Annotated in this window: 71 protein-coding genes, 1 tRNA gene, 1 pseudogene and 3 riboswitches; of the genes and pseudogenes, 39 read left to right on the top strand and 34 right to left on the bottom strand. The window is 65.9% G+C overall.

Going from position 1 to position 83,860, the window contains the following annotated elements; all coding sequences use genetic code 11:
- Window positions 1–136, top strand: a pseudogene (locus E4J89_RS19765) (creatininase); the annotation flags it as partial.
- An 89-nt stretch (window positions 137–225) separates the two neighbouring features.
- Window positions 226–1,041 carry an IclR family transcriptional regulator gene (locus E4J89_RS14655; protein WP_136786894.1) on the top strand — a complete coding sequence of 272 codons (816 nt, stop codon included), beginning with the start codon at window positions 226–228 and terminating at the stop codon, window positions 1,039–1,041.
- Window positions 1,042–1,126: 85 nt separating this feature from the next.
- On the opposite strand, the gene E4J89_RS14650 is transcribed toward E4J89_RS14655, so the two are convergent.
- A complete protein-coding gene (locus E4J89_RS14650) occupies window positions 1,127–2,632 on the bottom strand; it encodes a PucR family transcriptional regulator ligand-binding domain-containing protein (protein WP_136786893.1) in 1,506 nt (501 codons plus the stop codon).
- Window positions 2,633–2,799: 167 nt separating this feature from the next.
- On the opposite strand from E4J89_RS14650, the gene E4J89_RS14645 reads away from it, so the two are divergent.
- The 5 genes from E4J89_RS14645 (at window position 2,800) to E4J89_RS14625 (ending at window position 7,918) form a co-directional block, all read left to right on the top strand.
- Entirely contained in the window at window positions 2,800–4,386 is a 1,587-nt protein-coding gene (locus E4J89_RS14645) for a cytosine permease (RefSeq protein ID WP_136786892.1), read from the top strand.
- Between the two features lie 43 nt (window positions 4,387–4,429).
- Complete coding sequence (locus tag E4J89_RS14640) at window positions 4,430–5,683, top strand: M24 family metallopeptidase (protein WP_136786891.1); 1,254 nt, start codon at window positions 4,430–4,432, stop codon at window positions 5,681–5,683.
- Between the two features lie 112 nt (window positions 5,684–5,795).
- Window positions 5,796–6,623 carry a creatininase gene (locus E4J89_RS14635; RefSeq protein WP_136786890.1) on the top strand — a complete coding sequence of 276 codons (828 nt, stop codon included), beginning with the start codon at window positions 5,796–5,798 and terminating at the stop codon, window positions 6,621–6,623.
- A gap of 3 nt (window positions 6,624–6,626) precedes the next feature.
- On the top strand, window positions 6,627–7,049 hold the full coding sequence (locus tag E4J89_RS14630) for a cupin domain-containing protein (RefSeq protein ID WP_136786889.1): 423 nt from the start codon (window positions 6,627–6,629) through the stop codon (window positions 7,047–7,049).
- A 59-nt stretch (window positions 7,050–7,108) separates the two neighbouring features.
- Entirely contained in the window at window positions 7,109–7,918 is an 810-nt protein-coding gene (locus E4J89_RS14625) for an IclR family transcriptional regulator (protein WP_136786888.1), read from the top strand.
- 48 nt (window positions 7,919–7,966) lie between these two features.
- Here E4J89_RS14625 and E4J89_RS14620 read toward each other — a convergent pair whose 3' ends face one another.
- Together E4J89_RS14620 and E4J89_RS14615 are read right to left on the bottom strand one after the other, a co-directional pair.
- Window positions 7,967–9,106: an aromatic ring-hydroxylating dioxygenase subunit alpha gene (locus E4J89_RS14620; protein WP_136786887.1), complete on the bottom strand. Its 1,140-nt coding sequence runs from the start codon at window positions 9,104–9,106 to the stop codon at window positions 7,967–7,969.
- Between the two features lie 51 nt (window positions 9,107–9,157).
- Window positions 9,158–10,363 carry an FAD-dependent oxidoreductase gene (locus tag E4J89_RS14615; protein WP_136786886.1) on the bottom strand — a complete coding sequence of 402 codons (1,206 nt, stop codon included), beginning with the start codon at window positions 10,361–10,363 and terminating at the stop codon, window positions 9,158–9,160.
- Between the two features lie 251 nt (window positions 10,364–10,614).
- Between E4J89_RS14615 and E4J89_RS14610 the strand changes: the two genes are divergently transcribed.
- Together E4J89_RS14610 and E4J89_RS14605 are read left to right on the top strand one after the other, a co-directional pair.
- On the top strand, window positions 10,615–10,965 hold the full coding sequence (locus E4J89_RS14610; protein ID WP_136786885.1) for a bifunctional 3-phenylpropionate/cinnamic acid dioxygenase ferredoxin subunit: 351 nt from the start codon (window positions 10,615–10,617) through the stop codon (window positions 10,963–10,965).
- A 226-nt stretch (window positions 10,966–11,191) separates the two neighbouring features.
- A complete protein-coding gene (locus E4J89_RS14605) occupies window positions 11,192–13,675 on the top strand; it encodes an FAD-dependent oxidoreductase (protein WP_136786884.1) in 2,484 nt (827 codons plus the stop codon).
- 70 nt (window positions 13,676–13,745) lie between these two features.
- On the opposite strand, the gene sucD is transcribed toward E4J89_RS14605, so the two are convergent.
- From sucD to pcrA, 4 genes are all read right to left on the bottom strand, one after another.
- Window positions 13,746–14,666 (bottom strand): succinate--CoA ligase subunit alpha, encoded by a 921-nt coding sequence (sucD, locus tag E4J89_RS14600; RefSeq protein ID WP_136786883.1) that lies wholly within the window; start codon window positions 14,664–14,666, stop codon window positions 13,746–13,748.
- 19 nt (window positions 14,667–14,685) lie between these two features.
- Window positions 14,686–15,849 carry an ADP-forming succinate--CoA ligase subunit beta gene (gene sucC / locus E4J89_RS14595; protein ID WP_136786882.1) on the bottom strand — a complete coding sequence of 388 codons (1,164 nt, stop codon included), beginning with the start codon at window positions 15,847–15,849 and terminating at the stop codon, window positions 14,686–14,688.
- 220 nt (window positions 15,850–16,069) lie between these two features.
- Window positions 16,070–17,098, bottom strand: coding sequence for a mechanosensitive ion channel family protein (locus tag E4J89_RS14590; protein WP_240691907.1), 1,029 nt, complete (start codon window positions 17,096–17,098; stop codon window positions 16,070–16,072).
- Between the two features lie 96 nt (window positions 17,099–17,194).
- On the bottom strand, window positions 17,195–19,591 hold the full coding sequence (pcrA, locus tag E4J89_RS14585) for a DNA helicase PcrA (protein WP_136786880.1): 2,397 nt from the start codon (window positions 19,589–19,591) through the stop codon (window positions 17,195–17,197).
- A gap of 96 nt (window positions 19,592–19,687) precedes the next feature.
- Between pcrA and E4J89_RS14580 the strand changes: the two genes are divergently transcribed.
- The gene (locus E4J89_RS14580) at window positions 19,688–20,326 is read left to right on the top strand and encodes a hypothetical protein (protein WP_136786879.1); all 639 of its coding nucleotides are present in this window, start codon (window positions 19,688–19,690) and stop codon (window positions 20,324–20,326) included.
- Between the two features lie 177 nt (window positions 20,327–20,503).
- Window positions 20,504–20,576: transfer RNA gene (locus E4J89_RS14575), tRNA-Arg, on the top strand.
- Between the two features lie 510 nt (window positions 20,577–21,086).
- Here E4J89_RS14575 and E4J89_RS14570 read toward each other — a convergent pair.
- The 12 genes from E4J89_RS14570 to E4J89_RS14515 all read right to left on the bottom strand — a co-directional run bounded on the left by E4J89_RS14570 (window position 21,087) and on the right by E4J89_RS14515 (window position 35,566).
- Window positions 21,087–22,316, bottom strand: coding sequence for an ROK family transcriptional regulator (locus E4J89_RS14570; protein WP_136786878.1), 1,230 nt, complete (start codon window positions 22,314–22,316; stop codon window positions 21,087–21,089).
- A gap of 376 nt (window positions 22,317–22,692) precedes the next feature.
- A complete protein-coding gene (locus E4J89_RS14565; protein ID WP_136786877.1) occupies window positions 22,693–24,567 on the bottom strand; it encodes an ABC transporter ATP-binding protein in 1,875 nt (624 codons plus the stop codon).
- 594 nt (window positions 24,568–25,161) lie between these two features.
- Window positions 25,162–27,471 (bottom strand): FdhF/YdeP family oxidoreductase, encoded by a 2,310-nt coding sequence (locus E4J89_RS14560; protein ID WP_136786876.1) that lies wholly within the window; start codon window positions 27,469–27,471, stop codon window positions 25,162–25,164.
- 51 nt (window positions 27,472–27,522) lie between these two features.
- Window positions 27,523–28,407 (bottom strand): formate dehydrogenase accessory sulfurtransferase FdhD, encoded by an 885-nt coding sequence (gene fdhD / locus E4J89_RS14555; protein ID WP_136786875.1) that lies wholly within the window; start codon window positions 28,405–28,407, stop codon window positions 27,523–27,525.
- A 203-nt stretch (window positions 28,408–28,610) separates the two neighbouring features.
- A complete protein-coding gene (locus E4J89_RS14550) occupies window positions 28,611–29,777 on the bottom strand; it encodes a molybdopterin molybdotransferase MoeA (protein ID WP_136786874.1) in 1,167 nt (388 codons plus the stop codon).
- A complete protein-coding gene (locus E4J89_RS14545) occupies window positions 29,774–30,052 on the bottom strand; it encodes a DUF6457 domain-containing protein (RefSeq protein WP_136786873.1) in 279 nt (92 codons plus the stop codon). Before E4J89_RS14545 ends, E4J89_RS14550 begins: the two co-directional genes overlap by 4 nt.
- A gap of 50 nt (window positions 30,053–30,102) precedes the next feature.
- On the bottom strand, window positions 30,103–30,768 hold the full coding sequence (locus tag E4J89_RS14540) for a nucleotidyltransferase family protein (protein WP_136786872.1): 666 nt from the start codon (window positions 30,766–30,768) through the stop codon (window positions 30,103–30,105).
- The gene (locus tag E4J89_RS14535; protein ID WP_136786871.1) at window positions 30,765–31,265 is read right to left on the bottom strand and encodes an HNH endonuclease; all 501 of its coding nucleotides are present in this window, start codon (window positions 31,263–31,265) and stop codon (window positions 30,765–30,767) included. The genes E4J89_RS14540 and E4J89_RS14535 overlap by 4 nt, the downstream gene beginning before the upstream one ends.
- 291 nt (window positions 31,266–31,556) lie before the next feature.
- The gene (locus E4J89_RS14530) at window positions 31,557–32,330 is read right to left on the bottom strand and encodes an NlpC/P60 family protein (protein ID WP_240691906.1); all 774 of its coding nucleotides are present in this window, start codon (window positions 32,328–32,330) and stop codon (window positions 31,557–31,559) included.
- A 4-nt stretch (window positions 32,331–32,334) separates the two neighbouring features.
- Window positions 32,335–32,535, bottom strand: a riboswitch (cyclic di-AMP (ydaO/yuaA leader).
- A gap of 234 nt (window positions 32,536–32,769) precedes the next feature.
- The gene (locus E4J89_RS14525) at window positions 32,770–33,492 is read right to left on the bottom strand and encodes an NlpC/P60 family protein (protein WP_136786870.1); all 723 of its coding nucleotides are present in this window, start codon (window positions 33,490–33,492) and stop codon (window positions 32,770–32,772) included.
- Between the two features lie 3 nt (window positions 33,493–33,495).
- Window positions 33,496–33,668, bottom strand: a riboswitch (cyclic di-AMP (ydaO/yuaA leader).
- A gap of 117 nt (window positions 33,669–33,785) precedes the next feature.
- Window positions 33,786–34,382 carry a M23 family metallopeptidase gene (locus E4J89_RS14520; RefSeq protein ID WP_136786922.1) on the bottom strand — a complete coding sequence of 199 codons (597 nt, stop codon included), beginning with the start codon at window positions 34,380–34,382 and terminating at the stop codon, window positions 33,786–33,788.
- Between the two features lie 177 nt (window positions 34,383–34,559).
- Window positions 34,560–34,772, bottom strand: a riboswitch (cyclic di-AMP (ydaO/yuaA leader).
- A 98-nt stretch (window positions 34,773–34,870) separates the two neighbouring features.
- A complete protein-coding gene (locus E4J89_RS14515; protein WP_136786869.1) occupies window positions 34,871–35,566 on the bottom strand; it encodes a metal-dependent transcriptional regulator in 696 nt (231 codons plus the stop codon).
- A 249-nt stretch (window positions 35,567–35,815) separates the two neighbouring features.
- Between E4J89_RS14515 and serC the strand changes: the two genes are divergently transcribed.
- On the top strand, window positions 35,816–36,949 hold the full coding sequence (gene serC, locus E4J89_RS14510; protein WP_136786868.1) for a phosphoserine transaminase: 1,134 nt from the start codon (window positions 35,816–35,818) through the stop codon (window positions 36,947–36,949).
- Window positions 36,950–37,107: 158 nt separating this feature from the next.
- On the opposite strand, the gene E4J89_RS14505 is transcribed toward serC, so the two are convergent.
- From E4J89_RS14505 to E4J89_RS14495, 3 genes are read right to left on the bottom strand one after another with little or no spacing between them, the layout of a single operon-like run.
- Window positions 37,108–38,373 (bottom strand): MFS transporter, encoded by a 1,266-nt coding sequence (locus tag E4J89_RS14505; RefSeq protein ID WP_136786867.1) that lies wholly within the window; start codon window positions 38,371–38,373, stop codon window positions 37,108–37,110.
- A 49-nt stretch (window positions 38,374–38,422) separates the two neighbouring features.
- Window positions 38,423–39,283 carry a DUF3027 domain-containing protein gene (locus tag E4J89_RS14500; RefSeq protein ID WP_136786866.1) on the bottom strand — a complete coding sequence of 287 codons (861 nt, stop codon included), beginning with the start codon at window positions 39,281–39,283 and terminating at the stop codon, window positions 38,423–38,425.
- 9 nt (window positions 39,284–39,292) lie between these two features.
- Window positions 39,293–39,676, bottom strand: coding sequence for a cold shock domain-containing protein (locus E4J89_RS14495; RefSeq protein WP_136786865.1), 384 nt, complete (start codon window positions 39,674–39,676; stop codon window positions 39,293–39,295).
- 230 nt (window positions 39,677–39,906) lie between these two features.
- Between E4J89_RS14495 and E4J89_RS14490 the strand changes: the two genes are divergently transcribed.
- The 7 genes from E4J89_RS14490 to E4J89_RS14460 all read left to right on the top strand — a co-directional run bounded on the left by E4J89_RS14490 (window position 39,907) and on the right by E4J89_RS14460 (window position 48,163).
- On the top strand, window positions 39,907–40,161 hold the full coding sequence (locus tag E4J89_RS14490) for a hypothetical protein (RefSeq protein WP_136786864.1): 255 nt from the start codon (window positions 39,907–39,909) through the stop codon (window positions 40,159–40,161).
- Window positions 40,162–40,236: 75 nt separating this feature from the next.
- Window positions 40,237–42,834: a helicase-associated domain-containing protein gene (locus E4J89_RS14485; RefSeq protein WP_136786863.1), complete on the top strand. Its 2,598-nt coding sequence runs from the start codon at window positions 40,237–40,239 to the stop codon at window positions 42,832–42,834.
- Window positions 42,835–44,490 (top strand): DNA repair helicase XPB, encoded by a 1,656-nt coding sequence (locus tag E4J89_RS14480; protein WP_136786862.1) that lies wholly within the window; start codon window positions 42,835–42,837, stop codon window positions 44,488–44,490.
- A gap of 184 nt (window positions 44,491–44,674) precedes the next feature.
- Window positions 44,675–45,502 (top strand): class I SAM-dependent methyltransferase, encoded by an 828-nt coding sequence (locus E4J89_RS14475; protein ID WP_136786861.1) that lies wholly within the window; start codon window positions 44,675–44,677, stop codon window positions 45,500–45,502.
- An 83-nt stretch (window positions 45,503–45,585) separates the two neighbouring features.
- Complete coding sequence (locus E4J89_RS14470; protein ID WP_136786860.1) at window positions 45,586–46,296, top strand: response regulator transcription factor; 711 nt, start codon at window positions 45,586–45,588, stop codon at window positions 46,294–46,296.
- Between the two features lie 66 nt (window positions 46,297–46,362).
- Window positions 46,363–47,757: a HAMP domain-containing sensor histidine kinase gene (locus E4J89_RS14465; protein WP_240691905.1), complete on the top strand. Its 1,395-nt coding sequence runs from the start codon at window positions 46,363–46,365 to the stop codon at window positions 47,755–47,757.
- Window positions 47,758–47,872: 115 nt separating this feature from the next.
- Complete coding sequence (locus tag E4J89_RS14460; protein WP_136786858.1) at window positions 47,873–48,163, top strand: WXG100 family type VII secretion target; 291 nt, start codon at window positions 47,873–47,875, stop codon at window positions 48,161–48,163.
- 31 nt (window positions 48,164–48,194) lie between these two features.
- Here the strand turns inward: E4J89_RS14460 and E4J89_RS14455 are convergent, their stop codons facing one another.
- A complete protein-coding gene (locus E4J89_RS14455; RefSeq protein ID WP_136786857.1) occupies window positions 48,195–49,199 on the bottom strand; it encodes a ribonuclease HI family protein in 1,005 nt (334 codons plus the stop codon).
- Window positions 49,200–49,250: 51 nt separating this feature from the next.
- Between E4J89_RS14455 and E4J89_RS14450 the strand changes: the two genes are divergently transcribed.
- On the top strand, window positions 49,251–50,174 hold the full coding sequence (locus tag E4J89_RS14450) for a DUF4031 domain-containing protein (RefSeq protein WP_136786856.1): 924 nt from the start codon (window positions 49,251–49,253) through the stop codon (window positions 50,172–50,174).
- Between the two features lie 183 nt (window positions 50,175–50,357).
- On the opposite strand, the gene groL is transcribed toward E4J89_RS14450, so the two are convergent.
- Window positions 50,358–51,986, bottom strand: a complete 1,629-nt coding sequence (gene groL / locus E4J89_RS14445; RefSeq protein WP_136786855.1) for a chaperonin GroEL — start codon at window positions 51,984–51,986, stop codon at window positions 50,358–50,360.
- A gap of 394 nt (window positions 51,987–52,380) precedes the next feature.
- On the opposite strand from groL, the gene E4J89_RS19760 reads away from it, so the two are divergent.
- On the top strand, window positions 52,381–53,019 hold the full coding sequence (locus tag E4J89_RS19760; RefSeq protein WP_136786854.1) for a TM2 domain-containing protein: 639 nt from the start codon (window positions 52,381–52,383) through the stop codon (window positions 53,017–53,019).
- A gap of 204 nt (window positions 53,020–53,223) precedes the next feature.
- Here E4J89_RS19760 and E4J89_RS14435 read toward each other — a convergent pair whose 3' ends face one another.
- The 3 genes from E4J89_RS14435 to E4J89_RS14425 all read right to left on the bottom strand — a co-directional run bounded on the left by E4J89_RS14435 (window position 53,224) and on the right by E4J89_RS14425 (window position 54,590).
- Window positions 53,224–53,430, bottom strand: a complete 207-nt coding sequence (locus E4J89_RS14435) for a cold-shock protein (protein ID WP_136786853.1) — start codon at window positions 53,428–53,430, stop codon at window positions 53,224–53,226.
- A gap of 152 nt (window positions 53,431–53,582) precedes the next feature.
- Complete coding sequence (locus tag E4J89_RS14430) at window positions 53,583–54,221, bottom strand: LytR C-terminal domain-containing protein (protein ID WP_136786852.1); 639 nt, start codon at window positions 54,219–54,221, stop codon at window positions 53,583–53,585.
- A gap of 60 nt (window positions 54,222–54,281) precedes the next feature.
- Window positions 54,282–54,590: a DUF3263 domain-containing protein gene (locus E4J89_RS14425; protein WP_136786851.1), complete on the bottom strand. Its 309-nt coding sequence runs from the start codon at window positions 54,588–54,590 to the stop codon at window positions 54,282–54,284.
- Between the two features lie 161 nt (window positions 54,591–54,751).
- Between E4J89_RS14425 and E4J89_RS14420 the strand changes: the two genes are divergently transcribed.
- Window positions 54,752–55,507, top strand: coding sequence for a uracil-DNA glycosylase (locus E4J89_RS14420; protein ID WP_276606348.1), 756 nt, complete (start codon window positions 54,752–54,754; stop codon window positions 55,505–55,507).
- Window positions 55,508–56,113: 606 nt separating this feature from the next.
- Window positions 56,114–57,001 carry a siderophore-interacting protein gene (locus tag E4J89_RS14415; protein WP_136786849.1) on the top strand — a complete coding sequence of 296 codons (888 nt, stop codon included), beginning with the start codon at window positions 56,114–56,116 and terminating at the stop codon, window positions 56,999–57,001.
- Between the two features lie 232 nt (window positions 57,002–57,233).
- Here E4J89_RS14415 and E4J89_RS14410 read toward each other — a convergent pair whose 3' ends face one another.
- Window positions 57,234–58,613 carry a threonine/serine exporter family protein gene (locus E4J89_RS14410; protein ID WP_240691912.1) on the bottom strand — a complete coding sequence of 460 codons (1,380 nt, stop codon included), beginning with the start codon at window positions 58,611–58,613 and terminating at the stop codon, window positions 57,234–57,236.
- 394 nt (window positions 58,614–59,007) lie between these two features.
- Window positions 59,008–60,609, bottom strand: a complete 1,602-nt coding sequence (locus tag E4J89_RS14405; RefSeq protein ID WP_136786848.1) for a sialidase family protein — start codon at window positions 60,607–60,609, stop codon at window positions 59,008–59,010.
- A gap of 387 nt (window positions 60,610–60,996) precedes the next feature.
- Here E4J89_RS14405 and E4J89_RS14400 point away from each other — a divergent pair, with 387 nt between their 5' ends.
- The 3 genes from E4J89_RS14400 to E4J89_RS14390 all read left to right on the top strand — a co-directional run bounded on the left by E4J89_RS14400 (window position 60,997) and on the right by E4J89_RS14390 (window position 65,401).
- On the top strand, window positions 60,997–62,397 hold the full coding sequence (locus E4J89_RS14400; RefSeq protein ID WP_136786847.1) for an OFA family MFS transporter: 1,401 nt from the start codon (window positions 60,997–60,999) through the stop codon (window positions 62,395–62,397).
- A 441-nt stretch (window positions 62,398–62,838) separates the two neighbouring features.
- On the top strand, window positions 62,839–64,257 hold the full coding sequence (locus E4J89_RS14395; RefSeq protein ID WP_136786846.1) for a lipase maturation factor family protein: 1,419 nt from the start codon (window positions 62,839–62,841) through the stop codon (window positions 64,255–64,257).
- 106 nt (window positions 64,258–64,363) lie between these two features.
- Window positions 64,364–65,401: an LLM class flavin-dependent oxidoreductase gene (locus E4J89_RS14390; protein WP_136786845.1), complete on the top strand. Its 1,038-nt coding sequence runs from the start codon at window positions 64,364–64,366 to the stop codon at window positions 65,399–65,401.
- A gap of 104 nt (window positions 65,402–65,505) precedes the next feature.
- On the opposite strand, the gene E4J89_RS14385 is transcribed toward E4J89_RS14390, so the two are convergent.
- The gene (locus E4J89_RS14385; protein ID WP_136786844.1) at window positions 65,506–66,837 is read right to left on the bottom strand and encodes an MFS transporter; all 1,332 of its coding nucleotides are present in this window, start codon (window positions 66,835–66,837) and stop codon (window positions 65,506–65,508) included.
- Window positions 66,838–67,098: 261 nt separating this feature from the next.
- Here E4J89_RS14385 and E4J89_RS14380 point away from each other — a divergent pair, with 261 nt between their 5' ends.
- The 4 genes from E4J89_RS14380 to E4J89_RS14365 all read left to right on the top strand — a co-directional run bounded on the left by E4J89_RS14380 (window position 67,099) and on the right by E4J89_RS14365 (window position 72,239).
- Window positions 67,099–67,971, top strand: coding sequence for a shikimate dehydrogenase (locus E4J89_RS14380; protein WP_136786843.1), 873 nt, complete (start codon window positions 67,099–67,101; stop codon window positions 67,969–67,971).
- A 32-nt stretch (window positions 67,972–68,003) separates the two neighbouring features.
- On the top strand, window positions 68,004–69,860 hold the full coding sequence (locus tag E4J89_RS14375; RefSeq protein ID WP_136786842.1) for a sugar phosphate isomerase/epimerase and 4-hydroxyphenylpyruvate domain-containing protein: 1,857 nt from the start codon (window positions 68,004–68,006) through the stop codon (window positions 69,858–69,860).
- A 66-nt stretch (window positions 69,861–69,926) separates the two neighbouring features.
- The gene (locus E4J89_RS14370; protein WP_136786841.1) at window positions 69,927–70,709 is read left to right on the top strand and encodes an IclR family transcriptional regulator C-terminal domain-containing protein; all 783 of its coding nucleotides are present in this window, start codon (window positions 69,927–69,929) and stop codon (window positions 70,707–70,709) included.
- A gap of 264 nt (window positions 70,710–70,973) precedes the next feature.
- A complete protein-coding gene (locus tag E4J89_RS14365; protein WP_169304013.1) occupies window positions 70,974–72,239 on the top strand; it encodes a CAP domain-containing protein in 1,266 nt (421 codons plus the stop codon).
- A gap of 32 nt (window positions 72,240–72,271) precedes the next feature.
- On the opposite strand, the gene E4J89_RS14360 is transcribed toward E4J89_RS14365, so the two are convergent.
- Both E4J89_RS14360 and E4J89_RS14355 read right to left on the bottom strand, forming a co-directional pair.
- Window positions 72,272–72,790: a hemerythrin domain-containing protein gene (locus tag E4J89_RS14360; RefSeq protein WP_169304012.1), complete on the bottom strand. Its 519-nt coding sequence runs from the start codon at window positions 72,788–72,790 to the stop codon at window positions 72,272–72,274.
- Window positions 72,791–72,932: 142 nt separating this feature from the next.
- A complete protein-coding gene (locus tag E4J89_RS14355; RefSeq protein WP_136786838.1) occupies window positions 72,933–73,793 on the bottom strand; it encodes a GAP family protein in 861 nt (286 codons plus the stop codon).
- A gap of 118 nt (window positions 73,794–73,911) precedes the next feature.
- On the opposite strand from E4J89_RS14355, the gene E4J89_RS14350 reads away from it, so the two are divergent.
- Complete coding sequence (locus E4J89_RS14350) at window positions 73,912–75,177, top strand: histidine kinase (protein WP_169304011.1); 1,266 nt, start codon at window positions 73,912–73,914, stop codon at window positions 75,175–75,177.
- A complete protein-coding gene (locus tag E4J89_RS14345) occupies window positions 75,174–75,887 on the top strand; it encodes a response regulator transcription factor (protein WP_136786836.1) in 714 nt (237 codons plus the stop codon). Before E4J89_RS14350 ends, E4J89_RS14345 begins: the two co-directional genes overlap by 4 nt.
- Window positions 75,888–75,908: 21 nt before the next feature.
- Here E4J89_RS14345 and E4J89_RS14340 read toward each other — a convergent pair whose 3' ends face one another.
- Window positions 75,909–76,529 carry a hypothetical protein gene (locus E4J89_RS14340; RefSeq protein WP_136786835.1) on the bottom strand — a complete coding sequence of 207 codons (621 nt, stop codon included), beginning with the start codon at window positions 76,527–76,529 and terminating at the stop codon, window positions 75,909–75,911.
- Window positions 76,530–76,620: 91 nt separating this feature from the next.
- Between E4J89_RS14340 and E4J89_RS14335 the strand changes: the two genes are divergently transcribed.
- The 7 genes from E4J89_RS14335 (at window position 76,621) to E4J89_RS14305 (ending at window position 82,261) form a co-directional block, all read left to right on the top strand.
- Entirely contained in the window at window positions 76,621–77,088 is a 468-nt protein-coding gene (locus E4J89_RS14335) for a DUF2306 domain-containing protein (RefSeq protein ID WP_136786834.1), read from the top strand.
- Window positions 77,089–77,297: 209 nt separating this feature from the next.
- The gene (locus E4J89_RS14330) at window positions 77,298–78,170 is read left to right on the top strand and encodes an HNH endonuclease family protein (RefSeq protein WP_136786833.1); all 873 of its coding nucleotides are present in this window, start codon (window positions 77,298–77,300) and stop codon (window positions 78,168–78,170) included.
- A 198-nt stretch (window positions 78,171–78,368) separates the two neighbouring features.
- Entirely contained in the window at window positions 78,369–79,508 is a 1,140-nt protein-coding gene (locus tag E4J89_RS14325; RefSeq protein WP_240691904.1) for an aminopeptidase P family protein, read from the top strand.
- Window positions 79,509–79,600: 92 nt separating this feature from the next.
- Window positions 79,601–79,939 carry a hypothetical protein gene (locus tag E4J89_RS14320; protein WP_136786832.1) on the top strand — a complete coding sequence of 113 codons (339 nt, stop codon included), beginning with the start codon at window positions 79,601–79,603 and terminating at the stop codon, window positions 79,937–79,939.
- 99 nt (window positions 79,940–80,038) lie between these two features.
- Window positions 80,039–80,545 carry a universal stress protein gene (locus E4J89_RS14315; RefSeq protein ID WP_136786831.1) on the top strand — a complete coding sequence of 169 codons (507 nt, stop codon included), beginning with the start codon at window positions 80,039–80,041 and terminating at the stop codon, window positions 80,543–80,545.
- Between the two features lie 229 nt (window positions 80,546–80,774).
- Window positions 80,775–81,242 (top strand): DUF6308 family protein, encoded by a 468-nt coding sequence (locus E4J89_RS14310; RefSeq protein WP_136786830.1) that lies wholly within the window; start codon window positions 80,775–80,777, stop codon window positions 81,240–81,242.
- A 215-nt stretch (window positions 81,243–81,457) separates the two neighbouring features.
- A complete protein-coding gene (locus tag E4J89_RS14305; RefSeq protein ID WP_136786829.1) occupies window positions 81,458–82,261 on the top strand; it encodes a cadherin-like beta sandwich domain-containing protein in 804 nt (267 codons plus the stop codon).
- 91 nt (window positions 82,262–82,352) lie between these two features.
- Here E4J89_RS14305 and E4J89_RS14300 read toward each other — a convergent pair whose 3' ends face one another.
- The gene (locus E4J89_RS14300; protein ID WP_136786828.1) at window positions 82,353–83,249 is read right to left on the bottom strand and encodes a tetratricopeptide repeat protein; all 897 of its coding nucleotides are present in this window, start codon (window positions 83,247–83,249) and stop codon (window positions 82,353–82,355) included.
- Between the last annotated feature and the right edge of the window lie 611 nt (window positions 83,250–83,860).

Here is an 83,860-nt window from a genome sequence, read left to right as displayed (position 1 = left end):
GATGATCACCGTTGCCGACGGCGAACCCGGCGCCGGCGGCTACCGCGAACACGACATCCTCGTCATCGGCGAAAACACCGTCGAAAACATCACCAAATTCGGCTTCGGCCCGGAACACAACATCATCCAGGCCTGATTCGCTGAGGATAATCTCAACGTTTGTGCGGCGCGGCCGGTACCGGCGGCGCCGCACACGCCGTTTAATCGTCCAGAATGGGATGCACGATGACTGACATTCCCGATACCAGCAGCCGCAAGACCCCGGACGGCACGCCCGACGCCAGGGGAGCCTCCGTCATCCTCAATGCCATCCAGGTGATGCGCTGCTTCAGCGTAGAGACTCCCTTGCTTGGCGTCACCGAAATCGCCACCCGCGTAGGCCTGCACAAGAGCACGGTGTCCCGCATCTTGGCCACTTTGGAGCAGGAAGACCTGGTGGAGCGGGACTCCTCCACCCGACGATTCAAGCTCGGTCTGGGTTTGATCGCGGTGACCGGGCCGTTGCTGGCCGATTTGGACGTGCGCCGGGCGGCTTATCCGGTGCTCCAGGAACTCACCGAGCGCACCGGCGAGACCACCGCCCTGATGGTCTGGAACGGCAACCAGTCAGTCTGTGTCGAGCAGATCGCCAGCCCGCAGCAGGTCAAACACACCACGCCGCTGGGTACCCGGTACAACACCGCACTCAGCTCCTCGGTCCAGATCTTCTTGGCTGAGGCCGGCGTCGAGGCTGCCCGGGGCATGATTGCCGATGGGACGGTTATCCTGCCAGACACCGCTCCAGCCGCCCTGGACGCATATGCCACCCGGCTCAGGGAAGTATCCGCCCATGGCTTGGCTGTCAATTACGGCGAAACGTCCGCCGAGGAAGTGGGTGTGGCCGCCCCCGTTTTCGACCACCGAGGAGATCTCGCCGCCTGCGTCATGCTAGCGGCACCCCGTTTCCGCATCTCTGAAGAATCCTTGAGCACGCTCAGCAAAGCGTGCAAGCGTGCTGCTGCCGAGGTGACAGTTCGTCTCGGCGGACATGTTGAGGTCTGACTGCTGCGTGCGCCGATCCTCTCCCCTGAGCACACCGCCAGTTGCGCAAAACCCAACTGCGCGCGGAGCCGGGGCCCCGCCGCTCCTACGCGGTGACTACCGGCAACGGATTCTTCGCCAAATGGACCGCTAAGTAGAGTCCCGGCATTTTCGCAGTCCCGCGGGGATCACCGCCGATCAGCTCAAATATTTTCCGCAGCCGCTTGTGCAAAGTTTGGCGCTCGACAAAGAGGGCCCGGGCGGCCTCGGCAGAATTGCATCCGCTGACCAGCCAGGCGTCAAGCGTTTCGAGCAGCCGCGTTCCCCGCCGGCGGTCATAGTCCAGCAGTTCACCGAGCAGTTCTTGAGTGATGCGGCCGCCCACCGGCCCGGAAAGCTCGCGGGCTTCCAGCCGCTCGAGGAGGAAATCTTCGCAGTCGCGAAAGTTGGACTCCAGATCGTCGGGAGCCCCAACCGCTTGGGTCAGCCGGGCTTCAACCAGCGACCAGTGGGCATGCAGCGGCGTGGCCACCGTCGGCCCCATGGCGCCAGCCACCGCCAGGCCCCGCAGATCCGCGCGCAGCCCTTCCAGGAGTGCCCGCCGCTCCTGGCGGGTTCCGCTGATACTGAGCTGAACCATGGCCCACAGGCTTTCGCCATCCAAGTAGGTCAGGGCGTCGGGACACCGGGTCCTGAGTATCTTTTCCGCGACGCCCCGCACGCTGCTCAGCCCAATCCGGCGGAACACCATCACGAAGGCCGGCTGGTCCGTCGATACGCCTGCCGCCGAGCACAATTCGTGGATCTGTGAGGCACTGGCTCCGCTGACGACGGCCCGCATCAGAGCCGTATACGCAATCTGCTTCGCCGTGGGCCGGTGCTGTTGGGATACGGCCAGCGCCAAAATGCTGCCAATGCGCTCCCCCACGGTCTTCAACAACTCCGGCGGGACATCGATCCGGCTTTGAAGCCGCAGCCGTGCGGAGACAAGGCTGCCAACAAAAATGTCCGACTCCACATTCACCGAGGTGGAATCGGGAGGGAAGCCGCCGGCAAACTCAAGGACACTTCCGTTGGGATCCAGCAACGCCACCTCGATCCGCAACGCCTGCGAGACGATGTCAATCAACGGGCTCAGTGCTGGACCCGACGCGGCGAGGTGTTCTGCCAAGTGCTGTGAAATGGAATCCGCGATCTGCAGCGCCGTGACATGTTGGGACACGACCTTGCGATTGACCTCCTCGGCGATCTCCACAAAGGGGACAACCCGCCGAAGTTCGATGAGCGGCAGCCCCACTTCCTCGGCTGCCTCGACGAGTTCGGCGGACAAGGAACGGCCAGAACCCGCAGTCTGAATCGCGAGGGCAGTCACATGCCGCGCCGCCAGACTGTAAACGTATTCCTGTTGCGCGGCGGGCTTGAGGTTCAGCAGGGCATCTCCGCCACTGAGAAGCAATTCCTGACCGCGCAGGAGCGGCGCTATTTCGAGGACTTCGCTCGAGTGGACCCACCTCACGATACCGCCGGGAATCGATGCTCCGCCCGCACGCACCAGCGGACTGGCACGCTTCATCACCTCAAGCTCGAGCAGATCGGACAGCTTCACAACCATAGAAAAACTCTCACCCTTCGATACCGAGGGCGGGGTAAACAGCGACAGAGTGTCACCAGTTGAGCCCTCAAGTGGTTACGCTCCGAATATACGCTGTGGCCTGCGTCACCTCTACTCTGGATTCAGGCCTGCTCCGCTTCCCGTATCAATTCATTAGGAGACCAGCCATGAGCCAGCGATCCGCTACGAAATCCGAACAAAGCACCCACAACGTAGAAGACATCCTTCAGCCCGTTCCCGAATCGGCCCGCACCACCAAGCTCTCCGGCCAGTTCTGGATCTGGGCAGGCGCCAACGTCGCCCCCATCAACTGGATCCTGGGTGCTCTGGGCATCACTTTGGGCCTCAGCCTGGCCGACACGCTCACGGTCCTGATCCTTGGAAATGTGATCGGCATGCTCGGGTTCGGCTTCTTTGTCATCCTGGGGCAACGCACAGGTGCCACCGGCATGCTGCTGGCCCGGGGTGCCTTCGGCCGCCGCGGTGCCTACTTGCCGGCGGCGATCCAAGCCGTGATCGCCATTGGCTGGTCTGCCGTCAACACCTGGGTGATCCTGGACCTGATCATGGCCCTGTTCGGAATGATCGGCTGGGTCGACCCTGAGCAGTCGAACCTGGGCTGGCGGATTGCCACCGCGGCTGTGATCATGGGCATCCAGGTGGCCATCTGCTACCGCGGCTACCGCGCCATCTCCCGCTTCGAGCGCATCACCATGCCGCCGACGGTGCTGGTTCTCATCGCCATGTCTGTGGTGGCCTGGACCCAGCTCGATATCGACTGGAGCTACCAGGGCCCGGTGGGCGAGGTGCTCACCGGAATGCCGCGGATCGCGGCCATGTCGTCCATCATGACCGCCATCGGCATTGGCTGGGGCATCGGCTGGTTTACCTACGCCCCCGACTACTCCCGCTTCGTCAGCAAGAAGATCCGGCCGTCCAAGCTCTACATCGTCAGCGTCTTGGGCCAGTTCCTCCCCGTCGTATGGCTCGGCGTGCTGGGGGCAAGCCTGGCTACGAAGAATGGCACTGCGGACCCGGGGCACCTGATTGTTGAAAGCTACGGTGCCTTCGCGATCCCGGTCATCCTGTTGGTCATTCACGGCCCCATCGCCACCAACATCATCAACATGTACACCTTCAGCGTCGCCACCCAGGCCCTGGACATCCAGGTCTCCCGCAAGAAGCTCTCCATCCTGGTGGGTTGCCTCGCCATGACAGCTGTTATCGGCTTCATGTTCGCGACCGACTTCGCCCACCTGCTGCACAACTGGATCATCGCGATTGCAGCGTGGGTGGCCACCTGGGGCGGCATCATGGCCGTGCACTACTTCGTCTTCGAGCGCCGCCACAAGAACTACAGCTACCTGTTCCGCTCGGTCGACGACACTCAGCTGAAGGCCTTCAACCCCTCAGCCTTCGTCGCCTTCTTCGCCGGCATCTTCATGACCTGGATGTGCATGTACGGCTCCGTTCCCGTCCTGCAGGGACCGCTCGCTACCGCCGTCGGCGGCGTCGATTTCTCCTGGCTCGGCGGAACTGTAACGGCTGCAACGGTCTACTTCATCCTCGGCTACCCCCGGTTCAAGTCCCGCATCGCCGCCGGTATCCCGCTGGGGCTCAAGGAGAGCAGTTCCGACGAAGAGTTCCTGAAGAACTACGGAAGCTGTGAAACAGCCCTCGTGGAGTCTGAAGAGCCTGTCCACACGGACACGCCTCCCGCTCCCGAGAGCCGGACGACCGCACCTACCCCCTAAGACCACAACGACCCCTTGTATCAACAGCACTAAAGGAGAACCCATGACCATCGCGACCAGCTCAGCCACCACCGTTTCCGAACTTGAGCGTCTGAAGGTCCTGCACAACGGAGAAAAGCAGCAACTGACCTTCTCCGATGCAGAGTTCGAACGCCGCCTGACCGGGCTGCGCGCCATCATGGCCGCCAAGGAACTCGACGCCGTCATCCTGACCAGCTACCACGGCATCAAGTACTACTCCGACTTCCTCTACACCACGTTCGGCCGCAACTACGCCCTGGTAGTCACCGCCGACGACTCGGTCACCGTCACCGCCAATATCGACGCCGGCATGCCCTGGCGCACCAGCTACGGCGAGAACATCGTCTACACCGACTGGCGTCGGGACAACTTCTACTTCGGCCTGCAGGAAGCCCTGCGCCAACGCGGGGTCAGCGCCCACCGCCTCGGCGTGGAAGACGACGCGCTGCCGCTGATGACCCGCCAGCGCATCCAGGCCGCCTTCGAGGGCGCCGAACTGCTCGACGTCTCCCAAGACGCCATGCGCCAGCGGATGATCAAGTCGGCCGAGGAGATCGAGGTGATCAAGCACGGCGCCCGGATCGGCGACCTGGGCGGCGAAGCCATCAAGGGGGCCATCCGCGAAGGCATCAGCGAGTACGAAGTGGCGCTGATCGGCACCGAAGCCATGGTGCACGAGATCGCCCGCACCTTCCCGCACCGCGAGGTCCGCGACACCTGGGTCTGGTTCCAGTCCGGCATCAACACCGACGGCGCGCACAACTGGGCCACCACCCGCAAACTGCAGCGCGGGGACATCCTGTCCCTGAACTGCTTCCCGATGACCTCCGGCTACTACACCGCACTGGAACGGACCCTGTTCCTGGGCGAACCGGACGAACGCTCCCTCGAACTGTGGAACGTGAACGTGGAGGTCCACCGCCGCGGCCTGGAACTGATCAAGCCCGGCGCGGTCTGCAAGGACATCGCCGCGGAATTGAACGAAATCTACATCAGCCACGGACTGCTGCCCAACCGCACCTTCGGCTACGGCCACTCCTTCGGCGTCCTCTCCCACTACTACGGACGCGAAGCCGGCCTGGAACTGCGCGAGGACATCGACACCGTGCTGGAACCGGGCATGGTCGTCTCCATGGAACCAATGATCACCGTTGCCGACGGCGAACCCGGCGCCGGCGGCTACCGCGAACACGACATCCTCGTCATCGGCGAAAACACCGTCGAAAACATCACCAAATTCGGCTTCGGCCCGGAACACAACATCATCCAGGCCTGACCAACACGCTGCTGGGGCGGGACCTCCCGGTCCCGGCCCAGCAGCACCATATCCACTGCCTAAACAGCCGCCGCCCTCGCGGCCGGACCAGCACAACGATTTTGGAGACAGCATGCGGACCAGCGTGTACATGGAAGAACTCGACGCCTTTACCTATCGCGAACGCATCAGCCAGGACAACGCCGTGGTGCTGATACCTGTCGGCTCCATCGAGCAGCACGGCCCGCACATGCCGCTGAATACCGATGTGCTCCTCTCCAAGGCGCTGGCCGGAGCCACCGCCGAGGCCATCGACGCGCTGGTGGCCGCGCCGGTGGTCTACGGATACAAGTCCCAGCAGCGTTCCGGAGGCGGCAACCATCTCCCCGGCACCACCAGCCTGGACGCCTCCACCATGATCGCCATCGCCAAGACCCTGACGCTCGAATTCGCCCGGCACGGCGCGCGGAACATCGCCTTCATCAACGGCCATTTCGAGAATTACCAGTTCTTGTATGAGGGAGTCGATCTGGCACTCCGCGAGCTGCACCAATGCGGGATCGACGACGTCAAAGTGGTCCTGCTCTCCTACTGGGACTTTGTTGACGACGCGACCATCGCCGAGTTGTACCCGAACGGCTTCACCGGCTGGGACCTGGAACACGGCGGCGTCCTGGAGACATCGCTGATGCTGCACCTGCACCCGCAGCGGGTCCGGATGGACAAGGTGGTCGATGCCCCGCCCGCCGTGCTGCCCAACTATGACGTGCTGCCGGTCCGGCCCGAATTGACGCCGGCCTCCGGCTGCCTCTCCTCCGCCGCGGAAGCAACGCAGGCCAAGGGCATCATCCTGCTGGAGCGTGCCGCCGCCGGTATGGCCGCCGCCCTGGCCCACGAGTTTCCGGTCGCGGCGCAGCGGCCGGCCCGCCAGGATGACCCCGAGTCCGTCGGCGCCTTCTGAAACATGCTGGAACAACGCGGCGATTTCGCCTTTGACTACAACCTCCACGGCGGCACGGCCCCGGTAAAGATGCAGTGGCTGTTCCAGGAACAGTCCCGCCTGCCGGTAGCCGTGCAGACCTGGGAACTGCCGCCGGGCGGGACCGAAGGCATGCACTCGCATACCGACAGCAGCCGCCCACTCGAGGAACTTTATGTGGTGATGGAGGGAACGGCGCGGATGACGGTGGACGGCCAGGTTTATCAGCTGGCCGCCGGTGATGCGGTGCTCGCGCCGGTGGGGTCGGAGCATGATGTGGCCAATACCGGATCCGGCCCACTGCGCCTGCTGGTTGTCTGGGGTGAGCCCGGTACGGCGGACTACACGGCGTTCGGTTCACACCGGGCAGCGAAGGCGGCCCGCACCGGCGGCGCCGCGGGTGGCTAAGCCGAGCCGTTGCCGTGCGCCACAGCGGCGATCCGGACGGAATTTGAGACTATGGTCCCATGGCCGAACCTGAAGAGCTCGACGACGAGGCATCACCGGACAACCTGAACCGGGGCGTGCAGTCCGTGGACCGCGCCATCACCGTGCTGGAAATCCTGGCCCGCCGCGGGGAATCCGGCGTGAGTGACATCGCCGAGGAAATGGGCGTGCACAAGTCCACAGCCTCACGCCTGCTCGCGTCGCTGGATCACCGGGGCATGGTCCAGCAGAACACCGAGCGCGGAAAGTACCAGCTAGGGTTCGGCATTCTGCGGTTGGCCAATTCGATTCCCGGCAATCTGAGCCTGGTGCGCGAGGCCCGGCCGGTCCTGGAGCATCTGGCTGAACAGTACAAGGAAACCGTGAACCTGGCGGTGCTGCGTTCCAACTTTGCCGTCAACGTGGACCAGGCCCGCGGTACGTCCACTTTGGCGACGTACGACTGGATCGGCAGCCTGACCCCCTTGCACGCCACCTCCAGCGGCAAGGTCCTGCTGGCCGGGCTCAGCTCCGAAGACCGCTTGAAGATCGTCAAACAGACCCGGCTGCCGGCGCTGACCGCCAAAACGATCACTTCCCGGCAGAAGCTGGAAAAAGAGCTGCTGTTGGTCTCCGCTAACGGCTACGCAGTTGTCGACGAAGAATTCGAGATCGGCCTCAACTCCATCGCCGTCCCGGTCTGGGACCATTTGGGGGCAGTCATCGGTTCCGTGAGCATTTCCGGTCCCGCATTCCGGTTCAAGCCCCAGGACATGCCCGGCCTCATCGAGGACGTCAAGCAGGCCGGGCAGGACATCAGCGCCCGGATGGGCTACTCCCGGGAGAGTTGAACCCGGCCGGAGCGCTGCCGTCCCTCGTCACGACGGCGGCGGCGGCCGTCAGTTGATGACGGAGGCCGGCTCCGCCAAGCGGGCCGTGACCCATTCGTGGAACGCGCTGATGTGGTGTTCACTCGGTACCAGCACGCCGCCCTTGGCGTAGATCTTGGAACTCATCGCCGGCTGGCAGCGTTCGCAGGCATCGAAGTCCTGCTGGTTGACCCGGTGGAACAGTTCCACCGAGGCCGTGAGGTCCTTGCCTTGGTCCACCACGCTGGGCATGTACAGCCAATCGCATTCCACCACGGTCCGGTCGGCGGCCAGCGGAAACATCCTGTGGATGATCACGTGGTCCGGCACCAGATTGACGAAGACCGTTGGTTTGATGGTGATGGCGTAATAGCGCCGGTCTTGGTCCTCGCTGATGCCCGGAATGCGTTCCAACCCTTCAGAGCCATCCACCGTGAAGCCCTGGATGTCCTCACCGAACTCCGCGCCGTGCCCCACGAAGTATTGTGCCGCCAGCCCGTCAGCGAATTCCGGCAGGACCTCCGTCAACTCCGGATGGATGGTGGCGCAGTGGTAGCACTCCATGAAGTTCTCGATGATGAGCTTCCAGTTGGCCTTCACGTCGTAGCTGATCCGCCGACCCAGGCTCAGGTTCGCGATGTCGTAGCCGGCGATCGCCCCGGCGTCGCCCAGTCGTTCCTCGATCGCTCCGACCACATCGTCGTCGAAGGACGGCGGTTCGTCCGACAAGCACAGCCACACGTAGCCCATGTACTCGCGCACAGGAACGTCCACCAGCCCATACTTCTGCCGGTCGATGTCCGGCATCTTGGTCAGGTTGGGTGCCGCGATGAGCTTGCCGTCGAAGTCGTAGGTCCAGGCGTGGTACGGGCATTGGAACGAACGTCCTGCCTGCCCGCTCTCTTCCATGCAGAGCTTGACCCCCCGGTGCCGGCAGATGTTGTAGTACGCCCGGACGGTGCCTTTACGGTTGCGGGTCACGATGACGGATTCGCGGCCAACCTGTACGGTCCGGTAGGCCCCTGCTTTATCCAGATCCGCAGACCTGACCGCACAGAACCACATCTGTTCGAAGATGCGCTCCTGCTCGGCCCGGAAGACGTCGTCGTCGACGTAGGTGTGGCCGGGCAGGGTGGCGATCAGGCTCTCCGAGACGATCTCAGCGGTCATGGGTACTCCTTTAAACAGAACTTCAGAGGGCTGGCGGGACGGCGGTGCCGGTCAAGAGGCTGCAGCCAGCGCGCCCGCCGCAGCGTCCGCGTGCCGTTCGGCTTCGCGGTTCAGGAACTTGCGCCATTTGGTGAACTGGCGGACCTGGTTGACCCCGAGCACGGCGACGGGTTCATCCCCCGCGTAGTAGACGGCCAGGAAGCTGTGGTCTTCGAGGCACCCATACTCGACCTGGACCCGGTCGTGCCCATGCACGAGGCCGGCAAACTGGATGCGCGAACCGTACTGGTCGGACCAAAAATACGGCGGATGGACTGCCCGCGGCCCTGTTCCGCCCTGCAACAGGGCGGCAACGGCCAAGGCCGGCCGCTCCAGTGCGCCGGTCCAATGCTCAACCCGGTGATGGGCTTGCAGCCGAGAGTTCCACCAGGCCGCACAGTCGCCAACCGCCACTATCGATGGGACGTTGGTGCGGCCGGTTGCGTCGCAGAGCACGCCGTTGCCCAACTGGATCCCGGAACCGATCAGCCAGTCGGTGTTCGGCTGCCCGCCGACGCCTACCAGCACAATGTCCGCGGGAAGTTCCCGACCGTCGTCGAGCACTACGTGGCTGACACTGCCGCCCTGTATCCGGAATGACTTGATGGAGGTGCCGCACAGCATGTCCACTCCCCCGGCGGCGTGCAGACTGGCCACGGCCGCGCCCATTTCGGCGCCCAATGCCCCGGAGAGCGGGGCATTGGAACGCTCGATGACCGTAACGTCGAGTCCCGCGGCACGTGCCGTCGACGCGGTTTCGGCGCCGATGAACCCGGCGCCGACCACCACCAGCTTCCGGCCGGGCCGCAGTTGCCCGCGCAGGGCCCGGGCGTCGTCCAGCGTACGCAGGGTGAACACGTTGTTGCAGCCATCGACCTCGGGCAGGACCCGGGCGGAGGCGCCGGTAGCCAAGACTATTCCGTCCGCGGCGAGGCTTCGTCCGTCGCTGAGGGCCACTGTCATCGACTCAGGGTCGAGGCTCACAGCCCTCACGCCGAGAAGCCACTCCGCCGCCAGATCGTCGTCGACTTCCGCCAGCGCCAGCTCCGCTTCAGAAATCCGGCCGGCCAGGAAGTCCTTGGACAGTGGTGGGCGGTCGTAGGGCGGATGCAGTTCATCGCCCACGATGACCAGGCGACCTGCAAATCCCTGCGCACGGGCGGCGCGGGCAGCAGAGAGACCGGACAGGGATGCCCCGATGACGACGAGGGTCTGCATTGGGAATACCTTTCGCAGCAGCGGGTGGACCGTCTAAGAAGCGCTCTGCGCAACATGAAGCGCTATGTGAAACAGAATGGAGATCCATCGCCTTGCTGTCAAGAGATTTTCACTGCCTCTTTTTGTGCCGGGAAAAATACCGCCCACCCCTTGACATCGGAATATGACGGGGCACACTGTTGCCTATTGTGGACAACGTTGTTCATCACGGAACTGCTCGCGATACGCGGCCGCCAGAAAGAAGGCGCCTTATGCACGAAGCCTGCCCGTTGAGCCAACTGGCACCAGGCGACGCCATACGGCTGGACACCTCGCCTCCCATCGCCGTCTTCCACACCGAAGAGGGTGAACTCTTTGCCATCGACGACACTTGCACCCACCAGGACGCCTCGCTGGCCGACGGCTGGGTCGAGGGCTGCGAAGTCGAATGCCCGCTGCACGCGTCGAAGTTCAATCTGCGCACGGGCGGGGTGGACGCGCCGCCGGCAAAACTGCCGGTCCGGGTCCACGATGTCATCGTCGAAGATGGCACCATCATGGTCCGGGAGTCAACGGAGGAACCGAACCTTCCGCCCGGTTTGAAGGTCGATGGGTACGCGTAACAGGGGCTCCCCAACCGGCCAGAACCTTCCGGCCGCTGGCGACATTCCATCACCGGCGCCGGGTCCGCCCAGCACAGGTCCCGCCCAGCACCCTGTCACCTCCGGCACGTTGCCCCATCCAGCACGTTGTCCCGTGTGCACCCTGTCCCGTTCGGGTGTCTTACCAGCCCCTAGTTCCGATCAGCAGACCCTTGTCCCGTCCAGCAATCTGAAGGAGCATTGCCGCATGAGCACCACCCCGCGCGTCGTCATTATTGGAGCCGGGATCGTCGGCGCCAACCTGGCGGACGAACTGGCCACCCGCGGCTGGACCAACGTCACAGTCCTGGAGCAGGGGCCGCTACATCTGGCCGGCGGATCGAGCTCACACGCCCCGGGCCTGGTGTTCCAAACGAATCCGTCCAAGACCATGACAGAATTCGCCAGCTACACGGTCAAGAAAATGCTGTCCTTGACGGCGGACGGCATCTCCTGCTTCAACCAAGTGGGTGGACTGGAGGTGGCGACGACGCCCGCCCGGTTTGAAGACCTCAAGCGCAAGGCCGGCTTCGCCGCGTCCTGGGGCGTGGAGGCTCGGTTGATCGATCCGGATGAGTGCGAGAAGCACCATCCGTTGCTGCCGTCCGGCAATGTGCTCGGCGGCTTGCACATCCCCTCCGACGGCCTCGCCTTGGCGGCCCGGGCGGTGCGGCTGCTGATTGCCCGCGCCTCCGCCGCCGGGATCGAGTTCCGCGGTTCAACGACTGTGACAGGCATTGAGCACGACGGCGGCCGGGTCACCGCGGTGGCGACCGACACCGGGAGGGTACCGGCCGACGTCGTTGTTTGTTGCGCAGGATTCTGGGGGGCGAAGGTTGGCGCGATGGCGGGGATGACCGTGCCACTGCTCCCCTTGGCGCACCAATACGTGAAGACTTCCGCCGTCCCGGAGCTTGCCGGCCGGAACGAGCTGCCCAATGGCGCCCGAATGCCCATCCTGCGGCACCAGGACGCGGATCTGTACTTCCGCGAGCACGGCGACCGACTGGGCATCGGTTCCTACGCCCACCGCCCCATGCCGGTTGACCTGAACGGGCTGCCCGCCGTCCCCGCCGCTGACATGTCCGAGGACCGGATGCCCTCGCGGCTGGACTTCACGCCGGAGGACTTCGCTCCGTCCTGGCGGGAAAGCCAGCGGCTGCTGCCCGCTCTCCACGGTGCCAGCATCACCGACGGCTTTAACGGCATTTTTTCCTTCACGCCTGACGGCGGTCCGCTGATCGGCGAGTCGCCTGACGTCGCCGGGTTCTATCTGGCGGAAGCCGTCTGGGTGACCCACTCCGCCGGCGTGGCCAAGGCCGTGGCTGAGCTGTTGGTGGACGGCACGCCGCAGACGGATCTGCACGAGGGGGACGTGCGCCGGTTCGAAGACGTCCAGTTGGCCCCGGACTACATCAGCGAGACATCGCAACAGAACTTCGTGGAGATCTACGACGTGTTGCACCCGCTGCAGCCCCGGGAATCGCCGCGGAAGCTGCGCACCAGCCCGTTCTTCGGACGGCAGCGGGAACTGGGAGCGGTGTTCCTGGAATCCGGCGGCTGGGAGCGCCCGCAGTGGTACGAAGCGAACGCCCCGTTGCTGGCCGACCTGCCGCAAGAATGGCGGGAGCCGGAACGCGATGCTTGGACCGCCCGCTACCACTCCCCCATCGCGGCCGCCGAAGCGTGGAAGACGCGCACCGCCGTCGCGATGTATGACATGACTCCGCTCAAGCGGGTTGAGGTCTCCGGACCGGGCGCCCTGCGGCTGCTGCAGCGGCTGAGCACCGGGCAACTGGACAAACGGCCCGGTGTGGTCACGTACTGCCTGTTGTTGGATGCCGCCGGCGGGGTCCGGAGCGACATCACCGCGGCTCGGCTGGCCCCGGAGCGGTTCCAAGCCGGGATCAACAACAACGCCGATTACGAGTACCTGCGCGGCGAGGCCTCCGCCCAATCGGCAGCGGATCCGGCACAGTGGGCGCTGGTCAGGGACATCACGCCGGGGACCTGCTGCATTGGACTGTGGGGACCGCTGGCACGCGACGTCATCGGCAAGGTCAGCAGTGACGATTTTAGCAACGCATCGCTGAAATACTTCCGGACGGCGCAGGTGCGAATCGCCGGTTTGACGGTCACGGCCATGCGGCTGTCCTACGTGGGCGAACTGGGCTGGGAGCTGTACACCTCTGCGGATCAGGGCTTGAAGCTGTGGGACGCCCTGTTCGAGGCCGGACAGCAGCACGGCATCATCGCTGCCGGCAGGGCGGCCTTCAACAGCCTGCGGCTGGAAAAGGGGTACCGGCTCTGGGGCACCGACATGACCACCGAACACATACCGGCGGAAGCCGGTGTAGGGTTTGCGGTCAAGGCGGACAAAGGCGATTTTGTCGGGGCCGCCGCGCTGGCGGCAACCGGGGCTCCCACCCGCCGGCTGCGCTGCCTGACGGTCGACGACGGCCGCTCGGTGCTGATGGGCAAGGAACCGGTCTACGTAGACAACGTGCTGTCCGGGTACGTCACGAGCGCCGCGTACGGCTACACGGTGGGGCGGCCGGTGGCCTATGCCTGGCTCCCGGCGGAGATCTCCGACGGCGACGCGGTGCAGGTCGAGTACTTCGGCCGCAGGGTTCCGGCCACGGTGGCCGCCGAGCCGCTGGTCGACCCCGGCATGGAGCGGCTGCGCGGCTGAAGCCCGACGCTAAGAGTGAAGCCCGCCACCGTAGTCAGGTGGCGGGCTTCATCAGCTGGTGGCGGTGTGCCTAGAGGTTCGAGGCTTCCTCGTGCTCCGGGTACACCTCGCGCAGCAGGTGCGCGGTCTCGGACGGGGTCTTGCCGACCTTGACGCCCGCGGCCTCGAGTGCCTCCTTCTTGGCCTGCGCGGTGCCGCTGGAGCCGGAGACGATGGCGCCTGCGTGGCCCATGGTCTTGCCCTCCGGGGCGGTGAAGCCAGCCACGTAGCCCACAACGGGCTTGGTGACGTTGTTCTTGATGAACTCTGCGGCACGCTCTTCGGCGTCGCCACCGATTTCGCCGATCATCACGATCGCCTTGGTCTCCGGATCGGCCTCGAACGCAGCCAGGGCGTCGATGTGGGTGGTGCCGATGACCGGGTCGCCGCCGATGCCGATGGCGGTGGAGAAGCCAAGGTCACGCAGTTCGTACATCATCTGGTAGGTCAGCGTGCCGGACTTGGAGACCAGGCCCACGCCGCCCTTGCCGGTGATGTTCGCCGGGGTGATGCCCACCAGGGACTCACCCGGAGTGATGATGCCCGGGCAGTTCGGCCCGATGATGCGGGTGGTCTGGTTGCCGTTGGCATCCTTCTTCGACTGTGCCAGCGCCCAGAACTCTGCGGAGTCCTGCACCGGCACACCCTCGGTGATCACCACGACCAGGCCAATCTCGGCCTCGATGGCTTCGACCACGGCGTCCTTGGTGAAAGCCGGCGGCACGAAGACGATGGAGACGTCGGCGCCGGTCTCGGCCATGGCTTCCTTGACCGTGCCGAACACCGGCAGGGTCTTCTCACCATGGGTGACGGTGGTGCCGGCCTTGCGGGCGTTCACGCCGCCCACAATGTTGGTGCCTGCGTGGAGCATGCGGGCGGTGTGCTTGGAGCCTTCGCCGCCGGTGATGCCCTGGACGATGACCTTCGAGTCCTTGTTGATGAAGATAGACATGTTCTTAGTTCCTCGGTCCTTAGGCGTTGGCCAGTTCGGCGGCCTTGTCGGCGCCCTGGTCCATGGTCAGGGCCAGGGTGACCAGCGGGTGGTTGGCGTTGAGCAGGATCTGCCGGCCTTCGTCGACGTTGTTGCCGTCCAGGCGGACAACCAGCGGCTTGGTGGCCTTCTCGCCCAGAATTTCCAGCGCCTTCACGATGCCGTTTGCCACGGCGTCACAGGCGGTGATGCCGCCGAAGACGTTCACGAACACGCTCTTAACCTGCTGGTCGTTCAGGATGACGTCCAGGCCTGCGGCCATGACCTCGGCCGAGGCGCCGCCGCCGATGTCCAGGAAGTTGGCGGGCTTGACGTTGCCGTGGTTCTCGCCGGCGTAGGCGACGACGTCCAGGGTGGACATGACCAGGCCAGCGCCGTTGCCGATGATGCCAACCTGGCCGTCGAGCTTGACGTAGTTCAGGTCCAGCTCCTTGGCCTTGGCCTCGAGCGGATCAGCGGCGTCCTTGTCCTCGAGCTCTTCGTGGCCGGGCTGACGGAAAGCGGCGTTCTCGTCCAGCGAGACCTTGCCGTCCAGTGCCACGATGTCACCGGCGCCGGTCTTGACCAGCGGGTTGACCTCAACCAGGGTGGTGTCTTCCTTCTTGAACACGTCCCAGAGCTTGATGATGACCTCGGCGACCTTCGGGCGCAGTTCCTCGGCGAAGCCGGCCTGGGCGACGATCTCGTCGGCCTTGGCCTGATCGATGCCGACGGCCGGGTCAACGGCCACCTTGGCCAGGGCGTCCGGACGCTCGACGGCCAGCTGCTCGATCTCCATGCCGCCCTCCACCGAGCACATGGCCAGGTAGTTGCGGTTGGCCCGGTCCAGCAGCACGGAGAAGTAGAACTCCTCGGCGATGTCGGCGCCCTGGGCGATCATGACCTTGTTGACGGTGTGGCCCTTGATGTCCATACCGAGGATGTTCGAGGCGTGTTCGAATGCCTCGTCCGGGGTCTTGGCGACCTTGACGCCGCCGGCCTTACCGCGGCCTCCGACCTTCACCTGAGCCTTGACGACAACTACGCCGCCAATTTTCTCAGCAGCTGCCTTGGCTTCTTCTGGGGTGTACGCAACGATTCCAGCCAGCACGGGTACTCCGTGTGCCTCGAAGAGATCGCGCGCCTGGTATTCAAACAGGTCCACGGGTTGTGTCCTTCTACGTCGAAGTCGTTTCTGACTCGGAGCGGCATCCACGATTGTCGTGACGGTAGCCACGGACGGTGGACGGATGCCTGCAATGCTCCATGGGGAACTCTAGTCCCTTTGGCATCGGGGGCCGGTCCCAGAGTACCGCTTTAGTGGCCAAGGGCACACTTCTACAACTTGTAGAACGGTCACGGGTTGAGGTATCGGCGCCGCGCGGCTAGTGCTTGCTGCCCGCTTCGGCCGGATCGACGACGGCGGTGTCCCCGCCGCGGGCGGCGTCCTCGCCCGTGGCCCCGCCCTGCGCGACGGCGGCGGACGGGGCGCTGCCCTTGATCACGGTCTGGTTCAGCAGCGGGATCCGCAAGCCTTCTTCGGCCAAGGCGGCCTTCAGGCGGGCCCGCATCTTTCGAGCGATCGCCCACTGCTCCAACGGTTTGGTGCGAATAGCCAACCGGATCACCACGGACTCGCCGGTCAGCGCCTCCACACCCCAGACCTCTGGGTCGTCCAGGATCAGCCTGCGGTTATCCTCGTCCATGCGCAGTTCCATGGCGGTCTTAAGGATCAACTCGGAAACCTTCTCCACATCGGAGTCGTAGGGAACCGGGATGTCCAGTACCGCCCGGGCCCAGCCCTGCGAGGAGTTGCCCACCCGCAGGATCTCCCCGTTGCGCACGTGCCACAGCGTGCCGTCCACGGCGCGCACCTGGGTCACGCGCAGGCCGACTGACTCCACCGTGCCGGAGGCCTCGCCCAGGTCCACCACGTCGCCGATGCCGTATTGGTCTTCGGCGACCATGAAAAGGCCAGACAGGTAGTCCTTGACCAGGGTCTGGGCACCGAAACCGATGGCGACGCCGGCGATTCCGGCACTGGCCAGCAGCGGGCCGAGGTTGAAGTTCAGTTCCGTGAGCACCATCAGGACGGTGAGCGTGGCCAGCACCACGGTGGCGATCGAGCGCAGCACCGAGCCGATGGTCTTGGAGCGCTGGGCGCGCCGTACCGCGGCGATGGGCGAATCTTGCATCAGCCAGTAGCGCGGATCCTTGGAGTTCTTGCGCGCGGCCGGATCAAATTTGTCCAGCTTGGCGGTCTCGCCGTCGGCGATCTTGGTGGTAACCCGCTTGATCACGGTCCGCACGATCATGTTCGCTAGGAAACCGCCCAGCAGGATCAGCGCCACGCGCAGCGGCGTATCCAGCCAAAAAGCGGGGGTCGCCAGCCGTTCCAGGGTATTAATGTCCACGCCATCCATGGATAAGAACGGTAAACGCCGGGTCAGGGCTCTGCCAAACGCAGCCACGCAAACGTGGCGAATCTCCCAGCGGAACTGCAGGCTCGGTTAGGCGATCTTGGTCAGCGGCGCGTACCGCAGCAGCAACCGCTTCTCTCCGGCATCGAACTTCACCTTGGCCACCGTCTTGTCGCCTGCTCCTTCAAGCCCCAGTACGGTGCCGTTGCCGAAGCTGGTGTGGTTGACCTTGTCCCCGATGGCCAGCGCAATGACTTCCTTCTGCGGCTGCACCCGGCCGGCCCGGGTCTTGGCACTGGTGATCGACGGCGCAGATCCGCGCAGCATGTTGATGTCCTGGTTGCTGGCCGTGCCGGCGCCCCAGTAGGAGCCGCCGTAGCGGTTGGACCCCAGGCTTCCGGTGGAACCCAGCTTGGGACGAACTGTTCCTTCCCGCTTCCAGTCGATGAGCTCGGCCGGCACCTCTTCGATGAACTGGCTGGCCGGATTGAACTGGCTCTGGCCCCACATGCTGCGGGACTCCGACCGGGTCAGGTACAGCCGCTTCCGGGCCCGGGTCAGGCCGACGTAGGCCAGCCGGCGCTCTTCGGCCAATTCCTTCGGGTCGGACATCGAGCGCTGGTGCGGGAAGACCCCGTGTTCCATGCCGGTGAGGAAAACCACCGGGAATTCCAGCCCTTTGGCGGTGTGCAAGGTCATCAGCGTGACCACGCCCTGGTCCTGGGCCAGCTGGGCGGCCTCGGCGTCCGGGGCGTCCGGGATCTGGTCGGCGTCGGCCACCAGCGCCACCTGCTCGAGGAACTCGGACAGCGACCCCTCGGGGTTGTCGCGTTCGTATTCGCGCACGACTGCCACCAGCTCCGCGAGGTTCTCCACGCGGGACTCGTCCTGCGGGTCCGAGCTTTGGCGCAGCATGGCCAGATAGCCGGTCTGTTCCAGCACCGCCTCCAGCGCTGCGGCAGCACCGGAACCGGCGGCCACCTCGGCCAGATCGTCGATGAGCTTCACGAAGCCGGCCACCGCATTGACCGACCGGATGGCCATGCCGGGCGCGTCCTCGGCACGGCGCAGTTCCGCCATGAACGAGATCCGGTCCCGCTCCGCCAATGCGGCCACCGCGTACTCGGCCCGGTCGCCGATCCCGCGCTTGGGCTCGTTGAGAATCCGGCGCAAGTTGACGACGTCGTCCGGGTTCACCAGGACCCGCAGGTACGCCAGCGCGTCCTTGATTTCCTTGCGCTCATAAAAGCGGGTGCCGCCGACTACCTTGTACGGCAGACCAACCCGGACCAGCAGGTCCTCGATCGAGCGGGACTGGGCATTGGTCCGATAGAACACGGCAATGTCCCCGGGCCGCACCCCTTCAGAATCCTGCAGCCGGTCGATTTCATCGGTAATGAACCGGGCCTCGTCATGCTCGTTCTCGCCGACGTAGCCGATGATCTTTTCGCCGTCGCCCTCGGCCGTCCACAGCCGCTTGGCCGGGCGGTTCGGGTTCCGCGAAATCACCGAGTTGGCGGCACTGAGGATAGTCTGCGTGGAACGGTAGTTCTGCTCCAGCAGGATGGTGCGCGCGTTGGCATAGTCCTTTTCGAAGTCGACGATGTTGCGCACGTCGGCCCCGCGGAAGGCGTAAATCGACTGGTCCGAGTCACCGACTACAGTCAACTCGCCGGCGGGAAGCGCGCCGTCTTCGGATTCACGTGTCAGCTCACGGACCAGCCGGTACTGGGCGTGGTTGGTGTCCTGGTATTCGTCCACCAGCACGTGGCGGAAGCGGCGGCGGTACGAGTCGGCAATCGCCGGGAAGGCCTGGAAGATGAAGACCACCTGGGCAATCAGGTCGTCGAAGTCCATGGCGTTGGCCTGGCGCATCCGCTGCGTGTACCCGGTGTAGACGGAGGCGACCGCCTGCTCGAACGGATCCGAGTAATTGGCGCTGGAGGCGAAGGACTCGTCGTCGATCAGTTCATTCTTGAGCGCCGAAATCTTGTGCTGGATGGATTTGGGCGGGAACCGCTTCGGGTCCAGGTCCAGTCCCTTGGCCACCTGGCTGACCATCCGCAGGGTGTCGGCCGAATCGTAGATGGAGAAATTCGAGTTAAGCCCGACGTGCTTGGCTTCGCGGCGCAGGATTTTGACGCACGAGGAGTGGAAGGTGGAGATCCACATCCGCTTGGCCGGATCCCCCACCAGCGACTCGATCCGTTCCCGCATCTCCGCGGCGGCCTTGTTGGTGAAGGTGATGGCCAAAATCTCCCCCGGGCGTGCACGCCGGGTGGCCAGCAGGTAGGCGATGCGGTGGCTGAGCACCCGGGTCTTGCCCGATCCGGCACCGGCGACGATCAGCAGCGGGGAACCGGCATGCTTGACCGCCTCCTCCTGCTGCGGGTTCAGCCCGGAGAGCAACTCTTCCGCCCCGGGCAGGTGCGGGGCGGGCGGAGAGGCAACATGCGGGTCAAACGCCGGGTCGGTGAGGAAATCCATGGTCCCTTAAGTCTATTAGCCGGCACCGACACTCGGGGACGGCCGCCAAATCCTGCGCCAGCACGCGGCGGATGGCTCCACCGGCATAATGGAGGCATGTCCAAAACCCCAGCACAGCGCGCGAAAAAACACGGTGCCGCGGCAGCCCCGGCCACGGGCAGCGCAGCAAAACCTGCCATTCCCGGCAGCACCCGGTCTCCTCAGCGCGCGGCTGGCAATGCGAACCTGATTGTCATCGCCGGAGCAGTGGCCTCGGCATTCCTGTTCGGCTATTCCTTCCTGCTGGTGATGCCGCAGTTCGCCCAACTGACCGGCGGACTGGGCATGCCGGACACCCTGATCGGCGGATATTCCACCGAGTACGCGCAGCAACTCCGGACGGCGTTCGGCGAAGACGGTGCCGGACAGTACAACTACTGGCACAAGACCGCGGACACCATCTTCCCGCTGCTCTTCGGCTTTACCTGGCTGATCCTGCTGGGCCAGCAAATCCGCCGGGGACTCTGGCGATGGCTGGCCTGGGCCGTCGTCGTACTTTATGTGGTCGCCGACTTGGGCGAAAACCTGGCGGTCGATGCCATGCTGGCCACGGACCCGGTGGGCGACGCCTCGCTGGCGAGTTTCCTCACGGTTGCCAAGTCAATCCTGTTCGGCTTGAGCCTGGTGGTGGCTGCCGTCGCCGTCTTCACCCGCAAGCCCAAACCGGCCGAAGGTGCCGCTCCGGCCGGAAGCTGAGTGGGCCGGAGCATCGGCGAGCCTGCCCGGGCGGATCGCAGGCGCACCTGCCCCGGGCTGACCGCGAGCAGCCCGGCCCGCGAACCGTGTGCGTCCCGAACGGTGTGTGAGCCACTGCCGGCGCCGTCCAACCGGCGCACCGGTCCGGCACGGCAATTAAGCTAAGCTTTTGGCGTTGCCCCCGTAGCTCAGGGGATAGAGCACCGCTCTCCTAAAGCGGGTGTCGGCAGTTCGAATCTGCCCGGGGGCACTGAATATGATCCGCATGTACTGCGAGTGTGCGAGCCACGCCTCCGAACGGCCCTGCGCACGCTACTGCCACCTCGCCCCAATGTGTACCGCGCCGGCGTGTCTGGCCAGCCCGGGTAATAAACCAGGCTGATTAAACGGAAACAGGCCCCCGCCTGTGCAACCCCCCACGGATGCACAGACGGTGGCCTGAGGTAGTGCATTTCCACCGGAGTGGGCAGGAGTCCCCCTGTCAGCTAGGGACCGCCGGTTCCGGCATCTTCCCGTTCGCCGGAGCCAGCGGCATCTTCCTGCCACTCATTGGCTGACGGCCGCGCCGTTCCCCTGAAGCACCTAAGTCGCTCCGGGACCGTTCATATCCCAGAGTGTGAGTACTCCAGGCACTGCCGTCACTACATATCTAAATCGATTGGATTTAATAAAGCAAGCTGAACGGCAGGGCAGGACCCAAAGTCAAGGAATATGACGAAAAATACAGTAAGTGCAGCGGAGCGTGGTAGTGCCCTGCGGTTCAGCTGCCCAGCAGGAGTCCGCTGGCCTTCGGCGACAACGCGTCGTCCAAGACAAGACAAGCGCCGCCGATGGCGCCCACTTCGAATCCCAGCGACGAAGAGTCCACCTCGACTCCGTGGATGGCCCGGGAGACGAAGCGGCTATTAATCTCCTCGCGCAGCGTTGGCAGCACCAGGTCCTCCAGCCCGATCCACAACGGTCCGCCGAAGATCACCCGGTCTACATCCAGGACATTCACCAGCTGTGCCACGGTGCCGCCCACCAATCGGGCAGCGCGGTTGATGATGGCGGCGGCGGCCGAATCTCCTTCGACGGCCATCCGGCACAGCGTGATGATCCTTTCGGTGGCCTGGTGCCGGTCCCCCAGTTCGGCGTCGGGCGGAAACACACCGGACTCCACGGCCTGCTGGAATAAGGTGTCGAAGTTCAGCGCCATGCCCACACAGTTGCGTTTCCCGCAGTCGCACTGCGGCACTTCCGCGTCCACCGGGAAATGGCCGATCTCGCCGATGTTACTGGAAGCACCGCGCAGCACCACGCTGTCCAGCACCACGCCGGCCCCCAAGCCGGTGCCCAGATACACGAAGACGAAGTTCTCGGGTTCCTGCCGTCCGCTGGCCCACAGCTCCGCTACCGCCGCGGCCGTCGTGTCCTTGTCCATCAGCACCGGCAGCCCCGTCAGCCGGCTGAGCGGCTCGCGCAGCGGCACCGAGGTCCACTCGCGCATCATCGGCGGGTCCACCACCGTGCCCTCCGCCGCATCGATCGGCCCCGGCGCAGCCAGCCCGATACCGAGGATCCGCTGGCGCTCGATGCCCGAGGCTGCAATCAACTCTTCGACCGCGGCGGCCATCGCCGCCGTCATGCCATCGGGCTGGCCGGCGCGGGGATTGTCGTGCCGGGCACGGGCCACCACCTCGCCGTCGAGATTGAGCATGACCAGGGTCATGACCACCGGGTCAAGGTGGATGCCGATGGCCAACCGGCTGGACACTTCCAACTGCAGCACGGTGCGCGGTTTGCCTGGACCGCTGACCGTTTTCCGGTCTTCCCGCACCAGGCCTTCGTCCACCAGCCGGCGCACCACGTTGGAGATTGTTTGCGGGGACAGTCCGGTGCGCTCTACCAACTCGACCCGGGCGATGCCCTCATGGGCGCGGCGGATGGCATCCAGGATCACAGCCTGGTTGTAGCCGCCCAAGCGGCCCAGGTTGGTTCCTCGCTGCATAGCACCGCTTTCTGCTCATCTGTCGCCGGGGACCCCACAGCAACTCTAGTCATTGACCGGCCGGAGCACACGCTTGCCACGGAAGGGTTGCCAGCGTTCCAGTTCGGCGGCGCGGTGGGTTTCGCGGGGCTGTGGGAGCGCCGGTTATGCCGGTGCTGCGGGAATCTCCGTGTGCTTTTTGGCGGCGCTGCGGGTTACGCGGTGCGGTCGGTTGTGCCGTGTGCTTTTTGGCGGCGCTGCGGGTTACGCGGAGCGCTCGGGTATCGCGGATCTGCCGGTTGTGCCGTGTTCCCGTCGGCCCTGCGGGTTACGCGGAGCGCTCGGGTATCGCGGAGCGGCCGGTTGTGCCGGCGCGGACCGCTTCAGTCCACTTGGGTCAGCTGGCCACCGCGGCGTCGCTGAGGAACTGAGTCCGATAGAGCTCAGCGTAGCGTCCTTCCAGCGCCAGCAGTTGGGCGTGCGTGCCTTGCTCCACGATGTTGCCGCCTTCCACCACCAGGATGCGGTCTGCGGAGCGCACGGTGGAGAGCCGGTGGGCAATAACGACGGCGGTGCGCCCCTCGAGTGCCTCGGTGAGCGCCGCCTGCACCGCGGCTTCGTTGGTCGAGTCCAGCGCTGCGGTTGCCTCATCCAGGATGACCACGCGGGGATGGCCCAGCAGCAACCGTGCAATGGTCATTCGCTGGCGCTCACCGCCGGAGAGCCGATAGCCGCGCTCCCCCACCATGGTGTCCAGGCCGTCCGGCAGTGACTGGATCAGTCCTTCCAGCCGGGCGCGGCGCAGCACGTCCCAGATCTCGGCATCGCTGGCTTCCGGCCGGGCCAACAGCAGGTTGGAGCGGATGGTCTCGTGGAACAGGTGCCCGTCCTGGGTCACCATCCCGATCGTTCCGCGCAGGGCCTCGAAGCTCAGGTCCCGGACATCGGTGCCGGAGAGCTCAACGGCACCGGAGTCGACGTCGTACAGCCGGGCCAGGAGCTGGGCCATGGTCGACTTTCCGGCGCCCGAGGAACCCACCAGCGCCAACGTTTGGCCTGGTTCCACCCGGAAGCTGATGCCATGCAGCACTTCCTCGCCGCCGCGGGCGTCCAGCGTCGCTACCTCTTCCAGCGATGCCAGCGACACCTTGTCGGCCGACGGATAGGCGAACCGCACGTCCTTGAATTCAACGGAGACAGGACCCGGCGGGACGGTGCCGGCGTCGTCCTTCTCAGTGATCAGCGGCTTGAGGTCCAGGACTTCGAAGACCCGCTCAAAGCTGACCAGCGCGCTGGAAATCTCCACCCGGGCGTTCGCCAGCGCGGTCAGCGGCGCGTACAGGCGGGTGAGCAGCAGTGCCAGCGTCACCACATCGCCCGGATCCAGCTGGCCGATGATCGCGTAGAAACCGCCCAGTCCATAGACCAAGGCCAGCGCCAGCGCCGACACCAGGGTCAGCGCGGTGACGAACACCCACTGCATTACCGCCGTCTTGATGCCGATGTCGCGCACGCGCTGCGCCCGCACCTTGAACTCCCGGGATTCATCGGCGGGGCGGCCGAAGAGTTTGACCAGCGTGGCACCGGGCGCGGAGAACCGTTCGGTCATCTGCGTGCTCATGGCGGAATTGTGGTTTGCGGTCTCGCGCCGGAGGTCCGCCAGGCGGCTGCCCATCCGGCGAGCCGGCAGCAGGAACACCGGCAGCATCAGCACGGCCAGCAGCGTGACCTGCCACGATGTGTTCAGCATGACGATCAGTGTCAGGATCAGTGCCACCACGTTGCTGACCACGCCGGAAAGCGTGCCGGCAAAGGCCCGCTGGGCACCGATCACATCGTTGTTCAACCGACTAACCAGCGCGCCGGTGCGGGTCCGCATGAAGAAGGCGATTGGCATCTTCTGCACATGGTCAAACACTGCGGTGCGCAGATCCAGGATGATGTCCTCGCCCAGACCGGAGGAGATCCACCGGGTCACCATGCTGAGGCCGGCGTCGGCGATGGCCACCAGTGCGATCACCACGGCCAGCCAGACCACCAGCTCGACGTCGGACTTGGCGACGATCGCGTCTACTACCCGGCCGGCGAGGACTGGAGTGGCAACGGCCAGCGCGGCGGTCACCACGGAGAGCAGCACGAAGATGGTGATCTTGGCCTTGTACGGCGCGGCAAACGCAAAGGTGCGGCGAACGGTTTCGCGGGAGAACGACTTCTGGTCCTTCGAATGCGAAAGCCGGTAGAGCGAACTCCAGGCTGCACCTTCCATGGACATGATGGCTCCTTAACGCTGATGGTCCTACTGCAACCCTAGAACCTTCCGGAGCACCATACTGTTCCCGCCGGTGGCTCCCCGGCCAGAATCTGTCCTTGACGGCGCGCTTGAGCCGGGGCTGTTCTGGCTGCCGGCAGCCAGTCGCCCGCTGCGGCCCTGGCTGCCGGCAGCCTGTGTGATCGTGCCGGACGCCGGCAGCCTGTGTGATCGTGCCGGACGCTGGCAGCCCGCTGCGTACTCGCTGCCAGACGCTCCCTGGCCGCACGGGTCCTGGAACCCGCGCCCGCAGTCCGACTTGGTCGAGCTCAGGGATTAGCGTCCAGATCACCTGCTATAACCGGTGATCTGGACGCCAAAGGGTGACCTCGCCGTGAGGTCAGGGGCAGTATCCGAGGAGTTGGACGCCAACCCCTGACCTGGGACCGCTGTGGCCGCCAGGCGGCCACAGCGGTCCGGTCCACAATGGCCACCTCGGCGGAACCACTATGCAGCCACGCCACCAGCGGCGGAACCACTCAACAGCCACGCCACCACTCAACGGCCACACCTCGGCGAGGAGGCCACCAGCGACCGGACCACCACCGGCCACGCAGGTCAGCTGAGCTGCTTCTCCTCGTGCGGGATGAAGCGCACCGTCATCGCCTTGAAGCCGGGGGTGTTGGACTCGCGGGCCACCAGGTCCCGGTGGACCAGCGCGTTGGCTTCCGGGAAGTAGGCGGCGGCACAGCCCCGCGCCGTCGGGTAGGCCACCAGCCGGAACTCGTCCGCGCGGCGCTCGGTCCCCTTGAACGTGCTGATCACGTCCACCAGGTCACGGTCGGCGAAGCCCAGTTCAGCCAGGTCGTCCGGATTTACCAGGACCACCCGGCGGCCGTTGGAGATGCCCCGGTAGCGGTCGTCCAGCCCGTAGAACGTGGTGTTGTACTGGTCGTGGCTGCGCAAGGTCTGCAGGATCAGATGGCCCTCAGGCGCCTCCAGATACTCCAGCGGGCTGACCGTGAACCGGCCCTTGCCGATGTCCGTGGCGAAGGACCGAGTATCGCGCGGCGGGTTCGGCAGCACGAAGCCGCTCTTGTTCCGGATCCGGGTGTTGAAGTCCTCGAAGCCGGGCAGCACGCGGGAGATGTGGTCGCGGACAACGTCGTAGTCCTCGGCCATTGCCCGCCAGTTCACCGGATGGTCGTCGCCGAAGGTGGCCTGGGCCATCCGGGCAATGATCACCGGCTCGGCCAGCAGGTGCTCGCTGACCGGTTCCAGCCGGCCCTGGGTGGAGCGGATGACGGACATGGAGTCTTCCACCGAGAGGAACTGCGCGCCGTTGGGGTGCTTGTCGTCCCGGTCCGTGCGGCCCAGCGTGGGCAGGATCAGCGAGGTCTTGCCGTGCACCACATGGGACCGGTTGGGCTTGGTGGATACATGCACGGTCAGCCCGGCCTTCTGCATCCCGGCTTCCAGCGCCTCGGTCTCCGAGTTCGCCAATGCGAAGTTGCCGCCCATCGACACGAAGACGTCAACCTTGCCCTCGGCGAAGGCGTCGATCGCCTCGGTGGAATCCACGCCGTGCTCGCGCGGGGACGTGATGCCGAATTCCTTGTCCAGCGCGGCCAGCAGCCATTCCTTGGGCTTTTCCCAGATGCCCATGGTGCGGTCGCCCTGCACGTTGGAGTGGCCGCGGACCGGGCAGGCACCGGCGCCGGGCTTGCCGAAGTTGCCCTGCAGCAGCAGCAGGTTCACGATTTCGCGCAGGGTATCCACCGAATGCGGCTGCTGGGTCAGGCCCAGCGCCCAGCAGATGATGGTGGCCTTGGACTTGGCCAGCAGTCCGGCCACCTTCGCGATGTCCAGCCGGGAAAGCCCGGTGGCCTTCTCGGTCTCGATCCAGTCAATGTGGCGTCGGGCCGCGACGTAGTCCTCGAACCCGTCGGTGTTTGCCTCGATGAAGGCCTTGTCCACCACGGTGCCGGGAGCACGGTCTTCCTCTTCCAGCAGCAGGTGTCCGAGGGCCTGGAACAGGGCCAGGTCTCCGCCTACCTTGATCTGCAGGAACTCGTCGGCGAGCTTGGTGCCGCCGCGGACCAGCCCGTCCACGGACTGCGGGTCCTTGAACGCCATCAGTCCGGTTTCCGGCAGCGGATTGACGGCCACAATGGTGCCGCCGTTGTCCTTGCATTCCTTGAGCGCTGAGAGCATGCGCGGGTGGTTCGTGCCCGGGTTCTGGCCCACCACGAAGATCAGTTCTGAGTGGTGGATGTCCTCCAGCGACACGGTGCCCTTGCCGATGCCGATCGTGGGGTTCAGCGCGCTGCCGGAGGATTCGTGGCACATGTTGGAGCAGTCCGGCAGGTTGTTGGTGCCCAACGAACGTGCGAACAGTTGGTACATGAACGCGGTTTCGTTCGCGGTGCGGCCCGAGGTGTAGAAGACGCAACGGTCCGGTGTGGTGGCACGGAACCGTTCCCCGATGAGGTTGAACGCGTCCGACCAGGAGATCGGCGAATAGTGCGTCTCGCCCTCGCGGATGATCACCGGCTCGGTGATCCGGCCCTGCTGGCCCAGCCAGTACTCGGTTTTGGTGGCCAGCTCTGCAATGGAATGCCGTGCCCAGAACTCCGGGGTCACGGTGCGCTTGGTGTTTTCCTCGGCCACGGCCTTGGCACCGTTTTCGCAGAACTCGGCCGGTTTGCGCGGTCCGGTGATGGATTCCGGCCAGGCACAGCCCGGGCAGTCGAAGCCGCCGCGCTGGTTGATCCGCAGCAGTGAGCGGGCGGTGCGCGCGACGCCGGCCTGCTCGATGCCGCGCTCCAGCGCAATCTTTACTGCCGGAATACCGGCGGCAGCCTTCTTCGGTTCCTTGACCTTCAGGGTGCTTTCGTCAATGTCATTCACAGGTGCCGGGCGAGTCATGCCCCTAATGTATCCCGGCTCACAGGGAATTCTCGACAGCCGTAGCCGGTCTCACACCAAATGGCCGACGGCGGTGCCAATCCGTGCGGGGTGGGCGTACACGTTGACGCTGCGGCCGCGGCTGAAACCGGCCAGCGTCAGTCCAACTTTCTCCGCCAGTTCGACGGCGAGCGAGGACGGCGCGCTGACAGCCGACAGGGCGGGGATTCCCGCCAGGTAGGCCTTCTGGACCAGCTCGAAGGAGGCCCTCCCGGAGACCTGCAGCACCGTGTTCCGCAGCGGCAGCCGCCCCTCGCGCAGGGCCCAGCCCACCACCTTGTCCACCGCGTTGTGGCGCCCCACGTCTTCGCGCAGGCAGAGCAGTTCGCCCTCGAAGCTGAACAGTCCGGCCGCGTGGACGCCGCCGGTGCGTTCGAAGACCTGCTGCTGCTCGCGCAGCCGGTCCGGCAACTGCAGCAGCAGGTCCAGCGCCACTTCGCCGCCACCGTCGGTGACGTCCGTGCCCGCGGCTGCGCCGCCGTCGTGGTGATGCAGCCCGAAGCGGGAGCGCTTGGTCACCGCGTCAATCGAGGCGGTGCCGCAGATGCCGCACGCACTGCTGGTGACCACTTGCCGGTCCAGCCGGGGATCCGGCAGCGCCACGCCGGGCGCCAGCTGTGCCTCCACCACGTTGAAGGTCTGCCGGCCGTCCTCGTCCTCGCCGGCGCAGAAGCGCATGGAGAGCAGCTGTTCGGGCGACCAGATGATGCCCTCGGAGACCAGGAATCCGGCCACCAGGTCGAAATCGTCGCCCGGGGTGCGCATGGTGATGGAGAACGCGCGCCCGGCCAGCCGGATTTCCAGCGGCTCTTCCACCGCCAGCACGTCCTCGCGGCGGCGCGGCGGCGCGTCCAGACTGAGTTTGAGCACCTTCCGGCGCTGCGTCAAGCGGCCCATGTACTTCTCCTCTACTGCCTGTTACAAGCGTAATCCACGCCATGCGCCGGGGCCGCCCGGAGTCGGGAGACGTCGGAATGGATCACCGGCGCCGGATCAGGACCCGGTTCGCCCGAGACGGGACTCGGATTGGACAACCACGGCGGCGGACCGGGCCCACCAAGGCTGCCGGCCATACCGGATCACGCTGCGGCCACACCGGATCACCAGGGCAGGTCAAGGGCCGGCAATTGCTGGCCGGGGTCGGCGCCGGCGGCCGGAACCACCATCACGCCGTCGGCAGCGGCCAGTCCGCGCATCATGGCCGAGCCGATGTGGTCTGCGGGGACGGCGCCGCCGTCGGGAGCCGTCCCGTAGGGCACCAACCGGTCCTGGTGATGCAGCGGCGGCAGGGCAGTTCCGGCGCGCACGGTGCGCAGGGCTGTCAGCCGGCGGCCCGTCATGCCCGCCAGCAGCGGGTCGGCCAGGGTCAGCAGCGCCATCATGGCCGCCAGCGGGTTCCCGGGCAGGCCAACCAGCGGGCGCCCATCGGACAGCCGGGCCAACAACGCCGGGTGCCCCGGGCGCATCCGGATGGAAGGGACCAGGATTGTGGCGCCGGCGGCATCCAGCACCCGGCGCAGATGGTCGGCGGCAGACGTGCCGGTCCCGCCGGTGGTGATGACCAGGTCGCCGCCGCAGCCGGCGATGGCCTCCGCGGTGGCATCGAAGTCGTCGGGCAGCCGCCGGCTGTCGTCGATCTGGCCTCCGAACCGGCCGATGATGGCCGGCAGGGTGGGGCCGAACGTATCGCGCACCCGGCCCGGCGCGGGGATCCCGGAGATGACGACTTCGTCCCCGGTGAGCAGCAGCGCCACCCGCGGCACCGCGGCCACCGGAAGCGCATCGTGGCCGCAGACCGCGGCGACGGCCAGATGCGCGGGGGTCAGCACGGTGCCGGCGGCCACCACTACGGCGCCGGCGGCGGTCTCTTCGCCGGCCGGACGGATGTGCCGCCCGACGGCGAATTCCCGCTCCGCCGTTCCCGGGCACAGGTCCAGCCGCTGGGTCCCCGCGGTTCCGCATTCGCTGCGCAGCACGCTGTCCGTGCCGTCGGGGATCAGGCCCCCGGTGACCACCGGGGCGGCCTGCCCGGGTTGCAGCGGGCTGCCGGCCGGCACCAGCTGCCACGGCCCGGCGCCGGCAATGGCCCAGCCGTCCATCGCGGAGGAGGCATAGTGCGGAACCGGCAGCAGCGCCGGAAGGTCGGCGGCCAGCGTGCGGCCGGCGCAGGCTGCCAGCTCAACGTCGGCGGCCGGCCGGAGCGAAGCCGCCTGGCCGGCCGCGTACGCGGTGGCCCGGGCGTCTTCCCAGCGGAGGCCGGCGCTCACTCCTGCACTGCGCCGTGGCGGCGCGCAACTTCGTCGGCCACCCGGGAAGCCGCGCGGATGGCCACTTCCGGCGTGGCCTGCCCGGTGGCGGCCGCGTAGCCGGCGGCGTAGCCCACCACGAACGTGGTCAGCGGCGCCGCGGGACGGACCACGCTGTGTGCGGCCACGCCGGCCAGCCCCAGCACGGCCTCGATGTCCACCGGCAGGTCCTCGATCTCCAGCGCCTGGAGCAGTTCGCTGACAAACGGGGAGAGCTGTTCGGCCGCTCCGGACACAATGGCCTCCGATCCGCCCGTGCGCGGGCTAGTACAACGTTTGTTTCAGGCTACGGCGCGGGCCGGGCAATGCCAAAGCGGCCCGCATCCTGCCAGGTGTCCACGTCCGAGGTGTGGCTCCCGGTGCGCTCCAACCGGAGCTCGACTGCCGGCAGCGCGGCGAGCAGCTTCCGGACCGGCTGGCCGGCCAATCCTGCTGCTCCCCCGGACTGTTGCACCGCTGCAGCCAAGGCCGCACTGCCCGCACAGCAAGCCAACTGCTGCCGCCTGCCGTCGGCGTCCACCGGGATCCAGAGCTGCGCCTCCGGCGCACGGGCGGCACTCTCCAGCAACAGTTCCGGCAGCCCGGCGAGCAGCGGCATATCGCAGGCAAAGAGCATGGTGATCGGCGCGGAGCCCGATGCTGCGCCGTCGTCATGGGCGGCCAGCGCGGTCATCCCGGCCGCGATGCCCGCTGCCGGACCGGAGAACGGCGGGTCTTCCCGGGTCAGCAGGAGCCTTGGTGGTCCCGGTGCCACCGACCGGCGGAAGGCGTCCATTTCCTCCACCAGGTCATCCGGACCGACGACGGCGATCCGCCGGGCGCCGCGGACAGCCTCCAGCGTGTGGCGCAACAGCGTGGCCCCGTCGAGTTGCAGCAGGGCCTTGGGGCTTCCACCCAACCGTGATGAGCGGCCGCCGGCCAGTACGACGGCGTCGAAATCAGAAGCAGTCACGCTGCGGTATGTGTGTCGAGGAACTGGCTCCAGGCGGGTGCCGGCCGGTCCAGGTCACGGATGCGCCAGCGCGCACCGCTGGGCGGACGGGGCGTGAACCGCAGGCTCCAACCCATGTGCGCCAGGGTGCGGTCGCCCTTGGCGTTGTTGCAGCGCAGGCAGCAGGCCACCAGATTCTCCCAACTGTCTTCGCCTCCACGCGAGCGCGGCCTGACGTGGTCCACCGTGGTGGCCGTCTTGCCGCAATATGCGCACAGGTGGTTGTCGCGGCGCAGCACGCCGCGGCGGGTCACGGCGGTGTCCTGATTATGGGGAATCTTAATGTACCGGTTGAGCAGGATCACCGAGGGACGGCCCAGGATATCGTTCGGCCCGACGACGGGATCGCCGTCCTCGGCGATCACGCTGGCCTTCCCCGTGAGGACAAGCAGCAGCGCCCGGCGGAAGGTAACGACCGCCAAGGGTTCGTATCCAGCATTCAGAACGAGTGTGCGCATGCACATTCCTCTAGGAGTGGCCACCCCGACCGGCGCTTCGCTTCCGGTCAGGGACTGGATTTTCTGCACTAACAGTCAAAGAGTATGACGGCAGATAGGTTCTGCGCTAACTTTTTTCGCTGCCGCTGGGCCGTTTTGGCCCGGGCAGCACGATGTTCACCGGCTGTTCGCCGGCCGGTCAGCGGATCTGGCGGGCACTGCTGCCCTTCGGCCATAACGCCGCCGGCCCCGGTGCACGCGGGGCGTGCACCGGGGCCGGCGGACGGTCTAATAGACCGGGAAGGCTGAAGCCTAGTTGACGCGGATGGCTACGTAGCCGGATCCGACGTCGGCACTGGCCAGTGCGGTGGTGTAACCGGTCCAGCCGCCGTGGATGGCCTGGCCGTTACCCACGTAGATGGCGATGTGCGCAACGCCGGCGCCGCCGTCGGAGTAGTACAGCAGGTCGCCCGGCTGCGGGGTGGAGACCTGGGTGCCGTAGCTGAGGAACTGTGCCGGGGCGAGGTCGCCCACCGACTTGCCGGCGGCGCGCAGGGCCTTCTCCACCATGGCGGTGCAGTCCTGCGAAATGCCGATCTGGCCGTAGGCGGAAGAGACCAGGGTGGAGGCCACGCCGCTGGCGGAGGCAGTGGTCTTCGCCGGGGCGGCTGCGGGCTTGGCTGCGGCTGCCGGGGCGGCCTTCTGGACGGTGTCCTGTGCTGTGTCGGCGGCTTCTTCGACAACCGGGGCCACTTCCTGGGCCACGGTTTCGACCACGGGCTCGGGCTCAGGGGCCGGAGTCGACTTGATGTCGGGACGCGAGAAGGTCAGCTCGACGGCGCTCGACGCCTGGACCGTGTCCACCTGCACGCGGCTGGGGACAGACACGGTGGATGCGGTGCGTTCGATAGTGGCCGACTGTGCGGGCAGTCCGGCGGTCAGGGCCAATCCGGAGGCGGCAGCAATGACTGCTGCAGAACGACCCATGGATCCGGCATTGGATGAGACGGCTTTGGAAATCGTCTCCAGCGGGTTAGTGCGGACGGAAACGGCGCGGTGGCGCCCCGTAGCGGTGTTATTGAACACGTTAAAGGCCTCTCCCAATGCCTGCGAGGTGAGCTGTCGGATTCGGATGGGAGTGCACCCGGCCGCACTTCTCCCCGGCAAAACCTGAGAGATGTAACGACTTAACCCCAAGGGTTCCTGTACGGAACCCGAATTTGGTTCCCCCGCCTCTGCCCGCGAAGTCTTTGCGAACGAACTCCGGACGGTGGCAGAGCTCGGCAATCCACCCGGAGGCACCAGCCGTCTGGCAGCTGGCACGAGAAACAGCGTATACGATCCGACGCCTATTGTCACGTTCTGATCACGGAACGGTGATCTTTAGGTTACGGCGGTTGTCCCGCACGCACCGAAACGAGACAGCACGCCGGGTTTCGCCGTCGTGCACGGTGGCTTTAATGACCGACGGCGCGCCCCGGAAGGCGCGCCGCGATACGAACCGCAGAGCAAGGCGTCGGGGGCCTTAGCCCGCCGGGCGGATGAACACCGGGCCGGAGCCGATGTAGGCGCTGCCCAGGACGGTGCTGTAGCCGGCCCAGCCGCCGTGGACGGCCTGGCCGTTGCCCACGTAGATGGCCACGTGGGCCACGCCGGCGCCGCCGTTGGCGTAGTAGATGATGTCGCCCGGCTGCGGCGTGGAAACCTGCGTGCCGTAAGCGAAGAACTGTGCCGGGGCGAGGTCGCCGACCGAGTAGCCCGCCGCGCGCAGCGCGTTCTCGACCAGCGCGGTGCAGTCCTGTCCCACGCCGATCTGGGCGTAGGCGGCAGCCACGATGGCGCCGGCTGCGCCGCTGGCGGCAGCTTCGCCGCCCTTCTTGGCCGACTTGCCCTGGCCCGACGCGGCGTCGTCGCCGGTCGTCGGGTTGATCTCGTTCGATACGGCCTGGACCACGGTCTCCGGTGCCGGAGTGGAAGTAATTCCGGACCGCTCAAAGGTCAGTTTCACGGCTGCCGAAGCTTGCACGGCTTCCACCTGCACGCGGGCCGGTGCGTCGACACTGCGTTCTGCACTGACGGCCTGCGCCGGAATGGCACCGGTCAGAACCAGGCCGGTAGCGGCGGCGATAACGGCACCTTGGCGTCCAACAGTTCCGGCGTTTGCGGAAACAGCCTTGGAAATCGTCTCAAGCGGGCTGGTGCGGACAGGGGTCGCACGGTGGCGGCCCGCAGTAATGCTCTTGGACACGGTTGTACCTCTCCCAAATGCCTGCGAGGTGAGCTGTCGGGTTCGGATGGGAGTCATCCGGCCGGCCGGCTTCCGAGCTGGTGGCCCGGGCCTGATCGGCTTTACCCCAAGGACGTCCTGAGACGTCCGGGAAGTGGTTCCCCCGCCTCTGCCATGCGATTCGGTGCGAACGAACTTCGGGCGACGGCAGAGTTCGGCATTCCGCCCGAAGGTGCCTGGCAATAATTGCCAGGCACAGGTGAAACCTTATAACAGTTTGGCGTCTGAGTCACATTCCGGTTACGGCGTGTCAGTCAGAGCCAGCCGGTAGGGTCCACCAGCTTGCCGTTGACCATGACTTCGAAGTGCAAATGGCAGCCGGTTGACGCTCCGGTGGTGCCGCTATCGCCCAGCACTTCGCCCCGGGCCACGGTGGCGCCGACGGTCGTATCGATAGTGCTCAGGTGGTTGTAGGTGGTCTCCAGGCCGTTGCCGTGGTCCACCACAATCCGGTTGCCGCCGCCGCCAACCTGGAAGCCGGCCTCGACGACGGTGCCGCCTGCCGCTGCTGCCACGGGCGTGCCGCAAGGGGCCCCGTAGTCCTGACCGGTGTGCAGTTCACCCGCGTAACCGGTGATGGGGCTGACCCGGTAGCCGAACGGCGAGGTCTTGATCAGCTCGTCCATCGGCTGCGAGAGCGTTCCCGCACTGCCGATCGCCTTGGTCTTTCCGCCGGAGGCGACCATGACCTGCTTCAGCTTGGTGTCCGGGTCGAACTTGCTGGTCAGGCCCGCGCGCTCAAACGTCAGGCGTGCTTCGGTGGCCGCGGAGATGCTGCTGGCTGCTACTGCTTCCTGCGGGCCGTCGGCGGTGGCGCCGGCCGTCGTCGGAAGTATGACGGTTAGCACCATGCCGGAGGCGGCGGCGACAATCGCGGTCTTATGACCGACGTCGCGGGCGGCCGCTGCTACTGGGGACGGTGCCGGCTGGGCACGTCGCCGGCCGGCTGTCGCAGCGCGCGGGCGTGTGTATTCGACCGGGGCGGTTGAACGTCGCCGCCCCGAGGCTTTGTGTCCTGCCAAAATCTATATACCTCTCCCAAAGCGCCTGCGAAGTTAGCTGTCGGATTCGAGTCAAGAGAAAACTCGGCCGCACCGCACAGAGCTCAGTGGAACGATTCACCGAGGCTTTGCCCGCTGCGGCTTCACCCCAAGGCAGCGAATAAACTGCCGCTTGGTGGGTCCTCCGCCCCTGTCTCACGGATACACTCCCCCGCCGACAGGGTTCGGCTTGCGGAGGGTGCGGGACCGACATCTCGGTGCCCGGCACAACTATACGGAAAACTACGCGAAAGTAATAAATCCGTTATCCACGCCGCGAGATTCCGCGGCGCAACGATTCATTCCATCGACACAAAGATGTGGGCGGCGACCTCCGGCGGCAATTCCAGGGCGCCTTCGATGCCCGGCACGCGCACGGAGATGTATTCGCCTGCGGTGGCCAGTTGCAGCGTCGCACCCGGTTTCAGGCCGCCCTCCTCCAACTGGGTCAACAGTTCCGGCTCCACCTGGATCGGCTCTGCCAACCGGATGATGCTGACCTGCTTGTCGGGCGTATAAGTGCCCATCGCCTGGGCCAGGTTGAGCAGGCCGGCGGCGGACTCCTCGGCGGGCTGCCCTCCGAGCGCCTCCAGCCCGGGGATCGGGTTGCCGTACGGCGAAACGGTCGGCTTGCCCAGCAACTCGTAAAGACGCTGCTCCACCCTTTCGCTCATCACATGTTCCCAGCGGCAGGCCTCGTCGTGGACGTAGGCCCAGTCCAAGCCAATGACGTCAGAGAGCAACCGCTCGGCCAGCCGGTGCTTGCGCATGACCTCGGTTGCCCTCCGCCGGCCCAGTTCGGTCAGCTCCAAGTGCCTGTCACCGGTGACGACCACCAGTCCGTCCCGCTCCATCCGGCCGATCGTCTGGGAGACGGTGGGGCCGGAATGGCGCAGCCGCTCGGCAATCCGGGCGCGCAGCGCGACGATGTTCTCTTCTTCGAGTTCGAGGATGGTGCGCAGGTACATCTCGGTGGTGTCGATGAGATCAGTCAATTGGTTCTTGCTCCTCGGCGCGCGGTGAAAAAGGCTGCTCCAGCAGCAGGCATGAGGGTGGGGCCCCTCTCCAGCCTAGCCTGTTTTCCCTACACGACCGGCAGTCTTGCCGCTGGTAGCCGCGCCGGGGTGCCGCGCAACATTGCCGGTTCCGACTAACGGCGCCCGCCGCCGTTGGGGCAGAATGATACGGGCGTTCAACGGTGAACTGCCATCAAGATCACTGCCATCACGCCAGGAAAGGTATTCATGAGCGATACCCAGTCCATCAGCATTCCCGCCGACCTGCTACCGAAGGACGGGCGTTTTGGCGCCGGTCCTTCCAAGGTCCGTCCGGAACAGGTCGACGCGCTGGTCGCCGCGGGCCGCAACCTGCTGGGAACGTCGCACCGCCAGGCTCCGGTCAAGAATCTGGTGGGCAGCGTCCGCGAGGGACTCAAGGAGTTCTTCAAGGCGCCCGCGGGCTACGAGATCATCCTCGGCGTCGGCGGCTCGACGGCATTCTGGGACGTCGCCTCGTTCGGACTGGTTGAACAGAAGGCCCAGCACCTGTCCTTCGGCGAGTTCAGCTCCAAGTTCGCCTCCGCCACCAACAAGGCACCGTTCCTGGCCGAATCCAGCATCATCACCGCTGAGCCCGGTTCCCGGCCGGAGCCGCGGGCCGAGGCCGGCGTGGACGTGTACGCCTGGGCGCAGAATGAAACGTCCACCGGCGTCGCCGCTCCGGTGCAGCGTGTGGATGGGGCCGACGACGGCGCCCTGGTTCTCATCGACGCAACCTCGGCCGCCGGCGGTCTGGCGGTCGACGTCACCCAGAGCGACGTCTACTACTTCGCGCCGCAGAAGAATTTCGCATCCGACGGCGGACTCTGGCTTGGCGCCTTCTCCCCCGCCGCGCTGGAACGAGCGGCCCGGATCGGCGCCACCGACCGGTGGATTCCGGACTTCCTCAACTTGGAAACCGCGATCGATAATTCGCTGAAGAACCAGACCTACAACACGCCGGCGCTGGCCACCCTGGTCACGCTCAATGCGCAGATCGAGTGGCTGAACGGCAACGGCGGGCTGGACTTCGCCTCCGCCCGCACCGCCGACTCCGCCGGGCGCGTGTACCAGTGGGCTGAGGCTTCCGCGGTCGCGACGCCGTATGTCGTCAACCCGGAGCACCGCTCGAACGTCATCGCCACCGTCGACTTCGACGAGTCAGTTGATGCCGCGGCCGTAGCCAAGGTGCTGCGCGCCAACGGCGTGGTGGACGTGGAGCCGTACCGCAAGCTCGGCCGCAACCAGTTGCGCATCGCCACCTTCGTCGCAGTCGAACCGGACGACGTCAGCGCCTTGCTCTCCTGCATCGACTACGTGGTGGACCGCCTGCAAGGCTAACCGCCGCACCGTGCCATGATGAGGTCCGGCTGCCCGATCGCGGGGAGCCGGACCTTATTGTTTGGTCCGAACCGTTTGGCGCGATTGGGTCCGGCGCGGTTGGCCCGGACCGTTGACGCGGTTGGGTCCGGACCGTTCGATCCGGACCGCCGCGGCGCTTAGACCGGCCGGTCCGGCACGCCGTAGGTGATGCTCAGCTTCCGCGGGGCCGAACGGTCGAAGCGCAGCCGCATGTGGTGCGCGCGCCAGGCCCACAATATTCCGACGGCGGCGGCGGCCACACCGGACAGCGCTGCCACACCCAGCCCCCAGCGCGGGCCGAAACTGTTGGACACCAAGCCGACCAGGGGTGCACCGAGCGGAGTTCCGCCCATCAGGATGGCCATGTACAAGGACATGACGCGTCCGCGCATCATCGGGTCGGTGGTGGTCTGCACGTACGCATTGGCGCTGGTCATGATGGTGATGGCCGCTGCCCCCACCGGCACCAGAGCCAGTCCGAAGAGCCAGACTGTGGGGGCCAGGCCCGCCGCCGTGCAGGCAACGCCGAAGGCCACCGAGGCGCCGAAGATATAGCGCAGCCGCGGCCGGTCCCGGCGTGCGCTGAGCAGCGCTCCGGTAACCGAACCGGCTGCCATCACCGAGGAGAGCACGCCGAAGTCACCGGCATGGCCGCCGAATTCGGTCCGCGCCATAGACGCCACGAACACGGAGAAGTTCAGGCCGAAGGTTCCAATGATGAAGATGGCGGTCAGCACCACCACCAGGTCCGGCCGGTCCTTCACGTACCGGAAGCCCTCGCGGATTTGGCCGCGGCCTTTGGCAACCTTCTGTCGCGGATGGAGTTCCTGCCTGCGGATGGCCAGCAACGCGGCGATCATTGCCGCGAAGGTGGCGGCGTTGATCAGGAACACCGGGCCCGGTCCGATCGCTACGGTCAGCACGCCGGCAATCGCCGGACCGATCATCCTGGCCAGATTGAACGAGGTGCTGTTCAGCGCCACCGCGTTGGGCAGGTAGTCGTCGCGGACCAGGTCGGAGACGAAAGTCTGCCGCGCCGGGGCGTCCACCGCCGTCACCATGCCCAGCGCCAGCGCGAAGGCATACACGTGCCACAGTTGCGCCACATCGGCGATCACCATCAAGCCCAGTGCGAGGCCCAGGACCGCCATTGAAATCTGCGTGGCCATCAGCAGCTTTTGCCGGTCGAACCGGTCGGCGACCAGCCCTGCCCACGGCGCCATCAGCAGCTGCGGCCCCATCTGCAGCGCCATCACAATGCCCATGGCGGCGGCGTCCTGCTCGGTGAGGATGTCGTACACCAGCCAGTCCTGGGCCGTCCGCTGCATCCAGGTGCCGATGTTGGAGATCAGCGCCCCGATGAACCAGATCCGGTAATTGAACAGCCGCAAGGAACGAAACATGCTTTACCGCCCCTTCCGGCTGCGAAACCTGCCTCGTCCATCGGCCACGTCAGGACGTGGCTTCGGTGAAATCCTCGGTCGTATCGGTTGCTGCTGCCTCTGTCAGCTTCTCGCCAGCGGCAGGATCCGCTGCATCCTCGCCCTCAGAGGCAGAGGTTTCCTCGTTCGTTGCCTCGTCCTCGCCCTCAGAGGCAGAGGTTTCCTCGTTCGTTGCCTCGTCCTCGCCCTCAGAGGCAGAGGTTTCCTCGTTCGCTGCGTCGTCCTCGCCCTCAGAGGCAGAGGCTTCCTCGTTCGCTGCGTCGTCCTCGCCCGCGGTGGCCGAGGTCTCCTCGTTGGTAACCTCGTCCTCGCCTGCCTCGGCGGGAGCTTCCTCTGCCGCTGCATCTTGGTCCACGGGTTCAGAGACTTCCTCCGCCGTGTCCGCTACCGGCGCGGAGTCGGCGTCGTCCTGCGCTTCGGCTGCCGCAGCCGCCTCGGCTTCGGCCGCTGCCGCCACTTCCTCAGGCCGCACCCGGTCCGCCCACGGCACCCACTCCGGAGCCAGCAGCGATTTCTCCGACGGCAGCAGGCCCACTTCGCAGACCGTGGCGTCCTTGCCGCGCGGCACCCGGGCCAACGTGGCGTACCACTGCCAGCCCGCGTAGCCGGCCAGCTTCGCTTCGAACCGGTGGGTGACCAGGCGGTCGCCGTCGGCAACGCTGCCGACGTGTGCACCGATTTGTTCGGGTGGGGCGATGTCCAGGACACCCTCCCGGGCACGGTCCACCGCCGCGGCCAGGACAAGGTCCAGTTTGGGGGTGCGACGCGCAGGACGACGTCGGGGCGGCGCGGCCTCCGCCGTGGGCTCGCCGGCGTCGGGCTGCTCCACGGGCGCTGTTTCAGCGCTGGAGCCGGTCAGGTTTTCGGTCATCAAGTCCGCTTACGCGTCCAGGTCGTCGGCCACGCGGCGGAGTACCGCTGCCACCTTGGACGCGTGCGAGCGTTCCGGATAGCGGCCCTTGCGCAGCCCGTTAGAGATACCGTCCAGCAGCTTGATCAAGTCTTCGGTGATGACGGCCATGTCCTCGGCCGGCTTGCGCGTTGCGCGCACCACCGAGGGAGCGGCGTCGAGGATGCGGGCGGACAGTGCGGACGGGCCGCGGCGGCCGTCAGCGATGCCGTACTCCATCCGGGTGCCGGCCTTCACGTCCTTGACGCCGGCCGGCAGGGCAGACGCGTGCAGGAATACTTCCTGGCCGTCTTCGCTGGCCAGGAATCCGAAGCCTTTTTCCGTGTCGAACCACTTGACTTTGCCGATGGGCACTTTGCTTACCTCGTTCTGCTTAATGTTGCGGCGGTACCGCCCGCTGCTGCGTTCTTACCATGTGTCCCGCCGGCAGTACACCGGCCGCAGGCGCGGCCGCGGCGTGGCGGGGAAAGTCTGTCTCTAGATTAGCTTGTTCCACAGACAGCGGAGGCCGAGACGCGGCCGTTTCCGCTGCTGGCATGATGGCGGGATTGGGCCGAGGCACGGCGGGGAGTTAATCTGGAGCCATGCCCGGATCCGTTCCTGCCCAGAATCCGCCGCGCCCCGCTGAGTCGGGTGCGCTGCACCGTGTGCTCGTTTTCGCAGCCATCGCAGTACTGCTGGCAGGGCTCGGCAGCTTGGGCGTCATTCTGGCAGGTGCCATGGCAGGGAACCCGGTGTGGACGGGTTTCATGGGGCTAGCCTGGTTCTGCTTCCCGATCGCCTTCGTGTTGATGGTGCTGCTGATGGCCGGCAGCATCCGGCGCCGCCGCAGCAGCTAGCGGCACCACGCGGGCCGGTGACGGCGGGCCTCCCGGGCGGCGTCGGCCGCAGTAGTGCGGGGTAACGTTAATCCGGTGTCCTCCATCCGCGCCTTGGCCGGCCAGTTGGCCGCCCGCAGCGACGCCGAGCTGCGCCAGCTGTTCGCTGCCCGGCCGGATCTTTGCCTGCCGCCGGTGCCGGATTTTTCCGCCCTGGCGGCCCGGGCCTGCACACGGATCAGCCTCCAGCGGGTGCTGGAGAACCTCTCCCGCCCCGAGCTGGAGGTGCTTGAAGCTGTAGTGCTCAGCACTGATGTTGATGCCGGCCGCTCCGCAAACGCCCGTTCCCTGCAGCCCCTGCTGGTGCCGCAGCCGGGCACAGCCGGGCAACTGGACCTGGACGCGTGTCTGGCCCGCCTGCAGGATCTTGCCTTGCTGTTGCGCGCGGCCCCGCTCTCATCCGACAACAGTGCTTTTCCCGCTGACGACGGCGGAGACCTCCTGCAGCCCCCGGCCTACCTTCCGGTGGCCAGCCTGGCCGAAGCCCTCGGACCGTATCCGGCAGGCCTGGGCCGCAGCTACGCCGCCTTGGCGGCGGCCAGTCAGGTGGCAGCGGACCATCTGGTGCGCACGGTGCGGCTGCTGCGCGAGGCCGGCTACGAGCTTCCTACCGAGTCCCCCGAGACCGGCTCGGGCGAGCGCACCGCCCCGGCGGCCACCCGCGCGGCCAGCGCGGCCGCCGAACTCGACCGCTGGCTGTCCGACCCGCGGACCTGGCCTGAGCTGATCGCGCAGGCACCGGAGCACACCGCCGAGTTGCTCGGAAAGTTCCGCCGTTCCCCGCTCGGCGCGCTGCCACACCCATTGGCGGGCAGCGGTCCCCGCGAGGCGACATCACCCATCGACTGGCTGGCAGCACACGGGCTGCTGGTGCCCATCGACGCGACGCACGTGGAACTCCCCTGCCCGGCCGGACTTGCGGTGCGCGGCGGTGCGCTGGCCGATCCGTGGCACACCATGCCGCCCGCGGCAACTGCCCGGCCGATCCGGGATTCCCTGCGCGACAATGCCGCCTTCTCCGCAGTGGCCGAGACGCTGCGGCTGGTGGCCGAGTTGTTGGACCAGGTCCGCCGCGGCCCGGTTGCCACCCTGCGTGCCGGCGGAGTAGGCATCCGCGAGGTCCGTCGGCTGGCCGACTCCCTGCGGGTCGAAGCGGACGAAACCAGCTGGCTGCTGGAACTCTCAGCCGCTGCCGGACTGCTGATCCTGGACGTCGATACCTCCCGCTGGGTGGTCCACGCCGACGCCATGTTCGGCTCGCTGGCACGCCAGGACCAGTGGCTGCTGCTCGTGTCGGCCTGGCTGCAACTGGACCGCGCGCCTTCGCTGGTGGGCGGCAGGACGCCGTCGGACACCGCCATCAACGCGCTGGCCGCCGAAGCATCCCGGCCCGATGCACCGGCCGTCCGGCGCCGGGTACTGGAGGCGCTGGACGAACTGTGCACGCCGGGCTCTGCGGCCGGCAGCACCGACGTGCCGGACAATAAACCGGATTCCGCTGCCCCCGCCAGCACCCCGGCGCCCTCGCCGGAACAGGTCACCGGTTACTTGGTCTGGCGCCGGCCGCGCCAGCAGCGCCGGTTCGAGCGGTTGGTGCCGGGCATCCTGACCGAGGCGGCACGGCTGGGGCTGCTGGGCTCCGGCGCACTGACCGGGTTGGGACGCGCGCTGGCGCAGGACAGGCTTGCCGAGGCAGTTGAGCTGTTGGCCGCCCAACTGCCCGAACCGCTGCAAGAATTCGTGCTGCAAGCGGACCTGACGGCCGTGGCGCCCGGCTATCTGGCACCGGACATCGCCGCCGAACTGTCCCTGCTGTCCACCGCAGAAGGCCAAGGCCCGGCCACCATCTACCGGTTCTCGGCGGACAGCATCCGGCACGCGCTGGACGCGGGGCGCGATGCGGCACAAATCCTCGGCTTCCTGACCCGTCACTCGGCCACCGGCGTCCCGCAGCCGCTGGGATACCTGGTGAAGGACACCGCGAACCGGCACGGTGTGCTGAGGCTCGGCGCGGCCGCCAGCTTCCTGCGCAGCGACGACGCGGACATGCTGACCGACCTGCTCGCCGACCCGCGCACCGCCCGGCTGGGCCTGCGCCGGCTGGCTCCCACGGTGGCGGTCTCGCGCACCGCAAGCCGAGACCTGCTCGCCGCACTGCGCCAGTGGGGCTATGCGCCGGCCCCGGAAGCCGACGACGGCGTGGCACTGGGCGGCGGCACCGGCGCTGGCGCACGCACCGGCAGTTTCGCTGCGGACGGCACCCCAGCAGAGGGTGCCGCGACGGCGAAAGCCGGCCGGGCGCCGTCGTCGTTCCCGGTGAAAACCAACCCCTGGGAGCTCACCGCCGAAGCCAGCGCCGCCCAGCTCGCGGCACTGCGGAGCACCGGAACCCCGGCCGGGCCAGCAGCAGAGGCGGGTCCGCTGCTGACGCTGGAGACGCTGCGGACCGCCATCCGGTTGAAGCAGCGCGTGCGGATCGGGATTGTGGATCCGGACGGCAACCACCGGCGCCAGGTCATGCTGCCGCTGTCCGTCAGCGGCGGCCGGCTTCGCGTGTTCGATCCCGACCGGGACAGCGAGCGCACCGTCTCCATCCACCGGGTGATGGACATTGAACTACTGGAGGGCAGCTGAATGGCCAACGGACCGTTGATCGTCCAGAGCGACAAGACGATCCTGCTGGAAGTGGACCATGAGCAGGCGAACGAGGCCCGGCATGCCATCGCCGCGTTCGCGGAACTGGAGCGGGCGCCGGAGCATGTGCATTCCTACCGGATCACTCCGCTGGGGCTATGGAACGCCCGCGCGGCGGGACTGGATGCCGAGCAGGTGCTGGACACGCTGCTGACCTATTCGCGCTTTCCGGTGCCGCACGCCCTGTTGGTGGACATCGAGGAGACCATGTCCCGCTACGGGCGGCTGCGGCTGGAGAAGGACCCGCAGCATGGCCTGGTGCTGCGCACTACCGACTACCCGGTCCTCGAAGAAGTCATGCATGCCAAGAAGATCCAGCCGCTGCTGGGGCCGCGGATCGACGCCGAGACCACCGTGGTGCATTCCTCGCAGCGTGGGCAGCTCAAGCAGCTGCTGCTCAAGCTCGGCTGGCCCGCGGAGGACCTGGCCGGCTACGTCGACGGCACGCCGCATCCGATCGCGCTGGCCGAATCCGCGGAACCCGGCGGCTGGCAGCTGCGGCCGTACCAGCGGCTGGCCGTGGAGAACTTCTGGGCCGGCGGCTCCGGCGTCGTCGTCCTGCCCTGCGGCGCCGGCAAAACACTGGTGGGCGCGGCCGCCATGGCCACCAGTTCCACCACCACGCTGATCCTGGTGACCAACACCGTTGCCGCCCGCCAGTGGAAGGACGAACTGGTCCGGCGGACCACGCTGACCGCCGAGGACGTGGGTGAATATTCCGGATCGGTCAAGGAGGTCCGGCCGGTCACCATTGCCACCTACCAGGTGCTGACCATGCGCCGCGGCGGGCTGTACCCGCACCTTGAGCTGCTGGACGCCAATGACTGGGGCCTGATCATCTACGACGAGGTGCATCTGCTGCCGGCACCGATGTTCCGGATGACGGCCGATCTGCAGGCCCGGCGGCGGCTGGGACTGACCGCCACGCTGGTGCGCGAGGACGGCCGGGAAGGTGAAGTGTTCTCACTGATCGGTCCCAAGCGCTACGACGCCCCGTGGAAGGACATTGAGGCGCAGGGCTACATCGCTCCGGCCGACTGCGTGGAAGTCCGGGTGGATCTGCCGCGGGACGAGCGGGTGGCCTATGCGATGGCCGACGACGTCGATAAGTACCGGCTGTGCGCCACGTCCCCGATCAAGACGCCGGTGGTGGATGCGCTGGTGAAGGCGCACGAGGGCGAACAGCTGCTGGTGATCGGACAGTACATCGACCAGCTGGACGAGATCGCCGAGCATCTGGATGCGCCGGTGATCAAGGGCAGCACCTCCGTCAAGGAACGGCAGCGGCTGTTCGACGCGTTCCGCCGCGGCGAGCTGCAGACCCTGGTGGTGTCCAAGGTGGCCAACTTTTCCATCGACCTGCCCGAAGCCACCGTGGCCATCCAGGTGTCCGGGTCGTTCGGTTCCCGGCAGGAGGAAGCCCAGCGCCTGGGCCGGCTGCTGCGGCCCAAGGCGGACGGGCGGTCCGCACGGTTCTACAACGTGGTGGCGCGGGACACGTTGGACCAGGACTTCGCCGCCAAGCGCCAGCGCTTCCTGGCCGAGCAGGGCTACGCCTACACCATCAAGGACGCCAAGGACGTGGTGCAGGGGTAAAACCGGCACGTTGCCCGTGCCGTGTGGCTGGCCGTGCTTTGCCCGTGCCGTGTGGCTGGCCGTGCGGACCCACGCTTTGCCCGGGCCCGTGTGGCTGGCCGTGCGGACCCACGCTTTTGCCCGCCGGACCGACCGGGCCCGTCCGGGCGTACACTCGTGGCATCGTGACCCCTTGGAGGCCGCCATGGACATCGAAGACGACGTCGCCGCCCACTACGACAACCCGGGCCTCGAGGCCCTGATCCTGGACGGATTGGCTGCGCTTGGACAGGATCCGGACAACATCGACCCGGACGTGCTGGCCGCCGCGGACCAGCTGCATATTGGCGGCACCGACGCCACGCAGTCCGTAGCCGAAGGCGCCGGACTGCACGCGGGCATGCGGGTGCTCGACGTCGGCTGCGGCATCGGCGGCCCCGCCCGCTATCTGGCCCACCATCTGGGAGTCGCCGTCCAGGGCGTGGACCTCACGCCCGAGTCGGTGCGGACAGCCGCATCGCTCACCCGGCGCTCCGGGTTGGAGGGGCTCGTCCAGTTCAGCGTGGCCAGTGCGCTTAAGCTGCCGTTCGACGACGGCACTTTCGATGCGGCGACCATGCTCCACGTGGGCATGAACATTCCCGATAAGGCGGGAGCGTTCCGCGAGATCCACCGCGTCCTAAAGCCGGCGGGCATCTTTGCCCTCTACGACATCATGTCCACGGGCGCGGGCACGCCGCAGTTTCCGCTGCCCTGGGCGTCCACGCCGGACTCGTCGTTCGTGGAAGACCGGGCCGGCTATCTGGCCGCACTGGCTGCGGCCGGCTTCCGGCTGGAGGGCGAACGCAACCGGCACGGTTTTGCGGTTGAATTCCTGCAGCGGACCCAGGACAAAATATTCACTTCCGAGGCCCCGCCGCTGGGCATGCACCTGCATATGGGCACGGACGCCAAGCAGAAGATCGGCAACTTGGCGGCGGGAGTCCGGCAGGGCGTGCTTGCCCCGGTGGAACTCTTCGGCCGCCGCGACTGACCCTCGCCGAGTCTCAGCGCAGGTCATGATTGCCTGCAGCATCCATTCAGCAAACTCCCAGAAACCGGGAGCACACTGGGAACGTGAAAAAGCTTGAGCCCGAAGCCAAACTGCTGGTCGTCGACGACGAGCCGAACATCCGCGAACTACTGTCGACGTCGCTGCGGTTCGCCGGGTTTGAGGTAGTGGCTGCCGCCAATGGCCGCGAGGCCTTGGACGCCGCCGAAGAACATTTGCCCGACTTAGCCGTACTGGATGTCATGCTTCCGGACATGGACGGCTTCACCGTGACCCGCAAGCTCCGGGCCTCCGGCCGCCATTTTCCGGTGGTCTTCCTGACCGCCCGGGACGAAACCGAGGACAAGGTCACCGGCCTGACCGTGGGCGGCGACGACTATGTGACCAAGCCGTTCAGCCTGGACGAGGTGGTGGCCCGCATCCGGGCCGTGCTCCGCCGCACCCGCCCGTTGCTGGAAGACGACGCCGTCATCCAGGTGGATGACCTGGAGCTCGACGACGATGCACATGAAGTCCGCCGCGGCGGCGAAGTCATCGACCTCTCCCCCACCGAGTTCAAGCTGCTGCGCTACCTGATGCTGAACCCGAACCGAGTGCTGTCCAAGGCGCAGATCCTGGACCATGTCTGGGAGTACGACTTCAATGGCGACGCCTCGATCGTCGAGTCCTACATCTCCTACCTGCGGCGGAAAATCGATACGAATCCGGATGCGCCGCCGCTGATCCACACCAAGCGCGGCGTGGGGTACCTGCTGCGCACCGCCGACCGCCGCTGATCAATGGTGGAACGCTGGAGATCGGCATCCCTGCGGTCGCAACTGGTCCTGATCATGGGTGTGCTCATGGTGGCCACCCTTACCCTCATTTCGGTGCTGATCCTGACCCTGCTGCACGACACGCTGGTGAAGCAACTCGACGATGACTTGATAAAGAACCGCCAGTCCATCTCGTCTTTCTTGGTCCGCGAGGCAACCAATCCCACCCAGACGTCCTACTCAGAGCGGTATTACGGCGCTCTACTGTCGCAAGTCGGACAAATCACCCTGGACACCAACCCCACCGGCGACCGCCCAAACCTGCCGCCCCTGACGCCGGACGACGCGACAGACCTCCAAGGCCACGGTTTCTACGTTCCGGGGACCGAGCGGGACAGTGACGGCTGGCGGGTGTCGGTGTGGCCACTGCAAAACGGCGCCGGTTCGGTCGCGGTAGCGGTGAGTTACAAAGAGGTGAACGAGACCTTCAACAAGGTTTCGGTGAACACTCTCCTGATCGGCGTCTCGGCAACGATTGCGGCCATCGGCATCGCGTGGCTGGCGGTGACCCGTTCCTTCCAGCCCTTGAGTCGGGTGGACAAGACAGCCGCTGCCATTGCCGCCGGGGACCTCTCACGGCGCGTCGACGTGGACAACCCCGCCTCCGAGGTCGGCCGGCTCGCCAGTTCATTGAATGCCATGCTCGCGCACATCGAGACGGCGTTCGCCTCCCGCACCGCCTCCGAACAGCGGATGCGCCGATTCATCCAGGACGCCTCGCACGAGCTCCGCACGCCACTGGTCACCATCCGCGGCTTTTCGGAGCTGTACCGGCACGGGGCGCTGCAGTCCCCGGAAGACGTCGGCGCCGCCATGGGGCGCATCGAAAGCGAAGCCAAGCGCATGGGCCAGTTGGTGGATGACCTGCTGACGCTGGCCCGGGTGGACGAACAGCGCCCGCTGGAAGCCAAGCCGCTGGACCTTCTCCTGCTGGGCAACGACGCCGCCTTGGACGCCCGGGCCAGCGCACCGGACCGTGAGATCACCGTGGTGGGGCTCGACGGCGGTGCTCCCCGCCCGGCGCCGATCCTCGGCGATGAGGCCCGGCTGCGCCAGGTGGTGGCTAACCTGGTCACCAACGCGCTGCGTTACACCCCCGAAGGTTCGCCGCTGGAGATTGCCGTCGGTGTGCAACCCGTGATCGATGACCGCTTGGATTCCGTCCTGGAGATCCGCGACCACGGTCCCGGAATTTCCGAAGACGAGGCTGCGCGGGTCTTTGAACGCTTCTACCGGGCGGACACGTCCCGCTATCGCGAAACCGGCGGGACGGGCCTGGGCTTGGCCATTGTTGCTGCCCTGGTGGCCCAGCACGACGGCACGGTCCGCCTGACGCAGACGCCCGGCGGCGGCGCCACCATGTCCATCCGGATCCCCTACGAACCGCTCGCGGACGAGGACGAGCCCTTCGACCTCGGCTGATCCACAGCTCTCCCCCGCAACCGGGTTATCCACAATCCACCGATGGAGCCTCGCAGCGGCTTCCGGCGCTGCCTAGCCTGAACGGTGTCCGTACACATCACCAGCGGAGGACATCATGGCCGTATTCCAGGTAGACAGCGAGGCCCTCGCCGCCAAGAGCATGGCGGTCCAGGGCACCATCGGGCGGCTGCAGGCGGAGGTGAACACCATGCAATCCGGGCTGCGCGAATTGGAGTCGCTCTGGACCGGTACTGCTGCAGCGAACTTCCAACAGCTCGTCACGGACTGGCGCGCCACCCAGCTGAGGGTGGAGGAATCCCTGGCCAGCATCAACGCGGCGCTGTCCCACGCCTCACAGCAGTACCTGCAGGCGGAGGAAGCCAACGCCAGGATGTTCCTGGCCTGACCGTTGTCCGGCCAGGAGAGGGCGCGGCCGCTCAGCCCTGTTCGGGTGTGCCTTGGTGGAAGCGCAGGCGCCACTGCTGGCCGTCCCGCAGCCACAGCGAACTGCGCAGGGCCGACCCCTCGCGGCGCACACTGCGGTAGGTCAACAGGATGCTGTCTTCGCCGAGCCGTTCGACGGCGAAGACCTCCAGCGAAGCATCTAGCTCAGGGCTTTCCTGCAGTTCGCTGACCATCGCGTCACGCGTCCACATCCGGCCGGACTCACCAATTTCGGCGAAGTCCGGGTGCAGCAGCACAGCCAACCGGCCAAAGTCTGCGCGGACCGCGGGGCTGAGCAGTTGCCGTTCCAACCGGACCACCAGCTCTTCCGGCGCTTCCTCGGCCTCACCGTCGCCGGCAAAGTCCTCCAGTTCGGAGAACAGATCCGGTTCGGGCGTCACTGCCACGGTTGGCCGAGACCCGTTCTGGGCAGGCAGGGACGCCGCTGCCGGGGGAACCGCTGGACTTGTTCCGCCTCGGCCGGCGCTGGCCGACGCACCACCCAGAACTGCGCTGCCCGGGGTGCCCGGTCCATTCGGGAACCCCGGACCCGCCGGTGCCCCGGTTCCGTTCTGGAACGCGAGGGCCACTGCTCGGGCCCGTTCGTCGGCAGCTTCGTTCAGCGGATGTCCAGCGTGGCCCTTGACCCACTCAAACTCGTAGCTGCGCCCCTTGATCACGGCGTCGATGTCCTTGAGCAAGTCGACATTCAGCACCGGTTTCCCGTCGGCCTTCTTCCAGCCCCGCCGTTTCCAACCCGGCATCCATTTAGTCACGCAGTTGATCACGTACTGGCTGTCGCACAGCACCCGCAGGTGCTCCTGGGGCACGTGCGCGGTGGCCCGGAACAGGTCCAGCACAGCCATCAGCTCGCCTTGATTATTGGTCCCGTGCGGCCAACCGCCGGCAGCCCACGCTGAGTCGTCGATGTACCAAGCCCAGCCGGCCGGTCCGGGGTTGCCGAGTGCGGAGCCATCGGCGGCAGCAGTGATAGTCATGATTTCTATCTTTTCAGATCCGGCAGACATTCCTGGCCCTAGGCTGGGCAGGTGGCAATACTTATCGATCCTCCGCTCTGGCCTGCCCATGGTACGCATTTCTCGCACCTCGTCTCGGACCGCTCGTTGGCGGAGCTGCACCAATTCGCAGCGGCCGCCGGGATCCGCGAGCGTGCTTTCGACCGGGACCACTACGACGTGCCGGTCAGCCGCTACCGTGAGCTGGTCGATTTGGGAGCCGTGGAGGTCAGTGCGGGCGAACTCACGCGCCGGCTGCAGGCCAGCGGCCTGCGGGTCCCAGCACGGCAACGCCCCGAAAAACTGCGCCGTGTGCTGCTGCGGCGGTGGAACGAGTTGCTCCCTGGGCAGGAGGATCTAGGCCGCGAACTGCTGGAGCGCTGGGCGGAGCCACACCGCCACTACCACGCGCCCGGCCACCTGCTGGCAGTTCTGGAGGCACTGGGGCAGCTCGCGCCGGCAGCAGACTCTATGCTCCGGCAGCGCCCAGTGTGGCTGGCCGCATGGTTCCACGACGCGGTCTACAACGGCCGGGCTGGCCAGGATGAACAGGAGTCCGCGGAGCTGGCCGGCGCCAAGCTGCCGACCGCGGGCATCGATCCGGATGAGACGGCCGAAGTGGTTCGGCTGGTTTTGCTCACAGCCGAGCACTCCCCAGGCCCGCTAGACGCTTCCGGGGCCCTGCTGTGCGACGCCGACCTGGCCGTCCTCGGCGGAGCACCGGCAGAGTACCGCAGCTATGTCCGCAACGTCCGCCAAGACTATGCCCACGTAGCCGACGCCGACTTCGCCGCGGGACGCACCGCCGTCGTCCGTCGGCTGCTGGAACTGGACCCGCTGTACCGGACTCCTGCAGCGCGGGAGAAGTGGCTGGACCATGCCAAACGGAACCTCTCCGCGGAGCTGGAGGCTTGGCAACTCCACGGCGCGGACTGGCTACGCGCGGACAGGGGTTGATGCGGACAGGGCCTGAAGCGGACAGGGCCCGAAGCGGACAGGGCCCGAAGCGGACAGGGCCTGAACTGACCAGGGGCTGGACCGGACGGGGGTTAACGCCGCAAGGCGCGGCTCCCGTGCTGGGAACCGCGCCTCGCGTCAACCGTGGCCTGCTAAGCAGGCCGAGGTGTGTGGCCGGGAAGCTTAGAAGCCGCCCATGCCACCCATCTCGTCGCCACCCGGCATGGCCGGAGCGGCCTTCTCCGGCTTGTCGGCGACAACGGCTTCGGTGGTCAGGAACAGACCGGCGATGGAGGCCGCGTTCTGCAGGGCAGAGCGGGTCACCTTGACCGGGTCGTTCACGCCGGCAGCCAGCAGGTCCTCGTACACGCCGGTGGCAGCGTTCAGGCCGTGGCCATCGCCCAGGCCGCGAACCTTGTCCGCCACGACGCCCGGCTCCAGGCCTGCGTTGAGGGCGATCTGCTTCAGCGGAGCGTCGATGGCAACCTTGACGATGTTGGCGCCGGTTGCTTCGTCGCCCTCGAGGCTGAGGTTGGCGAACGCCTTGGCGCCGGCCTGGATCAGGGCCACGCCGCCACCGGCGACGATGCCTTCCTCAACGGCAGCCTTCGCGTTGCGGACAGCGTCCTCAATGCGGTGCTTGCGTTCCTTCAGCTCAACCTCGGTTGCGGCACCGGCCTTGATGACTGCCACGCCGCCGGCCAGCTTGGCCAGGCGCTCCTGCAGCTTCTCGCGGTCGTAGTCCGAATCGGAGTTCTCGATCTCGGCACGGATCTGGTTGACGCGGCCGGCAATGGCGTCGGCTTCGCCGGCACCTTCGACGATCGTGGTCTCATCCTTGGTCACGACCACCTTGCGGGCCTGGCCCAGCAGGTCCAGGGTGGCGTTCTCCAGCTTCAGGCCGACCTCTTCGGCGATGACCTGGCCGCCGGTCAGGATGGCGATGTCGGCCAGCATGGCCTTGCGGCGGTCGCCGAAGCCCGGAGCCTTCACGGCCACGGACTTGAAGGTGCCGCGCATCTTGTTCACGATCAGGGTGGCCAGGGCCTCAGCCTCGACGTCCTCGGCGATGATCAGCAGCGGCTTGCCGGACTGCATGACCTTCTCCAGGATGCCAACCAGGTCCTTCACGTTGGAGATCTTGGAGTTGACGATCAGGATGTACGGATCCTCAAGGACCGTCTCCTGGCGCTCGGCGTCGGTGACGAAGTATGCCGACAGGTAGCCCTTGTCGAAGCGCATGCCCTCGGTGAGCTCAAGCTCCAGGCCGAAGGTGTTCGACTCCTCGACGGTGACAACGCCTTCCTTGCCGACCTTGTCCAGAGCCTCGGCGATCAGTTCACCGATCTGCGGATCTCCGGCGGAGATGGACGCGGTGGCGGCGATCTGTTCCTTGGTCTCGATTTCCTTGGCGGAGGCGATCAGCTCGGCGGTGACGGCGTCAACGGCCTTCTCGATGCCGCGCTTCAGGCTCAGCGGGTCGGCGCCGGCAGCAACGTTGCGCAGGCCTTCCTTGACCAGGGCCTGAGCCAGAACGGTCGCGGTGGTGGTACCGTCACCGGCGACGTCGTCGGTCTTCTTGGCAACTTCCTTGACCAGCTCGGCGCCGATCTTCTCGTACGGGTCGTCCAGTTCGATCTCCTTGGCGATGGAAACACCATCGTTGGTGATCGTCGGAGCGCCCCACTTCTTCTCGAGCACGACGTTGCGGCCACGCGGGCCGAGGGTTACCTTCACGGCGTCAGCGAGGGTGTTCAGCCCACGCTCGAGACCGCGGCGGGCCTCTTCGTCAAATGCAATGATCTTTGCCATAGCGGCTTACGTCCCTTCTGGACAATAGACACTGGACGCAGCTTTTGACGGCTGCTGGCCACCTGCGGTGCCCGCGACGGACGGCTCACGACGACGGCGGTTTCGGTACGCCGCGCCACTCACCTCACCGAGGTGGCGGGTTTCACTCCCCACGGAGACTTCTAGCAGTCGGACCGCGAGAGTGCTAAGTCAATAATTAGCACTCGACGGGGTCGAGTGCAACCTGTTGGGCCGGTCCGATCGGTCCGCTTCGCGGAGGGCGAAGAACCCTGACCGACCCGGGACAAAGAATCAGGGTGGACCCCCATGGATACGGCCGGGCCCTCGCGCGTAGATTGGCTGGTAAGAGAAACCATCTTCTAGCAGCCCGGCAGCGGGCAAGGTCGGAGACACCATGACTGAATCAGGCGACGAGAAGAACGCCAGCAACCCCACCGAACCATTGGGAACGGGCACCAACCCGACGAAGCCGATCGGGCAGCCGCCCTTTGGCGGTCCCGCCGACCGGCCCTTTGGCCAGCCGACCCCGGGCGCCCCGGGACACCAGCAAGGCACTCCCGGCCAGCCACCGTTTAGCAGTGCCGGCCAGCAAGGCGCCCCCGGCCAGCCACCATTCGGTGGTCCTGCCGACCGGCCGCCCTTTGGCACGTCCGGCCAGCAGTATCCGCCGCAGGCGGGCCAGCCCTACGGGCAGGCGGGTCAGTACGGCCAACCGGGTCAACCGGGCCAGCCGGGTCAGTACGGCCAGCCGGGCCAGCCCTACGGCCAGCAGCAGTATTACGGGACGCCGCCGGGCTATTACTACCCGGAGCAGAAGTCCCGTTTGGTCGGCGGCCTCCTGGGCATCCTGCTCGGCGGCTTGGGTGTCCACCGCTTCTACCTGGGCCACATCGGCATCGGCGTGCTGCAGATCGTGGTCACGTTCCTGACCTTCGGCGTCGGCGCCGTGTGGGGCTTCATCGAAGGCATCATGATCCTGGTGGGTGCGGAACCGTTCAAGCGCGACGCCCGTGGCGTGCCGCTGAAGGAGTAACGGGCCCCGCACGAATCAAAGCCGCTGCGCAGCGCGTCCCATCCGCTGCACAGCGGCTCTTTTCGCATCAAAGCCAGCCCGGCGAAGTTACAAGGCCAGCGCAGGCGAAGCAGCGCGGCCAGCCGGCGAAGTTACACAGCCAGCCAGGCCGAAAAGGCGGTGGAGGCACCCCAGCCTCCACCGCCGTCGTCGTTAATGTCCTGGCTAAGAAGCGACCCTGACTTCTTCTGCCTGCGGACCCTTTTGGCCCTGGCCGATCTGGAACTCTACGCGCTGCCCTTCATCCAGGGAACGGTACCCATCCATTTGAATTGCGGACCAGTGGACAAATACATCGGAATTTTCTTCGTCCACGGTGATAAAGCCGTAGCCCTTTTCCGCATTGAACCATTTGACGGTTCCCAGCGCCATAGTGTTCTCCATACTCAGTAGTTCCGCCTCTGCCGCAGACGGTTCAGCGGCAGGGTGGTCTCACCCTATCTACGCATGGAGCAGAAAGTGAGCCGCGGCACACTTAATGTTATTGAGGCGTAACCGAAATCCCGGAAATTCCGTGCGGCAGCTTATTGGTAGCCGGGGCCGAGCGCCACGGTGACGTATTGCGAAACGTTGCTGGTTTCCTGCAGGTCCGTGATGCCGAGCAGTTCACCCAAGGCCTGCGCGTTGGCTTCCTGGCCCGGGTTGTAGAAGATCACCGATCCGGACAGCGGCGAGCCGCCCCAGTTGTCCACCACGGCGATGGTCCAGCCGTCTGCCTGCACGGTCTGCGACACGGTGCCGGCCAGTCCGGACACACCGGCGCCATTGAGGATCATCACCGGATCCTGCTTGTTGACCGCGGCGGCCTCTTCGGTGGGCTCGTCGCTGGCTTCTTCGGTGGGCTCGTCGCTAGCCTCTTCGGTCGGCTCCGCAGAAGCTTCCGGTTCTGCGCTTTCGGTGGTCTGCTCGGTTGCCGACGGCGAGGCCGAGGCTGTGGCGGCGGGAGAGCTGGTGGCCCCGGCCACCGGACTCGAAGGCGATCCGGTTCCCAGCAGCGGCAGCACGAAGAAGGACAAGGCTCCGACCGCCAGCGCCGGCACAGCGGCCAGGATGATCAGGCCCAGGCCGTTGGACTTCGGCGTCGCCATGCGGGCGCGGTGCACACCGTGGCGGTCTGAAGTTTCAGGGACCTGGTCGAACTCATCCCGTGGGTACTTGGTCATCGCGGTGCTGCATCCTTGGTGGTGGCGAATCGGAAACCGGCCTCCCGGGCGGTCCCGGAGTCAGGCGTCGTTGCCCAGCCGGCGAGCAGTGCGAGCGCGCTGGCGGGACGTACGTAGTCTACGCAATCTCTTCACCAGCATCGGATCGTGTGCCAGCGCATCCTCGGTGTCGATCAGCGCATTGAGGATCTGGTAGTAGTGCGTGGCGGACATGTCGAACAGTTCGCGGATGGCCTGTTCCTTGGCGCCGGCGTACTTCCACCACTGCCGCTCCAGCGCCAGCATGCGCTGGTCACGTTCGCTCAGCGGGCTGGCGTCGTCAACCTCGGCCTCGAGTGAAAATGCACTGGCCTCGGCCGAACCTGCCACAACACACCTGCTCTTCCTAGTACTTGCTGGCGGCAATCAATACCTTCTCCATGATAAGGGCGAATCACAGGCCTGTCATTCACTCCCCTGCGGCTGCCACTCGCTCCCCTTCAGCCAGGCCTGATTGCCGACCGGCGGGCAAGATCCGCAAAGATAGAACGGTGAACTACGACGACGGTGCCCTCTTTCCGCTGCCTGCCCGCCCGCCTGCCGCGGACTTTGGCGCCCCGTATCCGTTTGCCGCGCCACAGGAACTCGCCGGCGTCATCCACCCTGAATGGGCCGAAGTCTTGGCGCCGGCCGAACCGATGCTGTGGGACCTGGCCGCCTATCTGGACGGCGAGCGCGCCGCCGGCAAGACCTTGCTGCCGGCACCGGGGAACGTGTTGCGGGCGTTCCAGCGGCCGCTGTCCAAGGTCAAGGTGCTGATCGTCGGCCAGGATCCCTACCCGACCCCGGGGCACTCCATCGGCTTGTCGTTCGCGGTGGAACGGCACGTCCGGCCGCTGCCGCGGAGCCTGGCCAACATCTACAAGGAACTGCAGATGGACCTGGGTTTCCGGCCGCCGCAGCACGGAGACCTGAGCGCCTGGAGCGACCAGGGCGTGCTGCTGCTCAACCGCTGCCTGACCGTTGAAGCAGGCAAGGCCGGCTCGCACCGGAACAAGGGGTGGGAGCAAATCACCGAACTGGCGGTGCGCGCCCTGGCGCAACGCGGCGGCCCGCTGGTGGCCCTGCTCTGGGGCCGCGAAGCCCAGCAACTGACCCCGGTTCTGGAACACGTGCCGCGGATCGAGACCGCGCACCCCAGTCCCCTCTCGGCATCCCGCGGCTTCTTCGGATCGCGGCCCTTCAGCCGGGTGAACGAACTCTTGGCCGCCCAGCACGCCGACCCCGTGGAGTGGGAGCTGCGCTGAGCCGGTGCGGCCGGCCGGCTGGACGCCGAGTACGGGGCGGGGCGGAACCCTTCAATGCATTGCTCCCCCGCCGGACTTACTGATACTCGCTCCCACGTTTCGGCGAGGTCATTTGCATCGTCGCAGGTCAGGAGCTTGGAGCGGGCCTAATACATGGGACGTTAGTCCGATACATGGGAGCGAATTCAGCCGAGTGGCCGCCAGTGGACCACCACACGAACGTCCGCTCTCTCTGGAGCCGCAGCGCACACCGCGCGAATGCCGCCCCCTCTCTCTGGAGCGTCGACTGCCCGGCCGGACCTTCAAGGTGTCCATGTTTTGCGCGACCGTTCGGCGTTGCCGCAGGTCAGGAGCTTAGGTCGCCCCAAAACATGGACAGTTCCTGCTGAACGTGGACAGCCCCTACCGAGCACCGAGGCCCGATCGCAGAAGCCCGGCCGCTGGCCCGCTCAAAGACACCAGGTTGCCAGCACCCTGCATGCCCCGCCATGACGAGCGGCCGTTTCCCCGCCAAGATGACCTTCCAGACTCATAAATTGGGAATCACTCGGAGGTGAGTTAGGTTTGCCTAAGTAGCAGTTTCCCTTTGTCAGGAGTAGTACGCCTATGCAGACGCAACCGGCAGCAGCCCCCGCCCGCCCCGGACGGAGCGGCCGGCCCCCGCGCGTGCAGACCAACCTCCAGGTGACGCGCACTGAGTGGCTTTCGAAGCACATGGTCCGCGTGTATGCCAGCGGAGACGCCTTTGAATCTTTTGCCGAGAGGTACGCAGAGAAGGCAGCGACCGACCCGTACATCAAGATCTTCTTCCTGGATCCGTCGCTCGACGTGGAACTCCCGGTCAATGTGGCAGAGCTCAAGGAGACGCTGCCGGCCGATAAGCTGCCTGTCACCCGCACCTACACCGTGCGGCGGGTTGACCGCGAGACTCGCGAAGTCGTCGTCGATTTTGTCGTCCATGGCGAAGAAGGCCTCGCCGGACCTTGGGCCGCGCGGGCCAAGCCGGGCGACTGGATGATGTTCAACGGCCCAGGCGGCGCCTACCGCCCCGATCCCGAGGCCGACTGGTACCTTTTCGCGGGCGACGATTCCGCACTTCCCGCCGTTGCGTCCGCTATCGAAGCTTTGTCCCCGGATGCCCGCGGCCATGCCTTCCTGGAGGTGGACTCCGAGGCCGATGTCCAGGAGCTGGGAACCCCGGCCGGGCTGCAGGTCCACTGGTTGTTCCGCCACGGCCAGACGCCCGGGACCGCGACCATGCTGCGGGACGCCATCTCCGCTCTGGAGTGGCCCGAGGGCCGGGTGGATGCATTCGTCCACGGCGAGCGCGGCGAGGTGAAGTCGCTGCGGGACGTCCTGTTCAAGGACCATGGGCTCTCCCGCGAGCAGGTCTCGATCTCCGGCTACTGGGCCTACGGCCGGGCCGAAGACGCTTTCCAGGCGGAGAAGCGCACCCCGGTGGGGCAGATCTTCCCGGAGAACGAACCAGCCTGATCCGGCTCGCATCGAGCAAGCGCGCCCCTTTGGTCCAGCAGCTCCGACCCGATGCGGACCGGCCGCGGCCATCGCTAATCCCGGTCTCCGCGCGGCGCCGGCGCGCCTTGGTCGACCACCGGAACGAATTCCGGCGGCTCCGAGCCCGTCGGCCGGCGACTCCGGCCCGGCGGCCTCAGCGCATGCACCCCTGCTCCGGCCCGCGCCTCGACCGGCGTCGTTACCGGCGTCCCTACCGGCGCCGGGCCCGCCGGTTTTCGTTCGATCCCAAGCCCTTGGTGAACGGGCGGGCCAGGTTGTCGCCCAGCACCGCGCCGCCGGCGATCGCCAGGATCACGGTCAGCGCACCGAACAGGCCGAGGATTCCGTTGAACGGCGCCTCCGAGTTGACGGTCAGTTCAAAGATGGACCGGAACACGGTCAGTCCCGGCAGCAGGAACAGCACCGCGGGGACGGCCACCACCAGCTGCGGCGAGCCCATCCGCAGGCCGACAATACGGCCCAGGAAACCGATCACCACGGCGCCGATGGCGGGGGCGATCCGGTCCCCGATTCCCGCCCACAGGACAAAGTCGTAAATCAGCAGCCCTGCCAAGCCGACGGCGGCGGTGGGCAGCAGCATGTTCAGTTTGGTCTGCTCGGTCATGCAGATGGCCATCGTCGCCACCACCAGCAGGAGTGCCCGCACTATATAGGGGTAGCTCCCCTCGCCTTGCACGAAAACTTCCGGAAGGCTGATGCCGATCATTGTGCCGCCCACTAGCCCCACCGCTACGCCCGCGGCAATGGCAGCAAAGGTGAAGAAGGCCGAAAGGTAGCGCCCGGACGCAGTCACCGGGAAGCCGTTGATGGCATCCTGCGTGGCTGAAACCAACCGACCGGTGGGCAGCAGGAACAAGATGCCGCCGGCGATCACCAGCGACGGACTTAACGGCACATGCAGGGCCCAGAACAGCAGCGCTATCACCGTGGCCAGGCAGGCGCCGATGCCGGTGATGAAGAAGTCCGGCATCCGCCATTTGCTCAGCTTCTTCCCCACCAACCCCATCAACAGGGTGGAGATGCTACCCACGAGGGCCGCAAAAATGCTGCCACCCAGGAAGGCAACGATGGCCCCGGCAAAAACGCCGCCAGCCCCGATCGCCATCCAGCGCGGGAACGGCTTAGGCCGGGAGGTGATTTCCTGCAGCCGCTCCTTGGCTTCACTCCGGCCCACACCACCGTTGACAATGTCGGTAACCAGCTCGTGCACCAGAGACAGTCCGGCGTAGTTATTGGTCCAGGACCGCACCACGCGCATCACGGTGATCGGCACGGTGTCCGGCTTGGCGTAGTTGATCAGCACCGACTGGTTGGTGATGTCCACGTCGATGTCGCTGAGGCCGAACGCCGCCGTGACGGCAATGATGCTGGTTTCCACCTCCAGCGCGCCGGCCCCGTAGCGGAACATGGTTTCCGCCACGTCCAAGGCGAAGTCCAACGTGATCCGTGCGGACGTGTCGATACCGGCCGCTTGGATCATCGGGTTGGCGTACGGGCTGCCCGCCAGCCGCTCCACAATGCTCATCGGCGCCGTGGGCGGCGCCTCGCCCTGCACGAGCTTGCGGAGCATGCGGCGCGCCGCCACGTTGGACCGGGAGGCCGCCGCTGAAGCGCGCAATGGTGCGGTTCCGGTCGGAACCGGCTTGACCTGCTTGGCCACTGGCCGGTCTGTGGGACGCGGCACCGGAGGATGCGTCGTCTGCGGACCGGCAGTGGAGCCGGTGCGTCCGGGAGCCGCGGAGCGGCCGGTGCCCGGGTCGGGGGCAGGAACGTTCTTCGGCTTGATGATCGGCAGCATTCCCGCCTGCGGAGTCATGGGCGACATGGATTCCTGGTCCGGGTCCTTGTCCTGCACTCCCACTCCGTTCTGCCTCATCGCCACCGTGACGGCGGCGTCGTTGATCCCGGTTAAATCCTTGCACACTGCTACCCGGAGAACACTGCCGACGAGGCAGAGAGCCGCGTCACCCCTCGCTGATTTCTCCGCTAACGACGTCGAGTCTGAACTCCCGCCGTCGTCCCACCTCGGGAGCACTTCCGGAAGCGCCATTCACCGGGGCTGCCGTGCACGTGAAGACGAGGGTGAAGCTGCCGGCAGCGACGTCGGCGGCAGTCACCGTATGGACGGGATGGAGGTAACGCTCCACCGCACCCGGCCCAAGTTCCCGCGGCGGAAAATCCTCGGCGTTGTCGAAAGTGCCGGACAGCTGCACGCTCATGAACTGCGACCCCATAACCTGCGCCCGCCCAGCAAAAAGCAGCATGTCCCCGGCCCGATAGCCCGGCTCCGGCAGCCCCTTGTCCGTGCTGAGGATCGCCTGCAGGACCATGTCGAAGCGCAGCGGGTAATCACCGACCACTGGGAGCGGGCCGGTCTCGTGCGCCGATCCCGCAGAGCCGGCGCTGGCCTTTCGCGTCACCGCTCCGCGGGGCCAGGCCATCCGGAGCATCCCGGGATCGGCAGTAGCGTAGGCCAGTTCGCGGCTACCCTGCCGCTCATACAGCACGCCAATCCGTCCGTCGGCCAGCCTCACCACGGCAGGACCGCTGGCGCCGCTGCGCCAGATGGTGAGTTTGTGCGGCCAGGAATCTCCGTCGTCCCGCGACAGGCTGAGCACCACGTTCCGGTTCAGCACTGGATCTTGGCAATTGGCAGCCAGCAACCAGTGGCGGCTCACCTGGGCGGCCAGTCCGCCCAGTGATGGCAATCCGTCGAAGCGAATCAGTGAGCCGGGGCTACCGGAATCGGCCAGCTCCTCGACCGCATGCAGCGGCCCATAGCTGTGCCCGCCGTCATCGGAGACAGCCGCCCACCGGTTGGGAGCCGCGCTCAGGTGCAGCAGCACTCGGCCATCGGGCAGACAGGCCGCGGCGCCCGGGTCAGGGTCCGGCTCCGGCATTTTCACGGCTGGGAAAGCAATCGGTGCCCCGAGGGCCTCGGAGGCCCCCAGCACCTCCGAGACCGCTGTACCTGGGTTCGGCGCGTCCAGCGGCTCGCCGACAGTCCAGCTGTCACCGTGGTCGTCGCTGTAGCCGGACGCTGCCCCTGGCCGACCGCCATCTGCCGTCACAGCGAACTGCACCAGCAGCCGTCCGGCGAACGGCCCGGTATGCACTCCGGTCCCTGAGCCGGCGCCCTCCAATCCCGTTACGGTGTCCGAGGCAAGGCGCGGGGTGACTGTCCGGTGCTGCCAGGTGGCGCCGTCGTCGTCGGATGACATCAGTTCAAATCGACGGGCAGCTTCGGCAGCAACCGGATCGGCACTGCCGGCTTTGTCGCGCGCGACGAAGGCCATCAAAATCCGTCCGGTTGCGGCGTCGGACAACAGCCCAGGCCGGCTCGGCGTCTGCCCGGCTTGGCCCGCCCAGAGAACTTGCTGCGGTTCCCAGCTGGTTCCGCCATCGAAACTGCGGCGCAGCAGCAGGTCACCGGAGCGGGGTGGTCCGCCCTGCCCGTCCAAGCCGGCATAGGCGGCGATCACGCTGCCGGATGGGGCAACGGCGAGCGCCGGAGCCCGGTAGCGGCGGTAGCCGCCCACGCCTCGCACGGCGAGGACCTGTTCCATTCCTCCACGGTACCGGCCTCGGTGCCCGGAGGGCAGGGGCAGCCGAATGACTGGTGGGCAGCGGGCAGCGGCAGGCGGAATGGCAGGCGCCGTGAGATCGGGTAGGCGCAGCGGGCGGGCAGGCGCAGCGGGAGCGGACAGACTCAGCGGGAGCGGACAGACTCAGCGGGAGCGGGCATGCGCAGCGGGCGCGGGCAGCCGGTTTGGCTGGCGCCGGCGGGTAGCGGTCAGTCCGGCATGACTGATGCAGCGGGCAGGCGCAGCGGGAGCGGGGAACACGACACGCCGGGCTAATCCGGTTGCCCAGCTCAACTATCAGTAAGGATGTGAACTGAAACACATGTTGCAGTTCTGCTTCACACCCCGTCTTTGAAAGGACGCCCAACGATGAGTTGGTTGGACCGATCGCGTACGATCGCCCCTCCGGGCTTCAACCGCTGGCTGATTCCGCCGGCGGCCCTGGCCGTGCACCTCTGCATCGGCCAGGCCTACGCCACCAGCGTGTACAAGAACGCCTTGGTGGCCCACTTTGACGTCAGCCTGACCGAGATCGGCATCATCTTCTCCATTGCCATGGTGATGCTAGGCCTGTCCGCTGCGGTGATGGGCACCTGGGTGGACCGCAACGGTCCCCGGATGGCCATGTTCACCTCGGCGGTTTTCTGGAGCACCGGCTTCCTGGTCGGCTCGCTGGGCATCTTCACCGGCCAACTCTGGCTGGTTTACCTGGGCTACGGCGTGATCGGCGGCATCGGCCTGGGCATCGGCTATATCTCCCCGGTGTCCACGCTGATCAAGTGGTTCCCCGACCGGCCAGGCCTCGCCACCGGGATGGCGATCATGGGCTTCGGCGGCGGTGCACTGATCGCCAGCCCGGTCTCCACTGCGCTGCTGCAGTTCTATGACCCCAGCTTCGACGGCACGCCGGGCTGGGTGGCCAGCGGCGACGCGGTCGGCAAACTCTTCCTGACCCTGGCCGTGGTCTACCTGGCCTACATGCTGTTCGGCGCATTCACCATCAAGGTGCCGGCCGCCGACTGGAAGCCGGACGGCTTTGACCCCAGCAAGCTCAAGGCCAAGGCGCTGGTCACCACGGCGAACGTCTCGGCCAAGAACGCCATCAAGACCCGCCAATTCTGGCTGGTCTGGATCGCATTGTTCTGCAACGTCACGGCCGGCATCGGGATCCTGGAACAGGCCTCGCCGATGATCCAGGACTTCTTCCGCCAGCCCGACGGCGTTTCGCTGGTGACGGCGGGCGTGGCCGCGGGCTTCGTCGGACTGCTCTCGATCGCGAACATGGGCGGCAGGTTTGTTTGGTCCACCACGTCCGATTATCTGGGCCGCAAGAACAACTACATGTTGTACCTGGGCGTCGGCGCCGTGCTCTACGTGGTACTGGCCCTGTTCGGCCATTCCTCCACCGGGCTGTACGTGCTGCTGGCGGCCGTCATCATCAGCTTCTACGGCGGCGGCTTCTCCACGGTTCCGGCCTATCTGCGCGACCTGTTCGGCACCTTCCAAGTGGGCGCCATCCACGGCCGCCTGCTCACCGCCTGGTCCGCCGCCGGCATTGCCGGCCCGCTGATTGTCAACGCCTTCCTGGACGCCCAGGGCAAGCCGGGCGAACTCACCGCGGAGGCCTACCAGCCGGCGCTGCTGACCATGGTGGGCCTGCTGGTCATCGGCTTCATTGCCAACCTGATGGTCAAGCCAGTGGACAGCAAATACCACGAGGCCCCGGCCCGCGAAGCCGGCGAATCCGCGATGGCCGGAAAGGAGGCCTGACATGAAGAAAGCACAAGTAGCCCTCGGCTGGGTACTGGTCGGCATCCCGCTGCTCTACGGCATCACGCAGACCCTGATGAAGGTGCCGGCGCTCTTCGGCTAAACCCTCAAACCCATGGCCGGCCGCGCCGGTCAAGCGGTACGCATCTGCAGGCCCGGCTCTTCTGAGCCGGGCCTGCTGCATGGGCGCGGGTTCCCGGAGAGCGTGCCCTGGGGCAGGGCTCCGCCCGGGCCGCTACATGGGCGGGACTCCCGTGAGCGTGCCGCGGGCAGGGCTCCGCCCGGGCCCGCTACATGGGCGGGACTCCCGCGAGCGTGCCGTGGGCCCGGCTCTCCTGAGCCGGGCCTGCTGCACGGGCCGGACTTTCCCGCTTGAGCGGGCTGCCGGTGTGCCGGCCCGCTGTTGACACCCGACCGGTCCGCCGTAGCGTTGGAGGTGCCATGGAGTGGTTCAGTGCCGAGGGGTTCGAGCTGGCGCGGCAGGTGCTGCAGCGGGGCATCGCCGCGGTGTTCCTGATTGCCTTCGCCTCCGCCCTGGCCCAGTTCCCCGCCCTGCTGGGCGAACACGGGCTGCTCCCGGTGCCACAGCTGCTGGAACGGCGCACGCCGCGCGGCTTCACCCTGTTCCGTTGGGGCTACACCGACGGGAGGCTGCGCGCCGTGGCGGGCACCGGCGTCGTGATGTCCGCACTTTTGGTGGCCGGGCTGCCGCAGCTGGGGCCGCCGTGGGTGCCGCTGGTGGCGTTCCTGGCCCTGTGGTTCCTGTACATGTCCATCGTGAACGTGGGACAGACCTTTTACGGCTTCGGCTGGGAGACGCTGCTGCTGGAGGCCGGATTCCTGGCCGCGTTCCTGGGCTCGGACCGGGTAGCGCCGCCGGCGCCGGTGCTGTGGCTGTTCATCTGGCTGGTGTTCCGGCTGGAGTTCGGCGCCGGCATGATCAAGATGCGCGGCGATACCGTCTGGCGGGATCTGACCGCCCTGTACTACCACCACGAGACCCAGCCGATGCCGAACCCGGCCAGCTGGTTCTTCCACCATTTGCCCAAACCGCTGCACAAAGTGGAGGTGGCCGGCAACCATTTCGCCCAGCTGGTGGTGCCCTTTTTCCTGTTCTTTCCGCAGCCGGTAGGCAGCATCGCGGCCGCGGTGGTGATCATCACGCAGCTGTGGCTGGTGGCATCCGGCAACTTCGCCTGGCTGAACACGCTGACCATCCTGCTGGCCTTTTCGGCGGTGTCCGACGGCGCGGTGCAGGCCATCCTGCCGGTGGGCGACTTCACTCCGCGATATCAGCCGGAACCGATGTGGTTCATCGTGCTGGTGCTCGCGGCCAGCGCCCTGCTGGTCTATCTGAGCTACTGGCCGCTGAAGAACCTGTTCGCCAAGCGCCAGCTGATGAACGCCAGCTTCAACAGCTGGCATCTGGCCAACGCCTACGGCGCGTTCGGGTCTATCACCCGCCAACGGTACGAGGTGGTGGTGGAAGGGTCGACGGACGGCGTCCACTGGCAGGAGTACGGCTTCAAGGGCAAGCCCGGGGACCCGCAGCGGATGCCGCGGCAGTTCGCGCCGTACCACCTAAGGCTGGACTGGCTGATGTGGTTCCTGGCCTTGGGCTCCCCCGGCAACAGCTGGTTCATCCCGCTGCTGCGCCGGCTGCTGGAGGCGGACCGGGCCACACTGAAGCTGCTGCGGCACGACCCGTTCAACGGCGAACCGCCGCTCCTGGTCCGCGCGACGCTGTACCACTACCGCTTTTCCAGCTGGGCGGAGAAGCGACGGACCGGGCAATGGTGGATCCGGACCGAGTCGGGCCAGCTGGTGCCGCCGCTCTCCCGGCCGCGCACGGCGGAATAACCGACTCCACGTGGAATATCCGCCGCCTCCGCACGGTTGCCGCCATTAACCACAAGATGCATATGCATGCACAATTCCTACAACGCAGACGAAAGGCGGCCACCGCGTGGCGCAAACAATCGAACTCGGGCTGGATACTTTCGGGGACGTCACCACCGGCGCGGACGGACAACTGCTGCCGCATGACCAGGTAATCCGGAACGTCATCGCCGAAGCCAAGCTGGCCGACGAGGTGGGCCTGGACTTCATCGGCATCGGCGAACACCACCGTGAGGACTTCGCCGTGTCCGCGCCGGACGTGGTGCTCGCAGCCATCGCCGGCCAGACCAGCCGCATCCGGCTGGGGTCCGCCGTCACCGTGCTCAGCTCCGACGACCCGGTCCGCGTCTTCCAGCGCTTCTCCACCCTGGACGCCGCCTCCAACGGCCGCGCCGAGGTGATCCTGGGCCGAGGCTCGTTCACCGAGTCCTTCCCGCTGTTCGGCCTGGACCTGGCCGACTACGACATCCTCTTCGACGAGAAGCTCCAACTCTTCACCGAGCTGCTCAAGGAAGAACCTGTCACCTGGGCCGGCCGCACCCGGTCGCGGCTGGACAACAAGCGGGTCTACCCGCCCACGGCAGCCGGCAGCCTGAAGACCTGGATTGCGGTGGGCGGCACACCTGAGTCAGTGGTCCGCGCCGCCCACTACGGGCTGCCGCTGATGCTGGCCATCATCGGCGGCGCGCCGATGAACTTTGCCCCCTTCACCGACCTCTACCAGCGCGCGCTGGACCAGTTCGAAAAGCCTGCGCTGCCCATCGGTGCACATTCCCCTGGCTACATCGCGGACACGGACGAACAGGCCCGCGAGGAAATGTGGCTGCCGTATGCCGACATGCAAGAGCGGATCGGCCGCGAGCGCGGCTGGAGCCGGATGACCCGCGGCCAGTTCGAGGCCGAGGCGGGCCCGGACGGCGCCCTGTTCGTCGGCTCGCCGCAGACCGTCGCCACCAAGATCGTGAAGATCGCCAAGGGCCTGGGCCTCTCCCGGTGGGACATGAAGTACAGCCTGGGCACGCTCCCGCACGAGAAGCTCATGAAGTCCATCGAGCTCTACGGCACCAAGGTGGCACCCCTGGTGCGGGAGCAGCTCGCGCAGTAGGAACCACAGCTTCACCTTAAGCACGACGCCGGCGGGAGGCTTTCAAGCGAAAGCCTCCCGCCGGCGTCGTACTCAGGTGAGTTTTCTCAGGTGAGTGTTGCGGATCAGACCTTGGCCGTGCGGCGCAGGCCAAGCTCCTCGGTGGGCACCTTGTAGGTCTCGCGGGCGGTCAGCGCCGAGACCGAGGCGATGAGTGCGATCACCGCGGTGAAGATGCTGGTGGCCACCCAGCCGCCCTCCTGGATGCCGCCGATGGCGGCCACGATCGACGGCGCGAAGCCCGCCATCAGGAAGCCGATCTGGGTACCGATGGCCAAGCCGGAGAACCGGACCCTGGCGCTGAACATCTCCGCGTAGAAGGACGGCCAGACGGCATTAGCCGCGGCGTAGGCGCAGGAGAAAACCAGGATGGACAGGGTGAACTGCAGCAGAGTGTTGCCCGATTCCATCGAGAGCAAGTAGAAGGGCATGATCGCGGCACTGCCCAGCGCGCCGTAGATGAACACCGGCTTGCGGCCGATCCGGTCGGCAAGCTTGCCGAAGAGCGGCTGGGTAAAGAGGGCGCCGATGTTGCCGGCGACCACCAGCCACAGGGTGATGCCTTCGTCGACACTGCCGACTTCGGCGCCGTACTTGATCGCCAGGGTGCCGTAGACCGTGGAGACCGCGGCGATGAACGCGCAGCAGATCACCCGGAGCACGTCGCGCCAGTGGTTGCGGAGCAAGACGCCCACCGGCAGCTTGGCCAGTTCGTTGTTCGCCTTGGCGGCTTCGAAGGTGGGGGTCTCATGCAGCGAGCGGCGGATGAAATAGGTGACGATCACGACGACGGCGGAGAGCCAGAACGGAATCCGCCAGCCGATGCCGTACTTGATCTCGTCCGGCAGTGCGACGACGGGGATGAAGACCAGCGCGGCAAGGATCTGGCCGCCCTGGGTACCGGTCAGCGTCCAGGACGTGAAGAAGGAACGGCGGTTGTCCGGCGCATGCTCCAGCGTGAGCGAACTGGCGCCAGCCTGCTCGCCCGCGGCAGACAGGCCCTGCATCAGGCGGCAGAAGACCAGGATTGCCGGAGCCCACCAGCCGATGGTGTCGAAGTCGGGGATACAGCCGATGATGAAGGTCGCGGCCCCCATCAGGATCAACGTAAACATCAGCACCTTCTGGCGGCCGATGCGGTCGCCGAAGTGGCCGACGAAGACCGCGCCCACGGGGCGGGCGATGTACGCGAAGCCGAAGGTCGCCAGCGACATGATCCCGGCCTGGGCACTCTCATCCGGGAAGAAGACGTGCGGGAAGATCAGCGCGGCGGCGGAACCGAAGATGAAGAAGTCGTAGTACTCGACGGCGCTGCCCATGAAACTGGCCAAGGCCGCCCGCTTTGGCGTCTTGCCGTGATGGGCGAAGGCCGCATCCTCTTGGTGGACGGTGGTCATTGTTGCTCCTTATACAACTGCTGTGAGCAACCCCGCCCACAATGTTGTGCGTTATGCGCACTGCTGTGCACTTATCGAACGCAGTACAACGTAGCGCACCTCACAGCAGAAGCACAAGATGCCCGGCCACTGGAATGCCCGCGGGGCTTTGCGGATCCAATCGACAATGGGGCCTCAGGGGGCAAATGCGGCGACGGCGACCCCTTGCCACGCTGTGCGATATGCGTACAATTGTGCAGTAATCGAACGAAGGGTTTCATCATGAGCACGGTTGCGGAGTCCTATCTGGTCGGCCTGATCGGTGAAGGCATTACGGCCTCCCTCACTCCCCCGATGCACGAACGCGAGGCCGACCACCACGGGATCCGCTACCTCTACCGGCCGATCGACCTTTCCGTCATCAACCGCCCGGGCGACCAGGTAGGCCAACTGCTGCACCAGGGCCGCGATCTGGGGTACAACGCGTTCAACGTCACCCACCCGTGCAAGCAGCTGGTGCTGGAGCACCTGGACGACGTTTCCGACGACGCCCGCCGGCTGGGTGCCGTCAACACCGTGGTGATCCGGGACGGAAAGTTCATTGGCCACAACACCGACTTCTCCGGTTTCAGCAGGGGAATGGAACAGGGCCTGCCCGACGCCGAGCTCGGTGCGGTGGTCCAGCTGGGCACCGGCGGTGCCGGGTCAGCCGTCGCCTACGCGCTGCTGAAGAAGGGGCTCCGGCGGCTGACGCTGCTGGATCTTGACCCCCAACGGGCCGCCGAACGCAGGGACGCCTTGGCCGCGCTCTTCCCCGAACAGGAAGTTGCGGTGGCGTCCATGGACCAGTTGCCGGATGTGCTCGAGGCCGCCGACGGGATCCTCAACGCCACACCGGTCGGCATGCACAGCCACCCTGGCCTTCCGCTGGATCCCGCCCTGCTCCAGCCCCGGCACTGGGTGTCGGATGTGATCTACCGTCCGGTCGAAACCGAGCTGATCGCCGCCGCCAAGGCCAGGGGCTGCCGCGTGCTTGACGGCGGCCACATGGCCGTCGGCCAGGCGGTCGACGCCTTCCGCTACATCACCGGACTGGAACCGGATCCGGCGCGGATGCGCGCACACTTCCTCGAACTCCTTGCCCAAGGCCGGTAACGGCTGCCCCAGCTGCAGGAAAGGTCATCCCCTTGCGTACCTCCATCGCCACCGTCTGCCTCAGCGGAACGCTGGAAGAAAAGATGCACGCCTGCGCCACCGCGGGCTTCGACGGCATCGAGATCTTCGAACAGGACCTGTTGGTCTCCCCCTGCAGCCCGGGCGAAATCCGTTCCCTGGCGGCGGAGCTGGGACTCACCCTGGACCTCTACCAGCCGTTCCGGGACTTCGAAGGCGTCACCGAGGAGCTGCTGGCCGGCAACCTGTACCGCGCCGAGGCAAAGTTCCGCCTGATGAACGAGCTGGGCATGGACCTGATGCTGTTGTGCAGCAACGTGGCCACGGCCATTCATGACGACGACGATCTGGCCGCCGCCCAGCTCCGCCGGCTCGGCGACCTGGCCGCGGGCTACGGGATCCGGATCGCCTACGAAGCCCTGGCGTGGGGAAGATTCGTCAACGACTTCGAACATGCCATGCGCATTGTCGAGTTGGCCGCTCACCCGAACATCGGCACCTGCCTGGACAGCTTCCACATCCTGTCCCGCGGCTGGGACCCGGCCGCGATCGAGAAAATCCCGGCGGAGAAGATCTTCTTCGTCCAGCTGGCCGACGCACCCGAGCTCAGCATGGACATCCTGTCCTGGAGCCGGCACTACCGGGTCTTCCCGGGCGAGGGCGCGTGGGAACTCGACAAGTTCATGGGCCATCTGGTCCGCAGCGGCTACAACGGGCCGGTCTCGCTGGAGATTTTCAACGACGTGTTCCGGCAGGCCGACGAGGAACGCACCGCCGTCGATGCCATGCGGTCATTGATTTGGCTGGAAGAGCAGACCTCAGTCCATCTGCAGGAGACCGACGGGCCGGACGCCCAATTTGCGATGGAGCTGGCGACACTGCCCCGGGTCGCCGAACCGACGGGCTTCAATTTCGCCGAAGTTAAAGCGGAGGACACCGAACAGGTCCAGCAGCTGCTGCGGCAACTGGGTTTCGCCTACCGCGGCCGGCACCGCACCAAGCCGGTGCAGCTATGGACCCAGGGCCGGGCCCGGATCATCGTCAACGAACAACAGGCCCGCGGATTGGAACCGACCATTGCCGCGCTGGCCTTCGACGTCGAAGATCCGCTGATTGCCGCTTCCCGGGCGCTCCAGCTCAAGGCGGAGGCAGTTCCGCGGCAGAGCCAAGCCAATGAAGCAGTCCTGCAGGCGGTCAAGGCGCCGGACTCCACCGAGGTTTTCCTGTGTGAGGCAACCGAGGACGGCACTTCCGCCTGGACGGAGGAATTCGTCAGCGACGACGCCGCAGGTCCGGGCGAGGAGCTGATCACGCGCATCGACCACGTCAACCTGGCGCAGCCATGGCAGCACTTCGACGAGAGCGTGCTGTTCTACGAGAGCACCCTCTCGCTAGCTCCGCGCCCCTCTACCGAGGTGCCCAGCCCCGTCGGCCTGGTGCGCAGCCAGGTCATGCGCACCGGCGACGGCCAGGTCCGCCTGGCCCTGAACATCGCGCCGCTGGTGATGGAGCGGCCGGGCCCCTCGGCGGCGTCCGCCTACCCGCAGCACATCGCCTTCGCCTGCTCGGACGTGATGACGCTGGCCCGTAATGCCGTGGCCGGCGGGCTGGAGTTCCTGAAGATTCCGGCGAACTACTACGCCGACCTGCAGGCGCGCTTCCGCTTGGAACCGGAGTACTTGGCCGCGCTGCAGGAACTGAACCTGCTTTACGACCGGGATGAAGCAGGCGAGTTCGTCCATTTCTACACGGCAACCGTCGGCAGCGTCTTCTTCGAGGTCGTCGAACGCCGCCACGGATATGACGGCTACGGTGCACCGAATGCTCCGGTTCGCCTCTCCGCCCAGTATCGTCTGAGCAAGAACGGCTAACATCACCCGCATTGCCCGCCCGCCGTGGACAATGCCGTCTACGCAGTTGAAGGGAAAGGAACGGTCGTGGAGTTGCAGGAAGACGCGGCGCCGGCCTACTGGGTCAAGTCCGCCGAAAAGACCCTGGGCGTGCTGCTGGCATTCAGCTCCGACGAACCGCGCCTGACCATTACGCGCGCCGCAGCCAAGGCGGACTTGAGCCGCGCCGCAGCCCGGCGGTTCCTGCTCACGCTCACCGATCTGGGCTACCTACGGTCAGACGGCAGCACGTTCGAGCTGACACCACGCGCCCTGGACATTGGGGCCTCCTTCCTGTCCAGTCTGACGCTTCCCCAGATTGCGGAACCGCATCTGAAGCAACTGGCGGTGGACCTCGACGAGACCACGTCTTTGTGCATCTTGGACGGCACCGATGTGGTCTATATTTCGCGCGTGCTGGCACCGCGGATGCTCCGCGTCTCGGTCAACGTCGGCACCCGCTTTCCGGCGTGGGCCACGTCCATGGGCCGCGTGCTGGTGGCGGGACTCCCGAAAGCGAGCCGCGAAGCCTTCTTCGACCGCATCGAAATCACCCAGTTCACCGAACACACGGTCAGCAGCATCGACGCACTGCGCGCCGAGATCGAGCGCACCGCAGAACGCGGCTGGTCCTTGGTCTCGCGGGAACTGGACGACGGACTGCGCGGGCTCGCCGTTCCGGTCCGGCGCGGCACCGACCTGATAGCCGCCCTCAATGTCTCGCTGCAGACGCACCGCGGCCCGGAGGACACGATCACGCAATCGGTCCTGCCCCGCCTGCAGGAAGCCGCCGAAAGGATCGCCGACGACTTCGGCGGCCGCCGGGCCTGAGCCCCGGCAGCGCGCCTCCGCGCCTCGGCAGCTCGTTTCCGCGTCGCTGCCTCAGGCCTTGTCGCTGCCTCAGGCCTTAGTGTCCGCTTCCCGCCTCGCTGCCTCAGGCCTGACTGTCCCCTTCCCTCCTTAGCGCTTCAGGCCTAACTTGCACCTTCCCGGCTCCCTGCCCCACACCTAACTTTCACCATTCCGCCTCCCCAAGCCGGCTAAGGGGTGCCGGACCGAAAGGTGAACGGTTTACCCTGAGGTGTGCGCACTTTTGTGAAACCATTTATCGCGATAGCCCTGTTGTTTGCGCTGGCCTTTGCCGGGCTTTCGCCAGCCTCGGCGGCAACCCCCACCGCCAAGGATCCGTTTGTTGCCGAAGTGCTCCGGTTGACCAACCTGTACCGCGCGCAGAACGGGTTGTCGCCCGTGGTCTGGAACCAGAATGCGGGCAATGTCGCCCAGCAGTGGTCCGAAGAACTGAATACCCGGATCAACAAGAACAAGCTGGATCTGGAAAAGATCCACCGGTCCGGTTACGGCAGCAAGGAAATCCCCAGCGGGTTCGATTGGTACACCGAGAACATCGCCATCAACCACTCCGCCCGGCACGTTGTGGACTGGTGGATGGACTCCCCCGCCCACCGCGCCGGCCTACTCAGCCCCAACGCGACGGACATCGGTATCGGTTACACGAAGACCACGCACAAAGACTGGTATGGAATGACGGTCGCGGTGGCCAATATCGCCGGCTACGCATCCACCAGGGCCAAACTGCCGCCGCACCCGGGCATGGTGCGTGCCAGCTTCCAGCACGGGGACATCGCGGCCGTCGATGCAAAGGGCCAACTCTACGTTTACGACTCCGCCAAGGGCTATGACCTGTACAAGCGCCGCACCGTCGCCACCGGCTTTAAGGGAGCGGTCCAGGTGGAGCTAGCGGATTGGAACGCCGACGGCGTGCTGGACGTGCTGGCCCGCTGGAAGTCCGGCAAACTGACCGTGCACTACGGCAAACCCGCCGGCGGCCTGGAGAAAGCGGCCACCGTCGGCTCCTCCGGCTGGGGCAACTACGATGTCACGGTCACGCAGTGGAAACAGGCGGACACTTATCCGACGCTGCTGGCACGCAACACGGTGACCGGCAGGCTCTACCACTACGCGAACCCGGCCGGACTCAAGCACGGCAGCCGCACCAGCCTGGGGACTGGCTGGAAGTCCTTGTCGATTTTCAGCGCAGACATCGACGGCGACGCGAAGATGGACGTGGTCGCCAAAACCACCAAGGGGCAACTCAAGCTGTACCGGTCCAACGGCGCCGGCAAGTTCGTCTCCGAGTCCCGGAAGATCATCGCGCCCTCAGGCTGGAACGCCATGAACCACCTGTCGATGATCCACAACCACCTGGGCAACGGAAAACCGGGACTGCTGGCCCGGGATACGCGCGGCAACCTGTACCACTACCCGATTCTGGTCAACAAGCTCGGCAAGCGTGCAGTCATTGGCGTCGGCGGCTGGGAGACTCTGACCATCGGCAGTTGACTGGCGCCCGGATGGGCCGCCGCGCACCTCGGTCAGCCGTGGGCGTGCCGGCCCTCATCCGGCGCGTGCACAGGGGTGTCGCCGACGAGTTCCACCAGCCCTTCCACCGCAGCGGATAAAGACAAATCCGGAGTCCGGGCGATAAAAGGCAGCAGCACGCGGTTCTCCTTCTCGATATGCAGGGCGAACAGGCGCGACAACGTTGACGCGACGGCGGCAGCCTCGATGCCTGCGGCGCCGCGAAGCTCGTCCAACAGCGTGGCCAGGTCCTGGTGATCGGCGAGCAACACCTCTACCAGCAGCCGCGCTTCCTCCCTCGCCCCGGCCGGACGGTACAGCTGGGTCTCTTCCGCCTCAGCGTGCGGCAGCATTTCCCGCTCGCCCCACTCCAGCAGGATGCCCTGCGCGTTGTACGCCGTATCGTCGTCGCCGATGTCGACAGCTCGGGTGAGCTCCGCCGTCGTCGCCTGCACACGCGCCACCAACTCGGTGTGGTGGCGCACCATCGCAGCGACGGCCGCGTTCTCTGCCTCAACATTGGTCTCGGTCACCACGTGCTCCTCCCGTTGAGGGGTGCCCGCCGCTCGACAGGCCGGGTTCGTCCATTGTCGACGTCGACCAGCAGACTGTCGAGGGGCGTATCGATTCGGTGGCCGGACCCGTCGGCGCATTCTCCCTGGGCATCCGGCCGGGCTAACTGAGGAACGAGCCGAACAGCCCCAGCCGGGTGATGCCGTCGCGTGCCAGCAGGAAACCGACGATGCCAACAATCCAGGCAGTGGTCTCTGCAGCGGTCCGGCCCAACCAGTCATTCAGCCGCTTCAGTAGCGGATCCACCAGCGGTGCCGCCACCAGCCGGCCAGCCAGCAGCACCAACGCGGGCACCACCATCACCAGGCAGTAACCAGCCAAAACCGCCGCGTTCAGTGGCCAACCAGGTCCCGACGTCGTGATCAGGCCGATGCCGGCGAGATAGGGCACCATGGAGGCAACCTCGATGACCGCGGCGGCGAGTGCCAGCATCATCAGCGCGGCCATCGGCCCGCGCCGGCGGACGACGGCGGTGCTCCCGTCCGCCACGCGGCCCACCTCAGCTTCGGATCCGGTGACGGACGCTGCCCTCGTCTCAGGTCCAGTGCGCAAGCCGGAGGATTGTGCTGCCAGCACCCGCTCCCGCCAGCGGTACAGCGCCCCGGAGCCAGGCTCCTTGCGGGTGTTCATGGTCAGGGCCACCGCCAGCATGGCCGCTCCGACCAGCAGCTTGAGCCAGTGCGCTGCCGGCGTCTCGAGGAAATCCCCCAGCGGCTGCATGAAAGAAGTGGCGCCAGCCGCCAGCAGCAGCCCCACCACAAAGTAGAAGCCGGCAATAGTGCCCAGATACACCAGAATCCGCGTGCCCCTGGGCCTGCTGGGTGCAAGCATCAGCCAGATGGGAATCAGCAAGGTCCCAAAGCTGGTGGCGTCAACCAGCGCCAGCAGGGCCAGCGCACCGTAGAGAGCAGGCCCCGGTAGCGCCCCGCCAAGCCAGGACAGATCGAACAGTTCTGTAGTCATGATTCCAGCCTGCCGCCGGCATAGCCACGGGCGCGTCCGGCCTTTGGCCGATCTCCCAGCCAGCGCGTACATCCTTCGACTGATGCCGGTCGCAGCGGGGATGTGTTGGACTGGGACCATGGAAAAAACCGGCGGGGGTACCGCGCGCGCGTGGTTGCAGGCCCGGCCAGCTGCCTGGGACCGCATCAATGCTGCCTCGCTGTTTCTCGTCGGTACCGTAGTTCTGGCTATCACCGAAGCCGGTCCGCAGCCGGACGGGGCGACACCTTGGTGGTCTCATCTACTGCCGCTGGCGTTGGGCAGCCTGAACTCGCTGTTCCGGCGACGCCACTCTTTTCTGGGCCTGGCGATCGGTTTGGCGGCGGTCGGCTGGGATGCCGCATTGGGCGGCTCGGTGTGCGCTGTCCTGGTGCTGATCGATCTGCTCTACAACTCGACCAAGTACGGAGGCCAGCGGCTCCGCCGCCTGGTCTTCGGGCTGAGCGGCGCACTGGTCCTGCTGGTGGGGCTCAAGGACGGCTCCGGCGGCAACCTGATCGACGGCGTGCGCAGCGCCCTCCAGGTCGGGGCACTATTGGGCACTCCACTCTGGTGGGCCACCAACGTTCGCCAGCGTGAAGAGATTGCCGCCGTCGCCGAACAACGACTGAAGCTGGAGCGGGAACATGCAGCGGACCGGCTGCGCATTTCCGACCTTAACCGGCAGGAAGCCATCCAGACCGAGCGCTCCCGGATGGCCGGTGACCTTCACGATGCTGTTGCCTCCCGGCTTTCGGCCATCGCCATTCATTCGGCGGCAGCCCTGGCTGTGTCGCCCGGCGACCCGCGTGCCGCGGAGCGGGACCGGGCAGCATTGGAGTCAGTGCGGACCGCCAGCACCGAGGCACTGGAGGACATGCGCTCCATGATCACCGTGCTCCGCTCCGACTCAATCGCCGAGCGGCCGAGTCCTTCCCTCGCCGGTGCCGACAACCTGCTGGACCAGGCCCGCGCCGTCGGACTGGAGGTAACGCTGGAAGGCAACGCGCCCGCCCCACTACCAACCGCTGTGGACCAGGCCCTGTACCGGATCCTGCAGGAAGGGCTGGCCAACGCCGCCAAACATGCGCCAGGATCCCGGGCACGCATACGCTTCCGCACAGAGCCGGAATGGATCGAACTGGAACTGGAGAACACACCCGGCACCCGCCGCAACCATCACGCCTTGGGCGCCCACTTGGCTGCCCCGTTCGGTACGGGTGTGGGGCTGGACATCATGGCTGAACGTGCACGTGCCTTGGACGGCACCCTGGTGGCCGGCTCGACCGATGACGGCGGGTGGCAGGTGACGGCCCGAATCCCGTCAAAAACCTCGAATTCAGTCAATGAGAAGGTAGATGCATGACCCCGTCGGTGCGCGTTCTTCTTGCCGATGACCATTCCGCCATCCGCGCCGGGCTGCGCCTGATCCTGGAGATGGACCAACAAGTGGAGGTTGTCGGTGAAGCCGGCGACGGTGCTCAGGCCATCAAGATGGCCCGGCAACTGAAGCCGGATCTGGTGCTGATGGATGTGCGGATGCCGGGGATGGACGGCATCGAGGCCACACGCGTCATCGCCGGAGAGAAACTGGCTTCCGTGCTGGTGCTGACGACCTTCGATCTGGACGAGTACGTCTTCGAGGCTGTCCGTGCAGGCGCTGCCGGGTTCCTGCTCAAGTCCGTCGAGCCGCCTGCCTTGCTCGATGCCGTTCGCCGTGTGGCCGCTGGCGACGGCGTGGTGGCACCGGAAGTGACCCGGCGCCTGCTGGACGCCTTCGCAGCAGGTCCGCCCTCGCCGTCGTCCGCTGTTGGAACCAGGCCTGATCGGGAAGCCGATGCGCGCCTCGCGATACTCACCGACCGCGAGCGGGACGTGCTGACTGCCTTGGGCCGAGGACTGTCCAATCAGGAAATATCGGCCGAACTCTTCATCTCCGAGACCACCACCAAGACCCATGTGTCTCGAATCCTCCACAAGCTCGGCTGCTCCTCCCGCATGCAGGCAGCCGTCGTCGCGCGTGAAGCGGGCCTCGGAACACAAGGTTCCGAAGCCCGCCTGCACAATGGTCCGTGACGCGCAACGACCGTCGGGGAATTAAACGTGCCTGCGTCTGACAGACGTCACGCTCGTTACACGGCCGCCACGGTGCCTGCGGGGTACAAGTTGCCGGTGCCGGCGCCAGAGCAGCGCAGCGGCAACGATGTAGCAGACCGGCCACCAAACCATCACCCAGCGGTAGGCTCCCTCGCCCCCGGCCAACGTGATGGCCCAGCTGCCCAAAGACACGCCGAGCGCCAGATAGAGGTAAATCTTCGTCTGGTGCAGCCAAACGTAGGGCAGGAAATGCGCGCCGCCGATCGCCGCAAAAACGGCCGGCACCAGCGCCGGATTCTGCGTGTACATCATGATCACCGCTGGCAGCGCGACGATCTGCACCATGGCCAATTGGACCGACAGCGAGCGCAGCGGATGATCCTGGGCCATGGGCGCGGTACCCAGCCCGCGTTCGAGGGCGAAAGCAAGCGGCAAAGCGACGCCGCCCTGGAATACCGCCACCAGAACGGCAACCTCGAGCGGCAACAGGAAGGACAGGACGGCAGCGATGGACAGCGTGATGCCGAAAGCGATGAGCCAAGCCGCGCCTTGGGCTGCTGTAGCGGAGGCCGTGGTCCGCGCTTCGTTCACGGTCCATTCACGGGTTGATTGTTGAGTCACGGAAATAGTCAAGAGTCCTGAGGGATAAAAGACAAGGAAAATGCCGAAATATTCATCATTGTTACAGCGTCCACCCTTTAGGATTCTTTTTATGCCTCCTCAATGGACCCTCCTTATCGCTATCCACGCCATAGCAGCGGCCTTTTCCATCTTGTTCGGGGCCTATCAGTTGATACGCCGCAGCAAGGGCGGCGCCGCCCACCGCGCTATCGGCCGCGTGTGGGTGCTCGCCATGTACGTGGTGTCGCTGACATCGTTCGGCATTCAAACATTGAACGGCGGATTCACCTGGCTGCATGGCTTGGCGGTGTTTACCTTCTTCACTGTGTCTGTCGGTCTATGGGCCGCACGAACGAGAAGGATCCAGGCGCACCGTTCCTTCATGAAGGGCAGCTATTTCGGCGTGCTGGGAGCTTTCATCGGCGTCGTCGTGGTCCCGGAGCGCCGGATTCCTCACATGGCAATCCATGATCTGGCCGGTCTCTCGCTGTGGACAGGCGCGATCGTCCTTGCGGCCTTTTTCACCGTCCTGGGTTTTCACGCCTTTCGGCGGAAATAAAAGACCGGTCGAACAATCCGCACACACCTAACCTGATCGGGTCAGCCGCCGATAGCTAAATGCAACGGGGAATGATTGCTCTGTTTCTTGGCCCGATCACGGAATGTTCCTAAAGCGGCGAAAGTCCATGGAGGAGCAACCCGACAAACACACATTGAAATCAGTCCGGGGTCCCGCCCCGACACCTTGGGGGAAATATGAAAACGTCAATGAGCCGATGGGGTCGGCCGCTGGCCGCCATCGCGACAGCCGGGGCCCTCTTGTTCGGGGGCTTCTCCGCCGCACCTCCGGTAGAAGCGGCGAGCCCGAAGCCCAGCGTCAGCGCTTCCTCGGTACTGAATACCCTCCCGGTCAAGGGCAAGGCCGCCAAGACCGGCTACTCGCGGGCCAAGTTCGGTAACGGCTGGAAGGACCCGGACCGCAACGGCTGCGACGCTCGCAACGACATTCTCAAGCGGGACTTGACCAAGGACCGTTTCAAGCCCGGCACACGAAATTGCGTCATCGTTTCCGGGACCCTGAAAGATCCCTACACGGGCAAGACCATCAAGCACGTCCGCGGCGGGAACAAGGTGGACATCGACCACGTTGTCGCCCTCGGACAAGCATGGGTGTCAGGTGCCCAGAAGCTTTCCACCGCCCAGCGCACCGCGTTTGCCAACGACCCGCTGAACCTGCGTGCCGTGGACGCCTCCGCCAACCGGGCAAAAGGCGACCGGGAGGCCAGCGCCTGGTTGCCCAAAAACAAGGCCTTCAGGTGCACCTACGTAGCCACCCAGATCGCGGTGAAGAAGAAGTACGCCCTGTCCGTTACCTCAGCCGAAAAAGCTGCCATGAAGCGGGTCCTCGCCACGTGCCCCGGACAAAAGGCCGTGAAGGTCACCGCTATCAAGCCCGCCGGCAAGGTCTCGACGCCCAAGAGTCCGGCCAAGAGCACCACTGCGGTCAAGACCGTCAAGGGCGTAACCCCCGGAGCCTTCTGCAAAGCAGCGCTCAAGGGGCACAAGGGCATCAGCGCCAAAGGCAAGACCTACATCTGCAAGGCTTCGTCCACCGACAGCCGCCTGCGCTGGCGGGTCTAAGCTCACGCCAAGGCTTGCCTCCGCTGACATGACGTCAGGAAGTCCCTTCGGTTCAGGCCGGAGGGACTTCCTCGTTTCGTGGGAGTTAGACCTCCACCCCCTCCCGCCACGGGTGGTCTTATGTGCCGTCCCTTGCCAGGCCGACTCCCGGCGGCGCTTAATGAACCTGTCCTCGCCGATTCGTTGATGGAGGCAGCCGTGCCGGAGCAGAGCCGCACTACTGAACCAGCCCCGTTCACCGCCGATGACTTCGCCCTGCGGCAGCAGCGAGCCGCCCGGGCCGCACTCGACGCCGGGCTCGCGGGCCTCCTGCTGACGCCGGGCCCAGATCTGCTCTACCTGACCGGCTACGCTCCCGTCGCGATCACCGAGCGCATCACCATGTTGGTCATCCCCTCGGACGGCGAGCCTGCCATGATCGTCCCGAAACTGGAACGGCCCGATGCGGAGAACGCACCAGGCGCCTCCACCTTCCAACTGGTCGACTGGACTGACGGAAGCGATCCCTACGAGGCGACGGCGAAGCTCTTGGACGCTACCGGGCGCTACGCGGTCTCGGACTCGGCCTGGGCCATGCACCTGCTCGGCTTGCAGGACCAGCTGGCGACTTCGTCGTACGTCGCCATGACGACAGCGCTCCCCATGTTGCGTGCTATCAAGGACTCCGACGAGGTTGAGCGGCTGGCCGCCGCCGGCGCGGCCGCGGACCAGACGTACGGGGAGATCCTCAAAGTCAGATTCGCCGGCCGCAGCGAGACCGATGTGGCTGCGGACCTGGCCGCACTGCTGCGGCAGTTCGGCCATTCGCAGGTCGACTTCACAGTGGTGGGCTCGGGACCGAACGGAGCAAATCCCCACCACGAAATCGGCGACCGGATCATTGAGAACGGCGACATGGTGGTGCTCGACTTCGGCGGCCTCAAGCACGGCTATGGTTCTGACACCACACGGACCGTACATGTCGGCGAGCCCTCCGAGGAGGAACGCGAAGTGCATGATGTTGTCCGCCAGGCACAACAGGCAGGCTTTGATGCGGTCCAGCCCGGTATCGAGTGCCAGGAAATCGACCGTGTGGCACGCGCCGTGATTACCGAGGCCGGTTACGGCGACTACTTCATCCACCGCACCGGCCACGGCATCGGGCTCACCACCCACGAACCGCCCTACATGGTGGAGGGCGAAACCCGTCTCATCCAGCCCGGCATGTGCTTCTCGATTGAGCCGGGCATCTACCTCCCCGGACGGTTCGGGGTCCGCATCGAGGACATCGTCACGGTCACTGAGGATGGCGGACGCCGGCTCAACCAGACTCCGCACGAGATGGCGATCGTCGAGTAGCCGTGCTCCGGCAGGCTGATTGGCCTTGGGGTTGCCTCGGAGTGCGTGAAGGTCTTGTTGCCTTCCCTCCCCTTGGAGAATAGATTTTCCGCATGGAGCAACGTCAGGCGCACCCGACGGCGCCAGTGCCGGTGTTCGCACTCGCGCTGGCTGCCGGCGCCGCGGTCTGTTTCGGCGTAGGCGACGCCGTAGGATTCCACAGTCAGGCCGCGGAAGACCTGTTCGTGGTCAGCTGGCTGATGGGCTGGGTACTTCTCGCTTGGTCCGCGATCGTGGGCGGAGGGTATGCCGTTCTGCTCGCCCGGCGGGTACTTTCTCGGCGTGCGGTGTCCGGTGCAGAAGTTGTACTCGTCGCCGCCTCCCTGGCGCTCATCGCGATGGTGCTGGCGAGCTACCCGCTGTGGGGAACTGGTTCGGCCGCCGGCGGCTGACGTCAATGCAAAGCCACGTTCCGGCGGTCCCCCGAGCAGCACTCAGGGGCGCTGTCGGGCGGCAGGACTACCCTAACTGTGCGTAAGCCGGAGGCAGGAATGGCTGTTGACGATAGTTCAGATTCCCCGCGGCCGGTCACAGGCCCCGTCTTGGTCGGGGTCATACCGGGGCAACGGGCGGCCGTCGTGCAGCGGGCAGCGGTCCTGGCCGCCGACCTTGGAGTCAATTTGGCTTGCGTACACGTAGACGTCTCCATCTATCAAGAGACCCTGCCGGACGGGTCCCAGGTTCTGCTGCCGATCGATCCCGACGGTGACTTCAGCTACGTTGAACGAACCGCCGAAGAGATCCGGGCCAGTGTGTCCGAGGCTCTGACAGACTGCAGCGTGGCATGGTCATTCCAAACGTTGGCCGGAGACCCCGCGCACGCCTTGTCTGATGCCGCAGAGGCAATCGGCGCCTCAATGATCGTGGTCGGAACACGCGAGCCGGGAATTGTGCACGCCCTCGAGGAAGTCCTTGTCGGGTCCGTGGCCGTTCATCTGGCCCACCATCAGCACCGGCCCGTCCTGATTGTCCCGCTGGATCCCCGCCCCTTTGAGTAGCGAGTGGCGAAAACCTCAGAAGGCGGCACACGTTTGCTGGCTACCTGCCGTTCCGCATCGCCGTCCTGCTACCTATCATTCATGTAATTCGTCCGCGAGAACGGACCGAACCCGTTTGGCTGGACAGCCAATTGGTCTCGGGACCTGATCGAGGACATGCGCCGTGGGCCCGAACAAACGCGGACTTGAGCAAAATCTCTAAGGCCTGTGCGAAAACGATTTCTCGGAGTTGCGAAATAACGCCACCATCGAAGCCATTGCGAACCTTTTCGGGTTCCTGGACGAAGACAGGCCCAATGGCATCCGCCTGACTACTTGTGCCAAAGACCTCCACCGCAAAATTCCGAATCTGATCCCCTTGTATGATCCGCACATCTGGAACTGCTACAGCAACAGAGCCGCCACGCCGCGCGTGCCAAAAGCGTCAAAGCGCAGCTACCGCGAATACGCGCTCCTGTGGCTGCCGGACGTGAAGGCCGACCTCGTCCAGTACGAGGATGCTTGGTCGGATATTGCGGCGTGGGGCACTAAACCGCCGATCACAAACCTCCGCGCCCTCGACATCATCGGGTGGCTACTTAGGGCGCTGATCACCGCACCGGCCAGCCTGCGTGGCGCTGCCTCTGCGGACAGGCAGGTTGGCGGAATGCGGACGGTGGCTCGTGACTGGATTGGGGGCTTGTTGCTCACACGCTAGGCCGCCAGCTTCTCCGTTCCCGCGCGCGTGGCAGAGGCAGAGAATCACCAGGCGTCTGGTTCCGACCGACGATCCTAGCCGCGCTAAACCGGTGGCCACGGTTCCGGGAACGGTGTGCCAGTACCACCAACTGGGCGGAGGACGTGAACGGTCGGGTCGCCACAGGCCCGCTGCAATTTCACAAAGGCACGGTGCCCGTCATCTAGGCTGTGCTCATGAATACACGTTGGGGGAAGATCGGGCTAATCGCCCTGGCTGCGATGATCATGGGTTCACTGGCCGCGTTCGCGATTTGGGCGACGGAGCCTGGCAACATGACAGCCCTCGCATCTACTCAAAAACCCACGGCGCCGGCCAAACCGACCTCCAGGTCCACCGCGACGGCCACGATCACTATCAGCACTCCCACCCCTAATGAAACCGCCTCGCACGCACCGGAGCTGATCGCCGCTCCCCCGCCGGCAGCGCCCGAACGGCCTGAACGCCAGCCGGAATGGCCGCAGTACGAGCCGTCGCCGATGCCGGACCTCGGGTACTACTATCCGGAGCCGACGCCACAGCAGCAGGAGGAGGAAGTTTTCTGCCCTTCGGGACCGGTCCTAGCGACGCTGGAGCGCGTCACCATTACCCCGGCGGACGAGCCGGGCCACCATCATGTGACCATTCGCGGGTCCTTCGGGAACGGGGCCACGGGCTCGGTCTATATGCCGCTTGAGCCCCGGATTTCCGTAATTGGCATCGACAGCGATGGCAGAACGGTCAGTCATGGCAGTTACGGTGGGGCGTGGGTAGACTACACCACCGCGCCGGGCGAGATTCGCCCCGACGAAATCGAGGTAGAGTCCGGGGGATTCCGCACCTTCACCGATGAGTTCATCGTCACCCAGAAGCAGTTCGACCGGATCACTCACTGGACTATGTCCCCATACTTGGGCACGGTCTTCTTTGCGGACATCTATGCTAACTGCGAGTGGAGCGCAATCGTAGAGCCATTCGGAGATCCGCTCCCGGCCCACTGACCGCCTATCACAGAAGGCGCTGCACCAACCTTCCCTCGGCCCTCAGCACTCTATGAGGCTGTCGCGCTCGCCGATGTGCTCCATGTGCCGCTCACTCCCCTGCTGCCTGGGAATCCCGGTTGAGATCACGAAGGAATCGGCGAGCTACGGGATTGCGCCATTCTATTTCTTCTTCAAGCCATTCCAAGAGTCGCCTTGGGGTTCCCTTGATGCGAAGGATTGCATTGAGCGAGTCGTTGTATCCAGCCCTTGTCGCCCGTGTATACCAATCGAGGGCCGACTCCAACTCTCCGCTCTCTTCATATACGACAGCCAGATCGTGCATCGCCTCGACATTTCCAAGGTTCGCTGCTCGCTGAAACCAGCGAATAGCCTGTTCCCGGTTTCCAGCCATATGGAAAAGAGCTGCAGTCTCGTCCATCCTCAATGGATCACCTGCCTTCGCTCCGCGGAGGGACTGCAAGGCTTCTGCTGCATGCGGGTTCCCGCTGCTGTTGGCCACCTCATACCAATGAATGGCTTCGTCAATAGAACCTGTTCGGACGTAGGCTGCGGCCACGAGCGTGGGGGCGTCTTTGTCGCCGGCGGCAGCAGCCTCTTTGTACCAATGAATCGACATTTTAGTGTCGCCCGTGTCTTTGAAGTGATTCGCCAGATTGAACATCGCATTGGAGTTACCTTTACCTGCAGCAACCTCATACCAACGGATCATCTCTTTAGTTTGTCCACGCTCTTTGAGGCATAACGCGAGTGACACCATGGACTGGGAGTTCCCTGCTTGTGCAGCCTTCGTATAATAACGAACCGCCGTGTCGAGGTCGCCCTGCCTCTCAGCCAGTATGCCGGCGAGAAAAAGCCCTTCCACGTCCTCCATATTCGGAGAGGGGCTGGGATGATTTCCTTGCCGGACCATTGATGGAGCGGATGCCTGTGATGGGGCGGTTGTTGCGGTGACATTTCCCGCCATAAAGCGCTTGAACCAACTCATTTATTGCTCCCCAAGTCAAGTGTCGTGCCTGGAAACCCAGCTCACACCAATCATATATTTATAGCGACAATACGTCGCACCAGGCGAGTTGGTGTGAAGTTACCAATCTTTACGTTATACCGAAATGAGTCGCACGAGACATCACATGCATCAGTTCCAAGATTACTTACACAATCGTCAGCACTTCCCAGCCTTCGCCAAGGAGTCCACCCGAACATCCCCCTGCCCCCGTTACCTAATGGGTTGTGAGGGAGCCAGATGAGGACTTCCCGTTACCGTGGCCTGGAGCCGTCGAAAAAGATGGTTCCTCTGGCTCCCTCACGCCACGGAACGTAGGTTGACTTCCGGGGGCTTGCTGCCGGCCAACGTCTCGACCAGGAACGCGAACTCAGAGTTCTCACGCTAAGACCCGGCCCCGGCAGCTTCCGACAGGGATGAGAATGCCAATCAGATGTCGAGACGTCGAGCTCTTCCATTAGGTCGCAACGGTCCCAAGTCGCAACGGTCCTCTGCAGCTACCGACGACAGGGGAAGGAACAGCCACATGACGGAAGTGTTCTGCGGCATCGACTGGGCAGAGGGACACCACGACATCGCACTCGTGGATCAAC

Source organism: Arthrobacter sp. CAU 1506 (assembly GCF_005047635.1).
GTDB lineage: Bacteria > Actinomycetota > Actinomycetes > Actinomycetales > Micrococcaceae > Crystallibacter.
Note: the sequence above shows the minus strand (reverse complement) of the source record. Positions and strands in the feature narration are given on the sequence as shown.

What these genes read in the sequence shown, in the direction of transcription:
- E4J89_RS14620 (WP_136786887.1), bottom strand. Translation starts at nt 9,106, where the DNA reads ATGACCGCTGAGATCGTCTCGGAGAGCCTGATCGCCACCCTGCCCGGC.
- E4J89_RS14565 (WP_136786877.1), bottom strand. Translation starts at nt 24,567, where the DNA reads ATGTCCATGGAAGGTGCAGCCTGGAGTTCGCTCTACCGGCTTTCGCAT.
- E4J89_RS14480 (WP_136786862.1), top strand. Translation starts at nt 42,835, where the DNA reads ATGGCCAACGGACCGTTGATCGTCCAGAGCGACAAGACGATCCTGCTG.
- E4J89_RS14645 (WP_136786892.1), top strand. Translation starts at nt 2,800, where the DNA reads ATGAGCCAGCGATCCGCTACGAAATCCGAACAAAGCACCCACAACGTA.
- E4J89_RS14345 (WP_136786836.1), top strand. Translation starts at nt 75,174, where the DNA reads ATGACCCCGTCGGTGCGCGTTCTTCTTGCCGATGACCATTCCGCCATC.
- E4J89_RS14410 (WP_240691912.1), bottom strand. Translation starts at nt 58,613, where the DNA reads ATGCTCCGCAAGCTCGTGCAGGGCGAGGCGCCGCCCACGGCGCCGATG.
- E4J89_RS14400 (WP_136786847.1), top strand. Translation starts at nt 60,997, where the DNA reads ATGAGTTGGTTGGACCGATCGCGTACGATCGCCCCTCCGGGCTTCAAC.
- E4J89_RS14490 (WP_136786864.1), top strand. Translation starts at nt 39,907, where the DNA reads ATGCCCGGATCCGTTCCTGCCCAGAATCCGCCGCGCCCCGCTGAGTCG.
- E4J89_RS14415 (WP_136786849.1), top strand. Translation starts at nt 56,114, where the DNA reads ATGCAGACGCAACCGGCAGCAGCCCCCGCCCGCCCCGGACGGAGCGGC.
- groL (WP_136786855.1), bottom strand. Translation starts at nt 51,986, where the DNA reads ATGGCAAAGATCATTGCATTTGACGAAGAGGCCCGCCGCGGTCTCGAG.
- E4J89_RS14640 (WP_136786891.1), top strand. Translation starts at nt 4,430, where the DNA reads ATGACCATCGCGACCAGCTCAGCCACCACCGTTTCCGAACTTGAGCGT.
- E4J89_RS14380 (WP_136786843.1), top strand. Translation starts at nt 67,099, where the DNA reads ATGAGCACGGTTGCGGAGTCCTATCTGGTCGGCCTGATCGGTGAAGGC.
- E4J89_RS14435 (WP_136786853.1), bottom strand. Translation starts at nt 53,430, where the DNA reads ATGGCGCTGGGAACCGTCAAATGGTTCAATGCGGAAAAGGGCTACGGC.
- E4J89_RS14505 (WP_136786867.1), bottom strand. Translation starts at nt 38,373, where the DNA reads ATGTTTCGTTCCTTGCGGCTGTTCAATTACCGGATCTGGTTCATCGGG.
- E4J89_RS14455 (WP_136786857.1), bottom strand. Translation starts at nt 49,199, where the DNA reads ATGACTATCACTGCTGCCGCCGATGGCTCCGCACTCGGCAACCCCGGA.
- E4J89_RS14655 (WP_136786894.1), top strand. Translation starts at nt 226, where the DNA reads ATGACTGACATTCCCGATACCAGCAGCCGCAAGACCCCGGACGGCACG.
- E4J89_RS14605 (WP_136786884.1), top strand. Translation starts at nt 11,192, where the DNA reads ATGAGCACCACCCCGCGCGTCGTCATTATTGGAGCCGGGATCGTCGGC.
- E4J89_RS14610 (WP_136786885.1), top strand. Translation starts at nt 10,615, where the DNA reads ATGCACGAAGCCTGCCCGTTGAGCCAACTGGCACCAGGCGACGCCATA.
- E4J89_RS14520 (WP_136786922.1), bottom strand. Translation starts at nt 34,382, where the DNA reads ATGGTGCTAACCGTCATACTTCCGACGACGGCCGGCGCCACCGCCGAC.
- E4J89_RS14535 (WP_136786871.1), bottom strand. Translation starts at nt 31,265, where the DNA reads ATGCGCACACTCGTTCTGAATGCTGGATACGAACCCTTGGCGGTCGTT.
- E4J89_RS14305 (WP_136786829.1), top strand. Translation starts at nt 81,458, where the DNA reads ATGAATACACGTTGGGGGAAGATCGGGCTAATCGCCCTGGCTGCGATG.
- E4J89_RS19760 (WP_136786854.1), top strand. Translation starts at nt 52,381, where the DNA reads ATGACTGAATCAGGCGACGAGAAGAACGCCAGCAACCCCACCGAACCA.
- E4J89_RS14570 (WP_136786878.1), bottom strand. Translation starts at nt 22,316, where the DNA reads ATGCAGCGAGGAACCAACCTGGGCCGCTTGGGCGGCTACAACCAGGCT.
- E4J89_RS14465 (WP_240691905.1), top strand. Translation starts at nt 46,363, where the DNA reads ATGGTGGCCACCCTTACCCTCATTTCGGTGCTGATCCTGACCCTGCTG.
- sucD (WP_136786883.1), bottom strand. Translation starts at nt 14,666, where the DNA reads ATGTCTATCTTCATCAACAAGGACTCGAAGGTCATCGTCCAGGGCATC.
- E4J89_RS14625 (WP_136786888.1), top strand. Translation starts at nt 7,109, where the DNA reads ATGGCCGAACCTGAAGAGCTCGACGACGAGGCATCACCGGACAACCTG.
- E4J89_RS14630 (WP_136786889.1), top strand. Translation starts at nt 6,627, where the DNA reads ATGCTGGAACAACGCGGCGATTTCGCCTTTGACTACAACCTCCACGGC.
- serC (WP_136786868.1), top strand. Translation starts at nt 35,816, where the DNA reads ATGAGCGATACCCAGTCCATCAGCATTCCCGCCGACCTGCTACCGAAG.
- E4J89_RS14355 (WP_136786838.1), bottom strand. Translation starts at nt 73,793, where the DNA reads ATGACTACAGAACTGTTCGATCTGTCCTGGCTTGGCGGGGCGCTACCG.
- fdhD (WP_136786875.1), bottom strand. Translation starts at nt 28,407, where the DNA reads ATGGGCCGCTTGACGCAGCGCCGGAAGGTGCTCAAACTCAGTCTGGAC.
- E4J89_RS14315 (WP_136786831.1), top strand. Translation starts at nt 80,039, where the DNA reads ATGGCTGTTGACGATAGTTCAGATTCCCCGCGGCCGGTCACAGGCCCC.
- E4J89_RS14500 (WP_136786866.1), bottom strand. Translation starts at nt 39,283, where the DNA reads ATGACCGAAAACCTGACCGGCTCCAGCGCTGAAACAGCGCCCGTGGAG.
- E4J89_RS14395 (WP_136786846.1), top strand. Translation starts at nt 62,839, where the DNA reads ATGGAGTGGTTCAGTGCCGAGGGGTTCGAGCTGGCGCGGCAGGTGCTG.
- E4J89_RS14335 (WP_136786834.1), top strand. Translation starts at nt 76,621, where the DNA reads ATGCCTCCTCAATGGACCCTCCTTATCGCTATCCACGCCATAGCAGCG.
- E4J89_RS14580 (WP_136786879.1), top strand. Translation starts at nt 19,688, where the DNA reads ATGTCCAAAACCCCAGCACAGCGCGCGAAAAAACACGGTGCCGCGGCA.
- E4J89_RS14330 (WP_136786833.1), top strand. Translation starts at nt 77,298, where the DNA reads ATGAGCCGATGGGGTCGGCCGCTGGCCGCCATCGCGACAGCCGGGGCC.
- E4J89_RS14635 (WP_136786890.1), top strand. Translation starts at nt 5,796, where the DNA reads ATGCGGACCAGCGTGTACATGGAAGAACTCGACGCCTTTACCTATCGC.
- E4J89_RS14475 (WP_136786861.1), top strand. Translation starts at nt 44,675, where the DNA reads ATGGACATCGAAGACGACGTCGCCGCCCACTACGACAACCCGGGCCTC.
- E4J89_RS14460 (WP_136786858.1), top strand. Translation starts at nt 47,873, where the DNA reads ATGGCCGTATTCCAGGTAGACAGCGAGGCCCTCGCCGCCAAGAGCATG.
- E4J89_RS14560 (WP_136786876.1), bottom strand. Translation starts at nt 27,471, where the DNA reads ATGACTCGCCCGGCACCTGTGAATGACATTGACGAAAGCACCCTGAAG.
- E4J89_RS14405 (WP_136786848.1), bottom strand. Translation starts at nt 60,609, where the DNA reads ATGGAACAGGTCCTCGCCGTGCGAGGCGTGGGCGGCTACCGCCGCTAC.
- E4J89_RS14650 (WP_136786893.1), bottom strand. Translation starts at nt 2,632, where the DNA reads ATGGTTGTGAAGCTGTCCGATCTGCTCGAGCTTGAGGTGATGAAGCGT.
- E4J89_RS14350 (WP_169304011.1), top strand. Translation starts at nt 73,912, where the DNA reads ATGGAAAAAACCGGCGGGGGTACCGCGCGCGCGTGGTTGCAGGCCCGG.
- E4J89_RS14300 (WP_136786828.1), bottom strand. Translation starts at nt 83,249, where the DNA reads ATGAGTTGGTTCAAGCGCTTTATGGCGGGAAATGTCACCGCAACAACC.
- E4J89_RS14385 (WP_136786844.1), bottom strand. Translation starts at nt 66,837, where the DNA reads ATGACCACCGTCCACCAAGAGGATGCGGCCTTCGCCCATCACGGCAAG.
- E4J89_RS14430 (WP_136786852.1), bottom strand. Translation starts at nt 54,221, where the DNA reads ATGACCAAGTACCCACGGGATGAGTTCGACCAGGTCCCTGAAACTTCA.
- pcrA (WP_136786880.1), bottom strand. Translation starts at nt 19,591, where the DNA reads ATGGATTTCCTCACCGACCCGGCGTTTGACCCGCATGTTGCCTCTCCG.
- E4J89_RS14320 (WP_136786832.1), top strand. Translation starts at nt 79,601, where the DNA reads ATGGAGCAACGTCAGGCGCACCCGACGGCGCCAGTGCCGGTGTTCGCA.
- E4J89_RS14615 (WP_136786886.1), bottom strand. Translation starts at nt 10,363, where the DNA reads ATGCAGACCCTCGTCGTCATCGGGGCATCCCTGTCCGGTCTCTCTGCT.